Origin of the sequence: Enemella evansiae (assembly GCF_004362375.1) — a bacterium.
In the GTDB taxonomy this organism is placed as follows: Bacteria; Actinomycetota; Actinomycetes; order Propionibacteriales; family Propionibacteriaceae; genus Enemella; species Enemella evansiae.
On the sequence record NZ_SNXA01000009.1, the window covers coordinates 57,672 to 170,950 of the forward strand.

Consider the following 113,279-nt stretch of genomic DNA (forward strand, 5'->3'; position numbering starts at 1 on the left):
CGGCGGTCACCTCCGGGACGCCGGCGATCGAGCGCTTCTCGTCGATGCTGTATTTCCCGCCGCCGGACAGCGCGTAGGAGTAGACCGAGCGGTACAGCGTGGAGATGAAGATCGCGTTCTCGCCCTGGGTGTGGCCGGGAGTGGCGATCGGCAGGATCCAGCTCGGCGTCTTGAGCGCCATCGACACGCTGCCGCCGTCCTTGGCCGGGCCCTGCCCGGTGCTCCCGGCGCCGGCACCACCGGAACTGCAGGCGGTCAGTGCCAGGACGGCCGCGGCCGAGATCGCGACCAGTCTGGCCGCCGACGTGCGCTTGATGCTCCCCATTGAGGCTCCTCCGAAGGTCTGGGCTCTGCTGGGAAGCTAACAGGAATTCGTCGGAAGTTGCGAGAGTTTCAGCGTTTTTTCGCTAACTTTCTTCGTTATCGGCTATAAGTGGACCAACCGCGCGTCGTAAGTGGCGTGACAGGATGAGCGATGAACCAGAGGGAGGCGAGGGCATGGCAGTTCCGTCGGCGCCGGTCAGCGACCGCATCAAGCAACTCATCGGCGAGAGCGAAGGCCTCTCCCGGACCGACCTGGCCAGTTCGTCGGCCCTTGCCCCATCGACGGTCTCGCAGCTGGTGCGCCAACTCATCGAGCAGGGTGAGGTGGAGGAGACCGAGGGTGAGTCGACCGGGGGCCGGCGGCCCCGGTTGCTGCGGCTGCGGCGCCGGCCGGGCACCCTGGGAGTGGCCGAGATCGGTTCGCAGCACGTCCGCCTGGGTGTGAGCGACGGGCAGGGCCGGTTGCTCGGCTCGACCGAGCTGCCGATCACCATCGCCAACGGCCCGACACAGGTCTTCGACACCCTGGCCGAGGGGTGGAGCGTGCTGCGGAACGAACTCGACACGGACGAACCCCTGAGGGGAATCGGGCTCGCACTGCCCGGCCCGGTCAACGTGCAGCGCACCGCGGTGAGCGGTGCCGCCCGGATGCCCGGCTGGACCGAGGTCGACCTGCCCGCACTGTTGACCGAGCGCTTCGGCGTACCCGCGGTGATCGAGAACGATGCCCGTGCCGGCGCCATCGGCGAGTTCAGCCAGCGGCCCGACCTCGGGGATTTCCTGTATGTGAAGGCCGGATCGGGTATCGGTGGTGCGTGGATGAGCGAAGGCCGCCCCTATCGGGGGGCGCTCGGTTTCGGCGGCGACCTGACCCACACCAGGGTGCCCGACGCCGGCCAGCTGGTCTGCTCCTGCGGCAACACCGGCTGCCTGGAGACGGTGGGCAGCGGCGCCGGGATCAAGCGATTGCTCGCCGCCGAAGGCATCGACGCCGACTCGTTGGATGAGTTGTTGACGATGAGCCGGAACGGCAATGCGCAGGTGACGACGCGGCTGCGGACCGCGGGCGGCCAGCTCGGCCAGGTGCTGTCGGCGATCGTCAATTTTCTCAACCCACACACGATCGTCGTCGGTGGCTCGCTGTCCAGCGTGGGCGCCTACGTCGCCGGGATGCGGGCGGTCATCTATGCCGACAGTCTGCCGATCTGCACCACCGACCTGACCATCACCGAATCCCACAGCGGCGCCGACGCGGCCCTGCTGGGGATGACCGCGATGATCCGCCAGACCACCCTGACCAGCTAGTTCGAGGAAGTCCTGTGAGCCGACCCAGGATCGCCATCTGCGGCGTCCACATCGAATCGAGCACCTTCTCCCCGCACCGCTCGACCGCCGATGATTTCGAGGTACGCCGCGGCGCGGCCGTGCTGGAGCGCTACCCGTGGATCGGTGGCAATGACTGGGCCGACCGGGTCGAGTGGCTGGGCGTGCTGCACGCCCGGGCCCTGCCGGGTGGGCCGGTGGTGGCCGAGGACTACCAACGCTGGCGCGCGGAGATCCTTGCGGGGCTGGCGGAACTGGGTGAGCTGGACGGGTTGTTCTTCGACATCCACGGTGCGATGAGCGTCGAGGGGATGACCGACGTGGAGGGTGAGCCGATCACAGCCATTCGATCGGTGATCGGCACCGAGGTGTTGGTGTCCACCTGTATGGACCTGCACGGCAACGTCTCGGAGGAGTTGTTCGCCGGGCTGGATCTGCTCACCTGTTATCGGATGGCTCCGCACGAGGACGCCTGGCAGAGCCGCGAGCGGGCCGCCCGCAACCTGGTGGACCGGTTGATCGACGGCTCCGGCAAGCCGCACAAGGCACTCGTGCACGTTCCGGTGCTGCTGCCCGGGGAGATGACCTCGACGCGGATCGAACCGGCGAAGTCCTTGTACGGGAGGATTCCCGGGATCGAGGCGAAGGACGGGATCCTGGACGCCGCGATCTGGATCGGCTTCGCCTGGGCGGATGAACCGCGCTGCTGCGGTGCGGTGGTGGTGACCGGGGACGATCCCGAGCTGGTCAACCGATGCGCCGAGGACCTGGGCGCCGAGTTCCTCGACCGGCGCGAGGAGTTCATCTTCGTCGCGCCGACCGCGAGCTATCCCGACGGGTTGCGGACCGCGATCACCTCGGAACAACGACCGTTCCTGCTGTCGGACTCCGGGGACAATCCCGGCGCCGGCGGGGCGGCGGACTGCACCGTCACCCTGGCCGAGCTGCTGTCCTGCCCCGAGATCACCGACGGCTCGGTGAGCGCTGTGCTGGCCGCGATCGTCGACCCCGAAGCCGCCCGGCGGGCCGCCGAGCTCGGTGTCGGCGCCCCGATCGACACCCTGGTCGGCGGCCGCATCGACGACCGCCCGCCCGGTTCCGTCCGGGTCCGCGGTGTGGTCGGCGCGGTGGTCGAGGATCCCGACGGTGGTCTGGTCGTCCGGCTCGATGTGGGTGGTCTGCAGGTGGTCGTGACGAGTCGCCGCTCGCAGTATTCGACGCTGGACAAGTTCCACCGGCTCGGCATCGACCCGGCCGCGGTTGACGTGATCACGGTCAAGATCGGCTACCTGGAACCGGAGCTCTACGACCTGGCCGCCGACTGGCTGCTCTGCCTGACCCCGGGCGGGGTGGATCAGGATCTCGTCCGGCTCGGACACCAGCGGCTGCACCGGCCGATGTTCCCCTTCGATCGGGACCTCGGCGGCGTACGCCTGCAGGCGATCACGTCCTGACCTCGGGCACCGCCCCCGGGAATGAAAAGGGCCCCCCGCGTACCCGACAGAGCCCACTTACCCTTGCTGCCTTCCGGCCCTGGGGGGATTGGGTGAGGTAACGCCACACGGGGGACCTGCGGGCAAGTGTAGGCCCCTGTCTGCCCGGAATCCAAGCTGGGTATTGTCGATCCATGGACACCATCCCCCACAAGGTCACCGGGAGCGGTGATCACACAGTGTTCTGGCTGCACGGTTGGTTCGGTTCGAGCTCGGCCTGGGGCAGCATGCCCCGGATGCTGGACGGCGACCGGTTCCGGCACATCTTCGTGGACTACCGCGGCCATGGTCAGCGCCGGACCGAGGGTGGGGACTACACCCTCGACGAGATCGCCGCCGATGTGCTGGCGCTGGCCGAGGATCTCGGCGTGGACCGCTTCTCGCTGGTCGGCCACTCGATGGGTGGCGCCGGTGCGCTGCGCGTGCTCTCACAGGCCCCCGACCGGGTGCACCGGATCGTCGGCATCGCGCCGGTCGGTGCGACCCCGACCCCCTTCGACGAGCCGACCCGTGAGCTGTTCTTCGGTGCGCCCGATGATCGGGAGAAGCGGTACGCGATCGTCGACTTCACCACCGGGAACCGGAACACCGAGTCCTGGGTGAACCGGACCGTGGCGCATTCGATGGAGCAGTCCTCGACCGAGGCGTTCCGCGGCCATCTGAAGTCCTGGGCCGAGGCAGATTTCGCCGACGACCTGGCCGGTGTCACGGTGCCGGCGCTGGTCATCGTCGGTGAGCACGACCGGGTGCTCGACGAGGAGACGGTACGCCAGACCTGGGGTGCGGTGCTGCCCGATGTCCGGATCGCGGTGATGGCGAACGCCGGCCACTACCCCGCCGACGAGACCCCGGTGCAGACCGCGACCGTGGTGGAGCGCTTCTTGGCCGAGGCCGACTGATCCGATCCCGCCGACCGGGCGATCTCGGTTCGCGTCCGGGCGCCGCGCACGGTACGCTACCCGGCGGAGGATTCGCCTAGTGGCCTATGGCGCTCGCTTGGAAAGCGGGTTGGGTGCAAGCCCTCAGGGGTTCGAATCCCCTATCCTCCGCCAGTTGACAACCAGGAGCGCCGCCCGACCCGAACCGTGGTCGAGGCGGCGTTTCGGACCGATCCGAGCGAGTGATCCCCGATGGGACTGAATGGCGAGCAGCTCCGGCTGGCGCGTGGCGACTGGGAGGCCGTGGTCAGCACGGCCGGTGCGACGCTCGTCCAGCTCCGCCATGCGGGTCGCGACGCCATCTGCTCCTTCGACCCGGCGCGCGGCGTGGGCGGGGCGTCCTACATGGGCCGGGTCCTCGCACCCTGGCCGAACCGGGTCACCGGAGGTCGCTACTCCTTCGCCGGTCGCGAGTTCGCCCTGCCGATCAACGAGGCGACGACCGGCGCCGCGCTCCACGGGTTGGCCATCTGGTCGGACTGGCGCGTCGACGCACGGAGCGCCGACGGTGTGACGCTCACCCTCACGCTGCCCGGTTCGCTCGGTTATCCGTTCGCGCTCGCCCTGTCGGTGACCTACCGGTTGACGGCCGACGGCCTCGACGCGACGATCGGCGCACAGAACATCGGGCCCGAAACCGCACCCGTGGGCCTGGGGGTCCACCCCTACCTCACCTGCGACAACCTGCCCATCAACGACTGCGTCGTGACCTGTCCGGCGTCACAGATCCTGAGCGTCGACGAGCAGTTGGCACCGGTCGGCCTGTCCGGCGTCCTCGGCACGGCGTACGACTTCACCCAGCCGACCGCGATGCGCGGGCGAAGCGTGGATCACGCCTTCACCGGCCTGCCGGATCGGGGCTGGTCGGTCGCCCTGTCCGGGGGCGGCATGACGGTGTCCCTGCGCGCCGCCACACCCTGGCTCCAGCTCTATTCGGGCGAGGAGGTGGGCCGGCGCGGGCTCGCCGTCGAGCCGATGACCTGCCCACCGGATGCCTTCAATGGGCCCGACACCGCAACGGCACTGGCCCCCGGTGATCGCCGGGGGCTCGGTTTCACGATCCTGGCGGAGTGAGCCGTCAGGTTCGCGTACGCGTCAGCAGCGTGACCCGGTTGGGTCCCGGTTCGAGCGAGTGGATCGGGCCGGCGGGTGCCGATTCGCCGGAACGGTCGCCGAGCAGGTCCTCGTCGAGGCTGAGCGGCGCGCCGTCCGGTGCGTCGAACTCGGCGTCCACCATGCGTACCCGGCCCAGGTTCTGGGTGGTGGCGGTCGCCACGACGTGGTCCGCGAAGCCCTCGGGCAGGGTGAGCTCCAGCTCCACACGCCCGTCGGTGGCATGGATGCGGACCCCCGGGTCCATCGGGTCGGTGAGGGCGCTTTCCTCACGCTCGAAGGATTGCGCGCCGTTCAGATAGATGTTGTCGCGCGGATAGACCGGATTCTTCAACCCATCGAAGATGTTGACGTCACCGGGCAGCGCCGCCTCCACGTTGTCCAGGAACTCCTCGAACGACGCGGGGTGACCGTCATAGGCCAGCGATCCGTATCCCACCCGGGTCTGCGGCTCGATGCCCCACTCATACACCCCCCGCACGTCACGCGGATCACCACCGTTGCCCACGAAGACATTTCCGACGATGCGGTCGTCGCCCGCGAAGTTGCCGGCATATCCTGCCACCTCGGTGGAATGGGGTACGTGATAGGGCGTCGGTCGCTCCGGTACCGGACGCACCATGAACGTGCCCGCCACCAGATTGCCCACGTAGGCGCCCCCGTCACTCCAGACCTCGATGGCCGCGGGCGATGCCAACACGTTGTGGTCGACGATGTAGGGGCCGTGGGAGACCTCCACGTAGAGGTCGCGATTGTTGTCGTGCAAGACATTGCGGCTGATCCTCGTGCCCTGGGTCTGCCAGTCGCTCCAGATCCCCAGCGCGCAGTCATGGATGTGGTTGCCCACGATCTGGACGTCGATGGCCGCGTGCAGCTTGATCCCGCCGATCTCGTGGCCGTAGAACTCCCGCTTGGTGGCGATGTCGTGGATCTCGTTGTTGCGGATCTCGCTGAAGACACACCCCAGGTGTCCGACGATGCCGTTCTGCCCGCAGTCATGGATCACGTTGTCACGGACGATGTGGCTCCCGATCTGCTCCTTGGACCAACCGATCTGCCGGGCCCGGAAGACGGCCTCGAGCTGGTACTGGTAACCGGGCTTGTCCCGCCGCTCGGTGAACCAGTTGTCACCCGTGCTCGCCTCCTTGCCCAGGGAGACGGCAGAACACTTCGCGTGATGGATGTGGTTCTGCTCGATGATCCAGCCCTTGGCCCAGTTGGGTCCGATGAGGCCCGGCTGGTCCCCCGGTGGGGGGAGCCCAGGGCGTGGCGGCGTGCGCGAGTTCGAAGCCGCGCACGGTGATGTAGTCGATGTGGTTCGCCTCCGGCTGGAACACCGAGCGGCGTACGCTCACTTCCACCAGTTCCCGGTTCGGATCGGCATCGTGGAAGGTGGCCCACACGGTGGTGTTCTCCGCGTCCACCTCGGCGAACCAGAGCCGGGTCGTCTGGTCGGGGTCAGCGATCGCGACCTCCTGACCCGTGCGGTCGTCCACGATGCGATCGCGCCGCTGTGGAGACGCCAGCTGGTCGAAGGAATCCGCCTCATAGAAGGCTTTTCCGTCAAGATAGACGTCGCCGAGGTGTCGGACGGGTTCGTCACCGACGGGCCGGACGACCCAGTCGCCGCGCAGCTCCAGGGCGAAGGGGTTCCAGTCACCGAACATGCTGTTGGACAGGACGGCCTTCCAGACGTCCCCGTCCTGCCGTTCCCAGGAGTCGACCCGCTCCGATCCCAAGATGGCGACATGGTCGCCGTCCGCGGCCGTGTAGGTGATGCGGCGCTGGTCGCTCAGCCCACCGCGCCGGGGCTTGACCCACTCGCGGTATTCCCCGGCGTGCACCACCACCGTGTCACCGGCGCGGGCGATCTGGGCCGCATGATTGATCGTGCGGAATGGGGTGGACTCGCTCCCGTCGGCGGCGTCCGAGCCGTTCGGGCTCACGTGCAACTCGGTCACTGTCTTCTCCTCAGCTCGGTCGGTCATCGGTGATGATCAGCTCGGTCAGCTGCGCCGCCACCCGGTCGTAGCGTTGTTGGATCCACGGTGTCGGTTCCCCCTCGAACGACTCGGTCCCGACCCGGCCCCATTCGGGCGGGGCCGCCGACGACGAAAGCACCCAGGCGGCCTGCCTCGCGGCGCCGAGGGCCACGTACTCCCCCGGTTCCGGCACGGAGACCGGCACACCCAGCACGGCGGGAGCCAACTCCCGCAGGACCCCCAATCGGGCGCCTCCCCCGATCAGGGTGATGTGATCGATCTCGACCCCCTGGGCACACTGGGCCTCGACACCGACGCCCAACAGACACAGCAGACCCTCGACCGCCGCGCGGGCCAGGTTCTGCTGGGTCATGGTGGCGAGGGTGAGCCCCACCAGACTCCCCGAGGCCTCCGGCAGGTTCGGCGTACGCTCACCGTCGAGGTGGGGAACGAACACCAGGCCGCCCGCTCCCGGTTCCGCTGCTCGGGCGAGGGCACTCACTCCCTCATGGTCGGACCCGAGGACCGCCGCCGTGGCATCGATGATGCGGGCGCCGTTGATGGTGGCGATCAGCGGCAGGAAGGCGTCGGTGGCATCGGCGAATCCCGCCACCAGCCCCGACACGTCGCGGATCGGGGTCTTCGACACCGCGGACACGACGCCGGACGTGCCGACGGACACGATCGCCTGCCCGGGCGTACGCTCCAGCCCCAGCGCGGCCGCAGCGTTGTCGCCACAACCGGGACCCACCAGCGCATCGGGCGACCCGACAGCCGCAGCGAGCCGGCCGGCGGTCTCGTGCGGTCCCAGCACCCGGGGAAGGACGATGTCGGCGACCTCCGCCTCCGTCCGGCGGAGTGCCCGCGCCAGCAGGTCCCGGCGGTATCGACCCGACACGGGGTCGAAGTAACCCGTCCCGGATGCGTCGGAGCGATCGGTGACCAGCGTCGACAGATCGCCACCGCCCATGAGCTGCCAGGTCAGCCAGTCGTGCGGCAGACAGATCGCTGCGATGCGCGCGGCATTCTCCGGCTCGTGATCGGCGAGCCAGCGGAGCTTGGTGATCGTGAACGACGCCACCAGTACCCCCAGACCGGTCGCCTCCGCCCAGGCTTCCGGACCCAGCTCCCGGGTCAGCTCCTCGGCGGCGGCCGCGGAGCGCGTGTCATTCCACAACAGGGCAGGTCGGATGACGGCGCCGTCCGAGTCGAGCGCGACGAGACCGTGCTGCTGCCCGCCCACACTGACCGCACTGACGTCGTCGAGGCCACCGGCCTGTTTCGCGGCCTCGCGGAAGGCCGTCCACCAGGCATCCGGTGGGCACTCCGTTCCGGCCGGATGCCTGGCTGCACCTTCCCGCACGACGCGCCCCGAGGCCGCGTCGACGACGAGGACCTTGCAGGACTGCGTCGAGGTGTCGATCCCTGCCACCAGTGCCATGATCCGCCCCGTCAGCCGATCAGGTGGCGCAGGGCCAACTGGTGGAGTTTCACGAAGTGGTATTCACGGTCCGCGGCCGCCGCCACGTCGAAGTCCTCCTGCTGCGCCAGGAAGGCCTCGACACTCTCCCCCTCCGAAAGGGTGGGTTGGGCCAGCTCGAGGACCCCGGACGCCTTCATGGTCTCCTGGACCTCGGGATCGGCACGGAACGCCAGGGCCTTGTCCTTCAGCATCAGGTAGGTCTCCATGTTGGCGGCCGCGGATTCCCAGACACCCTCCATGCCCTCGGTACGCGACGGCTTGTAGTCGAAGTGGATGGGACCGGTGTAGCGCGGCCCGTCGGGGCTCGCGGGGAACCCGTTGACCAGGAGGTCCACCGTGAAGAAGGCGCTCAACAGATCACCGTGGCCGAAGACCAGATCCTGATCGAACTTGAGACCGTGCTGGCCGTTCAGGTCGATGTGGAAGAGCTTTCCGCTGAACAGCGCCTGGGCCAGCCCGTGGTTGTAGTTGAGCCCCGCCATCTGCTCGTGACCCGTCTCGGGGTTGAGCCCGACGATGTCGCCGTTGTCCAGTTCGGCGATGAGGGCGAGAGCGTGTCCGACCGAGGGCAGGAAGATGTCACCGCGCGGTTCGTTCGGCTTCGGTTCCAGCGCGATGACGAGGTCGTAGCCCTTGGCCTTGATGTAGGCGGCGACCGTGTCGAGGCCCTCCCTGTATCGCTCGAAGGCGGCGTGGAAGTCCTTCGACGAGTCGTATTCGGACCCCTCTCGCCCACCCCACATCACGAAGGTCTCGGCGCCGAGTTCGGCAGCCAGGTCGACGTTCTTGAGCACCTTGCGCAGGCCGAACCGGCGCACCGCGCGATCGTTCGAGGTGAACCCGCCGTCCTTGAAGACCGGGTGGGTGAAGGTGTTCGTGGTCACCATCTCGATGACCAGACCCGCCTTGTCCGCCACGTCCTTGAGCTGGGCCACCCGCTTGGCGCGAGTCGCGTCGTCCGCGTCGAAGGGAAACACGTCGTTGTCGTGGAAGGTGATGCCCCAGGCACCCAGTTCGGCCAATCGGGCGGCGTACTCCCAGGGATCGAGGGCGGCTCGGGTCTCCACGCCGAACGGGTCGGTACCCGTCCAGCCGACGGTCCAGAGACCGAAGGAGAACCTGTCGTCGGGCGTAGGGTGTCGGGACATCGGGGCGCCTCCTCGTAATTTGTTCTTTTGCACAACATATGATTCGGGTGGTAGCCCAGTCAAGAGTCAGGAGACGCATGCCCAGCCCGAGTTCCGCCCACCCACACCGGATCCAGCCATGAGCACGGTGGCTCGTCAGTCGGGTCTGCGATCGCAGAACCTGTCCACCGTCGTACGCCAGGTGCTGGCTGCCCCGGAAGCACCTTCCAGGGCAGACATCGCGGCGAGAACCGGACTGACCCGCTCCACGGTGTCCCGCCTGGTCGATGAGCTCATCGCCGAAGGATTCCTCACCGAGAGCCCACCCCTGTTCGACGGTCACCGGGGCCGGCCGGCCGTGCCACTGCTGCCCCGCGCCGAGGGGTGGGTGGCACTCGGCCTCGAACTGAACGTGGGGCACACGGCCGCACGACTGGTCGACCTCACCGGCACCGTGCTGCAGGAGTCGCGCGTCGAGGCCGAACTCTCCGGATCCGATCCTGCCAAGGCCATTCGGGGCCTGGCGCGGCAGTCCCGCAAGCTGCTGAAGGTGGCACCGCCGGACGCGATGCTGGCCGGTGTGCACCTGGCACTCCCCGGGCTGGTGGACACCTCCCGAGGCATCCTGCTGCGCGCCCCCAACCTGGGTTGGCACGAAGTCGATGCGCGCAGACATCTGAGCTCCGTCTTCGGCTCGAGCGTCCCCGTCGGCATCAGCAATGAAGCCGACTGCGCGGCGATGACGATCTCCTGGACCGCCCCCGGGCGCCCGTCGGAGCACCAGGACTTCCTCTATGTCTCCGGTGAACACGGCATCGGCTCGGCGCTGGTCAATGCCGGTGACGTCAGGACCGGCCGCAACGGCTGGGCCGGTGAGATCGGACACGTCTGCGTCAGCAGAAGCGGGCGCCGGTGCGGGTGCGGGGCAACCGGTTGCCTGGAGACCTACGTCGGGCAGGCGGCACTCTGCGCGTCTGCCGGCGCCGACGACGCGGTGCAGCTCCGGTCCCTGCTGGCGGCCGGTGACCAGCGGGCCCATGCGGCCGTGTCCGACGCGGCCACCCGGCTGGGCATCGTGCTGGCCGGGGCGCTCAACCTGCTCGACGTCTCCGAGGTGGTGCTCGGTGGGCACCTCGCGGTCATCGCAGAGTTCCTCATCCCGCCGGTGCTCGACGAACTGCGCCCTCGCGTGCTCTCCGCCCCGTTCGCTCCCCCGCGGGTGTCCGCGGTGACCAGCGACCCCGAGTCGGCATCGCTGGGGGCTGCGTACACCGCACTGCAGAGTCTGGTCCTCGAACCCGCCCGCTGGATGACTGCGGGCGTCGACGCGCCCGCCTGAGGAGAACCCGAGGAGTCCGAGGCCGGTTACTTTCCCACTCCCGCGGTCATCCCGGCCACGAGCTGGCGGCGCCCGACGGCGTACAGGAACACGATGGGCAGACTGGAGACGAAGACGGCCGCCAGCACCGCCGGGATGTTGGTGGCGAACTCGCCCTGGAAGTTCCAGAGGAAGAGCGGCAGCGTACGCCGTTCCGGCGACTGGGTCAGGATCAGCGGGAACAGGAATCCGTTCCACTGCATGAGTGCCTGATAGACACCCACCGTGACCAGGGCCGGCCGAACCATGGGGAAGGCCAGTCGCCACATCATCTGCCATTCGGAACAACCGTCGACCATCATGGACTCGAAGAGCTCCTTGGGGACGTCCCGCAGCGAGTTCGACAGGATGAGGATCGTCAACGGCAGCCCGAATGCGATCGCCGGAAGCATCAGCGCCGGCAACGTGTCGTAGAGCCCCATCTCGATGATCATCAGATAGACCGGGACGATCGTCGCCTGAACCGGAATCGCCAACCCCAGCAGGAAAAGCCGCCGGGCGACCGAGAACGGCCAGCCCACCCCGCGGATGATGGCATATGACGCCATGAAGGCGATCAGGACCAGTGGCACCACCGAGCCGAGGACCACGATCAGGCTGTTGGCGAGGTAGGAGCCGAAACCCGCCTCGACGACGGCCTGGAAGTTTTCCAACGAGGGTGGGGAAGGAAGCGCGAAGGGGTTGCCACCCATGTAGGTGGAGAGCGGTTTGAACGCGGTGATCACCACGTAGTAGATGGGCAGCAGGATGACCAGGAGCCAGAGGATCCCGAAGGCCCCGCCCAGATAGTTGCGCCGGGCGCCCATCTCACACGCCTCCCTCGAGCTGACTGGACGTGGCGTCGGTTCCGCCCAGCCGCTGGATCCCCATCGCCAGCAGGAGACCGAAGACCACCAGGATCACCGCCAGGCAACTGGCGACCCCCATTTCGTTCCCGCGGAAACCGGTGAGGTACATGTCGAGGGGAAGGATTCGCGTCGCGACACCCGGACCGCCGCCGGTGAGCACGAAGATGATGTCGAAGTAGGTCAGGGCACCGATCGCCATCAGGGTCGAGGAGGTGATGATCGTGTACTTCAGCTGCGGCAGGGTGATGTGGAAGAACTGGCTGATCCGGCCAGCCCCGTCGATCTCGGCGGCTTCGTAGAGCTGCCTGGGAATCTGCCGCACCCCACCCTGATAGATCAGTGTGTGGAAGGGGATGAACTGCCAGGCGATGATGAACACCAGGACGTACCAGACCAGCGTCGTGTCCCCCAGCCAGTCCTGCGCGAGAGCAGGGATGCCGAGCCCCGCGGACAGTCCGAAGTAGGGGTCCAGCAGGGTCTTGTAGGTGATGGCGATGGCCGCGGAACTCAGCAGGAGTGGCAGGAAATAGAGGATCGCGAGCACGTTGCGGTACTTCTGCTGGCCCGCGATGAACGTCCCGAGCAGGATGCTGATCGGCGTCTGGGCCAGCCACGACAGCACGATGATCTTGATCGTCAGCCACAGGCCGTTCCAGGTCGACGGCCGAGCGAGCGCTTCACGCCAGCTCTCCAGGCCCGCCCAGGTGATCTCACCGATCCCGTTCCAGTTGGTGAATGACAGCGCGACGACCCCCAGCAGCGGGATCAGCGCGAAGATCAGGAAGAACAGCAGGGCCGGGAGGGCGAACAGGAGGACATGGGTACGCTGCACACTCCGCGGCTCGGGAGGTTCAGCGTTGGACGCGACGACATCGGTCATGATCCGCTATACCTTGACCGCATTCATCTTCTGGGCGAACTCCTGGGGTGTGATCTTCAGCAGGAACAACTCCTCGATGTTGACCAGGAGCGCCTCCGCCGCGGTCGGGTCGAGAGCCTGGTCCCAGGACTGGGTGAACGAGGAGGCCGAGTTCAACGAGTCGTAGAGGAACTTCAGGTAGGGCTCGTCCGGCGTCCCGGTGAACTTGCTCTCGACACCCTTGAATCCGGGGACGACGCCGGTGGCGATCCAGTCATCGATCGTCTGCTCGGCCCACAGGCCTCGGATGAGCGAGTCCTTGGCGATCTGGCGCTGCTGTTCGGAATGCTTCGCATAGATCGAGATGTAGTTGCTCGGGTTGCCGACCAGGGCGTCCAGCTTCCCCTTTCCGCCCGGAATCGTCGGGAACGAGGTGAAACCCAGATTGCCCCCGGAGACGAAGTCACCGCCACTCTGCTTCATCACGCCGTAGGTCCAACCGCCCTGGAGCATCATGGCCGCCTTGCCCGTCCACAGGAGCGCGACGTCGGTGTTGCTGTCCGCCGCCATGGACGCGAACCCCTTGGGGAACGCCTCGGCCCTGACGAGCTCCTGGGCCCGCTGAGCGGCCTGGACGACCGCATCGTCCAGCCAGGCGTCCGGCCGCTTGTCGAAGATGTTCCGGAAGACCTCGGGTCCGCCGACCCGGTCGAGCAGATATTCGAGCCACATCATCGACGTCCACCGCGACTGACCGGCCAACGCGAAGGGGGCGATGCCCTTGCCCTTGAACACCTCCACCAGCGCCATCAACTCGTCCCAGGTCGTCGGCGGCCTGGCCCCGGCATCGGCGAAGATCTTCTTGTTGTAGAAGAGAACGATCGGCTGGGTGCCATTCACCGGGATGGCGTAGATCTTTCCGTCGGGGGTCGTCGCGGCCTCCCAGAGGGTTTCGGTGAACTTGTTCTTGAAGTCCGCGTTCTGGTCCAGCCATGGGGTGAGGTCCTCCACCTGGCCGTCCTGGGCCCAGGTACGCATGCTGCCGCCGCCCCAGCCGTAGATCATCGTGGGTGCCTGACCGGCGCCGAGTGCCGTGCGCAGCTTCTGCTTGTACGCGTCGTTGGCGAAGAACGTCGTCTGGACCGTTCCGAGTTTGTCCGACAGCCCGTTGTAGCGGGTGAACGCATCCTTGTGGACCTTCTCGTTGGAGGTACCCGACAGTGACCACCACGTCGCCCCATCGGCTGGTGGCGCTCCGCCGGCACCGGCCTGACCGGTGGGTCGCGCGCCGCCACCACAACCCGCGACGGAAGCGAGTACGCCTCCCGCGGTCAGTCCGAGCAGAGTCCTACGGCTCAGCGAAGATTGCATCATTGCCACCCCCAGTAGGTATGGCGAAGGGAGACCCACGCCATTTGTTTTGATGCGCAACTATAAAGCGAGGTCGATGCCGCGCGTCAAGGGGTGTGTCACCCAGGCATGGATCCAGAAGACCGGCCGCAAGCGCGACTGTCAGAGCCCATCCCTAGGTTCGTGAACATGGGGGATATCGAGGGCAGCGCCGCCTTCGGCGAACTGATCGACGCCATCGTTTCCGCACTGGACGCCCGTCGCGCGCGGGCCATGGCATCGGTTGCTCGGGAACGCTTTGCGACCTATCACGCGATCGGCTCCGCGATCCTGGCTCGCCAGCAGGCGCAGGGTTGGGGCAGCCAGGTGATCAAGCGGTTGGCGGCCGACCTGCGAATGCGCTTCCCGGACCAGACCGGGTTGGGCGTCCGCAACCTGCACTACATGCGCAAGGTGGCGCTCGCCTGGCCCGATCCAAATTGTGCAGCAGCTGCTGCACAATCGCCCTGGGGCCGCGTAATAGTCTTGCTGGACCGACTCCCCGACACGAGCCGACGCGATTGGTACGCCGCCCAGGCGTACGCCGGAGGCTGGAGCCGCGGAGCACTTCGCCGACCGATTACCGGCACCGGACAGCGATCTCGCCCAGCAGGCCACCCGCGATCCGGTCGTGCTGGACTTCCTCGGTCTCGCGGCGCCGGCCAGAGAACGGCTGGTCGAGGACGCGATGATGGACAACCTCACCCGCACCATGCTCGAACTGGGCAATGGCCTCGCCTTCGTCGGGCGACAGGTGCCGTTGCGCGTCGGTGAACAGGAGTTCTTCGCCGATCTGGTCTTCTTCCACTACCCGAGCCTGCGGTTCATCGTGTTCGAGATCAAGGTCGGTCGCTTCGATCCCCAGGACGCCGGTCAGCTCGCCTTCTATGTCGAGGCGGCAGACCGCCTCCTGCGCGATCCGGCCAGTCATGCGCCCACGATCGGCGTCCTGCTCTGTACCGGCCGCGACGACGAGGTGGTGGAGTACTCCCTGGCCTCGACAACCGCTCCGGTCGCGGCCGCCACCTATACCTATGACCAGCTCCCCGACGACGTGCGCGAGGTGCTGCCGCCGGAGGAGTCGATCACCCGGGCCATCGAACCGGTCGACGAGCCGTGACACCAGGGGCAGACTCATCACATAGGCAGACGAGCGGAGGGACAACGGGATGAAGTTCACCAGGAGCGGCGGGAAGACCGGTGCGGGGCCCTCGGAGTGGTTCACGGGGAACGTGTTGATGGAGCCGATCCGAAATCCCGACGAGCAATCGGCAGTGGGTGCCGCGCACGTGCGGTTCGCGCCGGGGGCGCGGACCGCCTGGCACCGCCATCCCAAGGGCCAGACGCTCTATGTGACCGACGGCATCGGGCTGGTCTGCCTCCGCGGCGGCGAGCCGCAGGAGATCCGCCCCGGTGATGTCGTCTACATCGAACCGGGTGAGGAGCACTGGCACGGTGCGACGCCGGATCGGTTCATGGCGCATGTCGCGATCCAGGAGGCCGACGGCCAGGGCGAGGTGGTGACCTGGCTCGACCACGTCACCGACGAGGATTACGGCGTCTGAGCGCGTGGGGCGAGTGGATCAATGGCAGTCGGATCAATGACGGTGATGCCGGTCGGGGTGGCGGAATCCAACCTGGGTAGCAATTCGGCCGCCTCGGCCAGTGAGATCGTACGCTCCAGCAGCCGCTCGGGTTGCAGGATGCCCGCACTCACCAGCTCCAGCATGGCCGGATAGTCGGCGGCTGCCATCCCGTGGCTGCCGAACACATCCAACTCCCAACCGATGACCCGATCCATCGGGATCCGCGGATGCTGCGGGGTCGGCGGCAGCAGGCCGACCTGGACATGCCGTCCGCGGCGGCGGAGTGATCCGATCGCGGTCGCCGCGGCCGCCTCGGAGCCAACCGCATCCACCGCGATCTGTGCCCCACCGTCGGTCAGTTCGACAACGCGCTCATGCAGGTCCGCGTCGGGCACCAGCGCTGCTGCCGCACCCAAGGAGACGGCCAGCTCACCGGCCGCGGGATTGGGGTCGACGGCGATCACCCGAGCACCCAACGCGGCCCCGATCATGACCGTCGACAGCCCCACACCGCCGGCTCCGACGACCACCACCCACTCCCCCGGCCGCACGACCGCCCGCGCCACCAGGGCCCGATGGGCGGTCGCGAACCGGCAGCCGAGACTGGCGGCGGCCGCGAACCCGACCCCGTCGGGCAGCGCAACCAGGTTGGTGTCGGCGGCGTACAGGGCCACCTTCTCAGCGAACGAACCGGGGTGGGTGAATCCGGGCTGCCGCTGATCCGGGCAGACCTGGCCATTGCCCTCGGCGCACCAGCGGCACAGCCCGCAGCCCTCGACGAACGGAACGGTGACCCGGTCCCCGACCCGCCAGCGGCGTACGCCGGTGCCGACCTCGGCAACCACCCCGGCCAGCTCGTGCCCGGGAACGTTCGGCAGCGGCACCGCCTCATGCCCGGCCCAGGCGTGCCAGTCGCTGCGACACAGGCCGGTGGCCCGGACCTCGACCACGACTCCCCCATCCGGCGGAGTGGGATCGGCGACCTCACGCAGTTCGACCGGGCCGCCGACGTCGTCATAGACCAGTGCGCGCACGCAGCCAGCTTAGAACCGGGCCATGAACAGCCGGTACCGGCCGAGCCGGTCCACCAGCCAGCCGCCGACCAGTGCACCGATCATGATCGGCAGCGCCACTTCGAGTCCGGCGGGTATGCCGGCATTCCAGGCGTCCGAACGCTAGGACATGCAGTAGTCCGCGGAGTCCATGATCAAATCCAGTGGGACTGGGTTTCGGTGCGGTCTGGTTTCGACTAGTGCATGTCCCAGCGCACGGGACCCGGCGGGGACATGCGTCACGGTGGCTTCGACTCGCTCGGGCGTCATGGGCTCATCTCGACACGGTCGCTGCGCGACCTACTCGATGAGCGTGCGAATCAGAGGACGCGGTCGGCGTAGAAGATGACCCGGGAGTCGTATTCGCCGGTGCGTGGGTTGCGATCCCAGCAGGTCATGATCGCCAGCTGCGGCCGGCCGGTGGCGTTGTGGTAGATCCCCGAGCGCGGATCGTAACTGGCCACCGGGAACTTGATCTTCTCCCGGAACCGGTAGCAGGCCACCTGGCCGCCCTCACCGATGATGCGGATCGTGTCACCGGCCTTCAGGCCGCCCGAGAGGTAGAGGTTGTTACCCAGGGCCGAACCACTGGCGAAGGAGTGCACGTTGATGATCACGTTGCCCCGGCTGCTGCCCGGCGGGGGCGAACCGCGGTACCAGGCGGTGCTGAACATCTGTGACAGCGGGGGCGCCCCGGGGTTGCCCTTGCTGTCCTTGCCGACGGTCAGCAACGGGGCATCGACATTCATCCGTGGCACCTGGAAGCGGGTCGGCTTCACCGCGGTGCTGCTGCAGCGCTGCGCGGCCGCGGCCTGCCCAGCACCGTTCGATCCGGCCGGCGGGGCGTTGTTGGCCGGCTTCTTCGTCGGTGCCGGTTCGGGCGCGGGAGCCGACGACGGCGGAGGCGGCGGGGGTGCCGGTGCGGGCGGCGGTGGCGGAGGCGGGGCCGCATCGGGTACGCCGCCCAGTCCGGCCTCGGTGCCCGGAGAGTCGTCCGGGACCTCCGCCAGCTCCGGTTCGGCGGTGGGCACCGGGGCCGGCGTCGCGGCCGCCGCCGGCGGGCTGGTCTGATCCGTGCTGTCCGCGGGTGCGAAGGTCACCCACGCGAGCGGCGGGACCATCAGCAGGGACAATCCGATCCCTGCCGCGATCCGCACCTTGTTGGCCATCACTCCCCCGATCTGTGCCAGCCCTAGAACGGTAACCCCGCGACCGGCCTGTTGTCCCTCCCCGGAGGCCGGAATCTTCCCCCAACCCGGCCTCTCGATACCGTCGCACCATGCACAGGCAGCAGCGACCGATCCGGGCACTGCTGGGACCCGCTTTCGTGGCCGCGATCGCCTACGTCGACCCGGGCAACGTCGCCGCCAATCTGAGTGCCGGAGCCCAGTTCGGCTACCTGCTGCTCTGGGTGCTGGTGCTGGCCAATCTGATGGCGGTGCTGGTGCAGTACCTGTCGGCGAAGGTCGGCCTGATCACCGGGCAGAGCCTGCCGGCCCTGCTGGGGGTACGCCTCGGCCGACCGGCCCGACTGGCCTACTGGGTGCAGGCCGAACTGGTCGCGCTGGCCACCGATCTGGCCGAGATCGTCGGCGGTGCGCTCGCCCTGCATCTGCTCTTCGGGATCGACCTGCTGCTCGCCGGGGTGATCATCACCGTCGTCTCCCTGGGCCTGCTCGCGATCCAGTCCCGGTTCGGATTCCGGCCCTTCGAGTTCGTCGTGATGTGTTTCCTGGCGGTGATCACCCTGGGCTTCATGGCCGGGCTGCTGGTGACCCGATTGGATCCGGGCGCGGCCCTCGCCGGACTCCGCCCCCGGTTCCAAGGCAGCGAGTCGGTGCTGCTGGCGGTGAGCATGCTCGGTGCGACGGTGATGCCACACGCCGTCTACGCCCACTCCGGATTGACCGGTGACCGGTTCGGCGGCGCCGATACCCGACCGGCCGCCGACACCCGGCGGCTGCTCGGCGTGCAACGCCTCGACGTGCTGCTCTCCCTGCTGATCGCCGGATCGGTGAACATCGGCATGCTGCTGCTCGCCGCGGGCAGCCTGTTCGGCAGCCAGATCGACAGCATCGAGGGCGCGCACGCCGCGATCGCCGCCAGCCTCGGCCCATGGGTCGCGCTGGCCTTCGCCGTCGGGCTGCTGGCCTCCGGCATCGCGTCCTCCTCGGTGGGCGCGCTGGCAGGGTCGGTGATCATGGCCGGGCTGCTGCGGCTGCGGATCCCGCTACTGGTCCGCCGCGCGGTCACCGCGATCCCGGCCCTGGTCGTGCTGGCGCTGGGCGCCGACCCGACGCGGGCCCTGGTGATCAGTCAGGTGGTGCTCAGCCTGGGCATCCCGTTCGCGCTGATCCCGCTGGTCCGGCTCACCGCGAACCGCGACCTGATGGGCGCCCACCGCAACGCCCGCTGGCTGACCGCGCTGGCCTGGCTGGTCGTAGTGATCGCCTGCGCGCTCAACGCAGCCTTGGTCGTCGGAGCAGTCGCTGGCTGATCCGCACCAGCAGCTCCACATAGGTCGCGGTCCAGGCGATCAGCACCAGCAGCTGACCGAGGAACACCGGCCCCGGCGGCAGGGCATCGTCGTCGGCGAAGAACTGGTAGAAGATCAGCAGCACCGCCAGGATCATCAGGATCCGCAGCACCGCCCGGCCCGGCCAGCCGACCAGCGGGCGGACCCCGCTCTCCTCGCCGATCGCGCGCAGTGACCGCCCGGGCAGCAGCAGCGCATCACTGGCCCGGCCCTTCCACAACATCGTCAGGAACACCCCGGGCAGCGGCGTCCAGCCCAGCAGGATGATCGCGCCGAAGGCGATGATCGGCCCACCGCTGTCGGCCTGCGGATAGCGGCGCAGGCTGTCCACCACACCCGCCGCCATCATGGCCATCAGCGCCAGGGTGAGACTGCCGAACACCGTGCAGCAGATCGTGACCGTGGTGAACGCCTGCGATGGTGCGGTGGAGCGCAGCGACGATCGAGCCATGTCACCAGTGTCGGCGCGAGAGGGTCGCGGGCAAGCCCGGGCGGCTCAGGACAGGATGGTGATCACCACGACGGCCTCGGTCGGCGTCCGGCCGAGCAGCCCCTTCGCCCTGCTCATCAGCTCATCCAGGCCCGAGCCGAGCGAATACTTCTGCTCGACCAGCCGGCGCACCTCGTCGAAGCGTTCGCCGTCGGTGAGCACCTGGGCCCGGCCCTCCCAGACCGGTTCGCCGAGATCGGGCCTGCCGCGCTTGTCGCTGGCGCGCAGGCTGACCACCGGGGCGGTCTCCAGATCGGCGACCTTGCTCAGGTCGTTGACCCAGAAGCCGATCGTGTTCTCGGCGAGCTGCACGATCTGGTGCAGTTGTTCGTCGGGCTCGTCGCGGCTGGCGTACGAGGTCACCAGCACGTATTCGGCGTCGGCGACCCGCACCTCACTCCTCCACCGGATCGGTTGCCCCGGCAGCGGTCCGGGTCGCTCCCCCGGTCGGCTGGTCGATGCGATTCGAGTCGGCCGCGGCCCGGGCTCGTGACTGGATCTCGGCCTGCTGCTTGTCCGCCATCCGTTGCTGGGCGGCGCGCTCGATCGAGGTGCTGGTCCGCCCCGGCAGCCCCAGGCCCAGGCCGAGCAACAACCCACCAGCGCCGGCGCAACCGGCCGCTGCCAGCACCGGGGTGCTGGTATCGGTCTGGCCGAGGAAATAGCCGCCGACACCCAACCCGATCAGCCCGATCACGCCGAGCACAATCTTGAGGAACTTCATGGCGCCAACTCTAGGGTCTCGGGTCAGTCGGCGGTGGCGTACACCCCGGAGCGCTCCAGCTCATCGATCAGTGTCAGCCCTTCCCGGGCCCAGGCCACCTGTTCCTCGGCCTGGCGGATCATCCCCGCGTAGGCGAACGCCTTGAACGCGACCACCGCCTCGTGCTGTTCGGCCGGCAACCGGGCCAACCGGGCGGCGAGGACCGGGTGGCTGCGATCCAGCAGGCTGTCCCGGGTACGCCGCAGCAGGTCACGCTGCTCGGTGTAGTGCCGCACATACTCCTCCAGCTGGGCCCGGGCCGCCGCCGGATCCGCCCACTCCAGATAGGCCGCCCGCAGATACTGCGGGTCCCGGGAGCGCACCGGCCGGTCGGGCGCGGAAAGCCAGTCCCGCAACGCTCGCTCACCGGCGGCCGAGACGGCGTACACCTTGCGTGTGGTCCGCCCCTTGGCCTGCTCGGTGCAGTCCAGCAGCCCGTCGGCCTCCATCCGCCGCAGCTCGGGATAGATCTGCGAGTCCGCCGCGTGCCAGACATGGCCGACCGAGCTCTCGAACGCCTTGCCGATCTCGTACCCGGTCTTGGGCTGCCCGGTGAGCAGCGAGAGCAGCGCGTACCGAAGCGACATGAGAGAAACCTCCCCTCCAACCCGTTGCCAATCACTATAGCCATAGGTAAATTACGTGGAACCACCAGATACCTATGGCGATAGGTAAATCGGACGAGGGAGTCAATGGTGACCGAGAGCATGGTGAGCACGACCGCGAAGCTGTTCAACCACCCGCTGAACGCCTGGTACGTCGTCGCCTGGGATCACGAGGTGACCCACCGCGGCATCCTCGCGCGGCGGATCTGCAACACCCCGATGGCGCTCTACCGGACCGCCGACGGCACGCCCGTCGCGCTGGCCGATGCCTGCTGGCACCGGCTGGCGCCGCTGTCCCAGGGCACCCTGGTCGGCGACGACCAGCTCCAGTGCCCCTATCACGGGCTGCGCTACAACCCGGCCGGCCGCTGCACCCACATGCCGGCGCAGCGCACCGTGAACCCGAGCGCGGCGGTGCCGAGCTATCCGGTCGTCGACCGCTACCGCTACGTCTGGGTCTGGCCCGGTGACCCCGACCTGGCCGATCCGGCGCTGATCCCGGACATGCACCAGATGGACAGCCCCGAGTGGGCCGGTGACGGCGAGACCATCCACGCCCAGTGCAACTACCAGCTGGTGCTGGACAATCTGATGGACCTCACCCACGAGGAGTTCGTGCACTCCTCCTCGATCGGCCAGGACGAGCTCAGTGAGGCCGGCTTCGACACCACCCACGACGAGAACAGCGTCACCGTCACCCGCTGGATGCGCGACATCGACCCGCCGCCGTTCTGGCTGAAGAACATGAACGACAAGTTCCCCGGCTTCTCCGGCAAGGTGGATCGCTGGCAGATCATCCGCTACGAGGCCCCGGGCACCATCTGCATCGACGTCGGGGTGGCCGAGGCCGGCACCGGGGCACCCGAGGGTGATCGCAGCCGGGGTGTCAACGGGTTCGTGATGAACACCATCACCCCCGAGACCGACGAGACCTGCCACTACTTCTGGGCGTTCATGCGCAACTACCGGCTGGAGAGCCAGACCATCACCACCCAGCTGCGCAACGGGGTGCACGGGGTCTTCGGTGAGGACGAGGTGATGCTGCAGGCGCAGCAGGAGGCGATCCGCGCCAACCCGAAGCACGAGTTCTACAGCCTCAACATCGATCTCGGCGGGATGTGGGTACGCCGGATCCTGGAGCGGATGATGGCCGCCGAGGGCCGCCAGGCGGCGGTCTGATGGCTGCCACCGTCCATCGGGTCTGGCAGACCGCCGAGGTGGTGGCGACCCGTCAGGTCGCCGAGCGGGTACGCCGGGTGGAGCTCTCGCTGCCGATGCCGACCCGGGTGCCGGCCGGCTCCCATCTGGACCTGATGGTGCCGCTCCCCGGCGGTGAGGACCTGCGCTCCTATTCGATCGTCGACGCCGACGCCGACGGCTCCCGGGTGGCACTGTCGGTGCAGCTCGCCCCCGCCAGCCGCGGCGGTTCGGCGTACCTGCACTCGCTCCAGGTCGGTGACCGGATCCGGGTCACCCAGCCGGTGCAGAACTTCCCGCTCGGGGTCGGCGCGCCGCGCTACCTGCTGCTCGCCGGCGGGATCGGGATCACCGCCCTCTGCGCGATGGCCGAGGTGCTGCGGCAGCGCGGCGCCGACTATGAGCTGGTCTATGTCGGCCGGTCCCGGCGGGTGATGGCGTACGCCGCAGAGCTCGCCGAGCAGCACCCGGACCGGATCCGGCTGCATGTCGACGACGAGGGCACCGGACTGTCGGTGGACACCCTGCTCGACGAGCTCGCCGCGAATCCGCTGGCCCAGCGCACCGAGGTCTATCTGTGCGGGCCGATCCGGTTGATGGATGCGGTCCGCCGGGGCTGGGTCAGCCGTGGGCTGCCGGTGACCAACCTGCGGTTCGAGACCTTCGGCAACTCCGGCTCCTGGGAGCCGCAGCAGTTCGAGGTATCGGTTCCCCGTCTCGGCGTGACCGCCACCGTCGACCGGGACACCACCATGTTGGAGGCCCTGGAATCGGCCGGGGTCGAGATGATGTGGGACTGCCGCAAGGGCGAGTGTGGGCTCTGCCAGGTCCGGGTGCTCGAGGTCGAGGGCGCGATCGACCACCGCGATGTCTTCTTCAGCCCCGACGAACAGGAATCGGGCGGCGGCCTGTGCGCGTGCGTCTCCCGGATCGCCGCCGAGAACGGTGACCGGGCCCGGGTCCGGATCGACGTCACCTAGAAACCATCACCGACGGGCGACAACGGAGTCGTCCAGCAAGGAGAGACCCATGAGCGGCACGCAGGCTCGTGACGTTCGCGACATCGTGAGCACCGGGCGGATGACGCCCTCCCAGGCCGCCGCCGTGCTGGTGGCCATCTTCCTGAACACCGTCGACGGTTACGACGTGTTGGTGATGGCGTTCACCAGCACCTCGGTGAGCCGCGAGTTCGGCATCGGCCCGGGCGCATTGGGCACCCTGCTCAGCGCCAGCCTGTTCGGCATGGCGATCGGCTCGATCGTGATCGCCCCGCTCGCCGACCGGATCGGGCGCCGCACCATCACCCTCGGCGCGCTGACGGTGGTGACGATCTTCATGGCCGCCTCGGCGCTGGCGCCGAGTGCGCTGACGCTGGGCGTCTTCCGCTTCCTGACCGGGATCGGCATCGGTGCGATGCTGCCGAACCTGAGCACCTTCGTCTCGGAATACTCCACCAGGCGCTGGCGGGAACCGGCGGTGGTGCTGAACTCCGCGGGGTACGCGGTCGGCGGCACCGTCGGCGGATTCGCCGCCGCGGCGCTGATCCAGGCGAGCGGCTGGCGGTCGGCCTTCTGGCTCGGCGCCGCGGTCGGCCTGGTGGCCCTGATCGCCTGCTGGGCGCTGGTGCCGGAGTCGATCCACTATCTGGTCGAGCGGCGGCCGGCCGACGCGCTGGCCAAGGTGAACCGGGTGCTGGCCAAGATGCGCCGCGAGCCGGTGGCCGAACTGCCGCTGGTCTCCGAGCACGAGCGGATCGGCATCCGCGACATGTTCACCGGCCGGCTGGGGCGGACCACGATCTTGTTGTGGGTGGCCTTCTTCGGTCTGATGTCGGGCTTCTACTTCGCGAACTCGTGGACGCCGCGGCTGCTCAACCAGTCCGGTCTGCCGGAGAACCTGTCGGTGATCGGCGGGGTGCTGATCAGCCTGGGCGGCATCGTCGGCGCGCTCACCCTTGCCGCATTGGCGATCAAGCTGCCGGCCAAGGTCCTGGAGATCGCCGCGCTGATCGGCTCGGCACTGATCTTCCTGGTGTTCGCCGCCTCGCTCTCCTCGCCGACCTCGGCACTGATCACCGCGGTCGTCGTCGGCTTCTTCATCAACGCCTCGGTGGCCGGCATGTACGCGGTCGTCGCCACCCGCTATCCGCCGTCGGTCCGCTCGACCGGTGTCGGCTGGGCCGTCGGGATCGGGCGGGTCGGTGCCATCCTGGCGCCGCTGGGCGCCGGGGCGATGCTGGCCGCCGGCTGGACCCCGCGGCAGCTGTTCTTCGTGTTCGCGATCCCGATGGTGATCGCCGGGATCGCGCTGCTGTTCGTCGGCCGGCCGGTGGACAGCAGCGCCGAGGTGGCCGCCGAGGAGTCAGCCCCCGAGCCGGGGGCGCCGCTCGCTCCCGAGCGCCAGTGACACCTGCCGGGCGCATTCCTGCAGCGCCGCGAGGTGGTCACGGGCCCGCTCGTTGTTCGGCACGATGAGCGACAGCGCGGCCACCACGCGCCGCCCGCGGCGCAGCGGGACGGCGAGCCCGGCGGTGTCGGGGTGCACGAAACCAGGGGTGTAGGCGTACCCGATGCGGCGGATGTGGGCCAGCAGCGCGCGCAGCCGGTCCGGGTGCACGACGGTGTTGGCGGTGGCCGCGGGCAGCGGGCCGCTGAGCACCCGGTCCAGCAGGTCGACTTCGGCGTGGGCGAGCAGCACCAGTCCCGAGGACGACTGGTGCAGCGGCATCCGGCCGGCGATCCGGGAGTAGTTCACCGCCGCCCCCGGTGCGGCCAGCCGCTCCAGGAAGATCACCTCGACCCCGTCCAGGATGCCGAGCTGGGTGTGCTGACCGACGCCGGCGTGCAGCACCTGCATGAACGGCAGCGCGGTGTCCCGCAGGTCGAGCACCGGTTGGGCGCGCGCCGCCAGTTCCCACATTCTCAACCCCAGTTGGATTCCCTGACCGGTACGCTCCAGCAGTCCCTCGGTGACGAGCTGCCCGACCAGCCGGGAGGCCGAGGGCAGTGGCAGGCCGGTGCGCCGGGCGATCTCGGTGACGGTGAGCCGCGGGACCTCGGGTGAGAACACCGCCAGGATCCGCACCACTCGGCCGATCACCGAGGGCGGCGGTTCCTCATCCGGGCGCGGCCCGCTGCCAGCCATGTGCCGATGGTGTCACGCCGCGTGCAGCCGCAGCGGCAGGCGCTGCCAGGAACGCAGGGTGTTGTTCAGCTTGCGTACCGGGTCACCGACCAGCTCGATCTTCGCCACCCGCCGGGCGATCTCGCCGAGCAGGATCTCCGCCTCCATCCGGGCCACGTGCTGCCCGGCGCACTGATGGATCCCCATCCCGAAACCGACATGGCCCGACGGGTCGCGGGTCAGGTCGTAGCGGTCCGGGTCGCTCCAGTGCCGCGGGTCCCGGTTCGCGCTGCCCAGGAAGACCAGCAGCTTCTGATCGGCCGGCACCTCGGCACCACCGAGCGGTACCGGTTCGGTGGCGGTGCGGAAGAAGGTCTGCACCGGCGACTCCCAGCGCACCGCCTCCTCGAACGCCAACCGGCCGAGCCCGGGATCGGCGCGCAACCGGTCGTATTCACTCGGATTGCTCGCCAGCGCGTACAGGGTCGCGGCGATCCCGTTGACGGTGGTGTCCACGCCGGCGGTGAGCAGGGAGCGGACCATCAGCGGGGCCTGCTCGTGGGTGATGTCGCCGCGGTCGGCGGCCTCCCAGATCTGGGCACCGAATCCGCCGGGTGCGAGCCGGTCCCGGGCGGTCTGCTCGCTCACCCAGTCGACGTGCGGCTGCACGGTCTTCGCGGCCTCGGTGACGATCTCGTTGCGCGGCCCGAAGGCGTTGAACGCGAAGGATCCGTATGGCAGCAGGTGTTCCCGGCCCTCGGGGGTGAGCCCGACGGCGTCGGGGAAGACGCGCAACGGGAACGCCTCGGCCAGGTCGGTGACACCGTCCAGCTCACCGCCGCCGGCCAGGGCGCGGTCGACCACGGCGGCCGCATCGGCCTGCCACTGCTCGCGCAGCCGGCGCAGCGCGCGGGCACTGAGCACCTTGGTCAGCACTGCCCGCGGGGCGTCGTGGCGCGGCGGGTCGGCCTCCAGCAGCAGGCTGGGTGGCCGCCACGGCTTCTCGGTGCGGAAGTCGGCGAGTCCCACGCCGGCGGAGGAGATGCAGCGCTGCCAGTCGACCAGCGCGGCGTACGCCTCGGCGTACCGGCCGACGGCGAGCACGTCGTAGCGGGACAGCCGGACCAGCGGCCCGGCCTCCCGCAACCGGGTCAGGAAGTCGTGCGGGTCGGCCAGGATCTCGGGGCCGAACGGGTCGTCGTCGAGGACCGGCAGCTCAGACATCGAGCACCAGCCTCGGGCCGGCGGACCGCGATACGCAGACGAACATGCAGTCCCCGCGGGCCTGCTCCTCGTCATCGAGCAGCGAGTCACGATGATCGGGAATCCCTTCCAGGACACCGGTTTCGCAGGTTCCGCAGAGCCCCTGGGCGCAGGAGGAGACCACCGGTACGCCGTTGCTCTGCAGGGTCTGCAGGATGGTGCGTTCCGGGGTGACGGTGAGGGTGCGGCCGCTGCGGGCCAGGCAGATCTCGAAGGATTCGGCGCGCACCGGGACCGCGGGATTGGCGGCCACGAACCGTTCGGTGCGGACCCGGCCCGGAGGGCGGTCCGCGGTGACCTCACGCAGCGCGGCGAGCAGCGGACCCGGCCCGCAGGCGTAGACGGTCGCCGCCGGATCCTCGGCGAGGTAACCGGCCAGCGGCAGCAACCCGTGCTCGTCCTGGGGATGCAGCCGGACCCGCTCGCCGTATCGTTCGGTGAGCTCGGCGGCGAAGGCCATCGAGGCACGGCTGCGGCCGCCGTAGAGCAGCTGCCAGTCGATGCCGAGCCGCTCGGCCTGGTCGATCATCGGCAGGATCGGGGTGATCCCGATGCCGCCGGCGATGAATCGGTACGCCGCGGCGGGCACCAGGGCGAAGTTGTTGCGCGGTCCGCCGACACCGACCTGATCACCGACCCGGAGCTGGTCGTGCACGTAGGCCGACCCACCGCCGCCCGCGGTCTCGCGGAGCACCGCGACCCGGTAGCTGGTCGGATCCCAGCGGTCCCCGCACAGCGAGTACTGGCGGGTGTGGCCCGAGGGCAGATGGAGGTCGATGTGCGCACCGGGCGCCCAGTCGGGCAGCCGGCCCCCGTCGGCCCGGCCGAAGACCAGGCTGACGACCCCGTCGGCCTCCTGGCGGCGTTCCCGGAGCACCAGGAATTCGGTCTGCGGTGATGTCTGCGGCAACACTGCCGCGGCTGCATTGGCCATGCTCCAGCATGAGCCGAGCACCCCGCAGCCGGAAGCTGCCCTCTCACTGAGCGAGAGGGCAGCTCGGATCTCAGCGGCGCCGGCGGGTCCCGAACAGCGAGCGCATGATCTCCCGGCTGGCGGTGCGGGCGATGTCGCGGAAGACCGGCGACCCGACGACCTGCTCGACCACGCTCTTCTCCTTGCCACGGGACTTCTCCGCGGCCCGGGTGTCGCGTTCGGCCTGCTGCTGGGCGGCGGCATCGTTCTTGGCCTGTTCCTCGGCGGCCTGCGCCTCGGCGGCTGCCCTGGCACCGTCCTCGACGCGCTTGGCGAGGATCTCGCGGGCCGATTCGCGGTCGACGGCCTGGCCGTACTTGGCCTGCAGCGGCGAGGCCTGCACGGTACCGGCGATCTGCTGCTGCGGGGTCGGCGCCATCAGTGACTGGGGTGCGTACATCCGGGTCCAGGCGACCGGGGTGGGCGCACCGTCGGGATCCATCACGGTGACGATCGCCTCGCCGATTCCCAATGTCTGCAGGACTTCCCCGAGGTCGTAGGCCGACTTGGGGAAGGTGGCGACGGTCTGCTTGAGCGCCTTCGCATCGTTCGGGGTGTGGGCGCGCAACTGGTGCTGCACCCGGGAACCGAGCTGGGCCAGCACGTCGTCGGGCACGTCCTTGGGGGTCTGGGTGACGAAGAAGACACCGACGCCCTTCGAGCGGATCAGGCGTACGGTCTGGGCGATCGCATCCAGGAACGCCTTGGACGCGTCGGCGAACAGCAGGTGCGCCTCGTCGAAGAAGAAGACCAGCTTGGGCTTGTCCACATCGCCGACCTCGGGCAGGTCCTGGAACAGCTCGGCGAGCAGCCACATCAAGAAGGTGGAGAAGATCGCCGGCCGGTCCTGCAGGTTCGGCAGCTCCATCAGCGAGATCACCCCGCGTCCGTCGTCGGTGGTCCGCAGCAGGTCGCCGGTCTCGAACTCCGGTTCGCCGAAGAACTTGTCCGCACCCTGCTCGGAGAGGTTGATGATCGCGCGCAGGATCACCCCGACGGTCGCCGGGGAGAGGCCGCCGATGTCCTTCAGCTCCGCCTTGCCCTCATCGCTGGTCAGGTGGGTGAGCACCGCCTGCAGGTCGGAGAGATCCAGCAGGGCCAGGCCCTTGGAGTCGGCGTAGTGGAAGACCAGGCCGAGCGAGGACTCCTGGGTGGCGTTCAGGCCGAGCACCTTGGACAGCAGGGTCGGTCCGAAGCTGGTCACCGTCGCCCGCACCGGGACCCCGTCGCCGATCCCGCCGAGGGCGAAGAACTCGACCGGCGACGCGGTCGGCTGCCAGTTCTGGCCGATCTTCTGCACCCGTGCGGTCAGCTTGTCGTTCGGCTCACCGGGGGAGGCCAGCCCGGACAGGTCGCCCTTGATGTCGGCGGCGAAGACCGGTACGCCGGCGGCGGAGATCTGTTCGGCCATCCCCTGCAGGGTCTTGGTCTTGCCGGTTCCGGTGGCGCCGGCGACCAGACCGTGCCGGTTCAGCATGCCGAGCGGGATCTGCACCTTGGCGGCCGGCACCGGCGCGTCGTTCTCCATCAGGACGCCGAGACCGATCGCCGGGGCGTCGAAGGTGTAACCCTGCTGGATCTGCGTGGCCTGCTCCGAGAGGGCGGATTCGGGGGTTGCGGCGGGCGCGGAGGGGACAGCGGGGGCGTCGGTGGCCTTGTCCTGCGGGGTCTCGGTCATGGTGCCTAGATTGGCATACGGCGTGTCGGCACGCACCAGCCATCGGGTCCAAATCGTAATGAAGGACACCCGGGAACCGCCGATGCCCTTGACTATTGTGGCCGGGTGATCTTCAAGCGAGTCGGTGACACCCGCCCGTACCCCGACCACGGCTACGTGCAGAAGCAGTGGGCCGCCATCGCGCCCCACCAGGTGCGGCTCGACCAGCTGGTGACCACCAAGCGGACTCTCGACCTGGAAGCCCTGCTGGAGGAGGATTCCACGTTCTATGGCGACCTCTTCGCCCATGTCGTCTCGTGGCGCGGGGAGCTCTATCTCGAGGATGGTCTGCACCGTGCACTGCGCGCCGCGCTGCAACAACGCCAGACGATGCACGCGAGAGTTCTGGAGCTCAAGTAGGCTGGCCCGGTCCGTGGCGCCGAACAAGGAGTGGATTGCGTGCTAGGCCGGATCTGGCGGGTCGCCAGGACCCCGCTGACGCTGCTCGCCCTGTTGGCCCTGCTGGGCTTCGCGGCCAAGTGGGGTTACGAGAAGGTCGTCGCCCCATTGCCGCCGCCCTATGTCGCGCCGTGCGTGCAGATGCAGGTGCAGGACAGCACCCTGAAATCCGAGATCGTCTCGGTCCGGGTGCTGAACGCCAGCAACAAGCGCGGCAAGGCGGCCGAGGTCTCCCAGCAGCTGAAGAAGCAGGGCTTCAAGGTGACCAAGGTGGCGAACGCCGACGCCCCGCAGGACAAGTCGCAGATCCGCGGTTTCGGCGCCGACGCGCCCGAGGTGAATCTGGTGAATTCCCAGTTCAAGGGCTTCGAGAAGGTCGGCGACGGCCGGGCGGACCGCTCGGTCGAGGTCATCATCGGCGACAACTACGACTCGATGATCGACAACGCCCCCACCTCGATCAAGGTCGAGGGCGACACCGTCTGCCTGCCGACCCCGCCGACCGCGAACCCCGTCTGATTCCGTCCTTCCGCGGGTTCGCGACCGCCTGACCAGTCGGCCGCTCAGCTGAAGTCCAGCGGGTCCTTCTCCTTCTCGCCCCACTCGCCGCGCTCGGCGGCGTGCAGCGCGCTCTCGCGGCGGGTCAGCACCGAGATCGAGAATCCGCCGAGGAGCAGCACCGCGAGCACCCCGGGAGTGGCGAACAGGACCGCGATACCGGCGGCTGCGGAGGTTCCGATATCGCGGGTGACCTCATGCGTCGGAAGGATCTGCCATGGATCGCGACCGACCAGCACCTCCTCGCCCAGGCCCGGGTACGAGTGGCGCTGGCTGACCGAATCCCAGTCGCTCGAGCCGCTGCTGAAGCCGCGCTCCCGCGTACCGTCGGCGAAGCGAAAGGTCATCGGCTTCGGATCGCCGCTGTCATCACGGACCCGCTCATGCACCGCGACGACCGTCGCGGCCTGCGGGAGAGCGACGAACTGTTCGTGCAGTTCACTGGCCGCCACCCGAACGGAGAAGACGCTCGGGGTGAGCAGCAGCGCACCCAGCACGGCCCAGATCGGTGGGATCCGCTTGCTCAGCTGCGGGCTGAGGATCCAGAGGAGCAGCGCGAACGCCGCCATCAGGAACCAGTTCGGCTGCCCGATCGCGAAGAAGCCGCCGGCATCGCCCAGATCGGGGCGCAGCCCGGTCCACACACCCCACAGCAGCGCGATCCACATGGCGATCACCAGCGCGATGCGCACCGACAACCGCACCGACTTCTGCTTCGGAAGGACTCTCGCCACCCGGTGAGGTTAGTCGAGGTCGGGGTCCTCCTGGGGTGGCTGGCCGCGCCGCCAGCGGGCCAGCCGCCCGTACTGGCCGACCTCGCGGAGGCGTTCCTCCACCTGCACCCGGAACCGGGTCGGGGTGACGATCAGCAGTTCGTCACCGGTGTGCAGCGGGGTCTGCGCGGACGGCGCGAACGGCGTACCGTCCCGGATCACCAGCGAGATGACGGTGTCGCGGGGCAGCCGCAGCTCGTGCACCTCGACATTGTTCAACTTGGACCCGACCGGGATCCGGATCTGCAGCAGGTCGGCCTGGATCCGCTCCATCGGCGCCGCCTCCACCTCGACATCGCTCGGGCCGTGGTCGGCCACCCCGAGCAGTCGCGCCACCAGCGGCAGGGTCGGTGCCTGCAGCAGCGTGAACACGACCACGAAGACCAGCACGATGTCGAAGAGCATCTCCGCATCCGGCACCATCGCCACCATCGGCACGGTGGCCAGAATGATCGGTACCGCACCGCGCAGCCCGGCCCAGGACAGGAACGCCTGTTCCCGCCAGGGCACCTTGAACCAGCTGGCGCAGGCGAGCACCGACAACGGCCGGGCGACGACGGTCAGGACGAGCCCGGCGGCCAGCGCGATGAACACCGCATACCCGGTGATCCGGCGCGGTTCAGAGAGCAGCCCGAGCATCACGAACAGCCCGATCTGGGCGATCCAGCCGATCCCCTCGGCGAAGGAGCGGGTGGCGGCGCGGTGCGGCAGCCGGCCGTTGCCGAGCAGCACCGCGCAGACGTAGACCGCGGCGAAGCCGGAGGCGTGCGCGGCGGTGCCGACGCCGTAGGCGAGGACGGCCCAGAAGACCGCGGCGATCGGATAGAGGCCCGAGGACGGCAGCGCGATGTTGCGCAGCAGTTTCACCCCGATCCAGCCGAGCACCACCCCGATGATGACGCCGGCGGTGAGTTCGAAGGCGACGGTCGCCAGGAAGCCGAGTACGCCGCCCTCGGCCTCTCCCCCGGCGGCCAGCCGGCTGAGCTCGGCGACCAGCAGCACGGTCGGGGCGTCGTTCAGCCCGGATTCGGCCTCCAGGGTGGAGCGGACCCGGGATGGCAGCGGCACCTTGCGCAGCACCGAGAAGACCGCTGCCGAATCGGTCGGTGAACAGACCGCGCCGAGCAGGGCGGCCAGCCACGGGTCGAGGCCGAGCACGAAGGTGCCGAAGGCCCACATCACCCCGACGCTGACCCCGATGCCGACGGTGGCCAGCAACCCGGCGACCGGGATCGAACCTCGGATCTCGACCCAGCGGGTGGTCAACCCGCCCTCGGCCAGAATCAGTACCAGGGCAGCGAATCCGAGCGAATGGCCGAGCCCGGCGTCGTTGAAGGAGGGGAAGACGTTGGACAGCTCGATGGCCATCCCCAGGCCGAGGAAGAGCAGCAGCGAGGGCAGCCCGAGCCGGGCCCCGATCCGGGAGGAGATGATGGCGACGAGCACGACCGCGGAGCCGATCAGCAGCCACGTGTCGAGCTCCATCCGATACCACCTCCCGAGGTGGCACAGATCGTTTCACAGGTCACCGCGGTACGCGGCCCGGTGACCGCGTGCGCTGAGACATGCAGTGGTCATGAAGTTCCATGATCAAACCCAGTCGGACTGGGGTTGCCGACCGGTCGATTCCGGCTACTGCATGTCCGTGCGTTCGGGTCAGGGGGCGTTCGGGTCAGGGGGCGTGCACGTCGGGGTCGTCGCGGAGCACGTCGAGCAGCAGGGCGAGGATCCGGTCGGGGCGCTCCAGCGAGGGCAGGTGGCCGGCCCAGTCGAGTTCGACCAGATCCGCCCCGGGGATCTCCGCGGCGAGGGTCCGCGCGACCTGCTGGAAATGCGGCTGGTCGCGCGCGCCGACGACGACGGTGGTGGGTACCGCGATCGCACTGGGGTCGACCTCGACGCGTTCGCGTTCGGGGAGCGGGCCGTGCCGCTCGGCCTCGAGCTGCAGGTCGTACGCCCGGCGCTGCATCACCGCGACCAGTTCGCGCGCCCGGTCATCCGCGTCGGGGCCGAGCCAGGTCCGCACATTCAGCGCGACGGCGCCGTCGAGGTCACCGGCGGCGAGCAGTTGTTCCTCCTGTTCGTCGATGGCGGTCAGGTCCGCATCGGGGGGTGCGCCCCGGTGGGCCGGGGCGAGCAGCACCAGCTCCTCGATCCGATCCGGGTGCCGGCTGGCCAGCTCGAGCGCAACCCGGCCACCCAGCGAGGCCCCGACCACGCGTACCCCGTCGAGGTCGAGCTCGTCGAGCAGTTCCGCGAGATCGTCGGCGTCGGCGTACCGCTCCCCCGGCAGCGGCGTGTGCCCGAAACCGCGCAGGTCCGGGCGTACCACCGTGAACGCGTGGCCGAGCGCGGGCAGCAGGGGTGCCCACATCCGCCGATCGGCGATCCCGGCATGGATCAGCAGCACCGGCGGGCCGGAACCGGCGATGTCATGAGCAAGCAGCATGCCTGACGGTAACCCCGTCAGGCATGCCGCAACAATGGATCAGCCGAGCCGGCTCCCGGTCAGGTGAGCACGGTGGTGAAGCGCTCGTTCAGCTCCCGGTCGACGTAGAAGATGCCCTTGCCGAGCTGGTCGACGGTCCAGCGGACCACCGGGCGGTCCCGGTAGGCGTGGTAGCCACCGGCGAACACCTCGTTGCGGTTGCCGCAGGGATCGAAGAAGTAGACCGTGGTGCCGCGGGTGATGCCGTGCTGGGTCGGGCCGATGTCGACCGAGACGTCGTCCATCGAGAACAGCGAGGCGGCGCGGCCGACCTTGGACCAGTCGTCGAGCTGGAACGCGAAGTGGTGCAGCTTGGCCTGCGGGCCGCCGATGATCGCGATGTCGTGCACCTTCTGGCTGGCCGACATCCAGGTGCCGGCGAGCTGGTGGTCGTCCTCCAGGGAGGTCTGCACGCGCTCGGTGGGGAAGAAGTCGAGCACCTCACCGAAGAACTTCTCGGCGAGCGCCGGGTCCTCGGCGGTGATCAGCGCATGGTCGACCGCGGGTACGCCGACGCCGACGAGTTCGCGGGGGAAGACCTCGGGGTTGATGAAGCCGACCTCGTTGGAGACCTCGGTCATCTCCTGGTAGATCTCGATCACGTGGTCGCTCGGGGAGATGATCCGGATGCCGTCGCCGACCTCGTGGTTCTCACCCTTGCTCATCCGCTCGGTGATCGCGCCGAACTTCTGCGCCTTCTTCTCGATCTCGTCGATGTCGGTGCTCTTCTCGACCTTGTAGCCCAGCTTGACCAGGCCGACACCGCCCTCCTCGAGGACCAGGCTGTGGTGATCCCACTCGTCCCAGCCCTTGAAGTACGCCTTGCCGTCGACATCACCCTGGGACTTCATGCCGAGCGTGCGCTCGTAGTGGTTCTTCGCCTCATCCATATCGGTGACGCGTGCGTGCACATAGCCCAATCGAAGTACGCCCATGACGCCCAGCTCCTTTGCTCAGTTGCCCCGTTCCGACCGGGTTCGCCGGTCGTCGTTTCAGATAATGATGCGCTGCACCGCCAACTCGCGGAATAGCACGTTCCTCAGAACGGAACGGCGCAAGGGTACGGGTTCCTTCAGCACGGGCCGCACGAGAAAGCTCCGCCCCCGAGCGGGTCGGGGGCGGAGCACCGGCGGTGACGGCGGGATTTGAACCCGCGGTAGGTCTCCCTACACTCGCTTTCGAGGCGAGCTCTTTCGGCCGCTCAGACACGTCACCGTCGACCAAAATACCAACCCCGGGCCGGTGTACGCCAATCGTTACGTCTGCGCGCATCTCGACACGGCCCGCCTACTCGATGTGCGGGAAGCCGGGTCCCCGCGAAGTCCCGGATCCAGCGCGCGTGCACGACCGTGGCCCGCAGACCCGCATCCGTTCGTCGGTACTCGGCGACGCGTGCTGGATCTGGGACTTTGCGCCTGCGGCACTGGTGGCTTCGACTCGCTCGTACCTCGCTCGCTCAGCCAGCGTGGGGGTGGTCGCTCAGCCGACGTGGGGCGCGCATCTCGACACGGCCCGCGCTGCCTTGCTTCGCTGCGGCACCGCGGGCCTACTCGATGAGCGTCTCAGGCGACGGTGGCGATGGCCTCGATGACGTAGGGCAGGTTCTTCTCGTTCAGGGCGGCGACGCAGATCCGGCCGGAGTCCAGGCCGTAGATGCCGTACTCCTCGCGCAGCTTGCCCATCGCCTCCTTGGACAGCCCGGAGTAGGAGAACATTCCGTTCTGGGTGGTGATGTAGGACCAGTCGACATCCGGGCGGGCCTTCTCCAGCCCCTCGCGCAGCCCGGTGCGCATCGCCTTGATCCGGTCCCGCATGGCGCCCAGCTCGTCCTCCCACTGCTGGCGCAGGGTCTCATCGGCGAGCACGGTGGCGACCACCTTGGCACCGTGGGTGGGCGGGTTGGAGTAGTTGGTGCGGACCACGATCTTGAGCTGGCTGAGCACCCGCTTGGCCTCGTCGTCGTCGCCGCAGATCACCGACAGGGCACCGATCCGCTCGCCGTAGAGGCTGAAGGTCTTGGAGAAGGAGGTGGTGACGAAGGTGGTCACCCCGGCCTCGGCGAACAGGCGCACGGCGTACCCGTCGTCCTCGATCCCGGACGCGAAACCCTGGTAGGCCATGTCCAGCAGCGGCACCAGCCGCCCCTCCTGCACCACCTGCAGCACCTGCTGCCACTGCTCGCGGGTGATGTCGTAACCGGTCGGGTTGTGGCAGCAGGCGTGCAGCACCACGATCGTGCCCGGGGCCGCGGCCTTCAACCCCTCCAGCATTCCCGCAAAGTTCACCGCCCGCTTCGCCGCGTCGTAGTAGGGGTAGCTGCCGACGGTGAATCCGGCCCGGGTGAACAGCGCGCGATGGTTCTCCCAGCTCGGGTCGGAGATCAGCACCGGGGCGTCGGGATCCAACTGGTGCAGGAAATCCGCCGCCACCTTGAGCCCGCCGGTACCGCCGAGGGCCTGCACCACGGCCAGCCGTTCGCGCGGCACGCTGGTCCCGAAGACCAGCTCGGCCACGGCGTTGTCATAGGCCTTCAGCCCGTCGATCGGCAGATAGCTCCACGGCGTACGCCCCTCGGCCAGCTGCTTGTCCGCGGCCTGCACGCAGTCCAGCAGCGGCACCTTGCCTTCGGAATCGGTGTAGACGCCGACGCCCAGGTTGACCTTCTGGTCGCGGGTGTCGGACTGGTACGCCTCAGTGAGGCCGAGGATCGGATCGCGCGGTGCACCTTGAACGCTGCGGAGAATGCTCATGCCCCGAATCCTGTCACCGTTTCGGCGGGCACCGCACCCCCGTTTCATCGCTCGGTCAGCCGGAGCGCTCGGCCGGCTCGAGCAGGACCGCCGGGCCGACGACCCGGAAGTTGATCTCGGCTCCGGCGACCAGGTCACGCGGATCGTGGTGGCGCATCATCAGCGTCAGCCCACCGACCTCGAGATGGCCGACCACGTCATGACCGAAATAGTCGGTACGCAGCACCCGGGCGTGCAGCGGCCCGGTCGGATCGACACGGAGCTGTTCGGGGCGGAGCAGCACCTCGGTCGGCCCCTGATCGGCTCCGCCGACACAGTCCAACTCGCCCAGCGCGGTGCGTACCCGGCCCCCGGACACGGTCCCGGACAGCAGCACCGCATCACCCAGGAAGAGCGCGGTGGCCCGGTTGTCGGGGCGGGTGTAGAGGCTGACCGGATCGGCGACCTGGGCCAGCCGCCCGCCGTCGAGCACCGCGACCTGGTCGGCGAAGGAGAGCGCCTCGTCCTGGTCGTGGGTGACCAGCACGGTGGTCACCCCCTCCGAGCGCAGCACCTCACCCATGGCGGAGCGAGTCTGGTGCCGCAACCCGGCATCGAGGCTGCTGAACGGTTCGTCGAGCAGCACCACCCCCGGGCGGCGGGCCAGTGCGCGGGCCAGCGCGACCCGCTGCTGCTGGCCGCCGGAGAGCTGGTGTGGATAGCGATTGGCGAGCTCGGGTGCCAGCGAGACCAGTTCCATCAGCTCGGCGACCCGGCGCCCGCTCCGGCGTTCGGCCCGGTCCAGGCCGAAACCGATGTTGCCGGCGACACTGAGGTGCGGCAGCAGCGCACCCTCCTGCGGCACGTAGCCGATCCCGCGGCGGTGCACCGGCAGCGCCAGCAGATCGCGGCCGTCGGCGCGGACGGTGCCGGCGTCGGCGGTCAGGAAGCCGGCGACGATCCGCAGCAGGGTGGTCTTGCCCGAACCGCTCGGCCCGACCACCGCGGTGGCCAGCCCGGCGGGGATGTCCAGATCGATCCCACGCAGCACGGGCGTGTCGGCGTACGCCTTGGTGACGCCCCGCAGCTCCAGTTCCATCAGCTCGCTCCCGCCCCCGTGGCCGCTGCCGGTGAGAGCCGGTGCAGCAGCCAGGTCATCGGCGCCGAGAGCACGATCATGCACAGTGCGAACGGCGCCGCGCCACGATAGTCGATCTCGCTGCTGGCCGACCAGAACGCCATCGCCAGCGTCCGGGTGCCGGTGGGAGCGAGCAGCAGGGTGAGGGTCAGTTCGTTGACCACACCGAGGAAGACCAGCGCGAAGCCGGCGCCGGTGGCCGGGCGGGCCATCCGGGCGGTGGTCGACCAGAACGCCGCCAGCGGTCGCCGGCCGAGGGTGCGGGCGACCTCCTCGTGCACGGTCGGGATCTGCGCCAGCCCGGCACGCAGCGTGACCAGCACCCGCGGAAGCAGCAGCACCAGATAGGCGACGACCAGATTGGCCACCGTCTGATAGAGCGGCGGGACCAGGTCGAGGGCGGCGACGACGAAGGCGAGCCCGACCACGATCGAGGGCACCGCGGAGGCGACGTAGGCGATCCGCTCGGCCAGCCGCGACCAGAACCCGGGATGGCGGACCACCAGATGCGCGACCGGCCAACCGGCGGTGACGGTGACGGCGGCACCCAGCACGGCCAGCCCGAGGGTCTGCAGCAGCGCCTCGACCACCTCCGGCGTCCAGACCTCCGCGCCGCCGGAGATCAGCCAGCCGACCAGCACCCCGATCGGCGCGCCGACGGCGAGGAACACGGTGCCGGCGGGCAGCGCGAGGGCCGCGGGCAGCCAGCCGCCGAGGCGTACCGGCTCGGCGGTCCGGGCGGAGCCGCTGCCGACCCGGGCCAGAGCGGTACGCCGCCGCAGCCGGCCGTCGAGGGCCAGGATCAGCAGACAGGCGAGCACCAGCACGCCAGCCATCGTGGTGGCGGCCTCGGAGGCGAAGGTGCTCTGGTACTGGCCCATGATCGCGGTGGTGAAGGTGTCGAAGCGCATCATCGCGAAGGCGCCGTATTCGCTGAGCAGGTGCAGCGCGACCAGCAGCAGGCCACCGGCCAGCGGCAACCGGATCAGCGGCAGCACGGTGCTGAAGAATCGCCGCCAGGGCCCGTGGCCGAGGCTGGCGGCGGTATCGGTGAAGGAGCCGTCCAGGGTGGCCAGGGTGGCCGCGACCGGGATCATCACCAGTGGGTAGTAGGAGAGCACCGAGACCAGTGTCCCGCCCCAGACCCCGCCGATCGAGGGCACCACCGAGACCCAGGCGTACGCGTTGACGAAGGCCGGGATGGCGAGCGGGGCGGCGAGCAGCACCCGCCAGACCCGCCGGCCGGGCAACCGGGTGCGCTCGGTGAGCCAGGCCAGCCCGACGCCGAGCACGCCGATGATCGGCAGCGCGAACAGCAGCAGCGCGCCGGTGTTGAGCAGCAGTTCGGCCACCCGTCGGGTGCCGAGCACCTGGGCGAGCAGCTCCGGCGGGGTGCGCAGTGCCGCGACCGCCACGAACACCAGCGGCACCAGGCTCGCCAGCAGCACGACCGCGGCCACCGCGATCAACGACAGCGGTGGCCGGGGTGTGCTGCGGGGCCGGCGCTCGGTGCGCCGGGGTGGGGCTGGTGCGGGGACGGTCACCTCAGATCAGGCCGGCATCCGTCATCAGCTTGGTGACCTCGGCGCCGTTCAGCTTGTCGATGTCGATGGTCGGCGGCTGCAGGTCGGCGATCGGGACCAGCCCGGGGGCGAGCTTGGCCTGCGGGTTCACCGGGTATTCGAAGTAGTTCGCCATCTCCGCCTGCCCCTCGACCGAGGTGATGTGGGCCAGGAAGGCGTTCGCCGCGGTCGGGTTCTTCGCCCCCTTCAGCACCCCGCCGCCGGAGACGGACACGAAGGCGCCCGGATCCTGGTTGCGGAAGTAGTGCAGCTTGACGTTCTTGGAGTTCTCCTTGGTCTTGGCCTGATCACCGAACCAGTAGTAGTGGTAGATCACCGCACCATCGACCTCACCGGCGTTCACGGCCTTCATCGCGGTCGAGTTTCCCTTGTAGGGCTTGGATCCCGCCTTCATCGCCTTCAGCCAGTCGGCGGTCGCCTGGGTGCCCTTGAGCTGCAGCAGCGCCGAGACGATGGCCTGGAAATCGGCACCGGTCGGCGAGGCGGCCCAGCGGCCGTTCCACTTCGGGTCGGCCAGGTCGAGCAGCGACTTCGGCAGCTCGGCCTCGGGGATCTTGCTGGGGTTGTAGGCGAAGACGGTGGCGCGGGCGGCGATGCCGGTCCAGGCGCCCGAACCGGGACGCAGGGTGTCCGGCACATTGGCGGCGACCTTGGCGTCCACCGGCGCGAACAGGCCGGCATTGGCGACCTGCACCATCGCCGGGGAGTTCTCGGTGAGGAACACATCGGCCGGGCTGCGCTCGCCCTCCTTGAGGATCTGGTTGGACATCTCGGTGTCCGAGCCCTGCCGGATCTCGACCTTCACCCCACTCGCCTTCGTGAACGCCTCGGCCCACGCCTTGCCGAGGCTCTCGTGCTGGGCGTTGTAGAGGGTGATCGTGCCAGTCGGGGTGCCACCACCGCTGGCGGCGCCGGCACCGGGCTGGGTCTGCGTCTGGCCACCGCAGGCGGCGAGGGCGACGACCGGGCTGGCGGCGAGTACGCCGAGCAGACCGCGGCGGGAGAGCTGGGACATCGAGGTGCCTTTCACTGGAATGGTGCCAACATGCTGAGGTTAGCCTTACCAACCCCGGACGTGAAGTCGGCGCGGTTCCGCGAGACTCGGCGCTCAGCGCTGCCCGGCGAAGAAGTCCCGCAGCAGGGCGGCGCTCTCCTCGGCGCGGATCCCGGAGATCACCTCGGGCCGGTGATTCAGCCGCGGATCGCGGACCACGTCGAACAGCGACGCCACCGCACCGGCCTTCGGGTCGAAGGCGCCGAACACCAACCGGCCGACCCGGGCGGCGACCACCGCACCGGCACACATCGTGCACGGTTCCAGGGTGACGACCAGGGTGCAGTCGATCAACCGCCACAGATCCCCGACGGCCACCGCGCCGCGGCGCAGGCAGAGCACCTCGGCATGGGCGGTCGGGTCACCGGTCAGCTCGCGCTCGTTGCCGGCCGCCGCGATCGGCGTACCGGTCCCGTCCAGCAGCACCGCACCGATCGGCACGTCACCGTGCGCGCGCACCGCCCGGGCCCGGTCCAGCGCCAGACCCATCGCGGGATCCCAGCGACTGGCCATCCCGGCGTACGCCCCCGATCCTCAGTCGAACGACTCGACCGCGCGCCGGAAGGCCGGGCCGACCTTGATCTTCTCGGCGATCTCGGCGAGCAGTTCGTCGGAGTCGGAGTCGTAGTCGTCGCAGAACGCCTCCATCTCGAAATCGCTCACTCCGACATCGGCGAGCAGGCCGAGATCACCCATCGGCTCGGACTCGTCGTCGGGGTCCGGGATCTCTTCCACACCGAGGAAATCGGCGATGTCGCGGGCGATCGGCCAGTCCCCCGCCGCGGCGGCGTCGGAGAGCAGCACCTGCACATTGGCGCCGCGGACCCGCACGATCACGAACACCTCGCCGACCAGCGAGACCATCCCGATCGCCCCCGCATCGGCGGGCTGGCGGCGCAGCTGGGAGATCAGCTCGTCCAGGTCGTTGGCCAGGTCGAGCGCCAGCGCGGTCGCGACCGGTTGCCCGTCCTCGCGATAGACACCGACGACCAGGTCGATGTCGTCGGCGGTGGCGTCCTCGATCTCGTCGAAGTCGTCATCGTCGTCGTCATCATCGGAATCGTCGCCGAGGTCGAGTTCCTCCAGGTCGTCGTCGAGATCGTCCCGGTCGTCGCGGGACGGCAGCTCGAACTCGGTGAGCTCTTCGTTGTCTCGGTTCGACATGGGGCGTCCTCCTGCTCGGCAATCCGGCTCCAATGGTGTCAGAGATCGCCGCCTCGCGCTGCCCCACCCATCCGGTCCCGGACGCGCTCATTAGCATGAAGGAATGGAGCAGCAAGCAGCCGAGAAGACCAGCACGGACAAGAAGAGCCCCGGTTATGTGACCGGTCCGGAGTTCAATCGCGATACCAACTACATCGACGACCGGATCGTCGCCGATGCGGCCGCTGGCACCGATGAGCAGGGCCGCCCGCTGTGGCCGGTGGAACCGGATCGCTATCGCCTGGTCGCCGCACGCGCCTGCCCGTGGGCCAACCGGACGATGATCGTGCGTCGGCTGCTCGGCCTGGAACCGGTGCTCTCGCTGGGGATGCCCGGGCCGACCCACGACGAGCGCTCCTGGATCTTCGATCTCGACCCGGACGGCAAGGACCCGGTGCTCGGCATCCATTTCCTGCGCGATGCCTACAACGCCCGGATCCCGGACTACCCGCGCGGGGTGACGGTGCCGGCGATCGTCGAGGTCTCCTCGGGCAAGGTGGTCACCAACGACTTCGCCCAGATCACCCTGGACTTCTCCACCGAGTGGACCGCCTACCACCGCGACGGTGCACCGGAGCTCTATCCGGAGCGGTTGCGCGGGGAGATCGACGAGGTCGCCCAGCGCGTCTACACCGAGGTCAACAACGGCGTCTACCGGTGCGGCTTCGCCGGCTCGCAGGAGGCGTACGACAAGGCCTACGACCGGTTGTTCACCGCCCTGGACTGGCTGGAGGAGAGGCTCAGCGGGCAGCGGTATCTGGTCGGTGACACGATCACCGAGGCCGATGTCCGGCTGTTCACCACCCTGGCTCGCTTCGATCCGGTCTATCACGGGCATTTCAAGACCAACCGGCAGAAGCTCAGCGAGTTCCCGGCGCTGTGGGGGTACGCCCGCGACCTGTTCCAGACCCCCGGTTTCGGCGACACCACCGACTTCGTGCAGATCAAGCAGCACTACTACGTGGTGCACGGCGATGTGAACCCGACGCGGATCGTGCCCTCGGGCCCGGATCTGCGCGGTTGGTTGAGCGAGCACCACCGCGAGCAGCTGGGTGGGCGGCCGTTCGGCGACGGTACGCCGCCCGGTCCGGTCCCGCCCGGGGAGCAGGTGCCGACCGGCCACGGCCCCGAGGGCGGCATCCCGACGCCCGAGGAGACCGCGCAGGCGCTGGAGGGTCTCAAGGGCGACTGAGGGGGCCGCCGCGGCCGGACGCCGATAAGCTCTCCGGCGTGGAGGTAACCGTCGTCGACCACCCGCTGGTGGCACACAAACTGACCGTGCTGCGCGACCAGCGCACCGATACCCCGACGTTCCGGCGGCTCACCGATCAGTTGGTGACGCTGCTCGGCTACGAGGCGACCCGGCAGGTCCGGGTCCGCCCGCACGAGGTGACCACCCCGGTGACCGCGACGACCGGCGTACATCTCGATTCGCCGCCGCCGCTGGTGGTGCCGATCCTGCGCGCCGGGCTGGGCATGCTCGATGGGTTCCTGCGGCTGATCCCGACCGCCGAGGTCGGTTTCGTCGGGATGGTGCGCAACGAGGAGACGCTGCAGCCGGTGACCTATGCCGAGCGGCTGCCGAACGATCTGTCCGGGCGGCAGTGCTATGTGCTCGACCCGATGCTGGCCACCGGCGGGTCGCTGGCGGGCTGCATCAACTTCCTGGTCGAGCGCGGCGCGGACCACATCACCTGCATCTGCCTGCTCGCCGCCCCCGAGGGGGTGGAGCGGGTCCAGCAGCTGCTCGCCGATCTCGAGGTGCCCTGTCATCTGGTGGTGGCCGCGGTCGACGACCACCTCAATGACGTGGGTTACATCGTTCCCGGGCTGGGCGATGCGGGAGATCGTCTGTACGGCACCGCGGAGTAGCGCGGGGTAGTAACGTCGGGCCTCCACCCGCTGTAGTTGGAGGTGCACCGATGCCCCGCAAAATCATCCTGGACTGCGATCCCGGTCACGACGACGCGATCGCGCTGCTGCTGGCCCACGGCAATCCCGAGATCGATCTGGTCGCGGTGACCACCGTCGCCGGCAACCAGACGCTGGAGAAGGTGACCCGCAACGCCCAGTCGGTGGCGACGGTGATCGGGATGCGCGGGGTGCCGATCGCGGCGGGTGCGGACCGGCCGCTGGTACGCAGCCAGGAGGTCGCCGAGGACATCCACGGCGAGTCCGGGATGGAGGGCCCGCGGATGCGGGAGGCGACCACCCCGGTGGCGCCGATGCACGCGGTGCAGCTGATCATCGACACCGTGATGTCGCACGATCCGGGCGAGATCACCCTGGTACCGACCGGTGCGTTGACCAATATCGCCCTGGCGGCGCGGTTGGAGCCGCGGATCATCGAGCGGGTACGCGAGGTGGTGCTGATGGGCGGCGGCTACCACACCGGAAACTGGTCGGCGGTGGCCGAGTTCAACATCAAGATCGATCCGGAGGCCGCGCACATCGTCTTCGGTGCCGGTTGGCCGGTGACCATGGTCGGGCTGGACCTCACCCATCAGGCGCTGGCCACCCCGGAGGTGGCCGAGAAGATCCGCGCGGTCGGCACCGAGCCGGCGGAGTTCGTGCTGGACCTGTTCGACTATTTCGGCAAGGCGTACAAGGAGAATCAGGACTTCGACTCCCCGCCGGTGCACGACCCGTGCGCGGTGGCCTATGTCATCGACCCGGCGGTGCTGACGACCCGGAAGGCGCCGGTGACGATCGAGCTGACCGGCACCGAGACCCTCGGCATGACGGTCGCCGACTTCCGTGGCAAGCCGCCCGCCGACTGTCCCACCCAGGTGGCGGTGCAGCTCGATTTCGACCGCTTCTGGGGCCTGGTCACCGATGCCCTGGAGCGGATCGGTGAGGTGAAGTCATGAGTGAGGTCGCCGGGCGGCAGCGGGTCGGCGCCGGGGTGCTGCTGACCGCATTGCTGGCCGCCTGCGTGGCCTTCCAGCTGAACGCCTCGATGCTGTCGCCGGCGCTGGTCTCGATCGAGCGGGAGCTGGGCACCACCGCCGCTGCGGTCGGTACCACCCAGACGGCGTTCTTCACCTCGGCCGCCCTGTTCTCGCTTTTCCTGCCCCGGTTGGGAGATCTCTTCGGTCGGCGGCGGGTGCTGGTCGGGATGCTGGCGCTGATGGCACTCGGTTGTGTGCTCGCCGCCTTCTCGACCGGGATCCCGATGCTGTTCGTGGCCCGGGTGATCCAGGGGGTCTCCGGGCCGACCGTTCCGCTGTGTCTGATCATGTTGCGCCACGAGATCCCCGACAACCGGACCTACACCACGCTGATGGGCGTGGTCACCGCGGTGAACGGTGGCGTGGCCGGGGTGGATGCGCTGGCCGGTGGCTGGTTGGCCTCGACCTACGGTTTCCGGTCGGTGTTCTGGGCGATGGCCGCGGTGGCCGGGTTGGCGGCGGTGCTGGTGCTGCTGCTGGCACCCGAGTCGCGCGGTGGTGAACAGGTGCCGATGGACTGGCTGGGGGTGCTGCTGCTGGTGATCACCGTCGGCGCCGCGCTCACCGCGATCAACGAGGCGGGCAAGCTGGCCGAGGCGAACTGGGTGCTGGTCGGTGGCCTGCTGGTGCTGGCGGTGGTGGTGTTCGCGGTGTTCTGGACGCTGGCGAAGCGGCGTCCGCATCCGTTGATCCGACCCGCCCAGTTGCGGCGCCGAGAGACCTGGGCGCTGCTGTTGACGACCCTGCTGACGATGACCGGGGTGTTCGCGATGATGAACGGCCTGGTACCCGGGCTGGCCCAGGACGCCGAGGTCGGCCCCGGGTTGAGCGCCGACGCCGCGGCCCTGTGGACCCTCACCCCGTACGCCCTGGCCGGGTTGGCGATGGGCCCGGTGGCCGGGCGGTTGGCCTCCTCGGTCGGCTATCTCGCGGTGCTGCGGGTCGGCATGATCGGCACCCTGGTCGGGGCGGTGGTGCTGGCGTTCACCTCCGGCAACGCGTCGGCGGTGCTGCTGCTGGTGCTGTCGATCTTCATCGGCCTGACCTATGCCGGCACGGTGAACATCATGCTGAACGGGCTCGGAGTGGCGCTCTCCCCGCCGGAGGCACCCGGGGTGCTGCCGGGGTTGAACGCCGGTGCCTTCAATCTGGGCGCCGGGCTCAGTTTCGCCATCCTGCTGGCGATGCAGACCGCCTTCACCGCTCCCGGTTCGGCGGCCGGTTACCAGGCCGGCATCATCACCGGTGCGGTGCTGCTGCTGGTGGCGATGCTGGTCTCGATGCTGATTCCCCGCCCGACCGAGGACAGCGCCGCAGCCGTCGGCACCGAATCTGTTGCAGACAAGACGAAGGAGTGAGCATGGCCCGCATCGCCGTGGTCGGTTCGATGAACGCCGACCTGACCGTCCGTACCGAGCGGCTGCCCCGTGGTGGCGAAACGGTGTCCGGTTCGGAGCTGGAGATCAACCCTGGTGGGAAATCCAGCAATCAGGCGGCAGCGGCGGCCCGGCTCGGCGGCCGGGTCGGGTTGCTCGGGCTGGTCGGTGACGACCCGCACGGTGAGCTGCTGCGCGCCGCCTCGGAGCGGGCCGGGGTGGAGCAGCGGTGGATCCGCTCGGTCGCCGGCGTGGCCACCGGGACCGCGATGATCGCGGTCGACGATGCCGGGGAGAACTTCATCATCATCTCCCCCGGTGCCAACGGGAAGCTCGCGGTGGAGCACGTGCTCGAGGCGGACGAACTCTTCGCCGACGCGGCGGTGCTCTGCCTGTGTCTGGAGGTGGATCAGCGGGTGGTGCTGACCGCCGCACAGGAGGCGAGCCGCCGGGGCGTACGGGTGCTGTTGAACCTGTCGCCGTCGGCGCCGGTGGGCCCGGAGCTGCTGGCGGCGACCGAGGTGCTGCTGGTCAACGAGCACGAGCTGGCCGACCTGGTCGGTGAGGAGGCGGCGTTGGAGCGTGCCGCGGAACTCCTTGCCGGCAAGGACATCCGGCGGGCCGTGATCACCCTGGGCGCGGAGGGTGCGCTGGTCATCGACGGGGACCGCTCCGAGCATGTACCGAGTGTGCGGGTCCGGGCGGTGGACAGCACCGGTGCCGGCGATGCGTTCACCGGCGCGCTGGCGTACCGGCTGGCCGAGGGCGACGACCTGGTCGAAGCGGCCCGCTTCGCGGCCCGGGTGGGTGCCTTCGCGACCACCCGGCACGGTGCGCAGCCGTCCTATCCGACCCCGGCGGAGCTGGCGGATTTCCTGGCTGAACAGGAGAAGTCGGGGCAGGAGCAGTCCGAGTCCTGAGGATCAGTTCAGCAGTGTGTCGGTGTACGCCTCGGCGGCCGGCACCGGCTTGGCGAGCAGGCCCATCTGCTGCATGAACTCCGCCATCGACTCCCACCGGGCGGGGTCCTGCTGGCCGGCGGTGGCCGGGTCTCCGAACAGCGGAATGGTTGCTTCCAGGGTGGCCAGTGCCGCCTGTTGCTGCGCCGGTACCGACAGGTTCGGCACATATTTCTTGGCGGCCTCGACCGCCTTGTTCGGGTCGGCGACCAGGTCGTCGATCCCGCGGCGGACCGCGTTGATCACCTTCCGCAGATCCTCCGCCCGGGTCTGCAGCACCTGATCGGCGGCCCCCAGACCGACCCCGACCAGCGGCACCGCGGCCTGCTCCTCGGCCAGCGGCAGCGACCGGATGGGAATCCCGGCCTGGCTGAAGCGGACGGCGTCGTTGTTGGCGTACCCCATCACCACCTCCACCTGGTTGCTGGTCAGGGCCGCCTGCTGGGTGTAGCCGATGTTCTGCACCTGGACGTCGCTCTGCTTCAGTCCCGCTGTTTCGAGCAGCGCGAGCAGCCCGAACCAGGTCTCGCCGTAGGGGCCCGGGACGCCGATGCGGCGGCCGCGCAGGTCGGCGGCGGAGCGGATCGGGGACTCCTCGCGGACGATCGCGACCACCGGGTACTCCTGGTAGAGGGTGGCGATGTCGGTCACCGCGACGCCCTGGGAGCGGGCCTGCAGCAACTCGTCGCCGCCGGCGTAGACGAGCTGCTCGGTACCGGCCTGGAGGGCGCCGAGAAGTTGCTCGTTGGCACCGTGGTGACGCAGTGTCACGCGTACTCCCTGGGCCTCGAAATGGCCCGCGGACTCGGCCAGATAGAAGGGCGCGAACTGGATGTCGGGGGTGTAGGTCAACCCGATGGTCAACGGCACACCGCCGCCCGCCGGAGCGTTGCCGGGGGTGGCCTGGTTGCACCCGGCCACCGTGGCCGCGAGTGCCGCGGCCCCCAATGAGGCAAGGAAATGCCGACGATTCATGCTGTCTCCTTCGGTCGTGCGGTGGTGCGTGGACGGCGCGGATCGCGCAGCGGGTCGCTGGCCCATTCGATGGCGACCAGCAGCAGGTAGATGGCGACGGCGAGCAGGCAGAGCATCAGCAAGGTGGCGAACAGCCCGGTGGTGTCGACGGTCGATGCCTGCACCGAGAGCAGCATCCCCAGCCCGTTGCCGCCCATCACCAGTTCGCCGACGACGGCACCGGTGATCGAGAGGGTGAAGCCGTTGCGGATGCCGGTGAGCACGGCGCGCAGGGCGAGTGGCCACTCGATGTGGCGCAGCATGCGTACGCCGGCGGCGCCGTCCAGTTCGGCGGCCTCGATCAGCTCGCGGCGGATGCCGCGGATGCCGAGGACCGTGGACAGCACGACGGGGAAGAAGACCAGCAGGGCGCAGAGCAGCATGATCGGCAGCAGTCCGTAGCCGACCCAGATGACCAGCAGCGGCGCGACGGCGACGGCCGGGATCGCTTGTGAGGCAGCAAGATAGGGCGACACCGCGGCGTCGAAGACCCGCCAGTGGGCGATCAGGTAGCCCAGCGGCAGCGCGATCACGGCGGCGAGCAGGGAACCGAGCAGCGCCTCGACCAGCGTGGTACCGGTCAGGGTGAGCAGCTGGCCGGCGGCCAGGTCGTCGGCGAAGCGGGTGAAGACCGCCGCCGGGCTGGGCAGCAGCGTCGGCAGGATGCGTCCGCCGGCGGTGAGCAGCTGCCAGATCGACAGCACGACCAGGCCGAGCAGGACCGGTGCGAACACCCGCAGCACCGGTCCACCGCCGCGTCGCTGGGATGCGACGGTACGCAGCGTGGTGTGGTGACTGTCGGTCACGTCCTGCTCTCTCCTCCGGTCCTGGTGACCCGGGGTACGCAGAACGCGGGCATACGCCCCGAGGTGCCGGCGCCGAGCACCGAGCCGCCTGGTGGCGTACGCGAGCGAACCGTGCGCCTCCCATCCGGACTTTAACCGTCGGTGCCGGAATTCCACCGGCTCAGCCGCCTCCTGTGAGGGACGCGGGTCGCGGACTGTCACCGCCGGCTCGGACTTTCACCGACCCCGGAGCACGTTGCTTGCACAGACGACGATACAACACCCACCCCGCCCCCCTCCCCCACGTTCATCGAACAGGTCGCGCAGCGAGGACTCCCCCCACGTTCATCGAGTAGGTCGCGCAGCGACCGTGTCGAGATGAACCCGGTCCACCGGTGCGCCGGTTGAGCGAGGAGCGCAGCGACGAGTCGAAGCCAAGCCCTCAAACGTTCATCGAGTAGTCGGCCATGCGCAGCGAAGCGGAGCAATGGCCGACGTGTCGAGATGAACCCAGAAACTTTCCTCAAACCCCTTGAGTTATTCGAACACAGTGACTAATATTGGATGTAGCAGATGAGAGGAGGTGACCAAAGATGACCACCGAACGAGCCGAAGTGTTCGCAGCGATCCGCGCCGAAAGCGAGCAGATCGCCCAGACCGAAGCCCGCCGCCTCGTTGCGATCGCCGCCGCCTGCGACACCTACTCCGGCCTCAACACCCACACCGACGAACTCACCGCCCGCGTCCTCCACGGCGAACAACTCGTGTTCCCCGGTGCCGACGGTACGCCCGGCATCACCGAGTTCTTCCACCTCGAACTCGCGATGTCGCTGGGCTGCTCACCGGAGACCGCGCAGGTCTGGACCGCCGACGTGCTCAACCTGCGGCATCGGCATCCGATCCTGTGGCAGGCCACCCTGGACTGCGACATCCCCGTCTGGGTCGCCCGCGACATCTCCCGCGCCGCGTTGCAGTTGAGCTTCACCCAGGCCCGCGAGTTCGACTCCCTCTGGTCACTCCGTCTGGTCAACCTCACCCCGAAACGCGCGGTCGCGACGACCGAGGCCCAGGTCGGGGCGTTGATGCTCAACGACGACAAAGAAGCCGAACGGCAGGCCGCGAAGAAGCAACGCCGCGTCGAGTTCACCCCCAACCGGAACACCCCGGGAATCACCGACCTCTACGCCAACCTCGACGCCGGTGACGCCGCCCAGTTGAACGGCACCCTCGACCGTCTCGCCGACGTGCTGAAAGCCGGTGGCTCGACGGCATCCAGGGACGAACTCCGCGCCGAAGCGCTCGGCCACCTCGCCCACCCGGACCGGGCGCGGCAACTGCTCCAACCCTCGCTGTTCGACAGTGCGACCGTCACCCCTGCTGGTGAGGTGGTCAACAAGCACGGCGAGATCGCCACAGCCACCTCCGAGCGCTGCCGGCACGGTGCCGAACTGATCCTGCACGTCCACCAGAAGGACCTCGCCAACCGTCGCGGCGGTGAAGGCGAAGCACTCGGACCGGTCACCCTCCAGCACTTGAAGGAGCTGCTGGAGCGCTGCACCGGGACCGTGAAGGTGCGGCCGGTGATCGACCTGGCAGCACCGGTGATGGTGAACACCTACCGACCCAGCGACGAACTCGCGCAGAGGGTGAAGCTCCGCGACCGGTATGTGATGTTTCCTCGATCGAATCGCTCCGCGTTCGGCCGCGGGATCGATCTGGATCACACGATCCCTGCCCCGGAGGGGCCGACCAGTTCGGGCAACCTGGGTCCGTTGAACCGGGCCTTGCATCGGGCCAGGACCCACGCCGGATTCCGGGTCGAGCAACCCTCCCCGGGGGTGTTCCACTGGAAAACCCCGGCCGGGCAGGAGGCCTGGGTCACCAGCTACGGGACCTGGAATCATCCACCACCCGACCACCTGATCAACGACCCGGCCGCTTCACTCTCTCGGACCGAAAAGCTGCTTCGGGAGACCCTGTGCAACGGCCAGACCCAGCTGGAGAAGGAACAGGCCGAAGCCGAACAAGCCGCCGACGAAGCCCGCGAACGCGAACGACTCCGCCGCGCCCGCAAGAACCAACGCCTCCGCGACCTACGCCAGGCAGCCCGCGAACAAGCCGAGGCAGCCAAGGACAACACGGTCAAGCAGAAGACGGCGAAGAAGCCGGTTCGCCCGGAGCAGCAGCCTGCCCTGATTCCCAACCAAAGCAGCGAATCCGTCGAACCCGCACCCTTCTGAATCGGTCGGGGCATCGTCCTTCGGTCCGAGCATGGTGTGCCATGCCCCAACCGAACTCCCATGCCCCGACCACGGGAGCGCGGCCCCACGTTGGTTGAGCGAGGAGCGCAGCGACGAGTCGAAACCATCGTCACCCTGAGGCCGTGGCTTCGACTCGCCGTTCCTCCTCGCTCAGCGAGCATGGGATTCCTCTCGACACGGTCGCTGCGCGACCTACTCGAGGAACGTGAAAGGGAACGGTCGCTGCGCGAGGTACTCGAGGAACGTGAAGGGCAGGATCAGAAGTAGTACGGGAACTTCGACCAGTCGGGGTCGCGCTTCTCCAGGAAGGCGTCGCGGCCCTCGACGGCCTCGTCGGTCATGTAGGCGAGCCGGGTGGTCTCACCGGCGAACACCTGCTGGCCGACCAGCCCATCGTCGACGGCGTTGAAGGCGAACTTCAGCATCCGCTGCGCAGTGGGTGACTTCTGACAGATCTTCGCCGCCCAGTCCAGCCCGACCTTCTCCAGTTCGTCGTGCGGCACGACCCGGTTCACCGTGCCCATCCGGAAACCGTCCTCGGCCGAGTATTCCTCACCCAGGAAGAAGATCTCGCGGGCCACCTTCTGGCCCACCTGGCGGGCCAGGTAGGCCGAACCGTAGCCGGCGTCGAAGGAGCCGACGTCGGCATCGGTCTGCTTGAAGTGTGCATGCTCGGCGCTGGCCAGGGTGAGATCGCAGACCACGTGCAGCGAATGCCCGCCGCCGGCCGCCCAACCGTTGACCAGCGCGATCACCGGCTTCGGCATGAACCGGATCAACCGCTGCACCTCCAGGATGTGCAACCGGCCCGCGCGGGCCTGCTGCACCGTGTCGGCGGTCTCGCCGTCGGCGTACTGATATCCCGAACGCCCACGGATCCGCTGATCGCCACCCGAGCAGAACGCCCACACCCCATCCTTGGGGGCCGGCCCGTTGCCGGTCAGCAGCACACAGCCGACGTCCGGGCTCATCCGGGCATGATCCAGCGCGGTGTAGAGCTCGTCGACGGTGTGCGGGCGGAAGGCATTGCGCACCTCGGGCCGATCGAAGGCGATCCGCACCGCGGGCACCTCGCGCGCCCGGTGGTAGGTGATGTCGGTGAAGTCGAAGCCCTCCACCGGCTGCCAGTCTTCGGGATGGAAAGTCACCCGACCACCGTAGTGGCTCCACCGGATAGTTCCGCTCCGCTCAGCCTCCTCCAGTGACCGGTTGGCGCGGTAGAAAGGGGGCCGGTTGACCGTTCGGGGGCTGACCAGAGGGGTACGCGTGGAGAAGATCTTCGTCTCGACAGCGGCGCTGCGTCGTTCGTCGGAGGCGCTGCGCGCCGACTCCGGAGGCACCCAGAGCGCGATCGTCGCGGCCCTCACCGATATCCGCACCGAGTCCGCCTGCTGGGGCCAGGATGCGCCCGGCAACGCCTTCGCCCTCTCCTATCTGCCCGATGCGCTGGCCCTGATCATCGCCGCCGTGACCGCCGACGCGCAGGTCGAGGACCTCAGCGAGCGACTCGATGCCACCGCCAACGGCTACGACCGCACCGAGGCCGAGAACAGCGGACCCGGCGCATGACGATCACCGCGGAGGCCGGACCGCTGATTCCGAAGTGGGTGTACGCCGACAGCTTCCCGGAGGCGGACGAGGACGCGCTGCGTCGACTCGGCACGGCCTGGCGAGCGCTCGCGACCGCCGTGGCCGAGCGCGGCACCGAGGTCACCGGGACCGGGCGATCCCTGGCCACCGAACACCAGGGCACCGCCGGTGACGCATCCCAGCAGCGGATCGGGTTGATCGGCGGCTGGCTGGGGCGTACCAGTGCGGGCTGCACCTCCGCGGCGCAGGCCTGCGAGCAGGCCGCCGAACTCGTCACCGCCGCCAAGAACGCGATGAACACGATCCTGCACTCGCTGCTGATCGCCAGCGTGAAGGCCGTGGCCACCGCCGCCCTGCTGGGTCCGCTCGGACTGGCGGAGGTGCCGACCAAGCTGCGGCAGTTGCAGGTGGTGGCCCAGGCCCGGTTGCAGGCGCTGTCCCGGGCACTGACCCGCCGGCTGGGCGGCCTCACGCTCGAACTGGATCTCGATCCGGCACCCGGGCCGGCTCCGAAGACCGACCAGGGCGGACTGGACGCCCTGGTCTCCGACATCGGCGGCCGCACCGAACACGAGCGTCGGCTGGCCTCCCGGCCGCCGGCGGATCCCCGCAGCGGCGCGGCCGACCAGGCCTTCGACCCCACCCAGCGTGAGCAACTCGACCGGTCGGCGGACAAGTTGCTCGACGGGCCCGGGGTCGAACAGGGCCCGGACACCTTCGACGGGGCGCCACCGGCCGGTTTCGGCGGGCAGGACGGCACCACCATGCCGGGCCCGGACACCGCACCGATGCCGCTGGACAGTGGCAGCCTGCTCGAGGACACCGGTGAGGTGACCAGCGAGGAGATGGAACAGGGCGGCGTGCTGCCCGGAATGCCGCCACCGACCGGCCCAGCGCCCGGTACGCCACCCCCACCGGGCGGGGCCGGTGGCGCGGGCGCCGGTCCCGGTGCGGAACCGCCACCGGTGGCACCCGGTCCCGAACCCGCGGCCGAAGAGCCCACCGCACCCACACCGCCGCTGCCGGGCGACCCGGGACCGACCGCACCGGCACCCGGCCCCGCACCGGCACCCGGCAACGACCCGGACCCCGCGCCGGAACCCGCGCCCGCACCCCCGTCCACTTCGGATCCCGAGCCGGCACCACGGCCCGGACCGGGCTCAGGCCCCGAGCCGGCACCGCGCCCCGAACCGGCACCGCGCCCCGAGCCGGCACCTCGGCCGGACCCAGCGCCGCGGCCCGACCCAGCGCCGCAACCGGGGGAGCCAGCACCACGACCGGAGCCGACCCCGCGTCCCGAGCCGGCCCCGCGGCCCGAACCGGCCCCCTGGCCGGGACCCACGCCGCGGCCCGAACCCGCCCCGCACCCCGATCCGACGCCGATCGTCGACCCCGAGCCCGAACCGCGGCGGTCCTACCCGGATCCCGACCCGGGGGTGGAGGACCGGACGATCCCCAGGCCCGCGCCCGAGCCCCCCGACCCCCTCCCCTCGGTTCCCCCGGCGCCCGATCCGGCTCCGGCACCGGAGATCCCCGTCGGTACGCCCGAACCCGGTGGCCTGCATGCCGAACCGATCGCCCCGCCACGGATCGGCACCGAGAGCGCCGGGTGGGCCGACCCCTCACTGGTCGGCCCCGGCAGCGGCGCACCACCCGGTGCGCTCGGTGCGCTGGGTGCACCCGGTGCGCCCGGCCCCCTCGGGGCGTCAGCTTCCGGCCCGGGTGCGCTCGGGGCACCCGGGGCCGGAACCCCCACCGGAGTTGGCGGGTTCGGCGGCCCGGCCGGCCCCGGTGGTCCCGGCGGCCCCGGTGGCGCCGGTGGATTCGGCGGCCCACCGGGCGGGTTCGCCGGTGGCGCCCCGGCCCCCGCTCCCGCACCCGTCCCCGCTCCCTCCGGTGCTCCCCCGGCGGTTCCCCCGGCCGGCAACCCCGGGGTCCAGGCCAACCTCGGCCAGAACCAGCCACCGGCCAACCCCGGCACCGCCGCCGTCGCGCCGGTCGCCCCCGGGCGTACCGACGCACCCCGCATCGCCCCGACCAATCCGGCCAATCCGACCGGGGTCGCGGCCACCGCACTGGCCGGCACCTCGCTGGCGGCGGCCGGGTTGCGACCCGCCGGCCCGCGGACCGATCTGCACACCACCGGGATGGTCGCGGTGCGCCGCTTCGGCCCCGAGGAGTTGCGGTCCCAGCTGGTCCCCGACGATCCCTGGCTGATCGTCTTCCAGAAGGTGCTCCGCCCCGGTGAGGCCGATGAACTGCTCTCCGGCCGGCGCCGCACCCTGCGCGGTCTGCTCAACCCCGCGCACCAGGTGAACCATCTGCGTACCCCGGCCGAGCACCACGACGCGCTCGGCCTCGGTTTCGCCGTCGACGACGGCACCGGCCGCCTCGAGATGCCCTTCCACCGGGGTGCGGAATCGGTGGATCTGCTGCGCTGCAACGGAATCCGGTCCGATGACCTGATCGTCCCGGTGAGTGTGGACTGGTCCGGCGAGGCGGCCGGGAGCCTGCCGGTGCAGCGCGAGCACCGCGCGCCGTGGACGGGCACCGGACACGCCCCGGGTTCCTCCTCGACCGCGCCGATCGAGGAACTGGAGCTGCTCGGTCATCTGCGCACCCCGATCCCGCACGCCGCCGAGATCTGGCGCCGGTACGCCGACGGCAGCATCGAATGGGTGGCCAGCCACGACGCCACCACCGGTCGTTGGAGCAGTGGACCGGAGGCGCCCGAACCGTCGGGTTCCCCACTGTGCAACGGAAAATACCTGCTCGGCAGCGATGGTTCGGCGACCCCGGTCCAGGAGCTCGACGACGAACAGCTGCTGCTGCTCGACGGACCCGTACGCCGACTGGTGCCGCGGGCCGAATACGGCCGCCCGGTGGCGCTGACCACCATCGGCCGCTGGGGTTCGGCCCGGGTCCAACTGCTGCGCACCGAGCAGAACCGGGTGCTCGTCGACTATCTCGGCGACTCCCTGGACGAGGCCTCCGCACTCGGTTTCGTCCAGCTCGGCCAGGGCGAATGGGAGCCGCGCTGGGTGCCGGAGGCAGCGGTCACCGACCGTACCGAGTACCGCCGCGCCTACCGGGCCTGAGACCCGCCCGGACATTGCGCACCTATTGACGGTCGCAACACAAGCGCTATAAGTTGGCCGGCGATCCGGAACCCCGGGCTGAGGCGAGCAATGGAGCGGCCATGTCCCCGTCCCCTTCCCGAACACCGAATGCGACCGACCAGAGCTGGCCGGTACCGCGGCGCACGACGGCCCTGGTGCTGTTCTGCTGCTGGCTCGGCATCCTCGCCGAGGGCTACGACGTCGGCGTCCTCGGCGCCGTGCTGCCGGCACTCGCCGAATACCGCGAGTGGGGCCCGCTGACCAAGCTGGAGCTCGGCGCGCTCGGCTCCCAGGCGCTCATCGGCATGCTGATCGGCGCCCTGTTCATCGGCACGCTGAGCGACCTGATCGGCCGCAAGAAGATGCTGCTGCTGTCGATGCTGATCTTCACCACCACCCAGCTCGGCGCCGCCTTCGCGCCGACGCCGGAGATCTTCGGGCTGTTCCGGCTGCTCGGCGGGCTCGGCATGGGCGGCATCATCCCGGTGGCCGCCGCGCTGACCATCGAATACTCCCCGCCCCGGCGCCGCGCGCTGAACTACGGGATCATGTATTCCGGCTACTCGCTGGGCATCGTCGCCGCGGCGCTGGTGGCCCTGCTGGTGCTGGACAGCCACGGCTGGCGCTGGGTGATCGGCATCGGCTCGGTACCGGTGCTGCTCATCCCGATCCTGGCGCTGATGCTGCCCGAATCGATGGAATACCTTGTGCAGAAGGGAAAGATCGACCAGGCGCGGACCCTCGCCGATCGGCTGCGGATCCGCCCGTTCCGGGAATCGGACTGGGTGCACCCGCCGGCCGCGGGCGAGTCGGTACGCCGCGGCCCGCGTGAGGTGATGGGCATCCTGTTCTCCCGCCCCTTCGCGGCCGCGACCGCCTTCTTCTGGATCTCCCTGTTCTGCGGGATGCTGCTGGTCTACGGGCTGAACACCTGGCTGCCCTCGATCATGAAGGCCGCCGGCTACCAGCTCGGCTCCTCGCTGATGTTCCTGCTGGTCTTCTCGCTGGCCTCCGCGGCCGGTGGCCTGCTGCTCGGCTGGATGGCCGATCGCTGGGGCCGCAAGCTGGTCCTGGTGGTCTTCTTCGCCCTCGGTGCGGTCTGCATCCTGGGGCTGATGAACAAGAACAGCCTGCTGGTCAACTACGGCCTGGTCGCGATGGCCGGCATCGGCTCGATCTCGGTCTCCCTGGTGCTGACCGCCTGGGTCGCCGACTACTACCCGGCGTACGCCCGGGCGACCGCGGTCGGCTGGGCGCTCTCCTTCGCCCGGATCGGCGCCATCGCCGGTCCGATCGTCGGCGGCTGGATCGCCGGTGCGCAGCTGCCGTTCCAGTACAACTTCGTGCTGTTCGCCGTGGTCGGGCTGGTCTCGGCGATCGCGATCGCGCTGATCCCCCGCCCCCCGGGCGACCAGCGCCGCAGCGATCCGCCGGTCAGCGGCACCGATCCGGATCTGGTCGACGAGGAGCGCGTCCAGGTCTGACCCGGCGGCCTCAGCCCGCGTCGGCGGGGGCGAGCACGATGTCGAACCGGGCCCGGGTCCAGGTCTTGTCACCCAGGTCGCGGCCGTCCGGGGTCGGCGTACCGGCCGGCTGCTCGTCGAAGTCGACGATCAGCGACTCCTTCACCCCGAAGACGCTGTCCCGCTCCAGATAGTCGTCACCACGGACGAAGATGTGGGTGACCAGGGTGCGCAGCTCGGGGGCGCTGACCATGAAGTGCAGGTGCGCGGCCCGCATCGGCGACCGGTTGGCGGCGGCGAGCAGGCTGCCGACCGGGCCGTCGTGCGGGATCGGGTACGGGGTCGGGGTGACCGCCCAGAAGCGGAAGTTCCCGTTCTCGTCGGTGTAGAGATGGGCGCGGCCGGCGGTCCGGTCGCCGTCGTACTGGACGTCGTAGAAGCCGTCCTCATCGGCCTCCCAGGCCTCGATCTTCGCCCCGACGACCGGGTTCCCCTCGGTGTCGCGGACGCTGCCCTCGACCCAGGACGGCTGGCCCGCGGCCGGTCCGGCGATATCGCCGCCCTGGTCGATCTCCGGGGATCCCTCGACGAAGAACGGGCCGAAGACGGTGGCCTCGGTGGCGTCGGCGTACGCCTCGTTGTTGATCGCGATCACCTGCATCGAGGCGCCGAGGACGTCGGAGAGCAGGATGAACTCCTGCCGCCGGTCGTCGGTGATGTGGCCGGTGGCGGTGAGGAAGTCAATACCGGCCTTCCACTCCTCCTCGGTCAGCCGCACGTCGCGGACGAAGGCGTGCAGATGGGTGGTCAGCGACTTCAGGATCTGCTCGACCCGGGCATCGTGCGTACCGTCGAAGGAGGCGCGCACGGTCTCGATCAGCGCCTCCTCCCGGGCCCGCTGCTCGGCGTCGATTTCCCTGTGCTGGTTGACTTCTTCGGTGCTGGTCATCGGGGATCGGTTCCTTCCTGGGCGCCGCGCAACAGGCGGGCCAGATCGTCGGCTGTGACAGGTGTGGGGTTGGTGTCGGGCACCACCGGCAGGATCGCGGCGACCGCATCGGGGATCTGCTCCGCGGTGAAACCGACCTCGCGCAGCGCCCGCGGCGCGTTCGTCCGGCGGCGCAGCTCCTGCAGCCCGTCGAGTGCCGTCGCGCTGCCGAAGGCGGCGGCGATCCGCTGCTCGGCCTCCGGTGCCTCGGGTGCGTTCAGCGCCAGCACGTAGGGCAGCACGATCGCATGGGTCGGGGCGTGCGGCAGGTCGTAGCGGCCCCCGAGCACATGGCAGATCTTGTGGTGCAGCCCCGAACCGGCGGAGGCGAAGGCGACCGCGGAGAGGTACGCCCCATAGAGCGTCTGCTCGCGGCCGGGCAGCCCGGCCGGGTCGTCGACGACCTGCGGCAGCCCCTCGGCCAGCGCCCGGATGCCCTCGCTCGCCAGCGCCCGGTTGATCGGGTCGGTCCGCGGCGCCCACATCGAGTCCACGCAGTGCGCCAGGGCGTTCAGCCCGCTGGCGACGCTGAGCTCGACCGGCAGCCCGGTGGTCAGCTCGGCGTCGTAGACGATCGCCTTCGGCAGCACCCGGGGATCGCTGCCGGTGGTCTTCTTGCCGTCCTCGGTCAGCCCCCAGACATCGGTGGCCTCCGAGCCCGCATAGGTGGTGGGGACCGCGACGATCGGTACGCCGGAGGTCAGCGCGACCGCCTTCGCCAGCCCGGTGGTGGACCCACCGCCGACCGCGACGATGGCGTCCACCCGGTGCTCCGCGGCCGCCGCCCGGGCCCGCTCCGCGACCTCGACCGGGACGTGCATCCTCACCTCGTCGTATGCCAGCGCGACCGGCAGCTCGGCGCTCACCCGCTCGGCGAGATCCCGCTCGGAGTTCCCGGCGATCACCATCACCCGTTCGGCGCCGAGCCGGCCGACCTCATCGGCCAGGGCGGCGGCCGCGTCGCCGCTGGCGAAACGGACCCGCTGGCCGAGGGTTTCGTGTGCGAAGGACATGGTCATGCGAGGCTGCTCTCCCTGGTCGAGACGGGCACGGTGAGGCGGTCGGCGAGTTCGTCGATGGTGGTGCCGAAGGTGGCGAGCACGGTCACCGCGTCCCGGCCCGGTCCCACCTCGAAGATGCCGAGGTCGGTGTAGACGCGGCTGACGCAGCCGACGCCGGTCAGCGGATAGTCGCAACTGGGCACCAGTTTCGGCGTACCGTCGCGGCCGAACAGCGACATCATCACCAGCACCTGTTTGGCGCCGATGGCCAGATCCATCGCGCCGCCGACCGCGGGAATGGCGTCCGGGCGGCCGGTGTGCCAGTTGGCGAGGTCACCGGTCAGCGACACCTGGTAGGCGCCGAGCACACAGACGTCGAGATGGCCGCCGCGCATCATCGCGAACGAATCCGCCTGATGGAAGTACGCCGCCCCGGGCAGTGCGGTGACCGGCACCTTGCCCGCATTGGTCAGGTCGGGATCGATCTGATCGCCGGTGGCGGTCGGGCCCATGCCGAGCATCCCGTTCTCGGTGTGCAGGATCACGCCCTGGTCGGCGGTGAGATGGTCGGCCACCTTGGTGGGCTGCCCGATGCCCAGGTTCACATAGGACCCCTGGGGGATGTCGGCCGCGATCAGCGCGGCGAGTTCAGCCATCGACAGCGGGTGCTCGGCGGAGGGATACGACATCAGCGGGCTCCTTGCACGGTGTAGCGGCGGGCCGGCACCCGGACCAGCCGGTCGACGAAGATCGACGGGGTCACCACGGCCTCCGGGTCGAGGTCGCCGGGATCGACGATCTGGTCGACCTGGGCGATCGTGGTCGCGGCCGCGGTGGCCATCACCGGTCCGAAGTTGCGAGCGGTCCGGCGATAGACGAGATTGCCGAGGCGGTCCGCGCGGTCGGCGGAGATCAACGCGACATCACCGCGGATCGGATGCTCCAGCACGAACTCACGGCCGTCGATCTCGCGGGTCTCCTTGCCCTCGGCCAGCGGCGTACCCACCGCGACGGGTGAGAAGAAGGCGCCGATCCCGGCCCCGGCCGCGCGCATCCGCTCGGCCAGATTTCCTTGTGGGACGAGCTCCAGCTCGATCCGGCCGCTGCGATAGAGCTCGTCGAAGACATAGGAATCGGACTGCCGCGGGAAGGAGCAGATGACCTTGGCCACCCGGCCCGCCTTGAGCAGCGCGGCCAGCCCGACCTCGCCGTTGCCGGCATTGTTGGACACGATCGTCAGGTCCTGCGCACCCTGTCGGATCAGCGCGTCGATCAGGTCGAACGGCATCCCGGCCAGTCCGAAGCCACCGACCAGCACGGTCGAACCGTCCGCGATCCCGGCCACGGCCTGATCCGCGGTCTCGAGCACTTCGGTGCGCGCCATCAGACACCTGCCTCGAGATTTTCAAGCACCACAGCAAGTCCTTGGCCGACACCGATGCAGATCGCGGCCACACCCCAGCGCTCGTTGCGTTCACGGAGCACCGCGGCCAGGGTACCGACGATCCGCCCGCCCGAGGCGCCCAGCGGATGCCCCAGGGCGATCGCGCCACCGCGGGTGTTGACGATCTCCGGGTCGATCGGCCAGGCGTCGATGCAGGCCAGCGACTGGACGGCGAAGGCCTCGTTGAGCTCGACCGCACCGACCTGGGACCAATCGATCCCGGCGCGGGCCAGGGCCCGGTTCGCGGCCTCGACCGGGGCGTACCCGAAGTCCTGCGGTTGCAGCGCGTACGCCGCCCGGCCGGCGATCCGGGCCAGCGGTTCGCTGCCGATGGTGCCGGCCGCGGCCTCGGAGCCGAGGAGGACCGCCGCGGCGCCGTCGCTGAGTGGGGAGGCGTTGCCGGCGGTGATGGTGCCGTCGGGGCGGAAGGCGGGTTTCAGTTCGGCGAGCTGGGCGGTGCTGCTGTCGGGGCGGATGCTCTCGTCGCGGGTCAGCTCGGTGTCCGGCACGGGGACGACCAGGTCGTCATGGAAGCCGTCGGACCAGGCCCGGTCGGCGAGCCGGTGGGAGCGGGCGGCGAACTCGTCCTGCCGCTCCCGGGAGATGCCGAACCGTTCCTGCAGCTGCTCGTTGGCCTCACCCAGGGAGACCGTCCACTCCTTCGGCATCCGGTGGTTGACCAGCCGCCAGCCGAGGGTGGTGGAGACGGCGGCGACGTCACCGGCCGGGTACGCCCGGGACGGTTTCGGCAGCACCCAGGGCGCCCGGGTCATCGACTCCACCCCGCCGGTGAGCACGATGTCGGCGTCCCCGGTCTCGATGGTGCGGGAGCCGATCAGCACCGCGTCCAGGCTGGAGCCGCAGAGCCGGTTCACGGTGGTGGCGGGCACGCTCACCGGCAGTCCGGCGAGCAGGGCGGCCATCCGGCCGACGTTGCGGTTCTCCTCACCGGCGCCGTTGGCGTTGCCCCAGACGATGTCGCCGATCGCGGCCGGGTCGAGCTCGGGGGTACGCCCCAGCGCGGCGGTGATCGCGTGGGCGGCCAGATCGTCGGGTCGGACCCCGGCCAGGCCGCCGTTGAACCGGCCGAACGGGGTGCGCACCGCGGCGTACACGAAGGAACTCACGGCCCCAACGCTAGGCCGACCACGCCATATAGTGAAGGATCAATATCAGACACTTCTAGGTATGATCCGGATATGAATCTGCTGCAGCATCTGCGGTACTTCGTTGCCGTCGCGGAGGAGCGGCACTTCGGCCGCGCGGCCGAGCGGTTGCAGATGGCGCAACCGCCGCTGTCCCAGCAGATCCGCCGACTGGAGCGCGAGGTCGGGACGCCGCTGTTCACCCGGACGACCCGACGGGTCGACCTCACCCCCGCCGGCGCCGCCTATCTGGAGCGGGCACGGGCGATCCTGGCCGCCGTCGACGAGGCCGCGGAGGAGGCCCGCCGGGTGGCCGCCGGACTCGTCGGGCACCTGGTGATCGGCTGCGTCGGCTCGGTCACCTACAGCCTGCTGCCTGCCCTGGCCCGCCGGCTCGCCAGCGAACTGCCCGGGATCGACGTCTCCTTCCGCGGTGAGATGCTGGCCGCCGAGCAGATCGAGGCCGTGCGCACCGGCACCGTCGACCTGGCCCTGCTGCGGCCACCGGTCACCGACGGTGCGCTCGCGGTCACCCCGCTGCGCGAGGACCGGCTGGTGGTGGCGATCCCGCAGGGGCACCGGCTGGCGGAGCGGGACCGGATCCGGATGGCCGACCTCGCCGAGGCCGAGTTCATCGTGCACTCGGCGGATCGGAAGTCGGCGATGTACGGGGTGGTCCAACGGCTCGCCGCGGCGGCCGGCTTCACCCCGCGGATCCAGCACGAGGTCGGTGAGACCTCGACGGTGATCACCCTGGTCGCCGGTGGGCTCGGGATCGCGGTGGTACCCGAACCGGTCACCGCACTCGCCCTGGCCGGGGTGGTCTTCCGCCCGCTGACCCGCCCCCCAGCCGGCGTCGAACTGGTCGCGGCGCACCGGGCGGACCGGCTCGAACCGCACCTGCAGCGCACCCTGGAACTGGTCCGCGAGCTCACCGGCGAGGAGCCAGGATCTCCCGTGCCTGGTCCACCGACGGCAGGGGCGGCAGCGGGCGGCGGGCGACCTCGTACGCCTCCTCCGCGGGCACGCCGACCATCCTGAGCAGCAACTCGGCGACCGTGGAACTCGGGTCCGCGGACCGGTCACCGGACAGGTGCACGTGCATCGCCGACAACAGGGCGCCGAAGGTGACCGCGGTCGCCACGTCGAGATCGGGGATCCGGAATCGGCCGGCGTCCAAGCCGATCTGCAGATCCCGCCGGGCGCGCGGCCCCAGGGCTGCGTTCAGCTGGTCGTGCGCGACCCCGAGCCGCACCACCATCCGCCCCCACAGCGGGTCGGTGACCGCCATGCCGACCAGGTGGCGTACCGAGAACGAATAGATCTCGGCCGCATCCTGGAGGTCCCTGGTGAGGGCGTCGAGGCGGCCGCCGAGGGTCTCGACCGCGTCGGCGACGACCGCGGTGATGATCTCCTCGCGGGAGGTGAAGTAGTTGTAGAAGGTCCCCGCGCCCAGGTCGGCTCCCTCGGTGATCGCCGAGATCGTCAGCGCCTCGGCTCCCCCGGTCGCCATCAACTCGGCGGCGGCATCGACCAGTCGTTTCCGATTGCGCGCGCGCCGCCGGGCACCTCGATCCGGCCCGGCGCTCGCAGCAGTCGTCACGGGCGTCACGCTAGCAGCGCGGATCCACCCCGATCCGAAAATGAAGGTTGCTTCATTTGTGAAGCTGTGTTCATACTGGGTTCCTCGGACTTCAACGGAGAAGGGGTTCCAATGACCGCAACCCAGACACCCGAACACTGCGATGTCGCGATCGTCGGACTCGGCCCGGTCGGTCTGTTCGCAGCGATCCTGCTCGGCCGCCGGGGCCACCGCGTGATCGCACTCGACCGCTTCGCGACCCCCTACCCCCGCCCACGCGCGGTGACCTTCGATCACGAGATCGCGCGACTGCTGAACTCGATCGGCGTGAATGCCGATTCCGATACCGCGATCGACTACTACGACGCGATCTACCGCTGGCGGAACGCTGCCGGTGACGTGCTGATGGACGTCGACTGGGCCAGCCGCGGGGTCGACGGATGGCGCAACCGCTACTGGTTCAGCCAGCCCGTCCTGGAGGAGCGGTTGCGCCAGATCGCCGAGTCGCTGCCCGGGGTCGAGCTCAGGCAGGGTCACCGCGTCGAATCGGTTGACCAGGACGAGTCCGGGGTGACGCTGCGGTACCGCGCATCGGCACCCGACGATGAGGCGGGGACCATCCGGGCGGCCATGGCGATCGGCTCCGACGGAGCCAACAGCACGGTCCGGGAACAACTCGGGCTGGCGATGACCGATCTGAAGTTCCACTACGACTGGCTCGTGGTGGACATCCTGCCGACCGAGGAGCTGGCGTACGAACTGCCGCATTTCCAGATCTGTGACCCGGTCCGGCCGACCACCGTGGTTCCCGGCGGGCCGGGGCGGACCCCGGGCGCCCCGCCGAGGCGGCGCTGGGAGTTCATGGCGCTGCCCGGTGAGACCGCGGCCGAACTGGAGGACCCGGCGAAGGTGTGGGAGTTGCTCGCCCCCTTCGGCGTGACGCCCGCGAATGCCGAACTGGAGCGCGCGGTGTTCTGGCGATTCCAGGCGAAGTATCTCGAACAGTGGAACGTCGGCCGGGTCGCGCTCGCCGGCGACGCCGCCCACCTGATGCCGCCGTTCGCCGGCGAGGGGATGTGTGCCGGGCTGCGCGATGTGGCCAATCTCTGCTGGCGGATCGACCTGGTCCTGCGCGACCTCGTCCCGGTGACCAGCCTCGACGGTTACACCAGCGAACGGAAGACCAATGTGCAGTGGTACATCGACTTCGCGATCATGATGGGCCGCACCATCTGCGTGACCGATCCGCAGGAGGCGATGGAACGCGACCAGCGGATGACCGCCGAGCACCTGACCCAGGACGGGCCGATCCACGCCCATCTGGCGACCCTCGGACCGGGCGCCTGGGTCGCCGACGATCCGCACGCCGGACGACCCGCGATCGAGGGCCGGGTGGCGTACCGGGGCCGGTTCGGGCGCTTCGACGACGTGGCCGGTGCCGGGTGGAACCTGCTCTCCACCGTCAATCAGGGTGATCCGCTGGAGGCCGACCAGCGGGCCGCCTTCGAGCGGATCGGCGGGCGCACGTTCACCGTGGGACCGCCCGGCAGTGGCGCCGAGGTGATCGACATCGAGGGGCGGTACGCCGACTGGTTCGCCGAGAACGGCGTCCGCCACCTGCTGGTCCGGCCGGACTTCTGCGTCGCCGCCACGGCGGCCGATCGGACCGGCCTGCGCGACGGGATGGAGCAGGTCCTGGGCGCCGTCGGACTGGCCGGGACGGACGCACTGGCGGCACCCTGACGACCTGCCGACCCGACGATTGACAGCATTTTGACAGCATCATGACTTGATTTTGACATTGCTATGACGTCACATTGAGGTCATGGAACTTTCGCAGTATGTCGAGTCGGTGCAGGAGCAGGTGGCCCGCGCCACCACCCTGGCCGACGACCGTGCCAAAGAAGTGGCGCAGCAACTCGGATCCTCGCTGGACTCCGCGCTGCGCCTCGCGCTGATCCAGGCCCTCAGCGATGCGGCGGCCGAGCTCAGCACTCAGACCGGGGACCGCATCGAGGTGCGGATGTCCGGTGGTGACCCGGAGTTCGTGGTCAGTGCGGGTGAGACGACCGATCAGGACCCCGAGGCCGAGGAGGAGGCGTACGACCCGGAGGAGCCGCAGGCGCGGATCAGCCTCCGCCTCCCCCAGCCGCTGAAGAAGCGGATCGACGAGCTCGCCGCCACCGAGGGGGTCTCGGTGAACACCTGGCTGACCCGCTCCGCGATGCGTGGGGTACGCCGGGCGAACCGACCCGGGCGCGGGCCGTGGGGCCCGGGCTTCGGCCCGGGTGGGCCCGGTGGGCCCGCTGGGCCCGGAGGTCCCGGTTTCGGCCGGGGTCCGGGCTTCGGTCCCGGCCCGGGGTTCGGCCCCGGGCATCGCGGGCGCGGGGGCCGGGGACGGCGCCGCGGCGGTCCGGACGGCGACGATCTGCGCTGAGCACCCTCGCGGCGGGCCGGCACCGTCGGCCCGCCGTGGCAGGCTTGGCTGGTGCGTACCCAGGCCTCCGTCATGCACCTGGACCTGGATGCGTTCTTCGCCTCGGTGGAGCAGCGCGACAAGCCCTCGCTGCGCGGCAAACCGGTGATCGTCGGCGGGATCGGGCAGCGCGGGGTGGTCTCCACCGCCTCCTACGAGGCGCGGGTCTTCGGCGTCCGCTCCGCGATGCCGACCCATGAGGCGCGCCGCCGCTGCCCGCACGCCGCCTTCCTGGCCGGCCGCTTCCACGCCTACCGGGAGGCGAGCCGACAGGTGATGGCGATCCTGCGTTCGATCTCCCCGCTGGTCGAACCGCTGTCCCTGGACGAGGCCTTCGTCGATCTGGCCGCCGCCACCGACCCGCTCCCCGATTTCGGCGAACGGACGCTGCGCGAGCTGGTCGACCGGGTCAAGGACCGGGTGGCCGCCGACACCGGTGGACTGACCGCCTCGGTCGGGATCGGCAGCAGCAAGTTCATCGCCAAGCTGGCGACCGAGCTGGACAAACCGGACGGCTGCCGGATCGTGCCGGCCGGCACCGAGGTGGAGCTGATCGCACCGATGGCGGTCGGCGTGATCCCCGGTGTCGGCCCGGTCTCCCGGGAACGGCTGGCCCGCATCGGCGCCCGCCGAATCGCGGATCTGCAGGCGATGAGCCTGGCCGAGTTGACCCGCGAGCTGGGCAAGGCGGCCGCGGCGAATCTGCATGCCCTCGCCTACGCCCGCGACGACCGCCCGGTGCAACCGGACCGGGAGGCCAAGTCGATCTCGGTCGAGGACACCTTCGAACACGACCTGCGGGATCCCGCCGAGCTGCGCCGGCTGATCGAGCGCGACGCCCAGGAGGTCGCCTCCCGGGTCCGGGCCGGGGAACTCTTCGCCCGCACGGTCACCCTCAAGGTCCGGCTGCCGGACTTCACCACGCTGACCCGCTCCCGCACCCTCGACGGCGCCACCGACCGGGCCGAGGTGATCGCCCGGGTGGCCCGCGAACTGCTGGCCGGATTGGATGTCTGGGAGGGGGTACGCCTGCTCGGCGTCGGCGTCGCCGGGCTGACCGGCATCGCCCAGGAGGAACTGTTCACCACCGAACCCGATCCCGAACCAGCCGAGGAGGCGACCGACCAGCCCGAACAGCAGGCGGCCGGCATCGTCGAGGCCGACACCCGTGCCCGGCGGCGGCCGACGAGCTGGCTGCCCGGGGTCGACGTGGAGCACGACGAACACGGCCGGGGCTGGGTCTGGGGCGCCGGGCTGGGCCGGGTGACGGTCCGCTTCGAGACCGCGGAGACCGGGCCGGGCCCGGTACGCACCCTGGCCGCCGACGATCCCGCGCTGCACCTGGTCCAGGCCTGAGAACCGCTGAACCCGGCCCCCGGCACACTGGTGGCGTGAGCGAGGACAGCAATCCCACCCGTAAGCGGATCGTACTGACCGACATCTCGAGCCGGGCCTGGGAGCATCCCGCCGACCGCGGCGCCCTGGTGGCGCTGCGCAAACTGCACGGTTTCGACCTGCTGGTCCGCAAGCTGTCGGGCTTCGTGAACGAGCGGATGGTGCGGATGCTGCTGCTCGGCTCGAACGTCCGGGTCAGCGAACGACAGTTCCCGCGGGTGCACCAGATCTACACCGAGGCCGGCCGAACCCTGGATCTGCCCCGGCTGCCGGAACTGTTCGTCGCCGCGAGCCCCTATCTGAACGCGTCGACGATCGGCGTGGACACCCCGCGGATCGTGATCAACTCCGCGGTGCTCGACATCATGGACGACGACGAGTTGCGGTTCGTGCTCGGCCACGAGCTCGGTCATGCCGAGAGCGGCCACGCGCTCTATCGCACCCTGCTGTCCTATCTGATCCAGGGTGGCACTATGCTCGCCGGCGGCGTCCCGTTCGGCGCCTGGGGGATCCGCGCGATCATCGCCGGGCTGAGCGAATGGGCGCGCAAGGCCGAGCTCTCCGGCGACCGCGCCGGGCTGCTCGCCACCCAGGACATCGGTGCGGCGGTCCGGGTGCAGCTCAAGCTCGCCTCCGGCGGTCATCTGGCGGACCTCGACCAGACCGAATTCCTTGCCCAGGCGAAGGAATACGACGCCACCGAGGATCTGCGCGACTCGATCCTGAAGTTCCTGCTGGTCGAGGGGCAGAACCATCCGCAGGCGGTCGTGCGCGCCGGCGAACTGCGCAAATGGGTGGACTCCGGGGAGTACGCCGACATCCTGGCCGGTGACTATCCGCGCCGACAGCAGGACCGCGACGCGAAGATCTCCGAGGAGGCCGCGGCCGCCGCCGACTCCTATGCGAGCGCGTTCGCCAGCAGCCAGGACGCGATGGCACGGCTGGCCCGCGATCTCGGGGACGGGCTCACCGACCTCGGCCGCCGGCTCGGCCAGCGCTTCCGGCAGCCGCCGCGCGACTGACCGACTGAGCTGTTACGACCGGGCCGCGATCAGGCGGACGCCGGCTCCGGCGAGGCCTCGCCGACCGGCTCCGGCTTCGGCGTCGAATCGCGGAGCAGGAACGCCAGCACCACCGCGACCGCAGCCATCCCGGTGGCCAGCAGGAAGGTGGCGTGGGTGCCGGCCAGCTGGGCGGCGATGTGGTCGGTGCCGGTGGCCATCAACGCCTTCGCCCGTTCCGCCATCACGGTGACCAGCAGCGCGCTGCCGGCGGCGCCGGCGACCTGCTGCAGCGTACCGACCAGAGCCGAGCCATCGGCGTACAGCTGCGGCGGCAGATCACCCAACGCGGTGGTGAAGATCGGGGTGAACATGAACGACAGCGACAGGCTGAGCAGCACGTGCATCGCCAGCAGGATGCCGACCGGGGTGCTGGTGCTGGTCAGCATGCTGAGCGCGAACACCCACACCGTCATCGAGATCGCCGCCGGGATGACCAGCCGGCGGGCGCCGAAGCGGTCGTAGAGCCGGCCGATCACCGGGCCGAGGACACCCATCGCCAGCCCACCGGGCAGCATCAGCAGGCCGGCGTCCTGGGTGTCCAGACCGCGGACCTGCTGCAGGTAGATCGGATAGACCAGGAAGACGCCCATCAGCGCCATGAAGCCGATCATCATCACGCCCAGGCCGACGCTGAAGTTGCGATAGCCGAAGGTCCGCAGATCCAGCAGCGGCTGGGTGAGGGAGAGCTGGCGCCAGACGAACAGCCCGAGCGCGACCAGCGCGACCGCGAAGGAGCCGATCATCACCGGCAGCTGGCCCTCGGCACCGATCTTGTTCAGCGCGTAGACCAGCCCGCCGAAGCCGATCGCGGACAGCGGCACCGAGATCAGGTCGATCGGCTTGTCGGTCTGCTCACCGACGTTCTTCATCCGGATCGCGCCGATGACCAGCATCACCAGGGCGATCGGCAGCATCACCCAGAAGATGGTGCGCCAGTGCGAGTAGCGCAGGATGACACCGGAGATCGTCGGGCCGAGCGCCGGGGCCATCGAGATCACCACCGAAATCAGGCCCATCACCTGGCCGCGGCGCTGCACCGGGACCAGCACCAGGATGGTGGTCATCAGCAGCGGCATCATGATCGCGGTGCCGGAGGCCTGCACCACCCGGGCGAGCAGCAGCGGGCCGAAGGACGGCGCCAGCGCGGCCATCGTGGTGCCGACCGAGAACAGGCCGAGGGCGGCGATGAAGATCTGCCGGGTGGTGAAGCGGTTCATCACGAACCCGGTGATCGGGATGATCACCGCCATCGTCAGCATGAAACCGGTGGTCAGCCACTGGGCGGTCTGGGCCTCGACGTGCAGATCAGCCATCAGGGCGGGCAGCGCGACGGCCATCGTGGTCTCGTTGAGGATCACCACGAAGGCGGCCCCGAGCAGCAGGCCGATCACACCCCACGGGGTCGGTTGGTCGGTCGCGTGCGGATCAGTCAGGGATGTGGAGTCAGCCACGGTCACTCTTTCAATCTGCGGTGGGCGATGGTCCAACTCCACCGAGGAGTGAGTTTATTCCAGCGGTACGCAAACGGCTCGGCCTTTTCTGCGGGCCGGGCCGGCCTCAGTCATCGTCGTCGGCGTCGCTGTCGTAGTTGTTGTTGCCGCCATTGCCGTTGCCGTTGGAGATGCTGCCGTTGGTGTCATTACCGTTGCCGTTGCTGCCGCTGTTGCCGCCACTGTTTCCCGAACCGCTGTTGCCGCTGTTGCCCGAACCGTTGCCGCCACTGTTGCCCGAGCCGTTGCCGCCGCTGTTGCCACCGCTGTTGCCGGAGCCACTGTTGCCGGTGGCCTCGCTGGTCGGCGGCTGGGTCGTCTGGGCCCGGGTGGTCGGGGCCTGGGTGGGCGCCTGGGTGGTCTGTCGGGTGGCCCGGGTCGTCGGTGCCCGGGTCGGTTCCTGGCTGGCCTGGCGCGTGGTGGTGGTCCCGGCGCGGGTCGGGCTCGGGGTGGCGCTGGGGGTCGCCGCGCCACCGGGCAGGGTCAGGCTCGGCAGCAGCGACAACCCGGCGGCGACACCGGAGGCGAGCAGCATCAGCACCACGACCAGCCAGGGCCAGCGGGATTTCTGCCGCGGGCCGACGGGTGGTTCGTAGGGGCGTGCCCCGGCCGCCGCCGGTGCCGGAGCCGGAACCGGGCGCGACTGGGGATAGGGGCCGGGTTCGCTGGGCGTCTCGGCGAAGGAGGCCCGGGTCGGTGTCCGCGCTCCGTACGCCGCGGTCGGCGGCATCGCGGCGGTGGCCGCGAGCACGGTCGGGGCACCCGGGTCGACGGCCAGGGCGCGCAGCTGCTGCTGCACCTGCTCCCCGCTCGGGCGGCGGGCCGGATCCTTGTCGAGCAGCCGGGCGACCAGCTCGTCGAGGGCGGGCGGCACGTCCGGGCGGCGGGCCGACAACCGCGGCGGGGTGGCATTGATCTGCTGGTTCGCGACCGCCAGCGCCTCCCCGGTGAACGGCGGTTTCCCGGTCAGCATGGTGGTCAGCAGGCAACCCAGGGCATACCAGTCGGAGGCCGCGGTCGCACCCCGGCCGCTGGCCTGTTCCGGTGACATGTACGCCGCCGTGCCCAGGGCGGTGGCCGGTGCGGTCAAGGTGGCGCCGGCGTTCTCGGAGAGCTGCGCGATACCGAAGTCGACGAGCTTGATGTCCTTGTCATGGAACATCACGTTGCCGGGCTTGATGTCGCGGTGCACCACACCGATCCGGTGGGCGGCGAGCAACCCGCGGGTGACCTCCTGGGCCACCCGCAGCGCCTCGCCGACGGCGAGCGGCCCCTCGGCGTGGATCAATTCGGACAGGCTCGGCCCGGTCAGCAGCTCCATCACCAGGAAGGCGGTGTCGCCGTCGAAGCCGGCGTCGTAGACCTGCACCACCTGGGGGGTGGAGAGTCCGGCGGTGGCCACCGCCTCCCGCCGGAAGCGTTCCTTGGCGGTCTGGTCCTGCCCGCTCAGGTCGACGGTCTTGATGGCCACGATCCGCTGCAGCACCCGGTCCCGGCCACGCCACACCTGCCCCATCCCGCCACCGGCGAGTCGGGCGGTCAGCTCGTAGCGGTCGGCGAGCAGATCGGGCGTCATGGGCCCCATGGTACGGACGCCGCCGGGTGCGACTCACACGCTCGCTGAGCGAGGAGCGCCTCCCCCGCGCTCAGCCAGCGGATGGGGTCGCTGTCAGGATCCCTTCGACTCGTCGCTGCGCTCCTCGCTCAGGGAACGGGCGGGGTCGTCGCTGTGCTCCTCGCTCAGGGAACGGGCGGGGTCGTCGCTGCGCTCCTCGCTCAGGGAACGGGCGGGGTCGTCGCTGCGCTCCTCGCTCAGGGAACGGGCGGGGTCCTGGTCGAGGGGCGGGTGCGCATTGCGCTTCCTGGACCAGAGCCAGAGGGCGGCGCCGCCGATGATCATCGGTACGCAGAGCCACTGCCCCATCGACAGACCCAGCGAGAGCAGACCGAGATAGTCATCGGGCTCGCGGAAGTATTCGGCGGCGAAGCGGAACACCCCGTAGCCGAAGACGAAGGCACCGCTGATCTCACCGCGCGCCCGCTCCTTGCGGGCGTACAGCCAGAGCAGCACGAACAGCAGCAATCCCTCGCCGAGGAACTGGTACAGCTGCGAGGGGTGCCGCGGCTCCGGGCCGGCGCCGGGGAAGATCATCGCCCAGGGCAGCGACGGATCGGCGGGTCGGCCCCACAGTTCACCGTTGAGGAAGTTGCCGATCCGGCCGGCAGCCAGCCCGGTCGGCACCGCCGGGACGAGCAGGTCGGTGACCTCCAGGAACGGTCGCTTGCGCCGCCAGGCGTACACCGCCAATCCGACGACCACGCCGATCGCGCCGCCGTGGAAGGACATCCCGCCCTCCCAGACCTTGAGGATGTCCAGCGGATTCGCCAGATAGTAGGCCGGTTTGTAGAACAGGCAGTAACCGAGCCGGCCGCCGAGGATCACCCCGAGGATCGCGGTCAGCAGGAGATCCTCGACGCTCTCCCGGGTCCACGGCGCGGGCTGGGTGATCCGGGCGTACGGCTGGTGCTTCAGCCGGCGCAGCAGCAGCCAGTAGCCGAGCCCGAAGCCGATCAGGTACGTCAGCGCGTACCAGTGCACGGCGAGCGGTCCGAGCCGGAACGCGATCGGATCGATCTCGGGGAATCTCAGCACCAGGGGGACCACGAGGCCCAAGTCTCCCACAGCCGTCCCAGTCCCGCCGGTGTCGAACGTCCGGTCAGCAGACCGCGTCGATGCTGCTGGTCTCGCCGCGGAAGCTCACCGAGTCCCCGGCGCGCTTGCCGCGCAGTTCGGCATAGAGCGGCGCATCGGTCCCGATCCCGGCGTACGTCGCACCGCCGGAGGTGAACTCGTCGCTGGCGACGCCGACCACATAGCGATCACCGGCCAGGGTGATGATCGCACCGGGTTCGACGGTGTCCTTGGGCGAGAAGTCGAGCCCGCGGGCGTCGGCGACCAGGTCGGCCTGGGCGTCATCGACCTGCTGGAAGGCGGCGTGGGTATCGCCGGCCTCGTCGGCCTGGACCTCGTCGTCGATGGTGTACGCCCCGTCGTCGGTCGGGGCGGCGTCAGTGGCGCGCACCTGGACGGCCTCGTCGAGCACGTCCTCACCCCCGCGCAGGTGGCTGAGCAGGTCGCTGCGCACCTGCTCCTTGTCGATCCTCTGCTCGCTCATGTGCCGACTGTAGTCTCCGGCGCTACCGCTAACGTGAGGACCGAGGAGGCAGCGATGACCACAGCAGGTTTCGCCGGGTTCACCGAACTCAGCGCCGAGGCCAACGGGATCACGCTGCGCGGGATCGCCTCGCTCGACGGCCCGGAGGTGGCCACACCCCGCCCGCCACTGTTGCTGCTGCACGGCCATCCCGAGACCCATCTGATGTGGCGCAAGGTCGCCGACCGGTTCGCCGAGGATTTCCAGGTGGTGGCGCCGGATCTGCGCGGTTACGGCGCGAGCGACAAGCCGCCGACCGAACCCGACCACGCCTCCTACTCCTTCCGGGCGATGGCCCAGGACCTGGTGGAGCTGATGCGCGGGCTGGGCTTCGAGCGGTTCGCGATCGCCGCCCACGATCGGGGTGCGCGGGCCACCGCCCGACTGCTCGCCGACCACCCCGGCCTGGTCAGTTCTGCTGTGCTGATGGACATCGCGCCGACCCTGGACATGTACGCCGGCACCGATCAGGCGTTCGCCACCGCCTACTGGCACTGGTTCTTCCTGATCCAGCCGAGCCCGCTGCCGGAGGAGCTGATCAACGCGAACCCGAACGCCTACGTGGCCCGGCTGATGGGGATGCGGCACGGCAACCTGGATCCCTTCGCGGGCGCGCTGGCGGCGTACCAGGAAGCCGTCGCCGATCCGGAGGCGGTGCGCGCGATGTGTGAGGACTACCGCGCCGCCGCGAGCATCGACCTGACGCACGACCGCGCCGACCGGGAGGCCGGGCTGATGATCGGCACGCCGCTGCGGGTGCTCTGGGGCCGGCACGGGGTGGTGCACAAGCTGTTCGACCCGCTGCCGCTGTGGCGGCAGGTCGCCACCGGCGTCTCGGGGCGGGCGCTGGACTGTGGGCACTACCTGCCCGAGGAACAACCCGACGAGGTGTACGCCGAGGTGCGCGAGTTCACCCTGGCGCACTGGAACGCCAGCACACCGGACAACTGAGAGGACGACGATGAGCAACCGTTACCGCATCGCGGTGATCCCCGGCGACGGCATCGGCACCGAGGTGATGCCCGAGGGTGTGCGCGCGATCCAGGCCGCCGCCCAGGCGTACGACTTCGAGCTCGAACTGACCGAGTTCGACTTCTCCTCCGCCGCCTACTGGCAGCAGCACGGCCAGATGCTGCCGGACGACTGGTTCGACACCCTCAAAGGATTTGACGCGATCTTCTTCGGCGCGGTCGGCTGGCCGGAGGTGCTGCCCGACCATGTCTCGCTGTGGGGTTCGCTGCTGCTCTTCCGGCGGCAGTTCGACCAGTACGTCAACCTGCGTCCGGTGAAGCTGCTGCCCGGCGTACCGGCGCCGCTGGCGAACCGGAAGCCCGGGGACATCGACTTCCTGGTGGTCCGCGAGAACACCGAGGGCGAGTACTCCTCGGTCGGCGGGCGGATGTTCGAGGGCACCGACCGGGAGACCGTGCTGCAGGAGACGATCATGACCCGGCACGGGGTGGACCGGATCCTGAAGTTCGCCTTCGAGATCGCCCAGGGCCGGGAGCGGCACGTCACCTCGGCGACCAAGTCCAACGGCATCTCGATCTCGATGCCCTACTGGGACGAGCGGGTCGCCGCGATGGCGAAGAACTACCCTGACACGAAGGTGGACAAGTTCCACATCGACATCCTGACCGCGAATTTCGTGCTGCACCCGGACTGGTTCGACGTGGTCGTCGCGTCCAATCTGTTCGGCGACATCCTCTCCGACCTGGGCCCGGCCTGCACCGGCACGATCGGGGTGGCACCGAGCGGAAACATCAACCCCACCAAGGAATTCCCGTCGCTGTTCGAGCCGGTGCACGGCTCCGCACCGGACATCGCCGGCCAGGGCGTGGCCAACCCGATCGGGCAGATCTGGGCGGGTGCGATGATGCTGGACCACCTCGGCGAGACCGCGGCCGGCGCGGCGGTCACCCGCGCCTTCGAGGAGACCCTGGCGAGCGGGCGTACGCTCACCCGCGACCTGGGCGGTACGGCCTCGACCACCGAACTCGGTCAGACGATCGCCGCCGCGATCCGCTGAAGGCTCACGCTCATCGAGTAGGCAGCCATGCGGAGCCTGCGGAGCAATGGCTGCCGTGTCGAGATGACCGGGACCTGGCTTCGTCTCGCTGGCGCTCGCTCAGCCGGCGTACGCCCCGGCTACGCTGAGGCGTACCGAGAAGTAACCCACGCACTGCCCGACGACGTACCGATGCGAGGAACCGATGCGCGAACCACTCCCCTACCGCTCCCCCTGGATGGATGAGGAACTCGACGATCTGGCCGAGATGGCCGGGATCTTCTTCGACCGCGAGATCGTGCCCAACATCGACCGGTTCATCGCCCAGCACGCGGTGGATCGCGAGGTGTGGAACAAGGCCGGTCAGCAGGGACTGCTGCTGCCCAGCGTGCCGGAGGAGTACGGCGGGGCGGGCGGCACCTTCGCCCACGAGGCGGTCATCCTCACCGCGCAGGGGTATGCGACCGACGACTCGCTGGGGCATGCGATCCACTCCGGGATCGTGCCGCACTACATCATGGAGTACGGCACCGAGGAGCAGAAGAAGGAGTGGCTGCCGAAGCTGGCCAGCGGCGAATGGGTGGCCGCACTCGGGATGACCGAGCCCGGTACCGGTTCCGATGTCGCCTCGATCCGCACCAGGGCGGTCCGCGACGGCGATGAGTATGTGATCAACGGTGCCAAGACCTTCATCACCAACGGCGGGCTGGCCGATTTCGTGCTGCTCGCCTGCCGGACCGGTGAGGCCGGTGCGAAGGGCATCTCGATGATCGGCGTCCCGGTCGACGGGCTGGCCGGCTACGACAAGGGCCGCGATCTTGCCAAGATCGGCATGCAGGGCTCCGACACCCGCGAGCTCTCGTTCACCGATGTCCGCGTACCGGTCGCCAACCTGCTCGGCGGCGAGGAGGGCAAGGGGTTCGCGCAGATGATGCAGCAACTGCCCCAGGAGCGGCTCTGTGTCAGCGTCTCCGCGGTCGCCAACATGGAGAAGGCCGTCGCGCTGACGATTGCCTACACCAAGGACCGGGAGGCCTTCGGACAGCCGCTGATCGACTTCCAGAACACCGGTTTCGAGCTGGCCGAGGTGTCCACCGACGCGCTGGCCGCGCGCACCTTCCTGGACCACTGCATCGGGCTGCACCTGCGCGGTGAGCTGGACGCGGTGACCGCCTCCCGGTTGAAGTACTGGACCACCGACATGCAGGGCAAGGTGCTGGACCGCTGCCTGCAGCTGTTCGGCGGTTACGGGTTCATGGCCGAATACCCGATCGCGCGGATGTATTCCGGCGCGCGGGTGCAGCGGATCTACGCCGGCAGCAACGAGATCATGAAGGTGCTGATCCACCGCTCCCTGTGACGCCCCCAACGCTCATCGAGTAGCTCGCGCAGCGAGCGTGTCCACGCCCATCGAGTAGCTCGCGCAGCGAGCGTGTCGAGATGGCCGGCCGCCACCGAAATCTGCGGCTCGATCGCCATTCGGTGCCCAGATCGGTCGATTCTGCGATCGAGCCGCAAATTTCGCAGGCCGCGCTGGTGGGGCGGGCCCAGCCCACCAGGGCCGGTGGCCGTGAAGCCGTCCCAATCACCAGCCGTACACCCCGCGCAGCTTCACGAACTCGAAGCTGTCGCCGACAAGGTGCTGATCCACCGCTCCCTGTGACGCTCAGAAGAACGCGCCGGAGACCCACCAGCCGACGACGCCGCTGACCACGAAGAGCAGCACCGCCAGCAGCACCAGGACCCCCGGGGTCAGTCGCCGGACCTCGGACGCCGGCTCCGGCTCCGGTTCGAGCGGGGCCGGCTGCTCGGGTTCGATGATCGGCTCCTGCAGGCGCGGGATCACCTCGGTCACCACCTGGTCCGCGGGCAGCGGTTGCTGCGCCCCTGCCCCCTGCGGAGTGACCGGGGGCGGGGGCTGCAGTGCCGCGGTGAACTCGGCGGCGAAGGCGGCGGCGCTGGCCGGGCGGTCCTCCCGTTCGGTGGAGAGGGTACGCCGCAGCAGCACGTCCACCGCGGGTGGCAGGCCCAGCTCTTCGGCCACCGCCACCGGCGGCTGACCGGGCGGCCGCTCGGCCACCTCGGTCACCGTCCGCATCGGCAACGGTTTCTGGCCGGTCAGCAGTTCGTAGGTGAGCACCCCCAGGGCGTACACGTCGGCACGCGCGTCGAAACCGCCGGTGCCGAGGACCAGCTCGGGGGCCATGTACGCCGGCGTACCGGCCGTCAGCGTCACCCCGGAGGCGTCCGCCGCCAGCTTCGCGGTGCCCAGGTCGGCCACCGCGACGAACGGGTCGGGCAGGCCCTCGCGGAGCAGCAGGTTGCTGGGCTTGAGGTCCCGGTGCAGCACACCGGCGGAATGCAACGCCTCGACCGCCGCCGATGCATCCAGGGCCAACCGGATCGCCTCCGGCACGGTGATCCCGCGCTGCATCAGATCGGCGACCGTGCCACCGGGCAGATGGTCCATCACGAAATAGGGTTGACCGTCAGTGATGTCGACGTCATAGACACCGACGACACGGGGACTGGAGATCCGGCGCATCAACCGCGCCTCGTTGAGGAACCGCTCCCGCACCTCGGCATCCCGGGCCCAGTTGTCGGCGAGCACCTTGATCGCCACGGGCAGTTCGAAGTTGTCGTCGTGGGCGAGCCAGACGGTCGCGAAGGCACCGGTCCCCAGCGGGGAGACCAGGCGGTAACGGCCGAGTGTCTTCATGGGGACATTCTCACGCAACCGGGGCCCATCCGTTGCCAGAACCCCCGGAGATGGCAGACTCGCCCCCGCACCACAATGAATCGACCACGGATCGGGGGGCCGTGCAGATGGACACGTCCTGGGAGGAGAACCAGGCGGTCGACCTCGCCCAGCGCGTGGCCGCCGGGGATCAGTTGGCGCTGGAGGAATTGCTCGCGCTGCTGCAGCCGCGGGTGCTGCGGATCTGTCGGCGGATGCTGCCGCACCCCGCCGATGCCGAGGAGGCCGCGCAGGACGCGCTGCTGGTGGTGGCCACCAAGCTCGACCAGTGGAGCGGGCGCGGCAGCCTGCTGGGCTGGGTCGGGGTGATCGCGGCGAACAGCGCCCGGGCCACCTATCGCTCACTGCGTCGTCGTTTCGCCGAGTCCGCGCAGACCCCGGCACTGCCCGAGGCGGCCGACCCGCGAACCACCAGCGTCATCGCCGGATCGCGGCTCGATCTGCTGGAAGCCCTGGAGGGGTTGGAGAAGGATCGGCCCACTGCGCTCGAGGCATTCGTGCTGCGGGATCTGGGCGGGCTGTCCTATGAGGAGGTCGCCGAGCAGACCGGGGCCAGCCTGAGCGCGGTCAAGACCAGGATCCGCGACGCCCGCGAATATGTCCGCGAGCGGCTGCGGCTGCGGCTCGGCTGAGACCGGTCAGCAGGCGCGGACGGCCGTGCGCAGCAGGATCGGTTCGCGCTGCCCGCCGACGTGCACCACCTCGGTTCCGTCCACCTGGACCTGGCTGGCGTGCTGGTGCAGGGCTGCGGTCACGGTCGGCAGTTCCGCGGACAGGTCCAGCACCGTCGCGCCCTCGGTGCCGGGGGTGACGACCTCGGCCAGGCGTACGCCGGTCCGCTCGGCCGCGCGGGCGCACAGGTGGTGCAGGGCGACGTGATCCGGGTGGCCGTACCCGCCGGCGTCGTCGTAGCTGATCACCAGGTCGGGGCGGACGTGCTCGACGGCGGCCACCAGGTCGGCCAGCGGCTGGTCCTGGTCCACCGTGCTGAGTGCATCCGGCCCGGTCACCTCGGCCGGGCCGGCCACCCCTTCGGCGACCCAACGCATCCCGGAATCGCTGTACCGGTGGGGTTTGCGGCCGGGCGCCAGCGCCGGCGGTTCGCCGAGCCAGAGCTGTTCGGTGACCCCGAGGGCGGTGAGCGCACCGGCGAGTTCGCGCTCGCGGTGGGCCGGGAAATCCTCGGCCGGCCCGGTGAAGGTGCCCGGACGCACCTCGCCCTGCTCGCCGCGGGTGGCGGTGAGCAGTACGCATTCGACACCCTGGCCCACCAGGTGGGCGATCAGTGCACCGGTGGCCAGCGTCTCATCGTCGGGATGGGCGTGCACGAACAGGATCCGGCGGGCACCGGTGAGTGGATCGGTCATCGCGCGGACACCTTTCGCCGGCTGTCGGCGTAGATATCGGTCAGTCGGGTCGCGACCTTCGTCCAGTCGAAGCGGCGGGACCAGCTCCGGGCCTCGGCACCCATCCGGGCACGGGTGTCCCGATCGGTGAGCAACCCCTGCACCGCGGCACCCCAGGCGCCCGGATCTCTTGTCTCCATGAGGATTCCGGTCCTGCCATCGGCGACGGCCTCACGCAACCCGCCGGCGGCGGAGGCGACGATCGGGACACCGGAGGCGGCCGTCTCCAGAGCCACCAGGCCGAAGGTCTCGGAGTGCGAGGGCATCAGCACCACCTCGGCACCGCGCATCATCGCCGCGAACTCATCGCGCGGCCGGGCGCCGGAATAGACGACGTCGTTGGCGATCCCGAGCCGGTGCGCCAGCCGCTGGACATGGTCGTGGTAGTCGGCGAAGTCGGCCGAGACGTCGCCGGCCAGCACCAGGTGCGGGCGGTGTTCGGGGTCGATCCGGGCGAGCGTCTCCAGCGCCAGATCGGGTCCCTTGAGCGGCTGCAACCGGGCGGCGAAGAAGAGATAGGGCCGGCGCATCTCGCAGCACTGCCAGTGCTCCTCACCGGGGGCCAGTGGTCGGAAGAGTTCGGTATCCACCCCGGGCGGGACGACCACCACCCGATCCGGATCGGCACCGCAGCGGCCGACGATCGTCTCCGCCTCGGCGCGGCTGATCGCCACCACCACATCGGATTCGCGCGCCACCAGCACCTCACCGGGCACCCGGCGCGGCGACTCCGGCGGCTCCCCCTCCGAGAGCGGGTCGTCGGCGCGGACTGCGGCGACCGAGTGATAGCTCTGCAGATGCGGTACGCCCCAGGCGTGCGCGACCGGCAGCGCGGCCACCCCGGACATCCAGTGGTGGGAGTGCACCACATCGGCCGGCGTACCACGCTCGGCGAGTGCGGTGGCGAACTCGGCCAGGTGCTCATCGATCCGGCTCTTCGGCAGCGGTTTCGGCGGCCCGGCGGGCAGGTGGTGCAGGCGTACCCCCGGTACGGTCTCCTCGACCTCGGGCTGGTCCGGATCGGAGCGCCTGGTGTAGAGGTCGACCTGATGACCGAGGCCGGCGAGGGCCTCGGCCTGGGAGCGGACCACGACATTCATGCCGCCTCCGTCCCCGGTACCCAGCACCGCGTAGGGCGAGGTGTGCAGGGAGATCTTGGCGATACGCACCCGGTGAGCCTACCGAGTAATGTCGGCGCTCACGGTGCGGCGAGGAGGTGACGTGCTGGCCACGGTCCTCGGTGTGCTCGGGGTGGTGCTCAATCAGCTGTTCATCTGGCCCCAGGTCGCCCGGGCGCGTCGCTCGCTGATCGGGATCTCCCCCGGGACGGTGGTGGCCGGCTGGTTCGCCCGATTGCTCTGGTCGGTGTACGCGGTGGTCATCGCCGACTGGACGCTGGCGCTCGGGCAGCTGCCGATCGCGCTCGGGTTCGGGTTGCTGGCGCTGTTGCTGGCCCGGGGCCGGCCGGAGACCCGGTGGTTCCTGCTGATCGGGCTGCTGGCGACCGGCGCGGTGACGCTCGCCGCGGCGTACTCGCGGCCGCTGCTCGCCGCGCTCGCCGTCGGGGTGGCCGCGGTGGTGAACCTGCCGCAACTGGTCGGCGTGCTGCGCGACCCGCACCGGGTCGGCGGGGTGTCCCCGCTGATGTACTGGTTGGTCGCCGCCGCCAGCGCCACCTGGCTCGGTTACGGACTGCTCACCGACTGGGTGATCTCGCTGCCGCACTTCCTGCTGCTGCCCAGCGGCATCGTCGTCGCGGTGATCGCCACCCGCGGCCGGCGCGAGCCCGAGGCCGAGACCGACCTGCCGGGGCCCGCGTAACCGGACGTGCAGTAGTGCTCGGAACGGCGTAGTTCCCCCGGGGTTTGACCGCGTTCCGGCGGCTACTGCACGTCCGGTTACGCAAGGCTGGCCTGTGGACAAGTGGGTACCGCGGCGCAGCGGGACGCGGAAGCATTGACCGCATGTCGGTGGTGCAGGTGCTCGAGGACTGGGGTGGAGTCGCCCGGCGGTCGACGTTGATCAGGGCAACCGCGCGGGTCGACGTCGACCGGGCACTCAAGGCCGGGGATGTCGTCGTCGATGCCCGCGGGCGTTATGCGTTGCCGACCGCCGATGCGGATCTGCGCACGGCCAACCGGTTGCACGCGGTGCTGTCGCATCGCAGCGCGGCGGCGCACTGGGGCTGGGAGCAGAAGTTCGGCCCCAAGCGGACCGAGGTGACGGTGCCGCGCAATCGGAAACTCCGTTCCGCACCCCGGGCCCACGTGCACTTCGCCGATCTGGGCCCGGATGACCTGGCCGGCGCGGTCACCTCGCGGAGGCGCACCCTCACCGATTGCCTGCGCAGTTGCGTCTTCGCTGAGGGACTCGCAATCGCGGACTCGGCCCTCCGCAACGGGGACATCAGCCCGGGCGAGCTGCTCCGGCTCGCGAATGCGATCCGTGGGCCGGGCGCCGCGGTGGCCAGGCGAGTGGCGCGGCATGCGAGTCGGCAGGCGGCGAATCCGTTCGAGTCGGTGCTCCGCGCGATCGCCCTGGATGCCGGCCTCGATCCGGAGCCGCAGGTGTCGATCCTGCGCGACGAGACCCACGAGCTGATCGGGATCGTCGACCTGTTCGATCGCGAGCACCGGCTGATCCTGGAGGCCGACTCCTACCAGTTCCACAGCGGACGGGCCGAGTTCGCCAACGACTGCCAGCGGTACAACACCTTCGTCCTCGCCGGCTTCCGGGTGCTGCGCCTGTCCTGGGAGGCGGTGATGCATCACGCCGATGAGGTGCTCGCGTCGCTCCGGCTGATCGTGGACGGCGCTCGGCTGCCGGTCTGCTACCTCGAGTCCGCGTAACCGGACGTGCAGTAGTGCTCGGAACGGCGCAGTTCCCGTGGGTGTATGCGCTTTCTGGCGGCTACTGCACGTCCGGTTACGCGCTCACTCGGGGCGCGGACCCTAGTTCTGCAGCGGCGGGTGCAGGTCCTTCATCGCGAACCGCTGCCGGGAGGCGACCGCGAGCACGTCGAGCACGATCGCGACGGCGGCGATACCGAGCAGCACCAGCACATCCCGCCAGAAGTTCGACCAGAGACCGCCGGAGATCACCACCCGGAAGGCGTCGATCGAATAGGTGATCGGCATGATCGGGTTGATCGCCTGGAAGAACGGTGGCAGCACCTCCTTCGGATAGGTACCGCCGGTGGAGGCGAGCTGCAGGATCAGGATCACCAGCAACGCCGCCGAACCGGGCAACCCGAGCGCCATCCGCAGCAGGTGCGCGATCAGCGAGAACGTCAACGCCACCAAACCGGTGAGCAGCACCGCGGCGAGCGGGTGCACCGGGTTCAGCCCGAGCCCCACCCAGACCGTGCCCAGCATCAGCATGCTGCCGATCAGCGCTACGGTGCCGAACGGGATCCAGGCCGACAGCATCAGATGCAGCGGATGCAGCCGGCCGGCGAGCAGCCGCCCGGAGATCGGTCGCATCACCAGGAAGCCGGAGATCCCGAACACCCACAGCGCGATCGAGAAGAACAGCGGCGCCAGGCCGCGGCCATAGACCCCGGCCGGGTTGAGCACATCGGTGGTCACATCGGCCGGTGAGGACAGCACCTGGACCGCATTGTCGGTCTGCTGCTCGTTCAGCACCGGCAGCCGGTTCACCCCGTCGTCAAGCCCGTTGACGAGCTGGTTGGCACCGTCGAGGAGCTGGGCGTTGCCGTTGTCGAGCTGGGCCGCCCCGTCCTTCAGCTTGACCAGTCCGTCGGCCAGCTGCCCGGACCCGGTGGCGAGCTGCTGGGCGCCACCGGCAGCAGAGTTGATGCCGGCCTGCAGCTGACCCGCGCCCTGTCCGGCGGAGTCGATGCCGCGGTGCAGCCGGTCCGCCCCGCTGGCCACCTGCTGGGCGCCGGAGTTGAGCTGGTTCAGCTTCGACTCGGCGTTCTGGATGTCACCCGACAGGTTGCTCTGCTGCACCCGGCTGTTCAGATTGGCCGAGCGCTGCCCGATCGCCGCGGACCGCTGGGTGACGTTGTCGGCGCGTTGCTGGCCGTCGCGGAGCCGTTGCCGCGCGTCCTGGTACGCCTGCGACTGGGTCACCTGCGGGTCGGCCGCGGCCAGTTGGTCCAGCGCGCTGGAGAGCTGGGACAGGTCGTCGGAGATCGATTGGGAGCGGCCGCCGACAGTGCTGGTGACCGACTGCACGTCGGTGTTGATCGCGTTCGCATCGGACTGGATCGTCGGCAGGGTGCGGTCCACCCGCTGCAGCGCGGGCACCACGGTGTCGCGCAGCTGCTGGGTGCCACCGGCCACCTGGCTGGCGCCGTTGGCCAGGTCCTGGGAGCCGGTGGAGAGCTGCCCCATGCCGGTGCTGAGATCGGCCGATCCCTTCTGCAGCTGACCCATTCCATTGGACAGCTGGCCGGCGCCGTCGCGCAGCTGACCGCCCGCGGTCGCGGCGTCGGCGCTGCCGGTGGCCAGCTGGGCGGAGCCGTCCTTGGCCTGCGCCAGGCCGTCGCGGAGGCGTACCGACCCGTCGCGGGCCTGCACCATCCCGTCGCGGATCTTGTTCAGGTTGCCGAAGACCGCGCGGAAGTACGCCTCGACCGCGGTCTGGTTGACCGACTCGGTGATCGAGTCCTGCGCACGGGCCACCAGCGAACCGATCACGAAGCCGTTGGCGTCGTTGCGGCGCAGGGTGATCCCGGCGCGCTGCGGATCGGTACCACCGCCGGAGACCAGGTTGGCCGAGAAGTCGCTGGGCACGTGCACGGTGAGGTAGTAGTCACCCTCGCGGAGCCCGCGTTCGGCCTCGGCGTCGTCGACGACATGCCACTGGAAGTTCTTCTGCTCCACCATCGTGTCGGTGAAGTCCTTGCCCGCCTGGACTCGTTCGCCCTCGTAGTCGACGGGCTGGTCGTCGTTGACGACCGCGACCGGCAGCTGGTCCATCCGGGCCCCCGGATCCCAGTTGGCGCCCAGGTAGATGGCGCCGTAGAAGACCGGCACCAGCGCGGCGAAGATCAGCGCGAGCTTGGGCAGCAGGCCGCGGAACCGTTTCAGTTCGAAGCGGGAGAGCATCAGGCCTCCTCGGTGTGCGGGTGGGGATCCAGGCGCAGGATGATCGCCCCGGGTGGTGCCTTGGTGGTGTCCAGCGCGGACACGATGAAGGTGTTGCCGGCCTCGGTGAGAACGTCCAGCTGGCGGTGGATCCAGAGCTGCTGGTCATCGGTGAGCGAGGCGTCGATGTCGTCCAGCAGCACGTACGCCGCGGGGCGCAGGCAGCCGAGCATCGCGGTGAGCAGGGTGCGCCGGAAGGCCGGCAGGTGTTCGACGACCTCCTCGGGGTCGAACCATTCGCCGAGGGCGTTCTGCAGTTCGGTGAAGCGCTGCTTGCCGCGGCGTACGCCGATCGCCTCGGTGAGTGAGCGTTCGTCGCGGCACTCGCCGACGGTCAGGCTCGGTTCGAGCTCGGCCAGCCCGCTGATCCGGGCGATCGAGGTGAGCTGGCGGAGCTTGCGCGGGTGGGCGATGCCGTCGATGCCGTCGACCCGGAGTTCGCCGGTGACGCCCTTCATCCGCCCGCCGAGGGCGAGCAGCAGCGCGGATCGGCCGGTGCCCTGCTGGCCGACGACGACGGCCCGCTGGCCGGCGTACAGCTGTGTGTCGAGTGGGCCGAAGACCGGCCCGCGGCCGCCTTCGAGCTGCAGGTCGCGGGCGCGCAGCAACGGGCGTACGTCGTCCTCGGACGCCGGATTCTCCTGTGTGGCTGGGGATTGCGGGGACCGCGGGGAGCGGCCGAGCATGTCATCGAGCATTCAGGGCCCCCTTGAGGACGAGTTCGACCTGGTTGGCGACGAGTTCCCGGTTCGGCGCGGTGCGGCCGCGGCGGATCCGGTTCAACTCGATCAGCACCACCGAGAGCACCGCGCGGCCGACCGCCTCGGCGTCGAGTTCGCTGCGGTGACCGGGGGCGCGCTGCACGACGGCTCCGATGGAGGTGGTCAGTTGATCGATCGCCGCCTGGGATTCGGCCCGGTGCTCCCCCTCGTTGCCGAAGAGCACCTCGCGGACGAAGAGCACGAAGGTCTCCCGGTCGGCGGCGGCGAGTTCGAGCAGCGGGGTGAGCAGCGTCATGATCCCGGCCAGCGGGTCGGTGACGTCCTCGGCGGCGGCCATCCCCCGGGCGAGCTCGGTGCGCAGTCGATGGTTCATCACCATCATCAGCAGTTCCGGCTTGCTGGCCGCATAGGTGAAGACGGTACCGGCGGCGACGTCGGCGACATCGGCGACCTGCTGGGTCGTGGTGCCGGCGTACCCCTGCGCCCGGAACAGTTCGTCCGCGGCGGCGCAGATCCTCGCCCGCTTCTGGGCCTTCGCCTGGGCGCGGCGTCCGGTGATCGTCATGGTTGCTCCCCTCACTCATTTTTGAGTGTACTCAATATTGAGTGGACTGGAAACTCAGGTTGGCCACGTACACTCCGGGGGCATGGCTGAGGTGCGCAAGCATGGCAAGGGTGGCGGTGGACAGATCGCCGCGGCGATCGAGCGGGCGATGGCCCAGGGGGTACGCCCCAGCGGTGCCGGTGCACCACCGGAACCGGGCCAGCAGTCCGAACCCCCGCGCAACACCCAGAACCTGGTGACCGCCACCTCCTTCCTCGGCAACGACCCGTTCCTGGTCACCGCACCGAAACCGGTGCAGCCGGCGGAGCCGGAGGGTGAGACCGCCGAAGCGGCCCCGGACGAGGACCCGGATGACCATCCGGACGCCGCCGAGGGCGAATCCGAGGACTGACCCCCACCGACACTGTTAGCGTTGAGGGCTCCTGACCCAGCCCAGAGGAGCCCCCGGTGAGCGAACTCGCACCGGCCAACGATCCGGCACCCCACGTGCAGTTGCGCAAGCAGCTTCGCCATCCCGGTGAGATCCCGTGGCTGGTGGTCGCCGCGGTGTTCTTCGTGATCGCCTATGGCGCGCTGATCGGGATCTCGATCGCCGCCGGACTCGGTGCCGATGAGGGACTGACCCGCGACCAGACGGTGGGCCAGGTGATGGTGCTGCTGGCGGTCTCGCCGCTGGCGGTCCTCTTCTTCCGTGGCTTGATGTACGCCCAGCTGCGCACCGGGTCGGTGCGGATGTCCCCCACCCAGTTCCCCGAGGGCTACCGGATGCTGGTCGAGGCCGCTGCCTCGGCGGGATTGCCGAAGGTGCCCGATGCCTATGTCACCTCCGGCTCCGGGGTGATCAATGCTTTTGCGGCAGGACACGGATTCCGCCGCTTCGTGAATGTGAACAGCGACCTGTTCGAGGTCGGTGGCGCGGCCCGCGATCCCGACGCGCTGCGGTTCGTGATCGGCCACGAGGTCGGTCACATCGCGGCCGGGCACACCTCCTACTGGCGGATCGTGGTGATGCAGGTGATGTCGCAGATCCCGATCCTGGGTGGCTTCCTGTCGCGGGCCCAGGAATACACCGCCGACAACTACGGCTACCGCTATCGGCCCCAGGGCGGTGCGGGTGCGATGCAGGTGCTGTCCGGTGGGAAATACCTCAACCACAACGTGAACATCAACGAGTTCGCCGACCGGGCGCAGTCCGAACGCGGCCTGTTCGTCTGGTGCGCGAACCTGGCCTCCACCCACCCGGTGCTCACCTGGCGCGCCCAGGCGTTGCGGGATCGCAGCCGCGCCGGTTCGCTGTTCACCGTCCCGAAGTTCCAGCCCTATGGTCCGCCGGCACTGCCACCCGGTGGCCGCCCGACCAAGGAGGCCCCGAGCCCCGCGGAGGCGCTGGACTATCTGGACACCTTCCCGCCGCTCGGCCCACCGCAGTTCGGCACCAACTTCCCGGTACCGCTGCCGGGCAACGAGATCGGATGGGCCGAACCGAGCCGCTATGGCCAGCACACGCTGTATCACGGTTGGCGCGCCCCGGCTCTGCCGCCGGACGAGGCCGACGAGCCGCGTGGCCCCGCCACCGGCAGCTGATCGCGGACCCGCTCGCGATTCCTACCGGGGCAGGTTCAGCGGGTGATCAGTTCGATCACGGTGGCGTCCAGCTCGGCATCGCGATGGACCACGGTCTCACCGCGCCCGACGGCCGCGGTGCGCAGCAGCTCGGTCGCGGTCGGCACCTGATCGCGGGCCACTTCGAGCAGGAAGATCCCCTGCTCGGCGAGGATTCCGGGCAATCCGTCGGCCCAGCAGCGCAGCGGATCGAGTCCATCGGCACCGCCGTCGACCGAACCGCGAGGCTCGCATTCCCTGGCCTCGTAGGGCATCAGCGCGATCGCACCGGTGGGCACATAGGGCAGGTTGGCCGCGATCACCCGAAACCGGGAACCGGTCAGGTCGGCCGCCGACGCGGCGCACCGGACCTCGCAACCGGGCAGATTCCGGCGGGCCACCGCCAGTGAGCGGTCATCCCGATCGACGGCGGTGACGACGACCCCCGGCGCGTGGCGGGTGATGTAGGCCGCCACCGGGCCCGCGCCGCAACCGATGTCCAGGAAGGCATCCCCGGCCACCAACCGGTCGACCGCGAGCCGGGCCAGCAGTTCGGTACGCGGCCGCGGGATGAACACCCCCGGCTCGATCCGCAGCCGCAGTCCCGCGAAGTCGGCGTACCCCACCAGGTATTGGATCGGCTCGCCGGCGACCCGCCGGTCGACCAGCCGCCGCAGTCCCTGCTCGTCCCCCGCCGCCTCGGCGAGCGCGGCCAGCTCGTCCTCGGCGAACACCGACCCCGATCCCCGCAACGCGGTGATCAGCTCCGCCCGCAGGTCATCGGCGCCGATCATCCAACCCTTCGCCCGGTCGCGGCGAGTTCGTGCACGATGTCCTTGGTCTGGGCGTAAAGCCGCAGGTATTGCTCGAACAGCACCCGATACGCGTCAGCCGCAGCAACGTCGGGGGTGATCGTCTCCACGATCGGATTCCAGGAATCGATGTCTGGCTTGGCATTCTCGTCGGCGACCGCGCCGGCCGCCACGAACGCACCGCCGTAGCTCGCGCCGATCGTGGTCCGCGGGAGCTGCTGTTCCAGACCGGTGATGTCGGAGACCAGCTGCAACCACAACTGCGCCTGGGCGCCGCCACCGACCGCGACGATCCGGGTGATCTCGGCACCGGCATCGCGCATCGTCTCGACGTTGTGCCGGACGGCCAGCGCGGTGGCCTCCAGGGTGGCGCGGTAGAGGTCGCCGCGGCCGTGGTCGAGGGTGAGCCCGGCGATCACACCGCGGGCATCGGGGTCCTGGATCGGCGTACGCTCCCCCGCGAAGTAGGGCAGCATCAGCAGGCCGCGGGCGCCGATCCCGGAGGCCTCGGCCTCGGCGGTCAACGTCGGATAGTCGGCGTCGGTGAGCTTGCTCAGCCAGGTGGTGAGGGCGCCGGAGGTGGCCAGCCCGCCGGCCAGGTTCCGGGTGCCGGGCAGCGCTCCGGCGGTGGTCCACATCGAGGGGGTACGCAGGGTCTGTGCGCCGGTGGCGATGAGGAACATCGTGGTGCCATACATCAGCATCAGGTCGCCGATGCCGTGGGCGCCGACGCTGATCGCCTCGGCCCAGGCGTCGATGGTGCCGACGATGACCGGTGTGCCGGCCGGCAGCCCGGTCACCTCGGCGGCCGCGTCGGTGACGGTGCCGGCGACCTCGGTGGACCAGGCCAGCTCCGGCGCCTCGATCTCACCGGCGTACCGCTCCCACCAGGGGGCGTACCAGGATTCCTGCTCGATGTCGTAGAGCGGCGAGGTCTGGCTCGCCGACTGGTGGTCGAGGACGTAGGCGCCGGTGAGGTGGCGAACCAGCCAGGAGGCGGGCATGAAGAACCGCCGGGCCCGGGCGAAGGCGTCGGGTTCCTCGTCGGCGATCCAGGCGATCTTGGCACCGGCGGCCTGTGAGGTGAGCACCGAGCCGCCGACCCGGGTGATCTCGTCGATGCCGAGCTCCTCGGTCAGCCGTTCGATCTGACGGCCGGCGCGGGTGTCCACGCCGTAGAGGATCGCGGGGCGTACCGGCTCGTCGTGCTCGTCGGCCAGCACGACGCAGGGACCCATCCCACTCACCCCGACCGCGACCACCTCCGCGTCGTCGACGGCGGCCAGCAGTTCCCGGGTGATCTCGACGAACTCGTCCCACCAGATGCGGGCGTCCATCTCCACCCAGCCGACCTGTGGCCGGTCGACCTCATGCGCACGGGTCGCACTGGCGAGGATCGCACCATCCTCGCCGGCCAGCACCCCCTTGCTGCTCGAGGTGCCGATATCCACACCCAGGGTGCACCGCATGCCGATCCTCTCCACGACGGGTTTCGCTTCACCCTAGACCGTTGCCGAGCGCAATCACCTCCGGCGGCAGGGGTTCCATCAAGCGGTCGTCGATGGCGGTGATCGGGACGATGCCCGAGAGACTGCTGGTCCAGAACGCGGACCGGTATCGACCATCGAGTCTCGGGGGCTCGATGGCGATCGGTACGCCGAGGTGCGGCGCCCGCTCGAGGATGATCCGGCGGGTCACCCCGGGCAGCAGGTCGTCGCGCAGCGGCGGGGTGACCCAACTGCCGTCTTCTCTCTGCAGGAAGAGATTGCCGCGACTGGTCTCCAGCAGGACCCCGTCGTCGGCGACGAACAGGGGGAACGCGTCACCGGCCTCGCGTTCGGCCCAGTCCAGCCAGGCGCGGTCGATCCACTTGTGCCGCCACAGGCCGTCGGGGCGCGGCATGGTGACGGCCGAACCGGCAGTGGAGCCGCCGGCGAACGGGGACCGGGTGACGGTGACCTGGAGCGTCCCGGCGTCCGGGCGGGCGAGCACGCGGACCGCCTCTGCTCCGGTTCCGGGAGCGCCGTCCCGGTGGAGTTCGGCGGCGAGCGCCTCGGGCAAACCGCATCGATAGAGCTCGCGGCAGGAGCGATCCAACCTGGCGAGATGCTCGGCGAGCCAGGGAATCCGACCGTCGATCGCGAGCATCGTCTCGAACACCCCGGCGGCCGGATCCACCTGCGTGGGTGAGGATTCCGGGAGATCGAGGCCCGGCGCCAACCGGGTTCCGGCGGCGGTGATCAGGGGCACAGCCTTGTGCAGGCATTCGCGCCACTCCAGCATCGGCACGCTGTCGGTGGTGATCCCGCCACCGACACCGAGCTCGATCAGGTCACGTGCGATCTCGAAGCTGCGGATCACCACATTGAACTCGGATCGGATCGGTCCGCTCAGCCCGAAGGCACCGGTGTAGGCACCGCGCGGCTCGGTCTCGATCACCGCGATCCCTTGCAGGGCACCGGATTTGGGGGCACCGGTCACCGATCCCGGCGGGAAGGTGGCGTGCAGCAGGGCGGCCGGGTCGACCGTCGCCGCCAGCTGGGCGCTGACGGTGGAGACCAGATGCCAGACCCCGGGATGCGGTTCCAGCGCGAGCAGATCGTCGACGCGTACCGTGCCGGGGACAGCGACCCGGGCCAGGTCGTTGCGCATCAGGTCGAGGATCATGATGTTCTCCGCGCTGTCCTTGGCGGAGGCCCGCAGTGCGGAATCCTGCTCCCCCGGTCGCCTGGGTGCGGTGCCCTTGATCGGTGAGCTGCGGACGGTCCGCGTGCCGTCGGATCCGGAATCGACGGCCAGGAACAGTTCCGGGCTGAAGCTCGCCAGCGTCTGTTCGGGCGTGGCGATCAGGCCACCGCGCACCGGCTGCAACTGCTCGGCCATCGCGGCGAACATCGCCGGTGCCGAGCCGGTGAAGTCGGCGTGCAGGCGGGTGCAGAGGTTGAGCTGATAGAAGTCACCCGCCGCGATCCGCCGGATGGTCTCCTCGACCCCGGACAGGTGCTGGTTGCGGGCCTGCTCCGGTGCGATCCGGGTGGCGAACTCACCGCAGGACCAGGCCGGCGCCGCCCCCGGTGCCGCGAGCCGCTGCCGCCAGTCGGCGAGCGCTGCGGCGTACGCCTGGTCGCGGCCGGGCAGCCCGAGCGCCTCGAAACACCAGCCCCCGTCGGGCGACCAGCGCAACAGGGAGTCGTACCAACCGAGCATCGAGGTGCCGCCGTCGAAGCCGACCACCCCAAGCCAACCGCCACCGACGAGATCACTCGTCCGGTCGACCTCCACCAGCAGCGGCTGATCGGCGAGCAGCTCGATCGCCTCGGCCGATCCCAGCCCGGCGCCGAACCGTTGCGGCCGCAGCCCGATCAGCACCCCGCCGCCGAACCAGCCATCACCCCAGAGCACCGCCGGATGGTCCTCGATCGCCAGACCCGCGACGACCGCCGCGGGCGGCGTACCGGAATCGAGCGGGACGCGGAAGGGCTGCACCGCTCCATCCTGCCGTCTCCGGACGGGGTCCCGCCTGCGACAAATGTCGGGTTCGACCTCCCGGCCGTCATGCGACGTCCCCCAACGACGAAGCCCCTGGCGACTCTCGTCTGCCAGGGGCTTGCTCTGCGCGCTCGGAGGGATTCGAACCCCCAACCTTCTGATCCGTAGTCAGATGCTCTATCCGTTAAGCTACGAGCGCTCGGGAGGATCACGTCACCGTGAACCGAGGACACACCTTACCCCACCGCATCACCCCGGTCCAATCGATATCCGGGGGCTCTCGGCATGCCCTCGGCGCAAACCTACTCACCGGAAGCGTAAGCAGTCTCACACCGACCACTGGTCTGTTTTTGATAAGACCAGTAGGTTCGCTGGGCTAGGGTGATACCACTCGGCGCACTGGTATCTATCCATCGTCGCCACCAAGACAACATCCATCTACCGCAGGAGTACGACGACGTGACTGCCACCGTTGGCCAGGCCGCACCCACCAAGCACCGCGAACTGCTGGAGTGGGTCGAAGAGGTCGCCGCCCTCACCAAGCCGGACGCCGTCCGCTGGTGCGATGGGTCGGACGCCGAGTGGAAGGAGTTCACCGACGCGCTCGTGGACAAGGGCGTGGCCACCCGGCTGAACGACGAGGCGAAGCCCAACTCCTTCTACCTCCGCTCCTCCCCCGCCGATGTGGCGCGGGTCGAGGACCGCACCTACATCTGCACCGAGACCGAGCAGGGCGCCGGCCCGACCAACAACTGGGTCGCCCCGGCCGAGATGAAGCAGACCATGACCGAGCTCTACGACGGTTCGATGAAGGGCCGCACCATGTATGTGGTGCCGTTCTGCATGGGCCCGATCGACGCCGACGACCCGAAGTTCGGCGTCGAGATCACCGACTCGGAATACGTCGTCATCTCGATGAAGATCATGACCCGGATGGGCACCCAGGCGCTCGAGGCGATGGGCACCGACAAGCCGTTCGTGAAGTGCCTGCACTCGGTCGGCGCCCCGCTGGCCGACGGCCAGGAGGACGTCGCCTGGCCCTGCAACGAGACCAAGTACATCTCCCACTTCCCCGAGACCCGCGAGATCTGGTCCTACGGTTCGGGTTACGGCGGCAACGCGCTGCTCGGCAAGAAGTGCTACGCGCTGCGGATCGCCTCGGCGATGGCCCACGACGAGGGCTGGCTCGCCGAGCACATGCTGATCCTCGAGCTGACCTCGCCCGAGAACAAGAAGTACGTGATCTGCGCCGCCTTCCCGTCGGCCTGCGGCAAGACCAACCTGGCGATGCTCGAACCGACCATCCCGGGTTGGACCGTGAAGACCCTGGGCGATGACATCGCCTGGATGCGGTTCGGCGAGGACGGCCGGCTGTACGCGGTGAACCCGGAGAACGGCTTCTTCGGCGTGGCGCCCGGCACCGGTTACCAGACCAACCCGAACGCCATGCGTACGATCGAGAAGGGCAACTCGATCTTCACCAACGTCGCCCTCACCGACCACGGTGACGTCTGGTGGGAGGGGATGACCCCGACCAAGCCGGAGCACCTGACCGACTGGCACGGCAACTCCTGGACCCCGGAGTCCGACGCCCCGGCGGCCCACCCGAACAGCCGCTTCACCACCCCGATCGACCAGTCGCCGATCCTGTCGGAGGACTTCAACAACCCCAAGGGCGTACCGGTCGACGCCATCCTCTTCGGCGGCCGCCGCGCCACCACCGTGCCGCTGGTCGCCCAGTCCCGCGACTGGAACCATGGCACCTTCATGGGCGCCACCTGCTCCTCGGAGACCACCGCTGCCGCCACCGGCGCGGTCGGCGTGGTCCGCCGCGACCCGATGGCGATGCTGCCGTTCATCGGTTACAACGCCAACGACTACCTGCAGCACTGGATCAACGTCGGCGAGCAGGGCGGCGACAAGATGCCCGCCATCTTCTACGTGAACTGGTTCCGCAAGTCCGATGAGGGCAAGTTCCTGTGGCCGGGCTTCGGCGACAACAGCCGCGTCCTGGAGTGGGTGATCAACCGCCTGGAGGGCACCGCCGAGGCCGTCGACACCCCGATCGGTGCGATCCCGGCGCCGGGCTCGCTCAACGTCGAGGGTCTGAGCATCGACGAGGCCGATCTGGACGCCGCCACCCGCGTGGACACCGAGGAATGGCAGCGTGAGCTGCCGTTGATCGAGGAGTGGTTCGCCAAGCTCGGTGACGTGCCGCAGGCCCTGCGCGACGAGCTCGACGGCCTGAAGCAGCGCCTCGGCTGAGTCGTACGCCGCCAGCAGTCACGGCTGCTTCGAGGGCCCCGGGCGATCGCCCGGGGCCCTCGTGCTGTCATCGCACATCGTTGTCGCGACCCGATCTGGTGCGGCCCGTCCGCATTGGGTGACAATGTCTGGCGGGTGCGACGAGGCACCCCAACACGATCGGAGCCCACCCCCATGGCGACGCGCGGAACCCAACCCAACCGGCCGGTGCGGCCGGAACTGACCATGTCCCGTCGGCGGATACTCGCCCTGGGTGCCGCTGGAGCGGTGACCGGTATCGGCCCAGCGATGCTCTGGAGCCCGTCGGCCCAGGCCGCGGTCGATCCGTTCGACGATCTCCGGCAACGCTGGGTGAGTCTGCTCACCGGCGGCGCTGAACTCGATCGCACGCACCCCCGGATCGCCTCGCAGATCAAGACCCTGTCGGACCGTGCCGCTGATTTCCTGGCGACGGGGGCGAACCCGCCGCCCGCGGCCGCCTCGATCTGGGCCGACCTGCCGATGTCCGGCCCGAAGGAGAGCAACATCGCGCTGTCCTACCAACGGATCCTGGCAGTGGCGACGGCGTGGGCGACGCAGGGCACCGCGCAGTACGCCGACCCGGCCGTCGCAGCCACGCTCGTGACGTGGTACCAGCACATGACCGCGTGGTGGTACAACCTCACGGTCCCCAAGGTCGGGAACTGGTGGTTCTGGGAGATCGGGATCCCCCGGACCCTCGGTGACCTGTCGATCCTGATCGATGGCCTTCTCACGCAGGATCAACGAGACGCCGCCATGGCCGCGGTACGCCGGTTCACCCCGGACCCGAACTTCCGAGGGACGAGCACGAACTTCGCCGAGACCGGAGGCAATCGCGCCGACAAAGCGCTGGCATGCCTGTTGCGCGGAATCACCGCCCGCTCCGAAACGGACATGACCCTGGGCAGAGACGCACTGAGCGACCGGGCCGGCAGTGGTCGCAACAGCCTGTTCCGACTGGTCACCTCCGGTAACGGCTTCTACGCCGACGGTTCCTATATCGACCACGGCAAACTCCCCTACGTCGGCACCTACGGCAACGTCGCGTTGAGCGGCGTCGCCCGCTCCCTCGTCCTGCTCGCGAACAGCCGGTGGGCGGTGACCGACCCGCAGCTGACCACCATCCTCGACGCTCCTGAGCGGTCCTTCGCGCCGTTCATCTGGAACGGCCGAATGCTCGAAACAGTTCGCGGCCGGGCGGTCTCACGCGAGCGGGAACGTGACTTCCACGACGGATTCAACACCGCCAACTCCCTCATCCTGCTCGCCACCCAGATGGCAGAGCCGTATGCAACCGCCTATCGCCGGCTCGCCAAGGGATGGTTGACCCGGTGCAGTGCCGACTACGCCGAGACCGCCGGCATCCCGGAATTGTCACGGGCGCTGCCGTTGCTCGCCGATACCTCGGTGGTCGGCGCACCCGAACCACTGGGCAATCGGCAGTTCGGCTCGCAGGAACGAATGGTCCACCGAGGTCCGGGCTGGGCCTTCAGCGTGGCCACCTCATCGAACCGGATCGGTCGCTACGAATGGGGGAACGATGAGAACAACCTGGGTTGGCACCAGGGCGACGGTGCGGCGTACCTGTACCTCGACGGGGACCAGGGCCAGTTCGCCGACGACTACTGGCCGACGGTGGATCCGTATCGGTTGCCCGGCACCACCGCCTCACTCGCCCCGAGGGCATCGGGTGCTGACGGGGCCGGGACGGGTATCCCGGCCGCGACCAATCCCTGGAGCGGTGGCGTCGGCCTGGCCGGGCGGTGGGGTACCGCAGGCATGGATCTCGTCAATACGCTCGGCAATCTGTCCGCCAAGAAGTCCTGGTTCCTGCTCGATGACGCCATCGTCGCGGTCGGTTCGGGAATCAGGGTCACCGGCTCCGGAGCCGAAACCACGGTGGAGAACAGGGGATTCCCCGCTGCCGGCCGGGTGGAGCTGACCGTCGATGGCGCGGATGTCAGCGGCGCGGTGGAGCACCTCACTCCGCGGTGGGCGCACCTGGCGGAGGTCGCGGGTTACCTGTTCCTCGGTGAACAGAGCGTGCGCGCAGCGGTGGCCGAGCGGAGTGGGACCTGGCGAGACGTCAACTCCGGCGCCGACACCGGTGGCTCCACGGCGCTGAAGACCCGTCGGTACGCCACGCTCGGGGTACGGCACGACGCGGGAACGACGGACGGGCGCTACGGGTACGTCATCCTCCCGGGACGCAGTCGCGAGCAGACGATCGAAGCAGCGTCGGAATTCGCGATCGAGGTGGTACGCCAGGACGACAGCGCACACATCGTCCGCGTGAATCGGCGGGGCACCTGGTTTCTCTTCGCGCACCTCTTCGCACCGGTATCCGATGGGCCCGTCACCTCGACGCGACCCTGTGCCCTGCTGGCCGCGGGCAGAGGTCGGACCGCTCAGCTGGCGGTGTCGTCACCGACCCGGATCGGTGACCGGGCGCAGATCTCCGTGGACCTGACGAGGCCCTTCCGCACGGTCGTGTCCGCACACGAGCGGTTACGGGTGTCCGGCGGCCGGATCGTCACGATCGACGCGAACCTCGCTGCCAGCGCCGACGCCTCGTTCGAGGTGCAGCTGACGAACTGAGCCCGAGGTCAGAGCAGGCCGCGGCGGCGGGCGATCGCGGCGGCCTCCTGCCGGTTCGCGGCACCGAGCTTGGCGAGCACGTTGGACACGTGCACGCTGACGGTCTTGGTCGCGATGAACAGCTGCTTGCCGATCTCGCCGTTGGAGCGGCCCTCGGCGACCAGTGCGAGGATCTCCCGTTCCCTGGGGGTGAGCACGTCGGCGGTGGCCGGCCGGTCCGCGGCGAGCTGCGCCAGCAGCGGGCGTACGCCCAACCGCTCGGCGACGGCGCGGGCCTGCTCGGCCAGCTCGCGGGCCGCGGCCGACCCGGGATCGCGGGCCCGCAGCACCTCGGCGTACCGGGCCCGGCAGCGTGCCAGTTCCAGCACCTCACCGTCCCGGTCGAAGGCCGCGCAGGCCGCCGCCCAGGCCGCATCCAGCTCCTCGGCGTCGACGTCGGCACCGGTGGCCAGTTCCAACCGGAGGGCCTCGGCCCGGGTCCGCAGCAACCACGCCCGGGCCTCCGGCCCGACCAGGTCCCGACCCGCACCGCCGCGTTCGAAGGAGGCCTCCGAACCGGTCACCAGGGTTTCGCCGAACCGCCGCAACTGCTGGCCGCGGCGCCGCAACCGGTCCCACTGCCCGCTCGGTGCGGTGGCCGCCGCATCGGCCAGCAGCCCGAGCAGGACCGCGCTGAGCCGGATGCCGACCAACGAATGCCCGCCCCACAAGCGATTCAGGGTGTCCAGCGCGTCGGTGTAGAGGTTCTCGGCGGCATCGAGGCGGCCCTCGCGGGCGAACAGCTCCATCCCGGGCTGGGCGGTGAGCACCACCAGCAGGCTCTCCGCGCTCCACCACTGCCGCAACCGGGACAGCTCGGCCGGCGTCCCCTCCCCGGCCGCCACCCGCAGCCCGAACGGCACCGCCTCCAGCAGCGCCCTGGCCGGTTGCGGGGGCGGGTCACCGGTCACCGCGACCCGGCGGCGCGCACCCGGCCAGTCACCCAGTTGGGCGGCGACGAGCGCACCGAGCAGGGCACAGTCCAGCGCCCACGGTGCCCAGACGCGCCGTAGCCGGTGGGCCGCGCGGATGCCGGCGTCGAAGTGCCGCAGCGCGGCCGCCAGCTCGCCGACGCGCTGTTCCAGTGAACCGAGCTGGTGCCAGGCCCGGATCTGGGCCGGCTGGTCGGTGCCGTCCAGCTCGGCGGCGAGTTCGGTGAGCCGGGCCCGCTGCTCGGCCACGTCGGCACCGGCCTCGTAGGCCCGGGCGAGGATGGCGCGCAGCTCCCCCGCCTCACGTGGCAGACCGACCTCGTCGGTGAGCGCGAGGGCCTCCTCGCCGAGCTGCAACGCCTCGGCGTACCGGCGGGCGTCGACCAGGGCCTGCACCCGGGAGCGCAGCACCCACAACCGCAGCTGGTCCCGCTCCGGGCCGAGCAGGCCGACGGCCTCCTCGGTGAGCCCGAGCGCGTCGATCTCCTGTTCGGTGGCGCGGGCGTCCATCACCAGATCCGCGATCAGATGGGCCCGGTGCACCGGGTCGAAGGGCGCGGTCGGATCCTCGAGCCGCTCCCGGCGCAACTGCACCGCACGATTCGGGTCACCGGACTGGCTGGCCGCGGTCGCGGCCCGCAGCGTGGTCCAGTCGCGTCGCTCGTCGTCGGCGGCCAGCAGACCGAGGGCGCGCTCGAACCGGCGCAGGCCCTCCTGCGGCGCCCCGAGCCGCATCGCGTCCTCACCGGCCTCGAGGTTGGCGGTGATCGCGGTCGCCAGATCCCCGGCCGCGGCGGCATGCCGGGCCAGCGCGGCGGCCCCGCCGAGACCGGGATCGGTGCGCAGCGCGTCGGCGTAGCGGCGGTGCGCTCGTCGTCGCTCTCCGGGCAGCTGGTCGGCGTACTCGGTCTCGGCGATCAGCGCATGCCGGAAGGAGTAGCCGTCGGCGGTGGTCTCCAGCAGGTGGTGCGATACCGCGGCACGCAGGGCCTCATCGAGCTCGTCGTCGGCCAGGTCGCTGACGGCGGCGAGCAGGTCGTGGCTGACCCGGCGGCCGGCGACGGCGGCGAGCCGCACCACCGCGCGGGCGCGCGGTTCGAGCTGGTCGACGCGGACCCGCAGCACCCGGGCCAGGTCGGCACCGACGGGTTCTCCCAGCCCGGCGGCCATCGTCAGTTCCTCGGCGAAGAAGGCGTTTCCCTCCGCCCGCTCGATCACCGCGGCCACCTCGTCCTCGGCCAGATCGCCGCGCACCGAGCCGACGATCCGGCGCACCTCGGCTGCCGGCAGCGGACCGAGGTCGAGCCGCTGGGCGAGCCGGGACCAGTGCGCGAGCGTACGCCCCAGCGGGTGGCCGGGATGCAGGTCGTCGCTGCGGTAGGAGAGGACCATCGACACCGGTTCGGCGAACCCGCGGGTGAGCAGCAGGGTGAACAGGTCGCGGGAGGAATCGTCGATCCAGTGCACATCCTCGATCACCAGCAGCACGGGCCGTTCGCGGCCCAGTCGGCCGAGCAGGGCGTGCACACCTTCGGCCAGCCGAGCCGGTTCGGTGACGGTGTCGGCACCACCACCGGCGGCCAGCTCGGCCAGCCGCGGGTGGGTCTCGGCGACCTCGGCGAACACCTCCGGTGCGGCTCGTTGGACCCGGGTGACCACCTCGGTGACCGGCAGATAGGGCAGCTCCTGACCGCCCTGGCCGAGGCAGTGCCCGATCAGCACCAGCCGGCCCTGGGCGCCTGCCCGCGCGGTCAGCTCGCGCAGCAGCCTGGTCTTGCCGATCCCGGCATCGCCGGAGAGCAGCACGCTGATCGCGGCCTCGGGATCGAGGGACTGCTGCAACCAGGCGAGTTCGTCGTCGCGTCCGACGATGGCGCTGGCAGCAGGCATGGGTTGATTATTGCGGGCCGCGGTGACAGCAGCGATCGGATTCCGCGGTGGGCGGAGCGCGCGCCTGCGGTCGGCACCGGACACCAAAAAACTCCGCCCAGATCAGCTCTGCGACGGAGTCGGTTGGCGGAGGCGGCGGGATTTGAACCCGCGATGGGGTTTAAGCCCCAAACCCGCTTAGCAGGCGGGCGCCATAGACCGGACTAGGCGACGCCTCCACGGCCACCGGCGATGGTGACCGAGGAGAACGTTACTTGGTCGCACGCCCCGCGAGCAATCTGGATGACGGCCACCGGGCCGGTGCAAGCCTCCAGCACTGGTCGAGATCTGCCCCGGTGGGATTTGGGCCCTCGGCAGGCACCCCCGGTACGCTGCGTGCTGGCCGACGAGAGAAGGATCCCCCACGTGAGCACCCTTGGCAGCCGCAGCGAGGCGTCCGCGGGCTCAACCGCGTACGTTCCCGGCGGCACCACCCATGCGTTTCGACGCAGTGCCCTGTGGACCGCGATCGGCACCTATCTGCCCGGCCTCGGACTGGCCCGAGCCGGTCGTCGGCGTACCGGGGCGATCATTCTCGGTGTCTTCCTGGCGGTCATCGCCGGCCTGCTGATCTGGGCCCTGGTCGACAGCCGCTCGCTGCTCACCCTGGCCATCAACACCGCCTTCCTGAAGACGATGGTGATCGTGCTGCCGCTGATCGCGCTCGTCTGGGCCGGTGTCGTGGTGGTCACCCATCTGCTGCTCCGACCGCGCCGGCTGACCAACCTGCAGCGCGGTCTGGGCGCCGGTCTGGTCGGGGTGCTCTGCTTCACCGTGACCGCACCGATGGCGGTCGCCGCGCGCTACTCGTTCGACCAGAGCCAACTCGTCGACACCATCTTCCGCCGCGGCGACAGCATCCGCTCCGGCACCGCACCCGGCCTGGACACCGTCGATCCGTGGCGGAACAAGCCGCGGGTCAACCTGCTGCTGCTCGGCGGCGACGCCGGCAAGGACCGCACCGGCACGCGTACCGACACCGTCATCGTCGCCAGCATCGACACCCGCACCGGTGACACGGTGCTGATCTCGCTGCCGCGGAACACCGCCCGGATGCCGTTCCCGGCCAACTCCCCGCTCAGCCAGTACTATCCCGACGGCTTCACCAGCGGCGACGCCGACGACCAGGAGTTCATGCTGAACTCCATCTACGACAACGTCCCGCAGAACGTCCCCGCCGACGTCCTCGGACCGACCGACGATCTCGGTGCCGATGCGCTCAAGCTGTCGGTCGGTGAGGCCACCGGGCTGAAGATCGACTACTACGTGCTGGTCCAGCTCGAGGGCTTCCACAAGCTGGTGGACGCCCTCGGCGGGGTCACGGTCAACATCAACACCTGGATCGCGATCGGCGGTCAGACCGACCTCGGCATCAAACCGAAGGGTGCGCTGCGCCCCGGCCCGAACCAGCACCTGAACGGCGATCAGGCGCTCTGGTACGCCCGGGGGCGCTACGGTTCGGACGACTTCCAGCGGATGGATCGCCAGCGCTGCGTCATCGACGCGGTGATCAAGCAGGCCAATCCGGCGAACATGCTGACCCGCTACGAGGCGGTGGCCCGGCAGAGCAAGGACATCGTGAAGACCGACATGCCGCAGGAGATCCTGCCGGCGATGGTCGACCTGTCGCTGCGGGTGAAGAACGGCGGGAAGACCCGCAGCATCGTGCTCAAACACGGCCAGGACGGCTTCTTGTCGAACCGACCCGACTTCGAGCTGATCAGGCAGCGGGTCGCCACCGCCACCAAGCCGCGACCGGCGCCCACCACACCGCCGCCGGCCCCGCAGACCCAGGCCCCGGGGGCGCCAGCGCCGCAGCCGCCGACCTCCCAGGCACCCCGGACCGAGGCCCCCGTCACCCAGGCACCGACCACTCAGGCGCCCGCCAGCCAGACGCCGTCGCGGCGGGCGAGCACCCCGGCTCAGGGCTCGGGTTCGGCGACTACGCCGAGCGCCGCGCCCAGCACCGCGACCGCGCCCGCGGAGGACCTGTCGGATTCCTGCGCGTACAAACCGGAGATCGCGGAACAGCAACCGCCCGTCCCACCGTGGGAGCAGTGATGAGCGATCCGTCGCAGAACCGTGAAGTCAGCGTGCACGTCCTCCGCCCCGCCCCGCCGATCCGCGCCTTCGGGCTGGCCTCGGTGTTCACCGTGCTCGGCGCGGTGCTCTTGGTGACCGCGTACGCCCAGGGCTGGTCGACGGTGTTGAAGGTGCTCTTCGGGATCGTCCTGGTGCTCGGGCTGGCCCTGCTCGGCGCGGCGATCGCCACGGTGGTCCGGATGCGGGTCCGCGCCGAACTCACCCCGACCGGTTACAGCTTCCGCACCCCGGCCGGCGTACGCCACGGCACCTGGGCCGACACCGCGAAGGTGACCACCTCCGAATCCGGCCACCGGCTCAGCTTCGTCGACAACGACGAGCGGGTGCAGCACGTGATCTCCCCGGTCGGCGGCGAGTCCCCGGAGATGTCGGCGCTGACCACCGAGATCATCGAGCGGCTGGAATCCAGCCGGGACTGACGTGGCGGCGAGAGTGGGATTCGAACCCACGGAACGGTCGCCCGCTCGGCCGCTTTCAAGGCGGCTGCACTAGTCCACTATGCGATCTCGCCAGCACCCCGATCGGGGCGCAGCGGCCATGGTACCGACTGGGGGCGATGACCGCTGTCGGATCGGGCATCTAAGGTGTGGTCCATGGTCGATGCGGACGTTCCCGAGCAGATGAAAGCGGTCGTCGCCGAGGGGTCCGGCGACCCGGATGTGTTGCGGGTGACCGAGGTCCCCACACCGCGGCCGAAGCCCGGTCAGGTGTTGATCAAGGTGATCGCAGCCGGGGTCAACCGGGCCGATGTGATGCAGCGCCGCGGGTTCTATCCGCCGCCGCCCGGCGAGTCCGAGGTGATCGGGCTGGAGGTCTCCGGCAGCATCGCCCAGGTCACCGACGGGGTCGAGGGCTGGCAGGTCGGCGACGAGTGTCTGGCGCTGCTCGCCGGCGGCGGGTACGCCGAATACGTCGCCGTCGACGCCGGCCAGGTGGTGCCGCTGCCGCCCGGGGTGGATGCGGTGACCGCAGCCGGGGTGCTCGAGGTCGCAGCGACCGTGCAGTCCAATACCGAGATCGCCCACCTCTCCCCCCGTGACGCCTATCTGGTGCACGGCGGCGCCGGTGGGATCGGCAGCTTCGCGATCCAGTACGCCAAGGCGCTCGGCTGCACCGTGTTCACCACCGCCGGATCCGCGGAGAAGCTCGCATACTGCCGCGACCTCGGCGCCGACCACGCGATCGACTACCACGACGACTGGGTGACCGCGGTTCGCGATGCCGGTGGGGTCGACGTGATCCTGGACAACATGGGTGCCAAATATCTCGAGTCGAATCTGGCCGCGCTGCGCCCCGACGGCCGACTGACCGTGATCGGGCTGATGGGTGGCCGCAAGGCCGAGCTGAACCTCGGTGAGCTGCTGGCCAAGCGGGGCTCGGTGGCCGCCACCTCGCTGCGCTCCCGGCCGGCCGAGCAGAAGGCGGCGATCTGCGCCGGGGTCGTCGAGCGGATCTGGCCGATGTTCGCCGACGGGCAGATCAAACCGGCACCGACCGAGGTGTTCCCGCTCGCCGACGTCGTCGCCGCGCACGAATACTTCGACTCGGGTGAGCACCGCGGCAAGATCGTGCTGACGGTCTGAGCGACGCGATGCCGACCACCGCCCACCCCGAGGTGCTCGCCACCCTGCGGTTCATCACCGAGCACCAGAGCGAGCCGCTGACGCTCGCCGAGGTGGCGGATGCGGTCGGTTACAGCCCGTTCCATCTGGCGCGGCGGTTCAAGGCCGAGGTCGGCCTGGCGCCGATGCAGTGGCTCGCCGCGCAGCGCTTCCTGCGGGCCCGACAGTTGCTGCTCGACTCGGACGCGAGCGTCACCGACATCTGCATGGAGGTCGGCTTCTCCTCGTTGGGCACCTTCACCCGCCGGTTCACCGGGGAGGTGGGGCTGGGCCCGAGCGAGTTCCGCCGGTTGCCGGATCGGTTGCACGACGAGCCGGCGCGGTTCGCACACGTGCCCGGGCTGGACCCCGCAGGCGGTCGACTCAGCGGCCGGATCCGATTCACCGAGGCGGCGCGGGCCAGGGTCGGTCGGGATCCGGTGATCTACATCGGATTGTTCGCCGAACGAGCGGCCCGCGGCCGACCGGTCTGCGGTTCGCATCTGCGCGGCACCGACGTCTTCGGTTTCACCGATATCCCGCCCGGGCAGTACTGGCTGCTCGCCTCCGCATACGCCGACGACGACCCATTGCGCCCGCTCACCGATGCATGGCCGGTGGCCGGCGGCACCGGCGCCCCGGTACGGATCGGACGCGGGCTGACCAGCGGCCAGCAGGTGCTGATGGCCACGCCCGGGGAGTGGGCCACCCCGATCACGGTCGCGCTGCCCGCGCTGACCGCCGAACGGACGGCCGCCCGGCCGCCGATCCCGCTGCCGGTGCCGATGCACGACGGCGTCTGGCAGCCCCGATGATCAGGAGGATTCGATGAAGGTGGGCGTCTGCATCCTGCCGGAGTACGCCTGGGCGGAGGCCGCACCGCGCTGGCGGGCGGTCGAGGAACTGGGGTTCGACCACGCGTGGACCTATGACCATCTGGTCTGGAGCGGTCTGCCCGACGCGCCCTGGCACAGCACGGTGGTGACGCTGACCGCGGCGGCCACCGTCACCGACCGGATCCCGCTGGGCACCTGGGTCGCCTCCCCGAACTTCCGGCACCCGGTGCCGTTCGCCCGCGACCTGGTCAGCCTGACCGACGTCGCCGGGCCGGGCCGGGTGATCTGCGCGATCGGCTCCGGCGGCGACACCGACGCCGAGCTGCTCGGCGAGCAGCTCAGCCGCGGTGAGCGGACCCGGCGCTTCGGAGAGTTCGTCGGGCTGCTGCGGCGTGCCCTGGTGGAGGATCCGTTGAACCACTCCGGCCCGCGCTACACGGTGCACGGCTATCGCAACCTCGCCGGGGCCGCCGCCGAGCCGCCGCGGGTGGTCGTCGCCGCCACCGGCCCGCGCGGGATGCGGCTCGCGATCGAACAGGGCGACGGCTGGGCCACCACCGGCATCGGCGGGGATGACAACGAGGCCTGGTGGCAGGGCGTACGCCAGCTCACCGAGGCCCTGGCCGAGGCCGGCGGCCGATCACTGGATCGCTATCTGAGCATCGACGCCGGGCCCGAATTCTCCTTGCAGAGCAAGGAATTCTGCCTCGATCAGCTGGGCCGCGCCGCCGAGCTCGGCTTCACCGACGTGGTGCTGCACTGGCCGCGACCCACCGACCCCTACCGCGGATCGGAGCAGGTCCTCGAGGCCGTCGCCGCCGAGCTCCCCCGGTTGCGCTGACGTCCCGATCATCCCCCTCGCCCACCCGCCCGAACGATGCACCTTTGATGCCCGTGAGGCATCAAGGATTCGCTTGATGCCGGGTGAGCATCAAGGATTCGTTTGATGCCCGGTGAGCATCAAGGATCCGTTTGATGCCCGGTGAGCATCACGAAATTCTTTGATACCTCCTTGGCATCAGAACCGGACCGGTTGGCGCCCGTCCATTGGGGGCGAAGAACTCGTTAGCGGCCGTCGGACACCGCGGCTAGCCTCACTCGGGTGAGGAGATATGCCGAGGTCTGGGCGATCCCGGTGGTGCGTCAGGTGCTGCTGCTGGGCGCGCTCTGCCGCATCCCGATGTTCGGGGCCTCGGTGCTGCTCACCCTGCATGTGGTGCAACGTCTCGACCCGCGCTACACCGCCGCGGGCGTGATCGCGATGGCGGCCACGCTGGCCATCGGGATCGCCGGTCCCTGGCGCGGCCGGATGCTCGATCGGTTCGGGCTGCGGCGTACCCTGCTGCCCTCGCTGATCGTGATGCCGATCTGCTGGGTGATCGCGCCGTGGGTCGGTTACTGGCCGCTGCTGGTGCTGGTCGTCATCTCCGGGCTGTTCACGGTGCCGGCGTTCTCGATGGTCCGGCAGGCGCTCGCCGGCGCCACCTCCGGGCCGCAGCGCAACACCGCGATGGCATTGGACTCGGTGATCGCCGAGATCTGTTTCATGATCGGTCCCGCGGCCGGCGTCTTCGCGGGCACCCAGTGGGGCACCACCTGGACGCTGATGATCTTCCAACTCTGCCTGGTGCTCGGTGGTGTGGTGATGTTCTGGGTGAACCCGCCGCTGCGCTCGGAGGGCGAGGACACCGAGCAGGCCCCGCCGAGCCGCTGGGTGACGCCGGCGGTGCTGGCGATCTTCGCCGCCACCGTGGCCACCATCGTCGCGGTCACCGCGACCGACCTCGGCGTGGTCGCCGGGCTGCGCGAACTCGGCGCGCAGTGGGTGATCGGCCCGGCGATGGCGGTCTGGGGGCTGGGCTCGGCCATCGGCGGACTGTTCTACGGCGCGATCAGCCACCGGGTGCCGACCTGGGTGCCCGTGCTCGGCCTCGGCGTCACCACCGCCCTGATCGCGCTGGCCACCGATCCCTGGTCGATGACGTTGCTGCTGCTGCTCGCCGGCGTCTTCTGCGCGCCCGCCTTCGTGGCCACCACCACCGCGCTCTCGGTGCTCGTCCCGGCCCGCTTCCGCGGTGAGGCATTCGGCTGGCACGGTTCCATGATCACCGCCGGTGGTGCGCTCACCGCCCCGACGATCGGGCTGGCGATCGACAAGGCCGGCTGGCCGGCCGGCTTCGTGGCCGGCGGGGTCGTCGCGGTGATCATCGCGCTGGCCTGGCCGCTGGTCCGCCGGGTGCACCGGCGCCGCGCGCACCCGGTGTCCGAACCGGTCGGTTGAGCCCCTCCTATGCTGGCCCGGTGCTCATCCTGCTGCCCCCCTCGGAGTCCAAGACCCCGGCCCGTCGCGGCCGCCCGATGGACTGGGATTCGCTGAGCTTCCCCGCGCTCACCTGGGCCCGGCAACAGGTCGCCGATGCGCTCGCCGAGCTCGGCGACTCCGCCGCCGCGACCCGCGCGATCGGCGTACCGGAAGGAAAAGCGGACGAACTGTCCCGCAACCTCGAACTGGAGACCGCGCCGGCCAGCAAGGCCGCGGACCTCTACACCGGCGTGCTCTTCGACGCGCTCGATCTGGCCGGCATGGACACCGCCGAACGCCGCCGGGCCCAGCAGCGGGTGCTGATCTTCTCCGCCCTCTACGGGGTGGTACGCCTGGGCGATCGGATCGCGCCCTACCGGTTGTCGATGGGCGCCAACCTGCCCGGAATCGGGAGACTGTCGAGCTTCTGGGCCGAGCAGCTGGACGGTGTGCTGAGCTCGGGCGGTTGGTTCGTCGACTGCCGCTCGGCGGCCTATGTCGCCGCCTGGCGGCCGCCGGCCGAGCGCTGGGTGCAGGTGTCGGTCCGCGGCGCCAGCCACAACGCCAAGCACAATCGCGGGGTGTTCGCCCGGTTGCTCTGCCAGAGCCAGCCGGCCCCGCGCAGCCTCGACCAGGCCCTCGACGTGGCCAGCCGACGCTGGGGCCGCGAGGTGGCCGTCGAGGGCGGGGGCCCGCATCGCCTCGAGATCCCCGCGACCTAGACTCTGCCCATGAGCGAACAGCGGCCGGAGCAGTCCAATCAGGGATCCGAGCAGGGCGAGCGCGGGCGGGTGGTCGCCGGTCAGACCGACGACGGCCGGGTCTATGTGGTCTCGCCGCAGGCGATGGCCGTCGAATCCGCCGAGCCCGACCAGGACCGCGAATCGGTCACCGACATGGTGTCCCAGCCGGACAAGGTGATGCGGATCGCCACGATGACGCAGAAGCTGCTCGATGAGATCAAGGCCGCACCGCTCGACGACCCGTCGCGCAAGCGGATCTCCGAGGCGTACGGCACCTCGATCGAGGAGCTCAAGTCGGGGCTGGATCCGAAGCTGGCCGCCGAGTTGGAGCGGATCACCGAGCCGTTCGCCGAGGGTTCGACCCCCTCCGATGCCGAACTGCGGATCGCCCAGGCCCAGCTCGTGGGCTGACTGGAGGGGTTGTTCCAGGGCATCCAGACCGCGATCTTCGCCCAGCAGATGGCCGCCCGCGCCCAGTTGGAGCAGATGCGCCGGGCGCTGCCGCCCGGGGCCGGCCCGATGCCGGGCCAGCCGGGCCAGCCGGGCCAGCCGGGTCAGCCCGGGCACGACCCGAATCAGCCGGGTAGCGGCGGCTCCGGCATGTACCTCTGAGTGCCCGATCCCGTCCCGATCGCCGTCGCGGCGCTGGTCCGAGAGGGCCGCGTCCTGCTGGCGCACCGGCACCCGACTGGGTGGGCGGGCCGGTCAACCGCGCACCCGATGAACATGATGATCTGCGGTGGTTCGCACCCGCCGAACTGGCCGGGCTGACGCTCGCCGACCCCGCCGCGTTGCCAGATCTGATGAGAGTGCTCCCCGGCTGAAACGCCCCGACTCCATCGCCTGTCGAGTAGCACTCCCAGCAAGCATTTCAACGCTCAACGAAGCGCTGACCCGCACTGCTGCAGGGGTGCTGAGCCGAACTACTCCCGGACCCTGGGTACCCGTACCTAGATTTGCTTGTGCGAACTACTCAGCCCAACTCTGGTAGCGCTGCCTACGGATCCGCCTTTACCCCCGATTTCGTTTTGCGAAGATTGTGGTGCGGATAAGAAACCGCACATCGGGGGAATCCGAGGGGAACCACGGACCCAACTCTGAGCGTCGGTCTCACCGACAAGGCACGGAAGGGGATTGGGGAAGAAAGATGGCCAGCAACGTGATCGAGCAGAGCACCAAGCAGCGGGGTTGCCTGGACAACGCCGACCTCTTCCAGCACCGCCTGCTGGAGGAGCCGCCCACCGCCTCGGCACCCGCCGACGAGCGCCGCCAACACCTGATGATGACGCGCAAGGCCGAGAACCTGTGCATCGAGTGCCCGATCATGACCCAGTGCCTCTACAACGCCGTGGTCCGCTACGACGTCGCGGGCTTCGTCGCCGGTACCACCGTGCGGCAGCGCCACGAGATCCGCGCCCGGCTCGGCATCACCGTCACCCCGGAGGACTTCGACACCCTGGCCGGGGTCACCGCTCGGCATCGCCAGGTCGACCATGACGAGGTCGTCCGACTGCGCAACGCCAACCCGCACGAGAGCCTGGAGACCCTGGCCCACCGCCTCGGCTGCTCGCTGTCGACCGTCAAGCGGCACCTGCGCCGACACCGCCACGAGGCCGCCAGCAAGGCCCCGGCGCCGAAGAAGCACACCCCGACGATGACCGAGGTGCTGACCGCCTACCGCGAGGTCACCCGCGGCATCCCGGCCCGCCGCGCCGCCTGAGCGCACGCCGGCCCGCGGCACCACAAGACGAACGGACCCCGTCGACGCGACCCGTCGGCGGGGTTCTGCAATTCCCACGCCGACCCCTTGAAGTTGTCAGGGGTTATGCACAGTTCCGGTGTCGGAAACTGTGCGATCCCCCGCACGCGTTCAGACGCGCCGCGCCCAGGGCTCAGAACCAGCGGGCCAGTTCGGCCGGCGTACCGCCGTCGTCGAAGAGGCCGGTGACGGCATCGGCGGCCTGCTGGACCTCACCGGGGGCATCGCCCAGAGCGACCCCGCGACCGGCCCATTGCAGCATCTCGATGTCGTTGCGGCCGTCGCCCATCGCCAGCACGTCGGCGCGGTCCACGCCGAGCCGGTCGCAGACCTCGGCGAGCCCGGTCGCCTTGTGCACGCCCTCGGGGGCGATGTCCAGCCACGCCGAGTAGCCGATGAAGTAGCTCACCCCGTGCAGGCCGAGCTGTTCGGCCAGCGCGATGAAGTCCTCATCGGAGCTGCCGGGATCGCGGATGATCACCCGGGTGACCGGTTCGCGTCGCAACTGCTCGGCGCTCTCCACGGTGATCTCACCGTCCAGGTCGCCGGCCGGGAACTGGGCGGAGACGCGGTAGCCGTGGCCGACCACCTCGGTGGCGATCAGCGCATCCGGTGCGAACCGGGTGACCTTGTCGATCACATCGGCCGGGTCGAAGGTGACCTGCCGGATCACCTCACTCGGCGGGTACTCCACCACCACCGCCCCGTTGGAGCTCACCGCGTACCCGGGCGGGAGACCGAGCGCATCGAAGACCGGGCGGGTGGCGTGCCAGCTCCGGCCGGTGGAGAGCACCACCGGTACACCGGCCGCCAGCACCCGCTGCACCGCATCCCGGACCGGATCCGGCAACCGGCCGGCGTGGTCGACGACGGTGCCGTCGATGTCCAGTGCGACCAGCTTCGGGCGCCAGCCGTCCTGCTGCACCTGCTCAGCCACCGGTCAGCCCGCCACCGGCACGAGCGCTTCGCGGCCGCCGAAATAGGGCCGCAGCGCCTCGGGCAGGCGTACCGACCCATCGGCCTGCTGGTGGTTCTCCAGCACCATGATGATCATCCGGGTCATCGCGCAGAGCGTCCCGTTGACCGTCGCGGTGGGCCGGACCCCGTCGGCGAACCGGCCGCGGATCTGCAGCCGGCGGGCCTGGTAGTCGGTGGTGTTGGAGGTCGAGGTGATCTCCCGGTACCGCTGCTGGGTCGGCAGCCAGGCCTCGCAGTCGAACTTGCGGGCCGCCGACAGGCCGAGGTCACCGGAGGCGACGTCGATGATCCGGAACGGCAACTCGAGCGAGGTGATGAAGTCGCGCTCGTAGTCGAGCAGCTTCTGGTGCCAGGCCTCGGCGTCGGCGAGATCGCAGTGCACGAACATCTCGACCTTGTCGAACCAGTGCACCCGGAAGATGCCGCGGGTGTCCTTGCCGTAGGAGCCGGCCTCGCGGCGGAAGCACGGCGAATAGCCGACGTAGCGGCGCGGCAGGGTGTCGGCGTCCAGGATCTCATCGGCGTGGTACGCCGCCAGCGCCACCTCCGAGGTGCCGACCAGATAGAGATCGTCGGCCTCCAGGTGGTAGACGTCCTCACCGGCGCCCTGCCCGAGATACCCGGTGCCGTCCATCGAGCTGGGGCGTACCAGCGCCGGCGGGATGATCGGGGTGAAGCCCCACTCGGTGGCCTTGGCCATCGCATGGTTGAGCAGCGCCAGCTCCAGCTGCGCGCCCTGCCCGGTGAGGAAGTAGAAGCGCGAACCTGACACCTTGGCGCCGCGTTCCATGTCGATCGCGCCGAGCAGCTCACCGAGCTCCAGGTGGTCCTTCGGTGTGATGCCCTCGCTCGCGAAGTCCCGCGGCGTACCGTGCTCCTCGAGCACCACGAAGTCGTCCTCGCCGCCACGCGGCACCTCGTCGAAGACCAGGTTGGGCAGCGACTTCAACAGCTCGTCGAAGCGTACGCCGGCGGCGTCGGCCTCGGCCTGCGCGGCCTTGACCTGGGCGGCGAGCTCCTTGGTCTGCGCGAGCAGCTGCTGTTTCTCCTCGCCCTGGGCCTTCGCGACCTGCTTGCCCATCCCCTTCTGCTCGGCGCGCAGCTTCTCGAAGGCGGCGATCGAGGCACGCCGGGTCTCGTCGGCGGTCAGCAGTTCGTCGACCGGGGCGGGGGATTCGCCGCGGGCCTCCAGGCTCCGCCGGACGCGGTCGGGGTCGGTACGCAACAGCCGGGGATCAATCACCGGGACAGCCTAGCGTTCAGCGGCCGCCCGCCTGCCGGATATCTCGGTGACCCCGGACCAGGCCTCCTCGACGATCTCCCGCATCGCCCGCTCCGCGGTGCCGGCATCGCCCGCGGCGACGGCGCGCGCCACCTCGACATGCAGCCGACGGGCGGCGGCGGTGGGTTCGGGTGGCATCAGCTCGTAATGGTGCCGGGCGGTGAGCACCTCGGTGACGATGCCGGACAGGGCCATCATCAGCGGGTTGGCCGAGGCCTGCAGCAGCGTGCTGTGGAAGCGGATGTCGTGGTCGAGGTAGCTGTCCAGATCGCCGTTGGCCACCTCCATCGCCGTCGCACTGTCGACCAGTTCGGTGCGTTGGTCGGCACTCGCCCGCTCGGCGGCGAGCGCGGCCGCGACCGGTTCGACCCCGCGCCGCAGCTGGCTGATCGCCTGCAGCTGGTCGAGCCGGTAGGGCCCGGCGAGTTGGTGTTGCAGCACGAACGGCGAGAGCGCGTTCCATTCGGTGGCGGGCAGCACGCGGACCCCGACCCGGCGCCGGCTGGTGACCAGGTTGTGCGACTCGAGCACCTTGACCGCCTCGCGGACCACGGTCCGGGAGACGCCGAACTCGGTGCCGAGCAGCTCCAGCCGCAGCACCTCACCGGCCTCCAGCTCCCCGTTGATGATCCGGGCGCCGAGGACGCCGGCGATCTGCTCGGTGAGCGGCGTGGGTGACATGGTCAGGATTCTAGGGCCCGGACGGGGCTACAATCGCCAAAAGTATTATCAATGCCGGCCCTGGGGTCGGCACCGTCACGATCGGACACCTGCGATGACCGCACCCGATAGCGCGCCCCTGGCCGTGGTGATGGGGGTGTCCGGCTGCGGCAAGAGCACCATCGGGGCGCTGCTGGCCGAACGCCTGGCGGTGCCGTTCGCCGACGCCGACGCCTTCCACCCCGCCGCCAACATCGCCAAGATGTCGGCCGGGATCCCGCTCGACGACGCCGACCGGCGGCCCTGGCTGGCCAGCATCGGCGAGTGGTTGGCCGAACACCGCGCCCGGGGCGCGGTGATGGCCTGCTCGGCGCTGAAACGTACCTATCGCGACCAGATCCGCACCCCGGCACCGGGCACCGTCTTCCTCCATCTGGACGGCCCGTTCGAGGTGGCGCTGACGCGGGTGCAGTCCCGGCCGGGGCACTTCATGCCGGCCTCGCTGCTGCGTTCCCAGTACGCCGACCTGCAACCGCTGGAATCCGATGAGGCCGGGACGACGGCCGACTTCGCCCGCCCGGCCGATGCGCTGGTCGGCGAGTTCGCCGCCTGGTTGGACCACACTCGCTGAGCAGGCGTCGACACCTCGAAGCCACCCCTAGACTGCTGCCACCATGGCCCGCAGACCGCCCAGTCCGACCGCGTCGGTGACGCTCGTCGTGCTCACCCTCGCCTTCCTGGGCTGGACCCTGCTGGTCCTCTCCGGGGCGCTGACCGGATTCGACCGCTCCACCACCTATGCCGGGTTGACGCACAACTCCCCGGCCGCACAGATCTTCGAGGCGATCGCCCTGGTCAGCTGGCCGGGTGTGCTGTACGCCGTGCTCGCCGGGCTCGCGCTGTGGGCGTACCAGCGTCGGCTGCGCAACCTGGCCGGCGCGATCGCCCTGTCCATCCCGCTGGGGTGGGGCAGCCAGGTCGTGCTGAAGCTGCTCATCGCGCGGCCGCGACCGGAGACCCCGCTGGATGTGATCACCGGGACCGGGTACGCCTATCCCTCGGGGCACCTGGTGGCGGCCACGGTGACGGTGATCATGATCGGTGCGGCCGTGGTGGTGACCCGGCAGTCGTTCACCCGACGGTTGGCGTCCCGGGTCGTCGGCGGGGTGGCCATCGTGCTCGTCGCCATCGACCGGTGGGCGATGAACGCGCACTGGATCTCCGACCTGGTCGGCGGGTTGCTGCTCGGGGCGCTGGTCTCCGCGCTGTCGCTGGTCGCGGCCGGGGTCCGGGTGCTGCCGAGCAATCCGCTCGAGCTGGCACTGCCCCGGATGCGGGCCGAGGCCGTGCCGGAGGGTGAGGAGAAGCGGTGTGCGGTGATCTTCAACCCGACGAAGGTGCTGGACATCACCACCTTCCGCCGGCATGTGGAGTACGAGGCGAGGCGGCGGGGCTGGGATTCCCTGCTCTGGTTGGAAACCAGCAGTCACGACCCGGGTTATGAGATGGCCCGGGTGGCGCTGTACCGGGAGGTCGACCTGGTGCTCGCGGTGGGTGGTGACGGCACCGTGCGGGCGGTCTGCGAGGTGCTCGCCGACAGCGATGTCGCGGTGGCGCTGATCCCTGCCGGGACAGGGAATCTGCTCGCCCGGAACCTGGAGATCCCGCTGGATGAGTCGGAGGCGCTGCGGGTCGCCTTCCTGGGCCGGCGGGAGCGGATCGACCTGGTCCGGTTGACCACCGACCGGGGCCTGGAGTCGGAACAGCAGCACGTCTTCGGGGTGATGGCCGGGATCGGGATCGACGCGGCGATCATGGACCGCACCGACAAGGAACTGAAGCGTGCGGTCGGGACGGCGGCGTACTTCATCGCCGCGGCGCAGAATGCCAACCATCCCCCGCTGCCGGTGAGCATCCGGGTGGACGACGGCGAGTGGTTCAAGCGGAAGG

The 113,279-nt window shown here is 69.8% G+C and carries 101 protein-coding genes, 5 tRNA genes, 1 other RNA gene, 2 pseudogenes and 1 riboswitch (2 of these 110 cut by a window edge); of the genes and pseudogenes, 50 read left to right on the forward strand and 59 right to left on the reverse strand.

The features are described from left to right. Positions 1-325 carry the start of a peptide ABC transporter substrate-binding protein gene (locus tag C8D81_RS08420; protein ID WP_133625902.1) on the reverse strand. Its footprint begins 1,460 nt before the window's first position, so only the first 325 of its 1,785 coding nucleotides appear in the window; the start codon lies at positions 323-325; its stop codon lies beyond the left edge, outside the window. A gap of 173 nt (positions 326-498) precedes the next feature. Here C8D81_RS08420 and C8D81_RS08425 point away from each other — a divergent pair, with 173 nt between their 5' ends. Together C8D81_RS08425 and C8D81_RS08430 are read left to right on the forward strand one after the other, a co-directional pair. Next, positions 499-1,629: an ROK family transcriptional regulator gene (locus tag C8D81_RS08425; protein WP_166646731.1), complete on the forward strand. Its 1,131-nt coding sequence runs from the start codon at positions 499-501 to the stop codon at positions 1,627-1,629. Between the two features lie 14 nt (positions 1,630-1,643). Beyond that, a complete protein-coding gene (locus tag C8D81_RS08430; protein WP_133625904.1) occupies positions 1,644-3,101 on the forward strand; it encodes a M81 family metallopeptidase in 1,458 nt (485 codons plus the stop codon). A 23-nt stretch (positions 3,102-3,124) separates the two neighbouring features. Here C8D81_RS08430 and ffs read toward each other — a convergent pair. Next, positions 3,125-3,221, reverse strand: an RNA gene (gene ffs, locus C8D81_RS08435) — signal recognition particle sRNA small type. A 53-nt stretch (positions 3,222-3,274) separates the two neighbouring features. On the opposite strand from ffs, the gene C8D81_RS08440 reads away from it, so the two are divergent. The 3 genes from C8D81_RS08440 (at position 3,275) to C8D81_RS08450 (ending at position 5,152) form a co-directional block, all read left to right on the forward strand. Continuing rightward, entirely contained in the window at positions 3,275-4,039 is a 765-nt protein-coding gene (locus C8D81_RS08440) for an alpha/beta fold hydrolase (RefSeq protein ID WP_133625905.1), read from the forward strand. 65 nt (positions 4,040-4,104) lie between these two features. After that, positions 4,105-4,192, forward strand: a tRNA-Ser gene (locus C8D81_RS08445). A gap of 78 nt (positions 4,193-4,270) precedes the next feature. After that, positions 4,271-5,152, forward strand: a complete 882-nt coding sequence (locus tag C8D81_RS08450; RefSeq protein WP_133625906.1) for an aldose-1-epimerase — start codon at positions 4,271-4,273, stop codon at positions 5,150-5,152. 4 nt (positions 5,153-5,156) lie between these two features. Here the strand turns inward: C8D81_RS08450 and C8D81_RS21235 are convergent, their stop codons facing one another. The 4 genes from C8D81_RS21235 to xylA all read right to left on the reverse strand — a co-directional run bounded on the left by C8D81_RS21235 (position 5,157) and on the right by xylA (position 9,804). Next, complete coding sequence (locus C8D81_RS21235; RefSeq protein WP_208109189.1) at positions 5,157-6,197, reverse strand: right-handed parallel beta-helix repeat-containing protein; 1,041 nt, start codon at positions 6,195-6,197, stop codon at positions 5,157-5,159. 121 nt (positions 6,198-6,318) lie between these two features. Beyond that, on the reverse strand, positions 6,319-7,152 hold the full coding sequence (locus tag C8D81_RS21240; protein ID WP_208109190.1) for a DUF1565 domain-containing protein: 834 nt from the start codon (positions 7,150-7,152) through the stop codon (positions 6,319-6,321). 10 nt (positions 7,153-7,162) lie between these two features. Then, the gene (gene xylB, locus C8D81_RS08460) at positions 7,163-8,614 is read right to left on the reverse strand and encodes a xylulokinase (protein ID WP_133625907.1); all 1,452 of its coding nucleotides are present in this window, start codon (positions 8,612-8,614) and stop codon (positions 7,163-7,165) included. 11 nt (positions 8,615-8,625) lie between these two features. Next, positions 8,626-9,804, reverse strand: a complete 1,179-nt coding sequence (gene xylA, locus C8D81_RS08465; protein ID WP_133625908.1) for a xylose isomerase — start codon at positions 9,802-9,804, stop codon at positions 8,626-8,628. A gap of 118 nt (positions 9,805-9,922) precedes the next feature. On the opposite strand from xylA, the gene C8D81_RS08470 reads away from it, so the two are divergent. After that, a complete protein-coding gene (locus tag C8D81_RS08470) occupies positions 9,923-11,122 on the forward strand; it encodes an ROK family transcriptional regulator (RefSeq protein ID WP_133625909.1) in 1,200 nt (399 codons plus the stop codon). Positions 11,123-11,148: 26 nt separating this feature from the next. Here C8D81_RS08470 and C8D81_RS08475 read toward each other — a convergent pair whose 3' ends face one another. The 3 genes from C8D81_RS08475 to C8D81_RS08485 are packed head-to-tail and all read right to left on the reverse strand — an operon-like array spanning position 11,149 to position 14,239. Further along, positions 11,149-11,967, reverse strand: coding sequence for a carbohydrate ABC transporter permease (locus C8D81_RS08475; protein WP_133625910.1), 819 nt, complete (start codon positions 11,965-11,967; stop codon positions 11,149-11,151). Between the two features lies 1 nt (position 11,968). Further along, entirely contained in the window at positions 11,969-12,889 is a 921-nt protein-coding gene (locus C8D81_RS08480; protein ID WP_133625911.1) for a carbohydrate ABC transporter permease, read from the reverse strand. Positions 12,890-12,895: 6 nt separating this feature from the next. Next, positions 12,896-14,239 carry an extracellular solute-binding protein gene (locus C8D81_RS08485; protein WP_208109191.1) on the reverse strand — a complete coding sequence of 448 codons (1,344 nt, stop codon included), beginning with the start codon at positions 14,237-14,239 and terminating at the stop codon, positions 12,896-12,898. Between the two features lie 168 nt (positions 14,240-14,407). On the opposite strand from C8D81_RS08485, the pseudogene C8D81_RS21935 reads away from it, so the two are divergent. The 3 genes and pseudogenes from C8D81_RS21935 to C8D81_RS08500 all read left to right on the forward strand — a co-directional run. After that, positions 14,408-14,830: pseudogene (locus tag C8D81_RS21935) on the forward strand (DUF1016 N-terminal domain-containing protein); the annotation flags it as partial. Further along, a complete protein-coding gene (locus C8D81_RS21540) occupies positions 14,778-15,377 on the forward strand; it encodes a PDDEXK nuclease domain-containing protein (protein WP_267873147.1) in 600 nt (199 codons plus the stop codon). The pseudogene C8D81_RS21935 and the gene C8D81_RS21540, both read left to right, overlap by 53 nt. 49 nt (positions 15,378-15,426) lie before the next feature. Then, the gene (locus C8D81_RS08500) at positions 15,427-15,822 is read left to right on the forward strand and encodes a (R)-mandelonitrile lyase (RefSeq protein ID WP_094402036.1); all 396 of its coding nucleotides are present in this window, start codon (positions 15,427-15,429) and stop codon (positions 15,820-15,822) included. On the opposite strand, the gene C8D81_RS08505 is transcribed toward C8D81_RS08500, so the two are convergent. Next, positions 15,810-16,877, reverse strand: a complete 1,068-nt coding sequence (locus C8D81_RS08505; protein WP_133625914.1) for an alcohol dehydrogenase catalytic domain-containing protein — start codon at positions 16,875-16,877, stop codon at positions 15,810-15,812. The two genes, C8D81_RS08500 and C8D81_RS08505, sit on opposite strands and share 13 nt — an antisense overlap. Before the next feature lie 338 nt (positions 16,878-17,215). Continuing rightward, positions 17,216-18,064, reverse strand: coding sequence for a class F sortase (locus C8D81_RS20880; RefSeq protein ID WP_166646733.1), 849 nt, complete (start codon positions 18,062-18,064; stop codon positions 17,216-17,218). A 143-nt stretch (positions 18,065-18,207) separates the two neighbouring features. Here C8D81_RS20880 and C8D81_RS08520 point away from each other — a divergent pair, with 143 nt between their 5' ends. Then, positions 18,208-19,392, forward strand: a complete 1,185-nt coding sequence (locus C8D81_RS08520) for an Nramp family divalent metal transporter (RefSeq protein WP_229237954.1) — start codon at positions 18,208-18,210, stop codon at positions 19,390-19,392. Here C8D81_RS08520 and C8D81_RS08525 read toward each other — a convergent pair. From C8D81_RS08525 to C8D81_RS08540, 4 genes are read right to left on the reverse strand one after another with little or no spacing between them, the layout of a single operon-like run. Next, positions 19,355-19,882 (reverse strand): hypothetical protein, encoded by a 528-nt coding sequence (locus tag C8D81_RS08525; protein ID WP_094401689.1) that lies wholly within the window; start codon positions 19,880-19,882, stop codon positions 19,355-19,357. The two genes, C8D81_RS08520 and C8D81_RS08525, sit on opposite strands and share 38 nt — an antisense overlap. 45 nt (positions 19,883-19,927) lie before the next feature. Further along, entirely contained in the window at positions 19,928-20,314 is a 387-nt protein-coding gene (locus C8D81_RS08530) for a hypothetical protein (protein WP_094356374.1), read from the reverse strand. A 1-nt stretch (position 20,315) separates the two neighbouring features. Beyond that, on the reverse strand, positions 20,316-20,645 hold the full coding sequence (locus tag C8D81_RS08535) for a hypothetical protein (RefSeq protein ID WP_133625916.1): 330 nt from the start codon (positions 20,643-20,645) through the stop codon (positions 20,316-20,318). A gap of 23 nt (positions 20,646-20,668) precedes the next feature. Then, positions 20,669-21,271: a PadR family transcriptional regulator gene (locus tag C8D81_RS08540; RefSeq protein ID WP_133625917.1), complete on the reverse strand. Its 603-nt coding sequence runs from the start codon at positions 21,269-21,271 to the stop codon at positions 20,669-20,671. A 105-nt stretch (positions 21,272-21,376) separates the two neighbouring features. On the opposite strand from C8D81_RS08540, the gene C8D81_RS08545 reads away from it, so the two are divergent. From C8D81_RS08545 to C8D81_RS08555, 3 genes are read left to right on the forward strand one after another with little or no spacing between them, the layout of a single operon-like run. Beyond that, positions 21,377-22,468 carry an aromatic ring-hydroxylating dioxygenase subunit alpha gene (locus tag C8D81_RS08545; RefSeq protein WP_133625918.1) on the forward strand — a complete coding sequence of 364 codons (1,092 nt, stop codon included), beginning with the start codon at positions 21,377-21,379 and terminating at the stop codon, positions 22,466-22,468. Beyond that, a complete protein-coding gene (locus C8D81_RS08550; protein WP_133625919.1) occupies positions 22,468-23,466 on the forward strand; it encodes a PDR/VanB family oxidoreductase in 999 nt (332 codons plus the stop codon). The genes C8D81_RS08545 and C8D81_RS08550 overlap by 1 nt, the downstream gene beginning before the upstream one ends. Positions 23,467-23,515: 49 nt before the next feature. Next, the gene (locus C8D81_RS08555) at positions 23,516-24,892 is read left to right on the forward strand and encodes an MFS transporter (RefSeq protein WP_166646734.1); all 1,377 of its coding nucleotides are present in this window, start codon (positions 23,516-23,518) and stop codon (positions 24,890-24,892) included. On the opposite strand, the gene C8D81_RS08560 is transcribed toward C8D81_RS08555, so the two are convergent. The 4 genes from C8D81_RS08560 to C8D81_RS08575 form a co-directional block, all read right to left on the reverse strand. After that, positions 24,848-25,630, reverse strand: coding sequence for an IclR family transcriptional regulator (locus C8D81_RS08560; protein ID WP_094429810.1), 783 nt, complete (start codon positions 25,628-25,630; stop codon positions 24,848-24,850). The two genes, C8D81_RS08555 and C8D81_RS08560, sit on opposite strands and share 45 nt — an antisense overlap. Positions 25,631-25,642: 12 nt before the next feature. Continuing rightward, on the reverse strand, positions 25,643-26,833 hold the full coding sequence (locus C8D81_RS08565) for a cytochrome P450 (RefSeq protein ID WP_094356380.1): 1,191 nt from the start codon (positions 26,831-26,833) through the stop codon (positions 25,643-25,645). Further along, a complete protein-coding gene (locus C8D81_RS08570) occupies positions 26,826-27,806 on the reverse strand; it encodes a PDR/VanB family oxidoreductase (protein WP_094429809.1) in 981 nt (326 codons plus the stop codon). The genes C8D81_RS08565 and C8D81_RS08570 overlap by 8 nt, the downstream gene beginning before the upstream one ends. 70 nt (positions 27,807-27,876) lie before the next feature. Continuing rightward, positions 27,877-29,523 (reverse strand): helicase HerA-like domain-containing protein, encoded by a 1,647-nt coding sequence (locus tag C8D81_RS08575; protein ID WP_094429808.1) that lies wholly within the window; start codon positions 29,521-29,523, stop codon positions 27,877-27,879. 105 nt (positions 29,524-29,628) lie between these two features. Between C8D81_RS08575 and C8D81_RS08580 the strand changes: the two genes are divergently transcribed. Further along, positions 29,629-29,922 (forward strand): type II toxin-antitoxin system VapB family antitoxin, encoded by a 294-nt coding sequence (locus tag C8D81_RS08580; protein WP_094356383.1) that lies wholly within the window; start codon positions 29,629-29,631, stop codon positions 29,920-29,922. Positions 29,923-29,961: 39 nt separating this feature from the next. Then, positions 29,962-30,480, forward strand: a complete 519-nt coding sequence (locus tag C8D81_RS08585) for a LytR C-terminal domain-containing protein (RefSeq protein ID WP_094356384.1) — start codon at positions 29,962-29,964, stop codon at positions 30,478-30,480. 44 nt (positions 30,481-30,524) lie between these two features. On the opposite strand, the gene C8D81_RS08590 is transcribed toward C8D81_RS08585, so the two are convergent. The 11 genes from C8D81_RS08590 to C8D81_RS08640 form a co-directional block, all read right to left on the reverse strand. Continuing rightward, complete coding sequence (locus tag C8D81_RS08590; protein ID WP_094404749.1) at positions 30,525-31,253, reverse strand: hypothetical protein; 729 nt, start codon at positions 31,251-31,253, stop codon at positions 30,525-30,527. Positions 31,254-31,262: 9 nt separating this feature from the next. Then, positions 31,263-32,777, reverse strand: coding sequence for a potassium/proton antiporter (locus C8D81_RS08595; RefSeq protein ID WP_094356386.1), 1,515 nt, complete (start codon positions 32,775-32,777; stop codon positions 31,263-31,265). Positions 32,778-32,964: 187 nt separating this feature from the next. After that, positions 32,965-33,741 carry an alpha/beta fold hydrolase gene (locus C8D81_RS08600; protein ID WP_094429807.1) on the reverse strand — a complete coding sequence of 259 codons (777 nt, stop codon included), beginning with the start codon at positions 33,739-33,741 and terminating at the stop codon, positions 32,965-32,967. Positions 33,742-33,800: 59 nt separating this feature from the next. Further along, positions 33,801-34,715 (reverse strand): catechol 2,3-dioxygenase, encoded by a 915-nt coding sequence (locus C8D81_RS08605; protein ID WP_133625921.1) that lies wholly within the window; start codon positions 34,713-34,715, stop codon positions 33,801-33,803. A gap of 195 nt (positions 34,716-34,910) precedes the next feature. Continuing rightward, positions 34,911-34,995 (reverse strand) — tRNA-Ser (locus C8D81_RS08610). Positions 34,996-35,342: 347 nt separating this feature from the next. Further along, positions 35,343-36,530, reverse strand: coding sequence for an amino acid aminotransferase (locus C8D81_RS08615; RefSeq protein ID WP_133625922.1), 1,188 nt, complete (start codon positions 36,528-36,530; stop codon positions 35,343-35,345). 55 nt (positions 36,531-36,585) lie between these two features. Next, a complete protein-coding gene (locus tag C8D81_RS08620) occupies positions 36,586-37,608 on the reverse strand; it encodes an ABC transporter ATP-binding protein (protein ID WP_133625923.1) in 1,023 nt (340 codons plus the stop codon). Then, positions 37,608-39,191: an ABC transporter permease gene (locus C8D81_RS08625; protein WP_208109192.1), complete on the reverse strand. Its 1,584-nt coding sequence runs from the start codon at positions 39,189-39,191 to the stop codon at positions 37,608-37,610. Before C8D81_RS08625 ends, C8D81_RS08620 begins: the two co-directional genes overlap by 1 nt. Before the next feature lies 1 nt (position 39,192). Continuing rightward, the gene (locus tag C8D81_RS08630) at positions 39,193-40,245 is read right to left on the reverse strand and encodes an iron ABC transporter substrate-binding protein (RefSeq protein WP_133625924.1); all 1,053 of its coding nucleotides are present in this window, start codon (positions 40,243-40,245) and stop codon (positions 39,193-39,195) included. A gap of 93 nt (positions 40,246-40,338) precedes the next feature. Next, positions 40,339-40,773, reverse strand: a complete 435-nt coding sequence (locus C8D81_RS08635; RefSeq protein ID WP_094429858.1) for a nucleoside deaminase — start codon at positions 40,771-40,773, stop codon at positions 40,339-40,341. A 45-nt stretch (positions 40,774-40,818) separates the two neighbouring features. Further along, a complete protein-coding gene (locus tag C8D81_RS08640; protein ID WP_094429803.1) occupies positions 40,819-41,448 on the reverse strand; it encodes a tRNA adenosine deaminase-associated protein in 630 nt (209 codons plus the stop codon). Positions 41,449-41,551: 103 nt separating this feature from the next. Here C8D81_RS08640 and C8D81_RS08645 point away from each other — a divergent pair, with 103 nt between their 5' ends. From C8D81_RS08645 to C8D81_RS08665, 5 genes are read left to right on the forward strand one after another with little or no spacing between them, the layout of a single operon-like run. Continuing rightward, complete coding sequence (locus tag C8D81_RS08645; RefSeq protein WP_094404746.1) at positions 41,552-42,679, forward strand: glutathione S-transferase family protein; 1,128 nt, start codon at positions 41,552-41,554, stop codon at positions 42,677-42,679. Positions 42,680-42,717: 38 nt separating this feature from the next. Beyond that, positions 42,718-43,359, forward strand: coding sequence for a uracil phosphoribosyltransferase (gene upp / locus C8D81_RS08650; RefSeq protein ID WP_094401712.1), 642 nt, complete (start codon positions 42,718-42,720; stop codon positions 43,357-43,359). Between the two features lie 50 nt (positions 43,360-43,409). Beyond that, complete coding sequence (gene uriH, locus C8D81_RS08655) at positions 43,410-44,357, forward strand: uridine-preferring nucleoside hydrolase UriH (protein ID WP_094404745.1); 948 nt, start codon at positions 43,410-43,412, stop codon at positions 44,355-44,357. Continuing rightward, complete coding sequence (gene uriT, locus C8D81_RS08660) at positions 44,354-45,796, forward strand: uridine transporter UriT (RefSeq protein ID WP_094404744.1); 1,443 nt, start codon at positions 44,354-44,356, stop codon at positions 45,794-45,796. Before uriH ends, uriT begins: the two co-directional genes overlap by 4 nt. A gap of 2 nt (positions 45,797-45,798) precedes the next feature. Next, positions 45,799-46,734, forward strand: a complete 936-nt coding sequence (locus tag C8D81_RS08665) for a ribokinase (RefSeq protein WP_094404743.1) — start codon at positions 45,799-45,801, stop codon at positions 46,732-46,734. A gap of 3 nt (positions 46,735-46,737) precedes the next feature. Here the strand turns inward: C8D81_RS08665 and C8D81_RS08670 are convergent, their stop codons facing one another. Continuing rightward, complete coding sequence (locus C8D81_RS08670; RefSeq protein WP_166646735.1) at positions 46,738-47,748, reverse strand: ABC transporter substrate-binding protein; 1,011 nt, start codon at positions 47,746-47,748, stop codon at positions 46,738-46,740. After that, positions 47,745-48,593 (reverse strand): ABC transporter permease, encoded by an 849-nt coding sequence (locus C8D81_RS08675; protein ID WP_229117677.1) that lies wholly within the window; start codon positions 48,591-48,593, stop codon positions 47,745-47,747. The genes C8D81_RS08670 and C8D81_RS08675 overlap by 4 nt, the downstream gene beginning before the upstream one ends. Positions 48,594-48,701: 108 nt before the next feature. After that, positions 48,702-48,830: riboswitch (FMN riboswitch) on the reverse strand. Between the two features lie 335 nt (positions 48,831-49,165). On the opposite strand from C8D81_RS08675, the gene C8D81_RS08680 reads away from it, so the two are divergent. Beyond that, positions 49,166-50,812, forward strand: coding sequence for a 13E12 repeat family protein (locus tag C8D81_RS08680; protein ID WP_094429802.1), 1,647 nt, complete (start codon positions 49,166-49,168; stop codon positions 50,810-50,812). A gap of 278 nt (positions 50,813-51,090) precedes the next feature. On the opposite strand, the gene C8D81_RS08685 is transcribed toward C8D81_RS08680, so the two are convergent. Further along, a complete protein-coding gene (locus tag C8D81_RS08685) occupies positions 51,091-51,981 on the reverse strand; it encodes a 1,4-dihydroxy-2-naphthoyl-CoA synthase (RefSeq protein WP_094359298.1) in 891 nt (296 codons plus the stop codon). A 118-nt stretch (positions 51,982-52,099) separates the two neighbouring features. On the opposite strand from C8D81_RS08685, the gene C8D81_RS08690 reads away from it, so the two are divergent. The 3 genes from C8D81_RS08690 to C8D81_RS08700 all read left to right on the forward strand — a co-directional run bounded on the left by C8D81_RS08690 (position 52,100) and on the right by C8D81_RS08700 (position 57,026). Further along, positions 52,100-52,402 (forward strand): hypothetical protein, encoded by a 303-nt coding sequence (locus C8D81_RS08690; protein ID WP_094401729.1) that lies wholly within the window; start codon positions 52,100-52,102, stop codon positions 52,400-52,402. Then, on the forward strand, positions 52,399-55,521 hold the full coding sequence (locus tag C8D81_RS08695) for a WXG100-like domain-containing protein (RefSeq protein ID WP_133625925.1): 3,123 nt from the start codon (positions 52,399-52,401) through the stop codon (positions 55,519-55,521). Before C8D81_RS08690 ends, C8D81_RS08695 begins: the two co-directional genes overlap by 4 nt. Positions 55,522-55,622: 101 nt before the next feature. After that, entirely contained in the window at positions 55,623-57,026 is a 1,404-nt protein-coding gene (locus tag C8D81_RS08700) for an MFS transporter (RefSeq protein WP_094357635.1), read from the forward strand. Between the two features lie 10 nt (positions 57,027-57,036). Here the strand turns inward: C8D81_RS08700 and C8D81_RS08705 are convergent, their stop codons facing one another. Genes C8D81_RS08705 through C8D81_RS08725 form a run of 5 tightly spaced genes read right to left on the reverse strand, consistent with a single transcriptional unit; the run spans position 57,037 to position 61,565 of the window. Next, positions 57,037-57,954: a dioxygenase family protein gene (locus tag C8D81_RS08705; RefSeq protein WP_094404983.1), complete on the reverse strand. Its 918-nt coding sequence runs from the start codon at positions 57,952-57,954 to the stop codon at positions 57,037-57,039. Then, on the reverse strand, positions 57,951-59,012 hold the full coding sequence (locus tag C8D81_RS08710; protein ID WP_229117715.1) for a maleylacetate reductase: 1,062 nt from the start codon (positions 59,010-59,012) through the stop codon (positions 57,951-57,953). The genes C8D81_RS08705 and C8D81_RS08710 overlap by 4 nt, the downstream gene beginning before the upstream one ends. Continuing rightward, positions 59,009-59,683, reverse strand: coding sequence for a 3-oxoacid CoA-transferase subunit B (locus C8D81_RS08715; RefSeq protein WP_094404981.1), 675 nt, complete (start codon positions 59,681-59,683; stop codon positions 59,009-59,011). Before C8D81_RS08715 ends, C8D81_RS08710 begins: the two co-directional genes overlap by 4 nt. Next, complete coding sequence (locus C8D81_RS08720) at positions 59,683-60,378, reverse strand: 3-oxoacid CoA-transferase subunit A (protein WP_094403303.1); 696 nt, start codon at positions 60,376-60,378, stop codon at positions 59,683-59,685. Before C8D81_RS08720 ends, C8D81_RS08715 begins: the two co-directional genes overlap by 1 nt. Beyond that, a complete protein-coding gene (locus C8D81_RS08725) occupies positions 60,378-61,565 on the reverse strand; it encodes a thiolase family protein (protein ID WP_094404980.1) in 1,188 nt (395 codons plus the stop codon). Before C8D81_RS08725 ends, C8D81_RS08720 begins: the two co-directional genes overlap by 1 nt. 72 nt (positions 61,566-61,637) lie before the next feature. On the opposite strand from C8D81_RS08725, the gene C8D81_RS08730 reads away from it, so the two are divergent. Next, entirely contained in the window at positions 61,638-62,624 is a 987-nt protein-coding gene (locus C8D81_RS08730; RefSeq protein WP_094404979.1) for a LysR family transcriptional regulator, read from the forward strand. Here C8D81_RS08730 and C8D81_RS08735 read toward each other — a convergent pair. After that, positions 62,515-63,186: a TetR/AcrR family transcriptional regulator gene (locus tag C8D81_RS08735; RefSeq protein ID WP_208109193.1), complete on the reverse strand. Its 672-nt coding sequence runs from the start codon at positions 63,184-63,186 to the stop codon at positions 62,515-62,517. The genes C8D81_RS08730 and C8D81_RS08735 overlap by 110 nt on opposite strands. Before the next feature lie 111 nt (positions 63,187-63,297). Here C8D81_RS08735 and mhpA point away from each other — a divergent pair, with 111 nt between their 5' ends. The 4 genes from mhpA to C8D81_RS08755 all read left to right on the forward strand — a co-directional run bounded on the left by mhpA (position 63,298) and on the right by C8D81_RS08755 (position 68,058). Next, on the forward strand, positions 63,298-64,908 hold the full coding sequence (gene mhpA / locus C8D81_RS08740) for a bifunctional 3-(3-hydroxy-phenyl)propionate/3-hydroxycinnamic acid hydroxylase MhpA (protein ID WP_094404978.1): 1,611 nt from the start codon (positions 63,298-63,300) through the stop codon (positions 64,906-64,908). An 82-nt stretch (positions 64,909-64,990) separates the two neighbouring features. Continuing rightward, positions 64,991-65,602 (forward strand): ribbon-helix-helix protein, CopG family, encoded by a 612-nt coding sequence (locus tag C8D81_RS08745; RefSeq protein ID WP_133625926.1) that lies wholly within the window; start codon positions 64,991-64,993, stop codon positions 65,600-65,602. Positions 65,603-65,653: 51 nt separating this feature from the next. Beyond that, positions 65,654-66,997, forward strand: coding sequence for a DNA polymerase IV (locus C8D81_RS08750; RefSeq protein ID WP_094404977.1), 1,344 nt, complete (start codon positions 65,654-65,656; stop codon positions 66,995-66,997). 35 nt (positions 66,998-67,032) lie between these two features. Continuing rightward, a complete protein-coding gene (locus tag C8D81_RS08755) occupies positions 67,033-68,058 on the forward strand; it encodes a M48 family metallopeptidase (RefSeq protein WP_094357653.1) in 1,026 nt (341 codons plus the stop codon). Between the two features lie 29 nt (positions 68,059-68,087). Here the strand turns inward: C8D81_RS08755 and C8D81_RS08760 are convergent, their stop codons facing one another. The 4 genes from C8D81_RS08760 to C8D81_RS08775 form a co-directional block, all read right to left on the reverse strand. Beyond that, the gene (locus C8D81_RS08760) at positions 68,088-69,551 is read right to left on the reverse strand and encodes an MDR family MFS transporter (RefSeq protein WP_229119446.1); all 1,464 of its coding nucleotides are present in this window, start codon (positions 69,549-69,551) and stop codon (positions 68,088-68,090) included. Positions 69,552-69,657: 106 nt separating this feature from the next. After that, complete coding sequence (locus tag C8D81_RS08765) at positions 69,658-71,166, reverse strand: serine/threonine-protein kinase (RefSeq protein ID WP_166646736.1); 1,509 nt, start codon at positions 71,164-71,166, stop codon at positions 69,658-69,660. A gap of 93 nt (positions 71,167-71,259) precedes the next feature. After that, the gene (gene lgt, locus C8D81_RS08770; protein ID WP_094429856.1) at positions 71,260-72,243 is read right to left on the reverse strand and encodes a prolipoprotein diacylglyceryl transferase; all 984 of its coding nucleotides are present in this window, start codon (positions 72,241-72,243) and stop codon (positions 71,260-71,262) included. Between the two features lie 64 nt (positions 72,244-72,307). Next, the gene (locus C8D81_RS08775; RefSeq protein WP_094429799.1) at positions 72,308-72,766 is read right to left on the reverse strand and encodes a hypothetical protein; all 459 of its coding nucleotides are present in this window, start codon (positions 72,764-72,766) and stop codon (positions 72,308-72,310) included. Positions 72,767-72,820: 54 nt separating this feature from the next. Here C8D81_RS08775 and C8D81_RS08780 point away from each other — a divergent pair, with 54 nt between their 5' ends. The 3 genes from C8D81_RS08780 to C8D81_RS08790 all read left to right on the forward strand — a co-directional run bounded on the left by C8D81_RS08780 (position 72,821) and on the right by C8D81_RS08790 (position 76,173). Continuing rightward, positions 72,821-73,756, forward strand: a complete 936-nt coding sequence (locus C8D81_RS08780) for an alpha/beta fold hydrolase (protein ID WP_094429798.1) — start codon at positions 72,821-72,823, stop codon at positions 73,754-73,756. A 10-nt stretch (positions 73,757-73,766) separates the two neighbouring features. Then, positions 73,767-74,834 carry a tartrate dehydrogenase gene (locus C8D81_RS08785; protein ID WP_094429797.1) on the forward strand — a complete coding sequence of 356 codons (1,068 nt, stop codon included), beginning with the start codon at positions 73,767-73,769 and terminating at the stop codon, positions 74,832-74,834. 184 nt (positions 74,835-75,018) lie between these two features. Further along, complete coding sequence (locus tag C8D81_RS08790) at positions 75,019-76,173, forward strand: acyl-CoA dehydrogenase family protein (protein WP_133625927.1); 1,155 nt, start codon at positions 75,019-75,021, stop codon at positions 76,171-76,173. 306 nt (positions 76,174-76,479) lie between these two features. On the opposite strand, the gene C8D81_RS08795 is transcribed toward C8D81_RS08790, so the two are convergent. Continuing rightward, positions 76,480-77,532 (reverse strand): serine/threonine-protein kinase, encoded by a 1,053-nt coding sequence (locus tag C8D81_RS08795; protein WP_133625928.1) that lies wholly within the window; start codon positions 77,530-77,532, stop codon positions 76,480-76,482. A 107-nt stretch (positions 77,533-77,639) separates the two neighbouring features. Here C8D81_RS08795 and C8D81_RS08800 point away from each other — a divergent pair, with 107 nt between their 5' ends. Further along, positions 77,640-78,203, forward strand: a complete 564-nt coding sequence (locus tag C8D81_RS08800; RefSeq protein WP_094426818.1) for an RNA polymerase sigma factor — start codon at positions 77,640-77,642, stop codon at positions 78,201-78,203. A gap of 6 nt (positions 78,204-78,209) precedes the next feature. Here C8D81_RS08800 and C8D81_RS08805 read toward each other — a convergent pair whose 3' ends face one another. Then, positions 78,210-78,938 carry a PIG-L deacetylase family protein gene (locus tag C8D81_RS08805; protein WP_094404971.1) on the reverse strand — a complete coding sequence of 243 codons (729 nt, stop codon included), beginning with the start codon at positions 78,936-78,938 and terminating at the stop codon, positions 78,210-78,212. Then, the gene (locus C8D81_RS08810; RefSeq protein ID WP_229117712.1) at positions 78,935-80,146 is read right to left on the reverse strand and encodes a glycosyltransferase; all 1,212 of its coding nucleotides are present in this window, start codon (positions 80,144-80,146) and stop codon (positions 78,935-78,937) included. The genes C8D81_RS08805 and C8D81_RS08810 overlap by 4 nt, the downstream gene beginning before the upstream one ends. A 52-nt stretch (positions 80,147-80,198) precedes the next feature. Between C8D81_RS08810 and C8D81_RS08815 the strand changes: the two genes are divergently transcribed. Further along, positions 80,199-80,798, forward strand: coding sequence for a hypothetical protein (locus tag C8D81_RS08815; protein ID WP_133625929.1), 600 nt, complete (start codon positions 80,199-80,201; stop codon positions 80,796-80,798). A 143-nt stretch (positions 80,799-80,941) separates the two neighbouring features. After that, positions 80,942-81,826 carry a DUF559 domain-containing protein gene (locus C8D81_RS08820; protein ID WP_133625930.1) on the forward strand — a complete coding sequence of 295 codons (885 nt, stop codon included), beginning with the start codon at positions 80,942-80,944 and terminating at the stop codon, positions 81,824-81,826. 102 nt (positions 81,827-81,928) lie between these two features. Here C8D81_RS08820 and C8D81_RS08825 read toward each other — a convergent pair whose 3' ends face one another. Genes C8D81_RS08825 through C8D81_RS08835 form a run of 3 tightly spaced genes read right to left on the reverse strand, consistent with a single transcriptional unit; the run spans position 81,929 to position 85,378 of the window. After that, complete coding sequence (locus tag C8D81_RS08825; RefSeq protein ID WP_133625931.1) at positions 81,929-84,052, reverse strand: YhgE/Pip domain-containing protein; 2,124 nt, start codon at positions 84,050-84,052, stop codon at positions 81,929-81,931. Next, positions 84,052-84,789 (reverse strand): ATP-binding cassette domain-containing protein, encoded by a 738-nt coding sequence (locus C8D81_RS08830; protein ID WP_133625932.1) that lies wholly within the window; start codon positions 84,787-84,789, stop codon positions 84,052-84,054. Before C8D81_RS08830 ends, C8D81_RS08825 begins: the two co-directional genes overlap by 1 nt. Next, entirely contained in the window at positions 84,779-85,378 is a 600-nt protein-coding gene (locus C8D81_RS08835; protein ID WP_094357677.1) for a TetR/AcrR family transcriptional regulator, read from the reverse strand. The genes C8D81_RS08830 and C8D81_RS08835 overlap by 11 nt, the downstream gene beginning before the upstream one ends. An 82-nt stretch (positions 85,379-85,460) precedes the next feature. Between C8D81_RS08835 and C8D81_RS08840 the strand changes: the two genes are divergently transcribed. Together C8D81_RS08840 and C8D81_RS08845 are read left to right on the forward strand one after the other, a co-directional pair. Continuing rightward, positions 85,461-85,769 (forward strand): hypothetical protein, encoded by a 309-nt coding sequence (locus tag C8D81_RS08840; protein WP_094404967.1) that lies wholly within the window; start codon positions 85,461-85,463, stop codon positions 85,767-85,769. A 56-nt stretch (positions 85,770-85,825) separates the two neighbouring features. Next, positions 85,826-86,962, forward strand: coding sequence for a M48 family metallopeptidase (locus C8D81_RS08845; RefSeq protein WP_208109194.1), 1,137 nt, complete (start codon positions 85,826-85,828; stop codon positions 86,960-86,962). A gap of 35 nt (positions 86,963-86,997) precedes the next feature. Here the strand turns inward: C8D81_RS08845 and C8D81_RS08850 are convergent, their stop codons facing one another. The 4 genes from C8D81_RS08850 to C8D81_RS08865 form a co-directional block, all read right to left on the reverse strand. Then, a complete protein-coding gene (locus C8D81_RS08850) occupies positions 86,998-87,774 on the reverse strand; it encodes a N5-glutamine methyltransferase family protein (RefSeq protein WP_133625933.1) in 777 nt (258 codons plus the stop codon). Further along, positions 87,771-89,261 carry an FGGY-family carbohydrate kinase gene (locus C8D81_RS08855; RefSeq protein WP_133625934.1) on the reverse strand — a complete coding sequence of 497 codons (1,491 nt, stop codon included), beginning with the start codon at positions 89,259-89,261 and terminating at the stop codon, positions 87,771-87,773. The genes C8D81_RS08850 and C8D81_RS08855 overlap by 4 nt, the downstream gene beginning before the upstream one ends. A 28-nt stretch (positions 89,262-89,289) precedes the next feature. After that, positions 89,290-91,278 carry a bifunctional chorismate-binding protein/class IV aminotransferase gene (locus C8D81_RS08860; RefSeq protein WP_133625935.1) on the reverse strand — a complete coding sequence of 663 codons (1,989 nt, stop codon included), beginning with the start codon at positions 91,276-91,278 and terminating at the stop codon, positions 89,290-89,292. A 129-nt stretch (positions 91,279-91,407) separates the two neighbouring features. Next, a tRNA-Arg gene (locus tag C8D81_RS08865) sits at positions 91,408-91,480 on the reverse strand. A gap of 260 nt (positions 91,481-91,740) precedes the next feature. Between C8D81_RS08865 and C8D81_RS08870 the strand changes: the two genes are divergently transcribed. Together C8D81_RS08870 and C8D81_RS08875 are read left to right on the forward strand one after the other, a co-directional pair. Beyond that, complete coding sequence (locus tag C8D81_RS08870) at positions 91,741-93,546, forward strand: phosphoenolpyruvate carboxykinase (GTP) (protein WP_133625936.1); 1,806 nt, start codon at positions 91,741-91,743, stop codon at positions 93,544-93,546. A 174-nt stretch (positions 93,547-93,720) separates the two neighbouring features. Further along, positions 93,721-96,165, forward strand: a complete 2,445-nt coding sequence (locus C8D81_RS08875) for a polysaccharide lyase 8 family protein (RefSeq protein WP_133625937.1) — start codon at positions 93,721-93,723, stop codon at positions 96,163-96,165. An 8-nt stretch (positions 96,166-96,173) separates the two neighbouring features. Here C8D81_RS08875 and C8D81_RS08880 read toward each other — a convergent pair whose 3' ends face one another. Together C8D81_RS08880 and C8D81_RS08885 are read right to left on the reverse strand one after the other, a co-directional pair. After that, a complete protein-coding gene (locus tag C8D81_RS08880) occupies positions 96,174-99,026 on the reverse strand; it encodes a helix-turn-helix transcriptional regulator (protein WP_133625938.1) in 2,853 nt (950 codons plus the stop codon). Positions 99,027-99,150: 124 nt separating this feature from the next. Next, positions 99,151-99,244: transfer RNA gene (locus C8D81_RS08885), tRNA-Ser, on the reverse strand. Between the two features lie 187 nt (positions 99,245-99,431). On the opposite strand from C8D81_RS08885, the gene C8D81_RS08890 reads away from it, so the two are divergent. Continuing rightward, entirely contained in the window at positions 99,432-101,126 is a 1,695-nt protein-coding gene (locus C8D81_RS08890) for an LCP family protein (protein ID WP_166646738.1), read from the forward strand. After that, positions 101,126-101,587 (forward strand): hypothetical protein, encoded by a 462-nt coding sequence (locus C8D81_RS08895; protein WP_133625940.1) that lies wholly within the window; start codon positions 101,126-101,128, stop codon positions 101,585-101,587. The genes C8D81_RS08890 and C8D81_RS08895 overlap by 1 nt, the downstream gene beginning before the upstream one ends. Positions 101,588-101,589: 2 nt before the next feature. Here C8D81_RS08895 and C8D81_RS08900 read toward each other — a convergent pair. Next, positions 101,590-101,679, reverse strand: a tRNA-Ser gene (locus C8D81_RS08900). A gap of 82 nt (positions 101,680-101,761) precedes the next feature. On the opposite strand from C8D81_RS08900, the gene C8D81_RS08905 reads away from it, so the two are divergent. From C8D81_RS08905 to C8D81_RS08935, 7 genes and pseudogenes are all read left to right on the forward strand, one after another. Further along, the gene (locus C8D81_RS08905; RefSeq protein ID WP_229237947.1) at positions 101,762-102,751 is read left to right on the forward strand and encodes an NAD(P)H-quinone oxidoreductase; all 990 of its coding nucleotides are present in this window, start codon (positions 101,762-101,764) and stop codon (positions 102,749-102,751) included. Between the two features lie 8 nt (positions 102,752-102,759). After that, positions 102,760-103,584, forward strand: coding sequence for a helix-turn-helix transcriptional regulator (locus C8D81_RS08910; protein WP_133625941.1), 825 nt, complete (start codon positions 102,760-102,762; stop codon positions 103,582-103,584). Positions 103,585-103,597: 13 nt separating this feature from the next. Then, entirely contained in the window at positions 103,598-104,446 is an 849-nt protein-coding gene (locus tag C8D81_RS08915) for an LLM class flavin-dependent oxidoreductase (RefSeq protein ID WP_133625942.1), read from the forward strand. A 261-nt stretch (positions 104,447-104,707) separates the two neighbouring features. Continuing rightward, on the forward strand, positions 104,708-105,886 hold the full coding sequence (locus C8D81_RS08920; protein ID WP_133625943.1) for an MFS transporter: 1,179 nt from the start codon (positions 104,708-104,710) through the stop codon (positions 105,884-105,886). 20 nt (positions 105,887-105,906) lie between these two features. Beyond that, positions 105,907-106,629, forward strand: a complete 723-nt coding sequence (locus C8D81_RS08925) for a YaaA family protein (RefSeq protein ID WP_133625944.1) — start codon at positions 105,907-105,909, stop codon at positions 106,627-106,629. A 123-nt stretch (positions 106,630-106,752) separates the two neighbouring features. Beyond that, positions 106,753-107,262 (forward strand): annotated as a pseudogene (locus C8D81_RS08930) (bacterial proteasome activator family protein). 535 nt (positions 107,263-107,797) lie between these two features. Then, complete coding sequence (locus C8D81_RS08935; protein WP_094357715.1) at positions 107,798-108,370, forward strand: WhiB family transcriptional regulator; 573 nt, start codon at positions 107,798-107,800, stop codon at positions 108,368-108,370. Positions 108,371-108,542: 172 nt separating this feature from the next. Here the strand turns inward: C8D81_RS08935 and C8D81_RS08940 are convergent, their stop codons facing one another. The 3 genes from C8D81_RS08940 to C8D81_RS08950 are packed head-to-tail and all read right to left on the reverse strand — an operon-like array spanning position 108,543 to position 111,350. Continuing rightward, a complete protein-coding gene (locus C8D81_RS08940) occupies positions 108,543-109,307 on the reverse strand; it encodes an HAD family hydrolase (RefSeq protein ID WP_094357782.1) in 765 nt (254 codons plus the stop codon). Between the two features lie 42 nt (positions 109,308-109,349). Continuing rightward, positions 109,350-110,630: a serine--tRNA ligase gene (gene serS / locus C8D81_RS08945; RefSeq protein WP_133625945.1), complete on the reverse strand. Its 1,281-nt coding sequence runs from the start codon at positions 110,628-110,630 to the stop codon at positions 109,350-109,352. A 9-nt stretch (positions 110,631-110,639) separates the two neighbouring features. Further along, positions 110,640-111,350: a FadR/GntR family transcriptional regulator gene (locus C8D81_RS08950; RefSeq protein WP_094459872.1), complete on the reverse strand. Its 711-nt coding sequence runs from the start codon at positions 111,348-111,350 to the stop codon at positions 110,640-110,642. Between the two features lie 94 nt (positions 111,351-111,444). Here C8D81_RS08950 and C8D81_RS08955 point away from each other — a divergent pair, with 94 nt between their 5' ends. Together C8D81_RS08955 and C8D81_RS08960 are read left to right on the forward strand one after the other, a co-directional pair. After that, complete coding sequence (locus tag C8D81_RS08955; RefSeq protein ID WP_208109195.1) at positions 111,445-111,960, forward strand: gluconokinase; 516 nt, start codon at positions 111,445-111,447, stop codon at positions 111,958-111,960. A gap of 43 nt (positions 111,961-112,003) precedes the next feature. Next, positions 112,004-113,279, forward strand: the 5' portion of a protein-coding gene (locus tag C8D81_RS08960) for a diacylglycerol kinase family protein (RefSeq protein WP_094403271.1). Its footprint extends 317 nt past the window's final position; only the first 1,276 of its 1,593 coding nucleotides appear in the window; its start codon is at positions 112,004-112,006; its stop codon lies beyond the right edge, outside the window.

Excerpts from the sequence above, each read along its gene's own strand:
- C8D81_RS08425 (WP_166646731.1), top strand. The coding sequence starts at position 499 with ATGGCAGTTCCGTCGGCGCCGGTCAGCGACCGCATCAAGCAACTCATC.
- C8D81_RS08440 (WP_133625905.1), top strand. The coding sequence starts at position 3,275 with ATGGACACCATCCCCCACAAGGTCACCGGGAGCGGTGATCACACAGTG.
- C8D81_RS08450 (WP_133625906.1), top strand. The coding sequence starts at position 4,271 with ATGGGACTGAATGGCGAGCAGCTCCGGCTGGCGCGTGGCGACTGGGAG.
- xylB (WP_133625907.1), bottom strand. The coding sequence starts at position 8,614 with ATGGCACTGGTGGCAGGGATCGACACCTCGACGCAGTCCTGCAAGGTC.
- xylA (WP_133625908.1), bottom strand. The coding sequence starts at position 9,804 with ATGTCCCGACACCCTACGCCCGACGACAGGTTCTCCTTCGGTCTCTGG.
- C8D81_RS08470 (WP_133625909.1), top strand. The coding sequence starts at position 9,923 with ATGAGCACGGTGGCTCGTCAGTCGGGTCTGCGATCGCAGAACCTGTCC.
- C8D81_RS08475 (WP_133625910.1), bottom strand. The coding sequence starts at position 11,967 with ATGGGCGCCCGGCGCAACTATCTGGGCGGGGCCTTCGGGATCCTCTGG.
- C8D81_RS08480 (WP_133625911.1), bottom strand. The coding sequence starts at position 12,889 with ATGACCGATGTCGTCGCGTCCAACGCTGAACCTCCCGAGCCGCGGAGT.
- C8D81_RS08485 (WP_208109191.1), bottom strand. The coding sequence starts at position 14,239 with ATGCAATCTTCGCTGAGCCGTAGGACTCTGCTCGGACTGACCGCGGGA.
- C8D81_RS08500 (WP_094402036.1), top strand. The coding sequence starts at position 15,427 with ATGAAGTTCACCAGGAGCGGCGGGAAGACCGGTGCGGGGCCCTCGGAG.
- C8D81_RS20880 (WP_166646733.1), bottom strand. The coding sequence starts at position 18,064 with ATGGCCAACAAGGTGCGGATCGCGGCAGGGATCGGATTGTCCCTGCTG.
- C8D81_RS08525 (WP_094401689.1), bottom strand. The coding sequence starts at position 19,882 with ATGGCTCGATCGTCGCTGCGCTCCACCGCACCATCGCAGGCGTTCACC.
- C8D81_RS08535 (WP_133625916.1), bottom strand. The coding sequence starts at position 20,645 with ATGAAGTTCCTCAAGATTGTGCTCGGCGTGATCGGGCTGATCGGGTTG.
- C8D81_RS08540 (WP_133625917.1), bottom strand. The coding sequence starts at position 21,271 with ATGTCGCTTCGGTACGCGCTGCTCTCGCTGCTCACCGGGCAGCCCAAG.
- C8D81_RS08545 (WP_133625918.1), top strand. The coding sequence starts at position 21,377 with ATGGTGACCGAGAGCATGGTGAGCACGACCGCGAAGCTGTTCAACCAC.
- C8D81_RS08550 (WP_133625919.1), top strand. The coding sequence starts at position 22,468 with ATGGCTGCCACCGTCCATCGGGTCTGGCAGACCGCCGAGGTGGTGGCG.
- C8D81_RS08555 (WP_166646734.1), top strand. The coding sequence starts at position 23,516 with ATGAGCGGCACGCAGGCTCGTGACGTTCGCGACATCGTGAGCACCGGG.
- C8D81_RS08560 (WP_094429810.1), bottom strand. The coding sequence starts at position 25,630 with ATGGCTGGCAGCGGGCCGCGCCCGGATGAGGAACCGCCGCCCTCGGTG.
- C8D81_RS08565 (WP_094356380.1), bottom strand. The coding sequence starts at position 26,833 with ATGTCTGAGCTGCCGGTCCTCGACGACGACCCGTTCGGCCCCGAGATC.
- C8D81_RS08570 (WP_094429809.1), bottom strand. The coding sequence starts at position 27,806 with ATGGCCAATGCAGCCGCGGCAGTGTTGCCGCAGACATCACCGCAGACC.
- C8D81_RS08575 (WP_094429808.1), bottom strand. The coding sequence starts at position 29,523 with ATGACCGAGACCCCGCAGGACAAGGCCACCGACGCCCCCGCTGTCCCC.
- C8D81_RS08595 (WP_094356386.1), bottom strand. The coding sequence starts at position 32,777 with ATGGAGCTCGACACGTGGCTGCTGATCGGCTCCGCGGTCGTGCTCGTC.
- C8D81_RS08600 (WP_094429807.1), bottom strand. The coding sequence starts at position 33,741 with ATGCTGCTTGCTCATGACATCGCCGGTTCCGGCCCGCCGGTGCTGCTG.
- C8D81_RS08605 (WP_133625921.1), bottom strand. The coding sequence starts at position 34,715 with ATGGGCGTACTTCGATTGGGCTATGTGCACGCACGCGTCACCGATATG.
- C8D81_RS08615 (WP_133625922.1), bottom strand. The coding sequence starts at position 36,530 with ATGAGCATTCTCCGCAGCGTTCAAGGTGCACCGCGCGATCCGATCCTC.
- C8D81_RS08620 (WP_133625923.1), bottom strand. The coding sequence starts at position 37,608 with ATGGAACTGGAGCTGCGGGGCGTCACCAAGGCGTACGCCGACACGCCC.
- C8D81_RS08630 (WP_133625924.1), bottom strand. The coding sequence starts at position 40,245 with ATGTCCCAGCTCTCCCGCCGCGGTCTGCTCGGCGTACTCGCCGCCAGC.
- C8D81_RS08635 (WP_094429858.1), bottom strand. The coding sequence starts at position 40,773 with ATGGGTCTGGCGCTGGACCGGGCCCGGGCGGTGCGCGCGCACGGTGAC.
- C8D81_RS08640 (WP_094429803.1), bottom strand. The coding sequence starts at position 41,448 with ATGTCGAACCGAGACAACGAAGAGCTCACCGAGTTCGAGCTGCCGTCC.
- C8D81_RS08645 (WP_094404746.1), top strand. The coding sequence starts at position 41,552 with ATGGAGCAGCAAGCAGCCGAGAAGACCAGCACGGACAAGAAGAGCCCC.
- uriH (WP_094404745.1), top strand. The coding sequence starts at position 43,410 with ATGCCCCGCAAAATCATCCTGGACTGCGATCCCGGTCACGACGACGCG.
- uriT (WP_094404744.1), top strand. The coding sequence starts at position 44,354 with ATGAGTGAGGTCGCCGGGCGGCAGCGGGTCGGCGCCGGGGTGCTGCTG.
- C8D81_RS08665 (WP_094404743.1), top strand. The coding sequence starts at position 45,799 with ATGGCCCGCATCGCCGTGGTCGGTTCGATGAACGCCGACCTGACCGTC.
- C8D81_RS08670 (WP_166646735.1), bottom strand. The coding sequence starts at position 47,748 with ATGAATCGTCGGCATTTCCTTGCCTCATTGGGGGCCGCGGCACTCGCG.
- C8D81_RS08680 (WP_094429802.1), top strand. The coding sequence starts at position 49,166 with ATGACCACCGAACGAGCCGAAGTGTTCGCAGCGATCCGCGCCGAAAGC.
- C8D81_RS08695 (WP_133625925.1), top strand. The coding sequence starts at position 52,399 with ATGACGATCACCGCGGAGGCCGGACCGCTGATTCCGAAGTGGGTGTAC.
- C8D81_RS08700 (WP_094357635.1), top strand. The coding sequence starts at position 55,623 with ATGTCCCCGTCCCCTTCCCGAACACCGAATGCGACCGACCAGAGCTGG.
- C8D81_RS08705 (WP_094404983.1), bottom strand. The coding sequence starts at position 57,954 with ATGACCAGCACCGAAGAAGTCAACCAGCACAGGGAAATCGACGCCGAG.
- C8D81_RS08710 (WP_229117715.1), bottom strand. The coding sequence starts at position 59,012 with ATGACCATGTCCTTCGCACACGAAACCCTCGGCCAGCGGGTCCGTTTC.
- C8D81_RS08715 (WP_094404981.1), bottom strand. The coding sequence starts at position 59,683 with ATGTCGTATCCCTCCGCCGAGCACCCGCTGTCGATGGCTGAACTCGCC.
- C8D81_RS08720 (WP_094403303.1), bottom strand. The coding sequence starts at position 60,378 with ATGGCGCGCACCGAAGTGCTCGAGACCGCGGATCAGGCCGTGGCCGGG.
- C8D81_RS08730 (WP_094404979.1), top strand. The coding sequence starts at position 61,638 with ATGAATCTGCTGCAGCATCTGCGGTACTTCGTTGCCGTCGCGGAGGAG.
- mhpA (WP_094404978.1), top strand. The coding sequence starts at position 63,298 with ATGACCGCAACCCAGACACCCGAACACTGCGATGTCGCGATCGTCGGA.
- C8D81_RS08745 (WP_133625926.1), top strand. The coding sequence starts at position 64,991 with ATGGAACTTTCGCAGTATGTCGAGTCGGTGCAGGAGCAGGTGGCCCGC.
- C8D81_RS08765 (WP_166646736.1), bottom strand. The coding sequence starts at position 71,166 with ATGACGCCCGATCTGCTCGCCGACCGCTACGAGCTGACCGCCCGACTC.
- C8D81_RS08775 (WP_094429799.1), bottom strand. The coding sequence starts at position 72,766 with ATGAGCGAGCAGAGGATCGACAAGGAGCAGGTGCGCAGCGACCTGCTC.
- C8D81_RS08780 (WP_094429798.1), top strand. The coding sequence starts at position 72,821 with ATGACCACAGCAGGTTTCGCCGGGTTCACCGAACTCAGCGCCGAGGCC.
- C8D81_RS08785 (WP_094429797.1), top strand. The coding sequence starts at position 73,767 with ATGAGCAACCGTTACCGCATCGCGGTGATCCCCGGCGACGGCATCGGC.
- C8D81_RS08790 (WP_133625927.1), top strand. The coding sequence starts at position 75,019 with ATGCGCGAACCACTCCCCTACCGCTCCCCCTGGATGGATGAGGAACTC.
- C8D81_RS08795 (WP_133625928.1), bottom strand. The coding sequence starts at position 77,532 with ATGAAGACACTCGGCCGTTACCGCCTGGTCTCCCCGCTGGGGACCGGT.
- C8D81_RS08800 (WP_094426818.1), top strand. The coding sequence starts at position 77,640 with ATGGACACGTCCTGGGAGGAGAACCAGGCGGTCGACCTCGCCCAGCGC.
- C8D81_RS08805 (WP_094404971.1), bottom strand. The coding sequence starts at position 78,938 with ATGACCGATCCACTCACCGGTGCCCGCCGGATCCTGTTCGTGCACGCC.
- C8D81_RS08820 (WP_133625930.1), top strand. The coding sequence starts at position 80,942 with ATGTCGGTGGTGCAGGTGCTCGAGGACTGGGGTGGAGTCGCCCGGCGG.
- C8D81_RS08825 (WP_133625931.1), bottom strand. The coding sequence starts at position 84,052 with ATGCTCTCCCGCTTCGAACTGAAACGGTTCCGCGGCCTGCTGCCCAAG.
- C8D81_RS08830 (WP_133625932.1), bottom strand. The coding sequence starts at position 84,789 with ATGCTCGATGACATGCTCGGCCGCTCCCCGCGGTCCCCGCAATCCCCA.
- C8D81_RS08835 (WP_094357677.1), bottom strand. The coding sequence starts at position 85,378 with ATGACGATCACCGGACGCCGCGCCCAGGCGAAGGCCCAGAAGCGGGCG.
- C8D81_RS08840 (WP_094404967.1), top strand. The coding sequence starts at position 85,461 with ATGGCTGAGGTGCGCAAGCATGGCAAGGGTGGCGGTGGACAGATCGCC.
- C8D81_RS08850 (WP_133625933.1), bottom strand. The coding sequence starts at position 87,774 with ATGATCGGCGCCGATGACCTGCGGGCGGAGCTGATCACCGCGTTGCGG.
- C8D81_RS08855 (WP_133625934.1), bottom strand. The coding sequence starts at position 89,261 with ATGCGGTGCACCCTGGGTGTGGATATCGGCACCTCGAGCAGCAAGGGG.
- C8D81_RS08875 (WP_133625937.1), top strand. The coding sequence starts at position 93,721 with ATGGCGACGCGCGGAACCCAACCCAACCGGCCGGTGCGGCCGGAACTG.
- C8D81_RS08880 (WP_133625938.1), bottom strand. The coding sequence starts at position 99,026 with ATGCCTGCTGCCAGCGCCATCGTCGGACGCGACGACGAACTCGCCTGG.
- C8D81_RS08895 (WP_133625940.1), top strand. The coding sequence starts at position 101,126 with ATGAGCGATCCGTCGCAGAACCGTGAAGTCAGCGTGCACGTCCTCCGC.
- C8D81_RS08905 (WP_229237947.1), top strand. The coding sequence starts at position 101,762 with ATGGTCGATGCGGACGTTCCCGAGCAGATGAAAGCGGTCGTCGCCGAG.
- C8D81_RS08910 (WP_133625941.1), top strand. The coding sequence starts at position 102,760 with ATGCCGACCACCGCCCACCCCGAGGTGCTCGCCACCCTGCGGTTCATC.
- C8D81_RS08915 (WP_133625942.1), top strand. The coding sequence starts at position 103,598 with ATGAAGGTGGGCGTCTGCATCCTGCCGGAGTACGCCTGGGCGGAGGCC.
- C8D81_RS08935 (WP_094357715.1), top strand. The coding sequence starts at position 107,798 with ATGGCCAGCAACGTGATCGAGCAGAGCACCAAGCAGCGGGGTTGCCTG.
- C8D81_RS08950 (WP_094459872.1), bottom strand. The coding sequence starts at position 111,350 with ATGTCACCCACGCCGCTCACCGAGCAGATCGCCGGCGTCCTCGGCGCC.
- C8D81_RS08955 (WP_208109195.1), top strand. The coding sequence starts at position 111,445 with ATGACCGCACCCGATAGCGCGCCCCTGGCCGTGGTGATGGGGGTGTCC.